This window comes from Streptomyces geranii (assembly GCF_002954775.1).
GTDB classification, from domain to species: Bacteria; Actinomycetota; Actinomycetes; order Streptomycetales; family Streptomycetaceae; genus Streptomyces; species Streptomyces geranii.
Map to the genome: position 1 here is coordinate 430,225 of NZ_KZ672952.1, position 115,343 is coordinate 545,567.

At 70.9% G+C, this 115,343-nt stretch carries 96 protein-coding genes, 5 pseudogenes and 2 riboswitches (2 of these 103 only partly in view); of the genes and pseudogenes, 32 read left to right on the forward strand and 69 right to left on the reverse strand.

All coding sequences use genetic code 11. From position 1 onward, the window contains the following. On the reverse strand, positions 1-12 hold the 5' end (the start) of the coding sequence (locus tag CW359_RS01655) for a sulfite exporter TauE/SafE family protein (RefSeq protein WP_105967852.1). 723 nt of this gene lie to the left of the window's left edge; the window shows 12 of its 735 coding nt (coding positions 1-12); it begins with the start codon at positions 10-12; the stop codon falls past the left edge of the window. A gap of 391 nt (positions 13-403) precedes the next feature. Between CW359_RS01655 and CW359_RS45100 the strand changes: the two genes are divergently transcribed. The 6 genes and pseudogenes from CW359_RS45100 to CW359_RS01685 form a co-directional block, all read left to right on the forward strand. Next, positions 404-670, forward strand: a complete 267-nt coding sequence (locus CW359_RS45100; RefSeq protein ID WP_105967853.1) for a transposase family protein — start codon at positions 404-406, stop codon at positions 668-670. Positions 671-750: 80 nt separating this feature from the next. Further along, on the forward strand, positions 751-1,308 hold the full coding sequence (locus CW359_RS01665; protein ID WP_105967854.1) for a GNAT family N-acetyltransferase: 558 nt from the start codon (positions 751-753) through the stop codon (positions 1,306-1,308). Positions 1,309-1,458: 150 nt separating this feature from the next. Further along, entirely contained in the window at positions 1,459-2,853 is a 1,395-nt protein-coding gene (locus CW359_RS01670; RefSeq protein WP_456300553.1) for a transposase, read from the forward strand. A gap of 184 nt (positions 2,854-3,037) precedes the next feature. Further along, positions 3,038-3,556, forward strand: coding sequence for an ISAs1 family transposase (locus tag CW359_RS01675; RefSeq protein WP_232838201.1), 519 nt, complete (start codon positions 3,038-3,040; stop codon positions 3,554-3,556). A 148-nt stretch (positions 3,557-3,704) separates the two neighbouring features. Next, positions 3,705-4,373 carry a GNAT family N-acetyltransferase gene (locus CW359_RS01680; RefSeq protein ID WP_105967856.1) on the forward strand — a complete coding sequence of 223 codons (669 nt, stop codon included), beginning with the start codon at positions 3,705-3,707 and terminating at the stop codon, positions 4,371-4,373. A gap of 226 nt (positions 4,374-4,599) precedes the next feature. Further along, positions 4,600-4,752: pseudogene (locus CW359_RS01685) on the forward strand (GMC oxidoreductase); the annotation flags it as partial. Between the two features lie 25 nt (positions 4,753-4,777). On the opposite strand, the gene CW359_RS01690 reads toward CW359_RS01685, so the two are convergent. From CW359_RS01690 to CW359_RS01720, 7 genes are all read right to left on the reverse strand, one after another. Next, a complete protein-coding gene (locus CW359_RS01690; RefSeq protein WP_105968201.1) occupies positions 4,778-5,566 on the reverse strand; it encodes an IclR family transcriptional regulator in 789 nt (262 codons plus the stop codon). A gap of 94 nt (positions 5,567-5,660) precedes the next feature. Next, entirely contained in the window at positions 5,661-7,367 is a 1,707-nt protein-coding gene (locus tag CW359_RS01695; RefSeq protein WP_105967858.1) for an FAD-dependent monooxygenase, read from the reverse strand. A 131-nt stretch (positions 7,368-7,498) separates the two neighbouring features. Next, on the reverse strand, positions 7,499-8,293 hold the full coding sequence (locus tag CW359_RS01700) for an SDR family NAD(P)-dependent oxidoreductase (RefSeq protein WP_105967859.1): 795 nt from the start codon (positions 8,291-8,293) through the stop codon (positions 7,499-7,501). After that, on the reverse strand, positions 8,290-9,330 hold the full coding sequence (locus tag CW359_RS01705) for a branched-chain amino acid ABC transporter permease (RefSeq protein WP_105967860.1): 1,041 nt from the start codon (positions 9,328-9,330) through the stop codon (positions 8,290-8,292). The genes CW359_RS01700 and CW359_RS01705 overlap by 4 nt, the downstream gene beginning before the upstream one ends. Then, complete coding sequence (locus CW359_RS01710) at positions 9,327-10,190, reverse strand: branched-chain amino acid ABC transporter permease (protein ID WP_105967861.1); 864 nt, start codon at positions 10,188-10,190, stop codon at positions 9,327-9,329. Before CW359_RS01710 ends, CW359_RS01705 begins: the two co-directional genes overlap by 4 nt. A gap of 34 nt (positions 10,191-10,224) precedes the next feature. Then, positions 10,225-11,424, reverse strand: coding sequence for an ABC transporter substrate-binding protein (locus CW359_RS01715; protein ID WP_105967862.1), 1,200 nt, complete (start codon positions 11,422-11,424; stop codon positions 10,225-10,227). Then, a complete protein-coding gene (locus CW359_RS01720) occupies positions 11,421-13,046 on the reverse strand; it encodes an ATP-binding cassette domain-containing protein (RefSeq protein WP_198655036.1) in 1,626 nt (541 codons plus the stop codon). Before CW359_RS01720 ends, CW359_RS01715 begins: the two co-directional genes overlap by 4 nt. Before the next feature lie 112 nt (positions 13,047-13,158). Between CW359_RS01720 and CW359_RS01725 the strand changes: the two genes are divergently transcribed. Next, on the forward strand, positions 13,159-13,944 hold the full coding sequence (locus CW359_RS01725) for an SDR family NAD(P)-dependent oxidoreductase (RefSeq protein ID WP_157968463.1): 786 nt from the start codon (positions 13,159-13,161) through the stop codon (positions 13,942-13,944). A 76-nt stretch (positions 13,945-14,020) separates the two neighbouring features. Further along, a complete protein-coding gene (locus tag CW359_RS01730) occupies positions 14,021-14,626 on the forward strand; it encodes a hypothetical protein (protein ID WP_105967865.1) in 606 nt (201 codons plus the stop codon). A 106-nt stretch (positions 14,627-14,732) separates the two neighbouring features. Here the strand turns inward: CW359_RS01730 and CW359_RS01735 are convergent, their stop codons facing one another. Then, positions 14,733-15,092: a hypothetical protein gene (locus CW359_RS01735; protein ID WP_198655071.1), complete on the reverse strand. Its 360-nt coding sequence runs from the start codon at positions 15,090-15,092 to the stop codon at positions 14,733-14,735. Between CW359_RS01735 and CW359_RS01740 the strand changes: the two genes are divergently transcribed. Continuing rightward, positions 15,021-15,581, forward strand: a complete 561-nt coding sequence (locus tag CW359_RS01740; protein ID WP_232838165.1) for an SDR family oxidoreductase — start codon at positions 15,021-15,023, stop codon at positions 15,579-15,581. The two genes, CW359_RS01735 and CW359_RS01740, sit on opposite strands and share 72 nt — an antisense overlap. A gap of 101 nt (positions 15,582-15,682) precedes the next feature. Here the strand turns inward: CW359_RS01740 and CW359_RS01745 are convergent, their stop codons facing one another. The 3 genes from CW359_RS01745 to CW359_RS01755 form a co-directional block, all read right to left on the reverse strand. After that, a complete protein-coding gene (locus tag CW359_RS01745) occupies positions 15,683-16,843 on the reverse strand; it encodes an NAD-dependent formate dehydrogenase (protein ID WP_105967867.1) in 1,161 nt (386 codons plus the stop codon). Positions 16,844-17,007: 164 nt separating this feature from the next. Continuing rightward, positions 17,008-17,700, reverse strand: a complete 693-nt coding sequence (locus CW359_RS01750) for a M24 family metallopeptidase (RefSeq protein WP_105967868.1) — start codon at positions 17,698-17,700, stop codon at positions 17,008-17,010. Between the two features lie 89 nt (positions 17,701-17,789). Continuing rightward, entirely contained in the window at positions 17,790-18,755 is a 966-nt protein-coding gene (locus tag CW359_RS01755) for a D-2-hydroxyacid dehydrogenase family protein (RefSeq protein ID WP_198655037.1), read from the reverse strand. Between the two features lie 293 nt (positions 18,756-19,048). Here CW359_RS01755 and CW359_RS01760 point away from each other — a divergent pair, with 293 nt between their 5' ends. After that, on the forward strand, positions 19,049-19,804 hold the full coding sequence (locus CW359_RS01760) for a dienelactone hydrolase family protein (RefSeq protein WP_105967869.1): 756 nt from the start codon (positions 19,049-19,051) through the stop codon (positions 19,802-19,804). 36 nt (positions 19,805-19,840) lie between these two features. Here CW359_RS01760 and CW359_RS01765 read toward each other — a convergent pair whose 3' ends face one another. Continuing rightward, the gene (locus CW359_RS01765) at positions 19,841-21,214 is read right to left on the reverse strand and encodes a cryptochrome/photolyase family protein (RefSeq protein ID WP_105967870.1); all 1,374 of its coding nucleotides are present in this window, start codon (positions 21,212-21,214) and stop codon (positions 19,841-19,843) included. Positions 21,215-21,424: 210 nt separating this feature from the next. Between CW359_RS01765 and CW359_RS01770 the strand changes: the two genes are divergently transcribed. Both CW359_RS01770 and CW359_RS01775 read left to right on the forward strand, forming a co-directional pair. Beyond that, a complete protein-coding gene (locus tag CW359_RS01770) occupies positions 21,425-22,471 on the forward strand; it encodes a LacI family DNA-binding transcriptional regulator (protein WP_198655038.1) in 1,047 nt (348 codons plus the stop codon). Positions 22,472-22,557: 86 nt separating this feature from the next. Continuing rightward, a complete protein-coding gene (locus CW359_RS01775) occupies positions 22,558-25,011 on the forward strand; it encodes a CBM35 domain-containing protein (RefSeq protein ID WP_105967872.1) in 2,454 nt (817 codons plus the stop codon). Positions 25,012-25,555: 544 nt separating this feature from the next. Here CW359_RS01775 and CW359_RS01780 read toward each other — a convergent pair. The 5 genes from CW359_RS01780 to CW359_RS01800 form a co-directional block, all read right to left on the reverse strand. Next, a complete protein-coding gene (locus CW359_RS01780; protein WP_105967873.1) occupies positions 25,556-26,287 on the reverse strand; it encodes a DUF7873 family protein in 732 nt (243 codons plus the stop codon). An 81-nt stretch (positions 26,288-26,368) separates the two neighbouring features. Continuing rightward, positions 26,369-27,202, reverse strand: coding sequence for an SDR family oxidoreductase (locus CW359_RS01785; RefSeq protein WP_105967874.1), 834 nt, complete (start codon positions 27,200-27,202; stop codon positions 26,369-26,371). Between the two features lie 157 nt (positions 27,203-27,359). Then, complete coding sequence (locus CW359_RS01790; RefSeq protein ID WP_105968204.1) at positions 27,360-28,184, reverse strand: carbohydrate ABC transporter permease; 825 nt, start codon at positions 28,182-28,184, stop codon at positions 27,360-27,362. A 5-nt stretch (positions 28,185-28,189) separates the two neighbouring features. Further along, positions 28,190-29,245: a carbohydrate ABC transporter permease gene (locus CW359_RS01795; protein ID WP_105967875.1), complete on the reverse strand. Its 1,056-nt coding sequence runs from the start codon at positions 29,243-29,245 to the stop codon at positions 28,190-28,192. Position 29,246: 1 nt separating this feature from the next. After that, positions 29,247-30,524 (reverse strand): extracellular solute-binding protein, encoded by a 1,278-nt coding sequence (locus CW359_RS01800; protein ID WP_105967876.1) that lies wholly within the window; start codon positions 30,522-30,524, stop codon positions 29,247-29,249. A gap of 322 nt (positions 30,525-30,846) precedes the next feature. Here CW359_RS01800 and CW359_RS01805 point away from each other — a divergent pair, with 322 nt between their 5' ends. Together CW359_RS01805 and CW359_RS01810 are read left to right on the forward strand one after the other, a co-directional pair. Further along, complete coding sequence (locus tag CW359_RS01805; protein WP_456300551.1) at positions 30,847-31,638, forward strand: DeoR/GlpR family DNA-binding transcription regulator; 792 nt, start codon at positions 30,847-30,849, stop codon at positions 31,636-31,638. After that, on the forward strand, positions 31,635-32,996 hold the full coding sequence (locus tag CW359_RS01810; RefSeq protein ID WP_105967877.1) for a 6-phospho-beta-glucosidase: 1,362 nt from the start codon (positions 31,635-31,637) through the stop codon (positions 32,994-32,996). Before CW359_RS01805 ends, CW359_RS01810 begins: the two co-directional genes overlap by 4 nt. Positions 32,997-33,057: 61 nt before the next feature. Here the strand turns inward: CW359_RS01810 and CW359_RS01815 are convergent, their stop codons facing one another. From CW359_RS01815 to CW359_RS01825, 3 genes and pseudogenes are all read right to left on the reverse strand, one after another. Then, complete coding sequence (locus tag CW359_RS01815) at positions 33,058-33,759, reverse strand: cation efflux transmembrane domain-containing protein (protein WP_105967878.1); 702 nt, start codon at positions 33,757-33,759, stop codon at positions 33,058-33,060. Further along, a pseudogene (locus CW359_RS01820) lies at positions 33,759-33,977 on the reverse strand (helix-turn-helix domain-containing protein); the annotation flags it as partial. The gene CW359_RS01815 and the pseudogene CW359_RS01820, both read right to left, overlap by 1 nt. A 45-nt stretch (positions 33,978-34,022) precedes the next feature. After that, a complete protein-coding gene (locus CW359_RS01825) occupies positions 34,023-35,120 on the reverse strand; it encodes a magnesium and cobalt transport protein CorA (protein ID WP_105967879.1) in 1,098 nt (365 codons plus the stop codon). Positions 35,121-35,292: 172 nt separating this feature from the next. Here CW359_RS01825 and CW359_RS01830 point away from each other — a divergent pair, with 172 nt between their 5' ends. Then, positions 35,293-35,712 (forward strand): ArsR/SmtB family transcription factor, encoded by a 420-nt coding sequence (locus tag CW359_RS01830; RefSeq protein ID WP_105967880.1) that lies wholly within the window; start codon positions 35,293-35,295, stop codon positions 35,710-35,712. Between the two features lie 229 nt (positions 35,713-35,941). On the opposite strand, the gene CW359_RS01835 is transcribed toward CW359_RS01830, so the two are convergent. The 12 genes from CW359_RS01835 to CW359_RS01890 form a co-directional block, all read right to left on the reverse strand. Further along, the gene (locus CW359_RS01835; protein ID WP_105967881.1) at positions 35,942-36,628 is read right to left on the reverse strand and encodes an MgtC/SapB family protein; all 687 of its coding nucleotides are present in this window, start codon (positions 36,626-36,628) and stop codon (positions 35,942-35,944) included. A gap of 4 nt (positions 36,629-36,632) precedes the next feature. Then, entirely contained in the window at positions 36,633-38,030 is a 1,398-nt protein-coding gene (locus CW359_RS01840; protein ID WP_198655039.1) for an ABC transporter ATP-binding protein, read from the reverse strand. A gap of 34 nt (positions 38,031-38,064) precedes the next feature. Beyond that, on the reverse strand, positions 38,065-39,819 hold the full coding sequence (locus CW359_RS01845; protein WP_105967882.1) for an ABC transporter permease: 1,755 nt from the start codon (positions 39,817-39,819) through the stop codon (positions 38,065-38,067). A 298-nt stretch (positions 39,820-40,117) separates the two neighbouring features. Continuing rightward, a complete protein-coding gene (lysA, locus tag CW359_RS01850; protein WP_105967883.1) occupies positions 40,118-41,452 on the reverse strand; it encodes a diaminopimelate decarboxylase in 1,335 nt (444 codons plus the stop codon). A 14-nt stretch (positions 41,453-41,466) separates the two neighbouring features. Next, on the reverse strand, positions 41,467-41,802 hold the full coding sequence (locus tag CW359_RS01855; RefSeq protein WP_105967884.1) for an SAV_915 family protein: 336 nt from the start codon (positions 41,800-41,802) through the stop codon (positions 41,467-41,469). Between the two features lie 271 nt (positions 41,803-42,073). Next, positions 42,074-44,617, reverse strand: a complete 2,544-nt coding sequence (locus CW359_RS01860; protein ID WP_105967885.1) for a sensor histidine kinase — start codon at positions 44,615-44,617, stop codon at positions 42,074-42,076. A gap of 1 nt (position 44,618) precedes the next feature. Continuing rightward, positions 44,619-45,302, reverse strand: coding sequence for a response regulator (locus tag CW359_RS01865; protein WP_105967886.1), 684 nt, complete (start codon positions 45,300-45,302; stop codon positions 44,619-44,621). Between the two features lie 147 nt (positions 45,303-45,449). Then, a complete protein-coding gene (locus CW359_RS01870) occupies positions 45,450-46,082 on the reverse strand; it encodes a potassium-transporting ATPase subunit C (RefSeq protein ID WP_105967887.1) in 633 nt (210 codons plus the stop codon). A gap of 5 nt (positions 46,083-46,087) precedes the next feature. Further along, positions 46,088-48,181, reverse strand: a complete 2,094-nt coding sequence (gene kdpB, locus CW359_RS01875; RefSeq protein ID WP_105968207.1) for a potassium-transporting ATPase subunit KdpB — start codon at positions 48,179-48,181, stop codon at positions 46,088-46,090. A 47-nt stretch (positions 48,182-48,228) separates the two neighbouring features. After that, positions 48,229-49,893 carry a potassium-transporting ATPase subunit KdpA gene (gene kdpA, locus CW359_RS01880; RefSeq protein WP_105967888.1) on the reverse strand — a complete coding sequence of 555 codons (1,665 nt, stop codon included), beginning with the start codon at positions 49,891-49,893 and terminating at the stop codon, positions 48,229-48,231. Between the two features lie 7 nt (positions 49,894-49,900). Beyond that, complete coding sequence (gene kdpF, locus CW359_RS01885) at positions 49,901-49,990, reverse strand: K(+)-transporting ATPase subunit F (protein ID WP_105967889.1); 90 nt, start codon at positions 49,988-49,990, stop codon at positions 49,901-49,903. 243 nt (positions 49,991-50,233) lie between these two features. Beyond that, positions 50,234-52,084 carry an APC family permease gene (locus CW359_RS01890; RefSeq protein WP_105967890.1) on the reverse strand — a complete coding sequence of 617 codons (1,851 nt, stop codon included), beginning with the start codon at positions 52,082-52,084 and terminating at the stop codon, positions 50,234-50,236. 256 nt (positions 52,085-52,340) lie between these two features. On the opposite strand from CW359_RS01890, the gene CW359_RS01895 reads away from it, so the two are divergent. Then, on the forward strand, positions 52,341-52,856 hold the full coding sequence (locus tag CW359_RS01895; RefSeq protein WP_105967891.1) for a hypothetical protein: 516 nt from the start codon (positions 52,341-52,343) through the stop codon (positions 52,854-52,856). Positions 52,857-52,891: 35 nt separating this feature from the next. On the opposite strand, the gene CW359_RS01900 is transcribed toward CW359_RS01895, so the two are convergent. After that, a complete protein-coding gene (locus CW359_RS01900) occupies positions 52,892-55,348 on the reverse strand; it encodes a sensor histidine kinase (RefSeq protein WP_105967892.1) in 2,457 nt (818 codons plus the stop codon). Positions 55,349-55,602: 254 nt separating this feature from the next. On the opposite strand from CW359_RS01900, the gene CW359_RS01905 reads away from it, so the two are divergent. The 3 genes from CW359_RS01905 (at position 55,603) to CW359_RS01915 (ending at position 60,978) form a co-directional block, all read left to right on the forward strand. After that, complete coding sequence (locus tag CW359_RS01905; protein WP_105967893.1) at positions 55,603-57,147, forward strand: Na+/H+ antiporter; 1,545 nt, start codon at positions 55,603-55,605, stop codon at positions 57,145-57,147. Positions 57,148-57,455: 308 nt separating this feature from the next. Next, complete coding sequence (locus CW359_RS01910) at positions 57,456-58,808, forward strand: aminotransferase class I/II-fold pyridoxal phosphate-dependent enzyme (protein ID WP_105967894.1); 1,353 nt, start codon at positions 57,456-57,458, stop codon at positions 58,806-58,808. Positions 58,809-59,025: 217 nt separating this feature from the next. Continuing rightward, positions 59,026-60,978, forward strand: coding sequence for an APC family permease (locus CW359_RS01915; RefSeq protein WP_105967895.1), 1,953 nt, complete (start codon positions 59,026-59,028; stop codon positions 60,976-60,978). A 14-nt stretch (positions 60,979-60,992) separates the two neighbouring features. On the opposite strand, the gene CW359_RS01920 is transcribed toward CW359_RS01915, so the two are convergent. The 14 genes from CW359_RS01920 to CW359_RS01985 form a co-directional block, all read right to left on the reverse strand. Next, positions 60,993-61,793: an ABC transporter ATP-binding protein gene (locus CW359_RS01920; protein ID WP_105967896.1), complete on the reverse strand. Its 801-nt coding sequence runs from the start codon at positions 61,791-61,793 to the stop codon at positions 60,993-60,995. Beyond that, positions 61,790-62,764: a FecCD family ABC transporter permease gene (locus CW359_RS01925; protein ID WP_105968208.1), complete on the reverse strand. Its 975-nt coding sequence runs from the start codon at positions 62,762-62,764 to the stop codon at positions 61,790-61,792. The genes CW359_RS01920 and CW359_RS01925 overlap by 4 nt, the downstream gene beginning before the upstream one ends. 68 nt (positions 62,765-62,832) lie before the next feature. After that, entirely contained in the window at positions 62,833-63,873 is a 1,041-nt protein-coding gene (locus CW359_RS01930; RefSeq protein ID WP_105967897.1) for an ABC transporter substrate-binding protein, read from the reverse strand. A gap of 90 nt (positions 63,874-63,963) precedes the next feature. Then, positions 63,964-68,415: a non-ribosomal peptide synthetase gene (locus CW359_RS01935; RefSeq protein ID WP_105967898.1), complete on the reverse strand. Its 4,452-nt coding sequence runs from the start codon at positions 68,413-68,415 to the stop codon at positions 63,964-63,966. After that, positions 68,412-68,657, reverse strand: a complete 246-nt coding sequence (locus CW359_RS01940; protein ID WP_105967899.1) for a phosphopantetheine-binding protein — start codon at positions 68,655-68,657, stop codon at positions 68,412-68,414. Before CW359_RS01940 ends, CW359_RS01935 begins: the two co-directional genes overlap by 4 nt. A gap of 32 nt (positions 68,658-68,689) precedes the next feature. Then, positions 68,690-70,225, reverse strand: coding sequence for a fatty acid--CoA ligase (locus CW359_RS01945; RefSeq protein ID WP_105967900.1), 1,536 nt, complete (start codon positions 70,223-70,225; stop codon positions 68,690-68,692). Between the two features lie 46 nt (positions 70,226-70,271). Next, positions 70,272-70,769 (reverse strand): (2E)-enoyl-ACP glycyltransferase, encoded by a 498-nt coding sequence (gene scoD / locus CW359_RS01950; RefSeq protein WP_105967901.1) that lies wholly within the window; start codon positions 70,767-70,769, stop codon positions 70,272-70,274. After that, on the reverse strand, positions 70,766-71,668 hold the full coding sequence (gene scoE, locus CW359_RS01955; RefSeq protein WP_408647441.1) for a (3R)-3-[(carboxymethyl)amino]fatty acid oxygenase/decarboxylase: 903 nt from the start codon (positions 71,666-71,668) through the stop codon (positions 70,766-70,768). Before scoE ends, scoD begins: the two co-directional genes overlap by 4 nt. Positions 71,669-71,732: 64 nt before the next feature. Further along, positions 71,733-71,972, reverse strand: coding sequence for an acyl carrier protein (locus CW359_RS01960; RefSeq protein WP_105967902.1), 240 nt, complete (start codon positions 71,970-71,972; stop codon positions 71,733-71,735). Continuing rightward, complete coding sequence (locus CW359_RS01965) at positions 71,969-72,991, reverse strand: beta-ketoacyl-ACP synthase III (protein ID WP_105967903.1); 1,023 nt, start codon at positions 72,989-72,991, stop codon at positions 71,969-71,971. The genes CW359_RS01960 and CW359_RS01965 overlap by 4 nt, the downstream gene beginning before the upstream one ends. Positions 72,992-73,132: 141 nt before the next feature. Continuing rightward, positions 73,133-74,626, reverse strand: a complete 1,494-nt coding sequence (locus CW359_RS01970) for an MFS transporter (RefSeq protein ID WP_408647445.1) — start codon at positions 74,624-74,626, stop codon at positions 73,133-73,135. Between the two features lie 315 nt (positions 74,627-74,941). Continuing rightward, a complete protein-coding gene (locus tag CW359_RS01975) occupies positions 74,942-75,463 on the reverse strand; it encodes a copper chaperone PCu(A)C (RefSeq protein ID WP_105967905.1) in 522 nt (173 codons plus the stop codon). After that, a complete protein-coding gene (locus CW359_RS01980; RefSeq protein ID WP_105967906.1) occupies positions 75,460-77,754 on the reverse strand; it encodes a heavy metal translocating P-type ATPase in 2,295 nt (764 codons plus the stop codon). The genes CW359_RS01975 and CW359_RS01980 overlap by 4 nt, the downstream gene beginning before the upstream one ends. Then, positions 77,754-78,149 carry a hypothetical protein gene (locus CW359_RS01985; RefSeq protein ID WP_232838166.1) on the reverse strand — a complete coding sequence of 132 codons (396 nt, stop codon included), beginning with the start codon at positions 78,147-78,149 and terminating at the stop codon, positions 77,754-77,756. Before CW359_RS01985 ends, CW359_RS01980 begins: the two co-directional genes overlap by 1 nt. 190 nt (positions 78,150-78,339) lie before the next feature. Here CW359_RS01985 and CW359_RS01990 point away from each other — a divergent pair, with 190 nt between their 5' ends. Beyond that, positions 78,340-79,098, forward strand: a complete 759-nt coding sequence (locus CW359_RS01990) for a GntR family transcriptional regulator (protein ID WP_105967908.1) — start codon at positions 78,340-78,342, stop codon at positions 79,096-79,098. 99 nt (positions 79,099-79,197) lie between these two features. Continuing rightward, complete coding sequence (locus tag CW359_RS01995) at positions 79,198-80,844, forward strand: allantoin permease (protein ID WP_105967909.1); 1,647 nt, start codon at positions 79,198-79,200, stop codon at positions 80,842-80,844. A gap of 24 nt (positions 80,845-80,868) precedes the next feature. On the opposite strand, the pseudogene CW359_RS02000 reads toward CW359_RS01995, so the two are convergent. Next, positions 80,869-81,105: pseudogene (locus CW359_RS02000) on the reverse strand (short-chain fatty acyl-CoA regulator family protein); the annotation flags it as partial. 1 nt (position 81,106) lies between these two features. On the opposite strand from CW359_RS02000, the pseudogene CW359_RS02005 reads away from it, so the two are divergent. From CW359_RS02005 to CW359_RS02015, 3 genes and pseudogenes are all read left to right on the forward strand, one after another. After that, positions 81,107-81,637: pseudogene (locus CW359_RS02005) on the forward strand (malate synthase A); the annotation flags it as partial. Between the two features lie 111 nt (positions 81,638-81,748). Further along, a riboswitch (cobalamin riboswitch) is annotated at positions 81,749-81,976 on the forward strand. Between the two features lie 166 nt (positions 81,977-82,142). Then, complete coding sequence (gene metE, locus CW359_RS02010; protein ID WP_105967910.1) at positions 82,143-84,461, forward strand: 5-methyltetrahydropteroyltriglutamate--homocysteine S-methyltransferase; 2,319 nt, start codon at positions 82,143-82,145, stop codon at positions 84,459-84,461. A 160-nt stretch (positions 84,462-84,621) separates the two neighbouring features. Next, positions 84,622-84,858: pseudogene (locus CW359_RS02015) on the forward strand (short-chain fatty acyl-CoA regulator family protein); the annotation flags it as partial. Between the two features lie 16 nt (positions 84,859-84,874). On the opposite strand, the gene CW359_RS02020 reads toward CW359_RS02015, so the two are convergent. The 6 genes from CW359_RS02020 to CW359_RS02045 form a co-directional block, all read right to left on the reverse strand. Next, positions 84,875-85,105 carry a hypothetical protein gene (locus CW359_RS02020; protein WP_105967911.1) on the reverse strand — a complete coding sequence of 77 codons (231 nt, stop codon included), beginning with the start codon at positions 85,103-85,105 and terminating at the stop codon, positions 84,875-84,877. Between the two features lie 85 nt (positions 85,106-85,190). Beyond that, positions 85,191-85,949 (reverse strand): CbtA family protein, encoded by a 759-nt coding sequence (locus CW359_RS02025; RefSeq protein WP_105967912.1) that lies wholly within the window; start codon positions 85,947-85,949, stop codon positions 85,191-85,193. Between the two features lie 20 nt (positions 85,950-85,969). Then, positions 85,970-86,191 carry a CbtB domain-containing protein gene (locus CW359_RS02030; protein WP_105967913.1) on the reverse strand — a complete coding sequence of 74 codons (222 nt, stop codon included), beginning with the start codon at positions 86,189-86,191 and terminating at the stop codon, positions 85,970-85,972. A gap of 36 nt (positions 86,192-86,227) precedes the next feature. Continuing rightward, positions 86,228-86,371, reverse strand: a riboswitch (cobalamin riboswitch). A 104-nt stretch (positions 86,372-86,475) separates the two neighbouring features. Continuing rightward, positions 86,476-86,967 (reverse strand): LLM class flavin-dependent oxidoreductase, encoded by a 492-nt coding sequence (locus CW359_RS02035; RefSeq protein WP_232838167.1) that lies wholly within the window; start codon positions 86,965-86,967, stop codon positions 86,476-86,478. A gap of 183 nt (positions 86,968-87,150) precedes the next feature. Continuing rightward, complete coding sequence (locus CW359_RS02040) at positions 87,151-90,861, reverse strand: family 78 glycoside hydrolase catalytic domain (protein WP_232838168.1); 3,711 nt, start codon at positions 90,859-90,861, stop codon at positions 87,151-87,153. Between the two features lie 356 nt (positions 90,862-91,217). After that, a complete protein-coding gene (locus CW359_RS02045; protein ID WP_105967916.1) occupies positions 91,218-91,712 on the reverse strand; it encodes a MarR family winged helix-turn-helix transcriptional regulator in 495 nt (164 codons plus the stop codon). A 140-nt stretch (positions 91,713-91,852) separates the two neighbouring features. Here CW359_RS02045 and CW359_RS02050 point away from each other — a divergent pair, with 140 nt between their 5' ends. Continuing rightward, the gene (locus CW359_RS02050) at positions 91,853-93,217 is read left to right on the forward strand and encodes a pyridoxal phosphate-dependent decarboxylase family protein (protein WP_105967917.1); all 1,365 of its coding nucleotides are present in this window, start codon (positions 91,853-91,855) and stop codon (positions 93,215-93,217) included. 30 nt (positions 93,218-93,247) lie between these two features. Here CW359_RS02050 and CW359_RS02055 read toward each other — a convergent pair whose 3' ends face one another. Continuing rightward, entirely contained in the window at positions 93,248-93,892 is a 645-nt protein-coding gene (locus tag CW359_RS02055) for an NAD(P)-dependent oxidoreductase (protein ID WP_105967918.1), read from the reverse strand. Between the two features lie 98 nt (positions 93,893-93,990). Between CW359_RS02055 and CW359_RS02060 the strand changes: the two genes are divergently transcribed. After that, positions 93,991-94,428, forward strand: coding sequence for an Rrf2 family transcriptional regulator (locus CW359_RS02060; RefSeq protein ID WP_105967919.1), 438 nt, complete (start codon positions 93,991-93,993; stop codon positions 94,426-94,428). Positions 94,429-94,451: 23 nt separating this feature from the next. On the opposite strand, the gene CW359_RS02065 is transcribed toward CW359_RS02060, so the two are convergent. The 7 genes from CW359_RS02065 to CW359_RS02095 all read right to left on the reverse strand — a co-directional run bounded on the left by CW359_RS02065 (position 94,452) and on the right by CW359_RS02095 (position 101,217). Further along, positions 94,452-95,222 carry a carboxymuconolactone decarboxylase family protein gene (locus CW359_RS02065; protein ID WP_105967920.1) on the reverse strand — a complete coding sequence of 257 codons (771 nt, stop codon included), beginning with the start codon at positions 95,220-95,222 and terminating at the stop codon, positions 94,452-94,454. A 54-nt stretch (positions 95,223-95,276) separates the two neighbouring features. After that, the gene (locus CW359_RS02070) at positions 95,277-96,767 is read right to left on the reverse strand and encodes an aldehyde dehydrogenase family protein (RefSeq protein WP_105967921.1); all 1,491 of its coding nucleotides are present in this window, start codon (positions 96,765-96,767) and stop codon (positions 95,277-95,279) included. A gap of 570 nt (positions 96,768-97,337) precedes the next feature. Beyond that, positions 97,338-98,117, reverse strand: a complete 780-nt coding sequence (locus CW359_RS02075) for an SDR family oxidoreductase (RefSeq protein ID WP_105967922.1) — start codon at positions 98,115-98,117, stop codon at positions 97,338-97,340. After that, complete coding sequence (locus CW359_RS02080) at positions 98,114-98,914, reverse strand: SDR family oxidoreductase (protein WP_105967923.1); 801 nt, start codon at positions 98,912-98,914, stop codon at positions 98,114-98,116. Before CW359_RS02080 ends, CW359_RS02075 begins: the two co-directional genes overlap by 4 nt. After that, complete coding sequence (locus CW359_RS02085; protein WP_105967924.1) at positions 98,911-99,162, reverse strand: ferredoxin; 252 nt, start codon at positions 99,160-99,162, stop codon at positions 98,911-98,913. Before CW359_RS02085 ends, CW359_RS02080 begins: the two co-directional genes overlap by 4 nt. Continuing rightward, on the reverse strand, positions 99,159-100,355 hold the full coding sequence (locus tag CW359_RS02090) for a cytochrome P450 (RefSeq protein WP_105967925.1): 1,197 nt from the start codon (positions 100,353-100,355) through the stop codon (positions 99,159-99,161). Before CW359_RS02090 ends, CW359_RS02085 begins: the two co-directional genes overlap by 4 nt. Positions 100,356-100,380: 25 nt before the next feature. Beyond that, on the reverse strand, positions 100,381-101,217 hold the full coding sequence (locus CW359_RS02095; protein WP_105967926.1) for a mycofactocin-coupled SDR family oxidoreductase: 837 nt from the start codon (positions 101,215-101,217) through the stop codon (positions 100,381-100,383). Positions 101,218-101,468: 251 nt separating this feature from the next. Here CW359_RS02095 and CW359_RS02100 point away from each other — a divergent pair, with 251 nt between their 5' ends. The 3 genes from CW359_RS02100 (at position 101,469) to CW359_RS02110 (ending at position 103,578) form a co-directional block, all read left to right on the forward strand. Then, the gene (locus tag CW359_RS02100) at positions 101,469-102,053 is read left to right on the forward strand and encodes a TetR/AcrR family transcriptional regulator (protein ID WP_232838169.1); all 585 of its coding nucleotides are present in this window, start codon (positions 101,469-101,471) and stop codon (positions 102,051-102,053) included. 139 nt (positions 102,054-102,192) lie between these two features. Beyond that, a complete protein-coding gene (locus tag CW359_RS02105; RefSeq protein ID WP_105967928.1) occupies positions 102,193-102,816 on the forward strand; it encodes a TetR/AcrR family transcriptional regulator in 624 nt (207 codons plus the stop codon). Between the two features lie 78 nt (positions 102,817-102,894). Beyond that, the gene (locus CW359_RS02110) at positions 102,895-103,578 is read left to right on the forward strand and encodes a hypothetical protein (protein WP_105967929.1); all 684 of its coding nucleotides are present in this window, start codon (positions 102,895-102,897) and stop codon (positions 103,576-103,578) included. 18 nt (positions 103,579-103,596) lie between these two features. On the opposite strand, the gene CW359_RS02115 is transcribed toward CW359_RS02110, so the two are convergent. Further along, positions 103,597-104,445, reverse strand: coding sequence for an HD domain-containing protein (locus CW359_RS02115; RefSeq protein WP_105967930.1), 849 nt, complete (start codon positions 104,443-104,445; stop codon positions 103,597-103,599). Further along, positions 104,442-104,789 carry a PadR family transcriptional regulator gene (locus CW359_RS02120; RefSeq protein ID WP_232838170.1) on the reverse strand — a complete coding sequence of 116 codons (348 nt, stop codon included), beginning with the start codon at positions 104,787-104,789 and terminating at the stop codon, positions 104,442-104,444. The genes CW359_RS02115 and CW359_RS02120 overlap by 4 nt, the downstream gene beginning before the upstream one ends. 214 nt (positions 104,790-105,003) lie before the next feature. On the opposite strand from CW359_RS02120, the gene CW359_RS02125 reads away from it, so the two are divergent. Continuing rightward, entirely contained in the window at positions 105,004-108,522 is a 3,519-nt protein-coding gene (locus CW359_RS02125; protein ID WP_157968465.1) for an Ig domain-containing protein, read from the forward strand. 137 nt (positions 108,523-108,659) lie between these two features. Then, positions 108,660-109,493: an SAM-dependent methyltransferase gene (locus tag CW359_RS02130; RefSeq protein ID WP_105967933.1), complete on the forward strand. Its 834-nt coding sequence runs from the start codon at positions 108,660-108,662 to the stop codon at positions 109,491-109,493. A 28-nt stretch (positions 109,494-109,521) separates the two neighbouring features. On the opposite strand, the gene CW359_RS02135 is transcribed toward CW359_RS02130, so the two are convergent. The 3 genes from CW359_RS02135 to CW359_RS02145 form a co-directional block, all read right to left on the reverse strand. Continuing rightward, positions 109,522-110,205, reverse strand: coding sequence for a response regulator transcription factor (locus tag CW359_RS02135; protein WP_105967934.1), 684 nt, complete (start codon positions 110,203-110,205; stop codon positions 109,522-109,524). Further along, complete coding sequence (locus CW359_RS02140; protein ID WP_105967935.1) at positions 110,202-111,431, reverse strand: sensor histidine kinase; 1,230 nt, start codon at positions 111,429-111,431, stop codon at positions 110,202-110,204. The genes CW359_RS02135 and CW359_RS02140 overlap by 4 nt, the downstream gene beginning before the upstream one ends. A 97-nt stretch (positions 111,432-111,528) precedes the next feature. Beyond that, a complete protein-coding gene (locus CW359_RS02145; protein ID WP_105967936.1) occupies positions 111,529-113,757 on the reverse strand; it encodes an MMPL family transporter in 2,229 nt (742 codons plus the stop codon). Positions 113,758-114,627: 870 nt separating this feature from the next. Here CW359_RS02145 and CW359_RS02150 point away from each other — a divergent pair. Then, positions 114,628-114,921: a TetR/AcrR family transcriptional regulator gene (locus CW359_RS02150; protein WP_232838171.1), complete on the forward strand. Its 294-nt coding sequence runs from the start codon at positions 114,628-114,630 to the stop codon at positions 114,919-114,921. Between the two features lie 18 nt (positions 114,922-114,939). Here CW359_RS02150 and CW359_RS02155 read toward each other — a convergent pair whose 3' ends face one another. Then, positions 114,940-115,343: the 3' portion of a molybdopterin-dependent oxidoreductase gene (locus CW359_RS02155; protein ID WP_105967937.1), read on the reverse strand. The gene runs 79 nt beyond the window's last position; only the last 404 of its 483 coding nucleotides appear in the window; the start codon falls outside the window, past its right edge; the stop codon is at positions 114,940-114,942.

Consider the following 115,343-nt stretch of genomic DNA (forward strand, 5'->3'; position numbering starts at 1 on the left):
GGCACCCTCCACGGAAGACTCCTCCGGTTAACCGGGATGATCTCCACTATGCTCCACGCCAGGGCTGATGCGTTCTCGGTCGGCGTGATGAGTGATTCACCCGGGAATGGTGATAGTCAGTCGGTTTGCCCGGCTGGAAATGACGAGACGCGACCCCTGATGATCAAGGTTCTCGAAGCCATAGATCATGAACAGGGGTCGCGTTCGCGTGCCATCTTCCCTGATCGACGTCCCCGCATGCCACCGCGAGGACGTCGACCTCCATGCTCGCCAGCTGACCTGCACACATTGGCCCAGGTACTGGACGAGGTGCCGGATCCACGCCGGGTCCGCGGCCGCCGCTACCGGATCGGCTCCCTGCTCGCGCTGTGCCTCGTTGCCGTTCCCGGCGGTGCCAAAGTCGGTGACCGCCATTGCACGATTCGCCACCGACAGCAGTCCTGAGCTGCGCGAATGCCTCAGATTCACCTCCACCACCCCGAACACCACCACCCTGGGGCGGCTACTGGCCCGCCTGGACGGCAACGCCCTGGACGACGCCATCGGCGCCTGGCTCGGCCGATACGCCACCGACCCCGTTCACGAACCCGGCGCCCCCCTGCTCGGCGTCGTCGTCACCGCCGATGCCCTGCACACCCAGCGCGCCCACGCTAGGAGCGCGGGTCAGTAACGGCTTGGCTTCCGCCGAGGCGTGAGCGCGGGGTCGGCTGGGCCTTGGGCTGGCCTAGGCTGCGGGTCATGAATCGGGCCATGACCAGCGGTGTGACCACTGAGCCAGCCATCCTTGACGCCATGAAGCTGACTTCCGATCCGGAGCTGGAGGTCCGGTTTGCGGAGTCGTCCCACCAGATCCTGGCGGACCTCGTCAGTGGAGGTGCCGCGCTGGGTTGGGTCGAACCACCCTCGCGGGATGAGGTGGCGGAACTTCTCGGCCACGTCTTCTCTGCGGTGCAGGCCGGGGATGCGGCCCTGCGGGCCGCTTACCTCAACCGTCGGCTTGTCGGGTTGGGGTACTGGCTCCGCTACGCCCGACCGACCCATCGGCCACATGCCGACCTGGAGAAGATCGCGGTAGATGCTGCTGCCCATGGTCGTGGCGTCGGCCGGGCGCTGACCGCCGCCTTGATCGCTGACGCCCGGGAGGCGGGTATCGAGGTCCTCACCCTGGACGCCCGTGGCGACAACACCCATGCCCTGCACCTCTACCGGTCGCTGGGCTTCACCGAATACGGCCGTCTGCCCGACTTCGTCGCCGTCGGCGAACACCGCTACGACAAGGTCTTCTACATGCTGGACTTCCGTCAATAATGCTCACCACGACCACGCGCGAGGGCCCGGCGGCGACCCGCTGGCGCTTCGCGGTCTTCCATGCGAGATGATCACGATATGCGTGGTGGGGATGGACTGTTCGAGGTCGAGCCGACCGAGAAGAAACTGCCTCGGGGCCGTCCGGCGGCGGTGGACAAGACATTTCGGGTCTTCGACCCGCACCAGGTCCTGCTGCTGCCTCCGTCGCTGGACGACTGGCTGCCCGTCGACGAGGTGCTCGACCTCTCGCCGGTGCTGGCGGACTACACCGAAAAGCGCGGCTACCCGCCCTACGATCCCCGGCTGATGCTGCGGCTGCTGATCTACGGCTACACCACCGGCGTCCGCTCCTCGCGGGCGATCGAGCGCAAGTGCACCGACGACGTCGCGTTCCGGTTCCTGGCCGCCGACCAGGCCCCGGACTTCCGCTCGGTCTCACGGTTCCGCCGCCGCCACCTGGACGCGCTCGCCGACCTGTTCACCCAGTCGCTGCGCCTTGCGCAGAAGCTCGGGATGGTCAAGATGGGCCGCGTCGCCCTGGACGGCACGAAACTGGAGGCCAACGCCTCCAAGCACAAGGCGATGAGCTACGGCCGCCTGGTCGACAAGGAGGAACGCGTCGAGGCCGAGATCGCCGCGCTGGAGGCCCAGGCCCACGCGCTGCTGGCCGACGCGCAGGCCGCCGACGAAGCCGAGGACCAGATGTTCGGCGTCGACGGCAGGGACACCGACCTGCCCGCCGAGCTGGACCGCCGGGAGAAGCGCCTGGCCAAACTGCAGGCCGCCCGCGCCCAGATCGAGGCCGAAGCCGCCGACAAGGCACGCCGTCACGCCGAGGAGAAGGAACGCCGCCGCCAGGAGCGGGCCGGCACCAGCGACGAGCAGGCCGTCACCGACGTCGGGGGCAAGGCCGCTGCGAGGGCGCGTCCCAAGCCCAAGGCGCAGGCCAACTTCACCGACCCCGACTCGCGGATCATGAAGAACAGCGACGGCGCCTACATCCAGGCATACAACGCCCAGGCCGTCTTGGACGAGAAGCACCAGGTCATCACCGCCGCCGACGTGACGACCAACCCCTCGGATGCGCTGAACTACACCACCATGCTCGACCAGTCGGCCTGGAACACCGGCCGCCACCCCCAGCAGGCGCTGGTCGACGCCGACTACTGCTCCGAGGCCAATCTCAACGCCGCGAGGGACCGTCAACTGGTCTGCGACACCGACTCGTTCATGGCCACCGGACGCCTGGCACACGACGAGCAGGTCCCGCCCGCACCGCGCGGACGGATACCAGCGAACGCCACGCTGAAGGAGCGGATGGCCCGCAAGCTGCGGACCAAGCCTGGCAAGGCTGCCTACAGCCGCCGCAAGGCCATCGTCGAACCCGTCTTCGGCCAGATCATGACCTGCCAGAACGGCCGCCAGCTCCTCCTGCGCGGCGAAGACGGCGCCCGCGGCGAGTGGCGCCTGCTCGCCGCCTGCCACAACCTCCGCAAGATCTTCCGACACACAGGAACAGCCGGACTCGCCGCCATGGTCGGCTGATCAGCGGGGCCCGGCCCCGTCACGGTCCGACCAGGCCGCATACCTGACGGGCAGAACCCCATCCCGGCCTCACAGACGGCGACCGACGACCGCGACTGATCCCACCGCTCACGGCCACTCGGCCAGCTGCCGGTTACTGACCCACGCTCCTAGCCGTGTCATCGCAGCCCAGGGCCACTACCTCCTGGCCGTCAAGGGCAACCAGAAAAAGCTCCGCAAACAACTCAAGACGCTGCCCTGGCACGAGATCCCGCTACAAAACCGCACCACGGCCACCGGCCGCGGCCGCCGCGAGGTCCGCCGCCTGAAGGTCTGCACCGTCCAACCCGGCCTGCTCTTCCCCCACGCCGTCCAGGCCATCGAGATCAAGCGCCGCCGCACCCACCGCAAGACCGGAAAGGTCCAGACGAAGACCGTCTACGCCATCACCAGCCTGACCCCGGACCAGGCCAACCCTTCCCAGCTCGCCGAACTGATCCAGAACCACTGGTCAGTTGAGGCCCTGCACCATGTCAGGGACGTGACCTACGGTGAGGACGCCTCGCGGATACGTACCGGCACCGCACCGCGCGCCATGGCCACCATGCGCAACCTGGCCATCGGTCTGATGCGGCAAGCCGGCTGGACCAACATCTCCGCCGCAATCGATCACTACAGGTCCCATCCCGAGTACGCCACCGCCATGCTCGATCTCACTACGTGAGAATGCATCAGCCCTGTCAGGGACGGAGAAATTCAGGTCCCCCCTTCTGCGTACTTCGGGATGCCGAAAATACTCTGCGGCACAAGGGAATCGGCCACCTTGTACCGTGGGGTACAGGTGACTGGGCGACGGGCGGTGTGGAGGTTCCATGGTTCGGTCGTTCCTTCGGCGTCGGCGGGCGACCTCGGGCCTCCCGGTCCCGGACGCGTGTACGCCCGGCCTGCACGCCCTGGCCACCCGGCACCTGCTGCTCCACACCCCGGTGACCCGGCTCGACGCGTTGGCCGCCATCGCCACGGGCGCGGACCCCGAGGCCCAGCGCTGGCAGGGCAACCACATGGACCAGGTCGTGCCGGACACCGACACCAGACAGGCGCTGCTGCGCATGGGCCCCGCCGGCGCCACCCCCCGTTGGTTCATCAAGTCCAACCCCGAGCTGGCCAAGCCCTTCGAACCCAGCCCCGGGATGCCCGAGTTCATGGTCTGCGTACACCGTGACACCGGGCGCTACGCCGGGTACCTCGAACTCGACCACGACAATGGTGAGATCGGCGGCATTCTCGCCCCCGGCCATCGAGGCCAGGGCCTCGGCGCCGAACTGTTCCTGGCGGGAGCCGAGTTCGCCCATGACCACGCCGGTCTGCCGACGGTACGGGCGGGCACCGCGACAGCGAACGTCGCGTGCCGCCGTGCCCTGGAACGCGCGGGCTTCGTCCCGGCCCCCGGCCCGGCCCGCCACACCCTGCCGGACGGCCGCGAGTTGGACACCGTCTGGTACCTGCACGAAGGCCCGGCGTCGACGTGCGCGGGACGTTGAGACTGGAACAGGAGAGCACAGGACGGGACAAGTGCGGGTCTGCGACGGCGGCCGGTCAGGGCAGTTCGACGTGTACGGCCCCGTCGCCGTTCCCCGACTGCGCGGACTCTGGACACGCACGGGCAGATCCAGGCGTTCGTCGCCTGTTGTCGGGCGGAGAGGAAGACGTCCCGGTGGTCGATGACGCCGTTCTGCACCGCCAGTACGGGGATGCGCCGACGACAACCTGGCCATCGTAGACCCGGACCTGCGGGTGCGCGGAATCGGCGGGCTCCGTATCGCCGACGCCTCGGTGATGCCGTCCATCCCGGCGGCGAACACCAAGGCCAACGTGATCGCCATCGCGGAACGGGCAGCCGAACTCCTCCGGCGCACCTAGGGTCTGCCGTGGCGCGGATACGGCGTCAGGCGGCGGCCAGCGCCAGGCGTTCGCTGATCTCGCCCGCCACGGCCAGCACCCGCTGGGCGACCTCGGCCTCCGCCTCCGGGTACAGGCGGGAGGCGAGGGCGGCCACGCTCACCGCCGCCACGACCTGCTCGCCCTGGCTGCGGATCGGCGCGGCGATGCCCACGACGTCGGGGTCGAGTTCGCCTCGGGTGACGGAGTAGCCGAGGCGGCGGATCCTGCCCAGGCGTTCGACCAGTGCGTCTACGTCGGTGAGGGTGGCCGGGGTGAAGCGGCGCAGTTCGGTGGCCTCCAGGAGTCGGCGTGCCTCGTCCTCGGGGCTCCAGGCGAGCAGGACGAGGGCGGCGGCTCCGGCGTTGAGGGGCAGGGCGCTGCCGCGCTCGTAGGAGATGCGTACCGCCTGTGCCTCGCTCTCCGCGCGGTCCACGCAGATGACCAGGTCGCCGGTGCGGCGGGTGAGCAGGACGGTCTCCCCCACCTCCTCGGCGAGGGCCTGCATCGAGGGAAGGGCGGTCTCGGACAGGCCGTAGCTGCGGCGGGCCAGCCGGGCGATCTCCAGGACCCGCAGGCCGAGCCGGAACCCGCCGCCGGGCGCCTCCTCCAGGAAGCGGCCGGAGACGAGGCTCTGCAGATAGCGGTACGCGGTGGAGCGGGCGACCCCGAGCCGCTCGGCCACTGCCGTCCCGGAGATGACCAGGTGGGTGTCGTCGAACATGGTCAGGATGTCGAGTGCGCGATCGGCCGTGGAGTTGCGGTCGCGGTAGTTCGGGGACGCTGTTCCTGACATGCCGGACACTGTAGCGGCCGGGCGTGGTCCGGTGGGAGGTGGGCCCGTCGCGGTCACGGCCGGTTCCTGACAGGCCTGACAACGGTGGTCGGGTTCATGGGGTGACTCCTTCGATGCCTGAGTCGGGGGCGGCGTCAGCGTGGGCGGGAGGGGCCGCGGTGGGGGCGACCGCGAAGCGGCGGAGCTCCTCGGCGACCTGTGCGGCGCCGCCCGGTCGAAAGACCGCTGCCACCAAGCGGTCTGGGCGCACCAGGACGAAGTGACCTGCCAAGTCCCCAAGGAGCGTGCGTAGTCCGCTGTCGGCGTCCGTGATCTCCGCCCGGTGGCCGGTGCCGTCGAGTGCCCGGTCGGCGATGACCACCTCGACCTCGGTGGCGTCCGGGAGTCCGGCCCGGCCTGCCATCGTCCAGTCGGCCTCGGTGAGGCCCACGCCCAACAGGCTCCAGCCGGTGCCGAGGACGTCGTCGAGCGGGGTGAGGTGGTAACCGGGGCCGTGCAGTACGCGCGGTTGCGGGAGCGGGGCTCCGACGAGCGGGTGGGCTCGGCCCTCCGGGCGGATGACGGCTCCGGCCCGTATCCGGGTGTCGGGGCGGTAGCGCATCTCGGTGAGGTAGCGGCTTCCGGGGCGGGTCAACAGCGCGGCGCGCACCAGCAGATCCCTCAGGTGTGCCCGGGGGCGGCTGGTGGTCATGACCGTCCGGCCGAGCCGTACGGAGAGGTCGATGACGGCCTGGGCATGCGGGCGGCGTTCCACGTCGTAGGTGTCGAGGAGGGCGTCGTCGGCCCGCCCGGCCACCACCTCCGCGAGTTTCCAGCAGAGGTTGGCGGCGTCCCGTACACCGGAGTTGAGGCCCTGGCCGGCGAACGGCGGCATCATGTGCGCGGCGTCGCCCAGCAGGAAGCAGCGGCCCACCCGCAGCCGTTCGGCGAGCAGCGCGTGGAAGCTGTACGCGACGGCTCGTTCCACCTGGTCCGGGGTGATCAGACGGTGCTGCCGGAGGAGGTTCCGCACCAGCTCGAACGACGGTTCCCCGCCTGCCCCGCCCTCCTCGGGGCGGAGCAGGAACTCGTAACGGCAGCGGCCGTCGCGGCCGGGGACGATCACCGTCGGGCGGGCCGGGTCGCCGATGTGCATGCCGTACCGCTCGCGGTGCGGGTCGCCCAGGGTGTCCAGGACGAGCCACACGTCGTCGGGGAAGCTGCGGCCCCGCATCGGGACGGACAGCAGTCGGCGTACCGTGCTCCGGCCACCGTCGCAGCCGAGGACGTAGTCGGCTGCGAGTTCCTCGGTGGGACGTCCGTCGCCGCCTTCGAGCGTCACGCGGACGCCGTGCGGGAGTTGGGTGAGCCCGGTCAGGGTGGTGCCGAAGCGGGCCTCGATGTTCGGGTGCCGGACGAGTTCGGCGCGGAGGACTCGTTCCAGGTCCGGTTGGGCGAAGGGGTTCTTGAAGGGGTGTCCGAAGCGGCGGTCGCCGGTGCCTCGGGCGTGTACCAGGGGGCGGCCACCGACGCCGTAGTACTTGGTGCCGGTGCCGGGCACGATGATCGGGTAGACGGCGGTGGCCAGGTCGGCGGACTGCAGGGTGCGCAGTGATTCGTCGTCCAGGCTGATGGCCTTGGCGTCGTCGCTGGTGGTGGTGTTGCGTTCGACCAGCAGGACCCGTACGCCCCGCGAGCCCAGGAGGTGGGCGGCGGTCAGGCCGACGGGGCCCGCGCCGACGATCAGCACGGTGGGGTGGGTGGTGGCCGGAGCCGGGGACCGGCCCGGATCATGGCCTGCCGCCGGTGTCGGTTCGGTCATGGGTGGGCTCCGTGGTGGTCGTCGGGGCGGGCGGCGGGCTCGGTCGGCAGGCGGGTGCGCGGGCCCCTGGGGTCAGCGGCCGTTCGGCCCCGGCGTGGACCTCGCTGGGAGGGGAAGGGCCGGGGCGGCGGTCACCCCGCGTCGAGTGCCGACAGGCTCAGGTCGACCGCCGAGGCACCGCAGTCCGCCATGAGGATGGCTCCCGTGACGACCGCCGAGCGCGGACCCGCGAGGAAGGCGATGACCTCGGCGATCTCCGGCGGCTGCGCCGCCCGGCGCAGCGGGACCAGCGATCCGGCACGCCGGTAGGCGGTGTCCCGGTCGAGTCCGGAGCGGGAGCCGACCTCGTCCATCACGCGGTCGAGCATCCGGGTGTGTACGGCGCCGGGGCAGACGACGTTCGCGCGCACGCCGTGGGGGCCGAAGTCGGCGGCCAGGGAGCGGGTGAGGCCGATGAGGGCGTGTTTGGAGGTGGTGTAGGCGGCGGCGCCGGGTACGGCGAGGGTCCCGGCGAGGGAGGAGACGAGCACCACGGAGCCGCCGGTTTCGATCAGCGCGGGCAGGGCGTGGCGGGTCGTCACATAGGCAGTGTCGAGGTTGGCGTGGAGGGTGTACTGCCAGCCGGGGTCCGGGTCCAGGACGCTGCCGAAGGTGCCGATGCCGGCGCAGCAGACCACCGCGTCGAGCCGTCCCCCGTTCCGCAGCGCGGCGTCGACCGCTCGGCGTACGTCGTTCTCGTCGGCGGCGTCGCCGGGGACGCCGACCGCCCGGGGCAGTGCGGTGACCTTGGCGAGGCCGGGGTCGTCGGGGCCGAGGGCGACGACGGCGGCTCCGCGCTCGGCCAGCAGTTCGGCGGTGGCGTAGCCGATGCCGCCTCCGCCGCCGGTGATCAGGACGGTGCGGCCGTCGAACTCCCGGGCGCTCATACGGCGTCCACGGCGACGGGCTCGGACGCGGTGGGGGCCGGTTCGTCCTTCTTGCCGCGGTCGGTCACCGGGCGGCCGGTGCCGGGACCGGGGCGCGGTCCGAGCAGCCGGCGAGTGGCCCAGCACAGCAGTGGCCACACGCCCTGCGGGGCGAACCGGACGATGCCGATGAGCAGGACGCCCTCGATCACCAGGGAGAGCGTCTGCTCGCTCTGCAGGCCGCGGGTGAGGCCGTAGTAGACGACGGCCACGCCCAGGACCGGGCCCAGTATGGTGCCGGTGCCCCCGACCACGGTCATCAGGACGGCGTTGAGGCTCCAGGCGACGCCGGCCACGCCGTCCGGGGAGATGACGATGAACTGGAAGGCGATCACCGCCCCGGCGAGCCCGGTGATCCCGCTGGTGGGCAGCAGTGCGGCGAGCTGGTGGCGGCGGACGGCGACGCCGAGTCCGGCGGCGGCCGGTTCGTTGTCGCGGATCGCGGCCAGCCGGAGCCCGAAGTCGCTGTAGCGGGCGTAGAGGGTGAGTGCCATGGCGAGCGCGGCGACGAGTACGGCGAGCTGGAAGAGGTTGCCGCCGCTGGGTACGGCGTCGGCCGGGACGGTGACACCGCTGGCGCCGCCCGCCCAGGCCCAGTTGCGGATCAGGGCCTGGAGGGCGATGGCGACGGCGAGGGTGCCTATGGAGAAGTAGTCGCCGCGCAGTCGCAGCAGAGCGGCGGACAGCAGCAGCGAGAGCAGCATGGCGGCGACCGGCGCCGCCACCACCGCGAGGGGCCAGCCCAGCCCGGTGTGGACGAGCAGCAGCGCGGCGGCGTAACCGCCGGTCGCGACGAAGGCGGCGGAGCCCAGGGAGACGAGGCCGCCGAATCCGGCGAGGATGTTCCAGGCCTGGGCGATGGCCAGGTAGCAGAGCAGGGTGACGCCGAGGTCGAGGGTGCCGCTGTCGAGGACCCCGCCGAGGGCGAAGCAGACCACGGTGGCCAGCAGCAGTGCGCTCGTCGGCCACCAGCGCCGTGGGACGGTCGTGAGTGTCATCCGGCGTGCGCCTTTCGGAACAGGCCCTGCGGGCGGACCGCGAGGACGAGGAAGAAGGCCAGGTAGACGACCACGTCCCGCCAGCCGCCGCCGAACAAACCGACGCTGACGGACTGGAGGACACCCAGCGCCACGCCCGCCGCCAGCACTCCGCCCACACTGCCGATGCCCGCGAGGGCCATCACGGCGAAGCCGGTGAGCAGCAGCGGCAGTCCGCTGCTGGGCGTGAAGCTCTGGGCGACGCCGGTGAGCACTCCCCCGGCCGCCGCCAGTGCCGCCGCACCGGCGAAGGTCACGGCGTAGACGCGGTTGACGTCGATGCCGAGTACGGCCGCGGTGTCGGGGTCGGCGGATGCGGCCCGTACGGCGCTGCCGGCCCGGGTCCTGGTGAGCGCCAGGTGGGTCGCGGCGCACAGGAGGACGGTGAGCCCGAAGGCGATGACGTAGACGGTCTGGACCCGTACGCCGAGCACGGACAGTCCGGTGTCGGCGTAGGCGGCGGGCAGGGCCTTGGGGTGGGTGCCGAAGGCGGCCTGGAAGAGCGCCTGGGCGAGCAGGGAGAGGCCGAAGGTGGCGACGAGCGGGGCGCTCTTGCTGCCTCTGAGGAGTGGTGTGAGGAGGTAGCGCTGGAGGGGGTAGGCGATCAGTGCCATGGCGGCCATGGCGAGTGGCAGCGCGACCAGGGGGTCCCAGCCGGCGTCCACGACGAGCAGCGAGGCCAGGTAGGCGCCGCCGATGACGAGTTCGCCGTGGGCCAGGTTCATCAGTCCGAGCACCCCGAAGACCAGGGAGATTCCCAGGCCGATCAGGGCGTACAGGCCGCCGGCCAGAATGCCGGCGGCGAGCACGTCGAGGCTCATGTCTCGGCTCCCTTCTGCCGTTTCGGGGAACGGTTCAGTTCAGGCCGGACAGGGACTTCAGGGGGACGGCGCCCTTGGCGGGCCAGACCTGCTGGATCCTGCCGTTCTCCCACTGCCCGATGAAGGACGGGGTGGTGCTCTTGTTGTCGGTGAACTTCACGGGGCCGAGCGCGGACGACATGTCGGTGGTGGCGAGGGCCTTGTTGATGGCGGCGGGGGTGGCGTCGCCGGACCGGGAGACGGCGTCCAGGAGGAGTTGGGTCTCGTGGTAGCCGAGGGCGACCGAGCCGAGGTCGTTGAGCGTCGGGTACTTCTTCGCGAACTTGTCGACGATCATCTGCGTGTCGGGAAGTCCGGCGGAGTCGGTCCAGTTGAGCTGGACGAGGGTGCCGTCGCCCAGCGCGCCGAGTGAGCTCCAGCCAGGGGTCTGCGCGCACTGCAGGCCGATGGCGAGCTTCGGCTTGTACGCCAGTGCCTTCATCTGCTTCCACATCGCGAAGCAGTCCGGGGGTGTCATGTTGGCGATGAGTATCTGAGCGCCGGTGGACTTGCCGGCCTGGATGACGTCGGAGAAGTCCGTGGTGCCGCCCGGCACCGCCTTGCTGGCGGCGACGGTGAATCCGGCCTTCTTCCCCAGCCCGCCCCACAGTTCGCCGGTGGCCTTGCCCTGGGCGTCGTTGGTGTTGACCATCAGGATCTTCTTGTTGGTCGACGTGGTGGCGGCGAGTTCGTAGAACCTGTCGGCGCCGTCGGCCAGGGACTGGAAGGAGTCCCAGGCGTATCCCTTGGCCTTGGGCAGCAGTTCCACCGGGAGGGCGCCCATCAGCAGGGGGACCTTCAGCGCGTCGGCCTGGCCCTGCATGTCGATGTTCTGCTGGCAGCAGGAGCCCAGCAGGGCTACCGCGTGGTCGCTGAGCACCAGGGAACGGACCTGCTGCACCATCGTGTTGGTGTCGCTGCGGTTGTCCAGCACGACCAGCTTGACCTTGCGCTTGACGCCGTCCACCGTGACCCCTCCGGCGGCGTTCGCCTGGTCCACGGCGAGTTGGTAGCCGTCCTTGATGGAGGTCAGCACCACGGCGCCGGACAGGGACATGCTGGTGCCGATCACGATGGGGCCGGTGTCGCTCGAACTGCCCGCGCTGGACGTGCTGTTGCCCGCGCAGCCGGCGGCGAGCAGCGCGGCGCAGACGGCGGCGCAGGCGAGACGCAGGGAGGGTCTGGCTGTTCTCATGAGGGTTCTCCAGTGGTGCGTGCGGGCGAGCCGGAGGCCGTCGTCGCCGCGGCGGTGACGGTGGTGGGGACAGAGGTGTCCGAGGCGGGGGCGCCGAAGTAGGCGGCGTCCAGGTCGGCGTCGTCGAGCAGGCCTTCCGGGCCGCCCCGGTAGGAGACGCGTCCCCGGGAGAGGACGACGCCGTGGTCGCAGATGCCGAGGGCGCGTTTGACGTTCTGCTCAACGAGCAGGATGGCCACGCCCTGGGCGTTGATCTCGGCGAGTGCCTGGTACAGCGCGTCGATGGCGACCGGGGCGAGGCCGAGCGAGATCTCGTCGCAGATCAGTACGGCCGGGTCGGCCATGAGGGCGCGGCCCACGGCGAGCATCTGCTGCTGCCCGCCGGACATCGTGCCCGCCCGCTGCCCGGCGCGTTCGGCGAGCACGGGGAACACGGTGTGCACCCGCTCCATCCGGGTGCCCACCTCGCCCCTGGGGAGGGAGAGCGGGGCGCCGAGCCGCAGGTTCTCGGCGACGGTGAGGTCGCCGAAGACCCGGCGGCCCTCCTGGCAGTAGGCGATGCCCAGCCGGGCCCGTTCGTGCACCGGGAGGCGGGTGATGTCCCGGCCGAACGCGGTGATGCGGCCGGTACGGGAGCCGACGGTGCCCACGAGGGTGCCGCAGAGCGTGGACTTCCCGGCGCCGTTCGCGCCCAGCACGGTGACGATCTGTCCGGGCGCGACCCGCAGGGAGAAGTCCCGCAGGGCCAGCATGTCGCCGTATCCGGAGCTGACGTTGTCCAGAATCAGTACGTCCCCGTCCGTGCCGTGCGGTACGGCGCTCGCGGACGCGTCCTGCTCTACGACCTTCATGTCCTGACTATCGTCACGAGGGTTGGCCGCAGGAGCGCCACCCCCTGAGGAACCGCCGTCGCCGAGGTAGACCGCGCGCACCTCCTCGTCGAGGGCGATCTCCGCCGGGGTTCCCTCCGCTATCGGGCGCCCCCAGTTGAGCACCAGGACGCGGTCGACGAGTTCGCGTACGACCCGTTCGATGTGCTCGACGAGGATCACGGTGGTGCCCAGGCCGTGCACCCGGCGGATGAGGTCGATCGCCTCGTCGAGTTCACGGCCGACGAGGCCGGCGGCGACCTCGTCGAGCATGAGCACCTGGGGGCGGGTGGCCAGGGCGCGGGCGACTTCCAGCCGCTTGAGGTCCAGGACACGCAGTGAGTCGGCGGGGCGGTCCGCCTTGGTGTCCAGCTGGCACAGGGCCAGCAGATCGGCCAGTTCCGGGCCGCGCATGGGCGGGCCGGCGGCCATGGCACCGATCCGTACGTTGTCGCGGACGGTGAGGCCGTGGAAGGGCCTCGGGACCTGGTGGGCGAGGGCCACCCCGAGTCTGGTGATGCGGTGCGGCGGCAGCCGGTCGAGCCGGCGGTCGCCCAGGTGGATGGTCCCCGAGTCCTGGCGGTGCACCCCCGCTATCAGCTTGAGCAGGGTGCTCTTCCCGGCCCCGTTCGGGCCGATGACCGCCACCGCCTCGGCACGGCGCACGGCGAGGTCCACACCGTCGAGCGCCGTCACCCCGCCGAAGTGTTTTCCGAGCCCCCGCACGGTCAGGGCGGTGTCCGAACTGTTCACCGTCGCGGCTCCTTCCATGTCGTTGACCGACGTGTGGTCGCAGGCTAGTGTCCCCTTAATCGAAACGCTAGTCCTAAATAACGGGACTTCGAAAGAGTCAAGGAGTGGCCGAATGTCATTCGCCGGACTTGCCGGACGCGTGGCGCTGGTCACCGGCGCCGGGAGCGGGATCGGGGCGGCCACCGCGCGGCGCCTCGCCGCTGAGGGCTGCTCGGTCGCCCTCGTCGACCGCGACGAGGACGCCGTGTCCGCCGTCGCCGCCCGGTGCGGGCAGGGGGCGCTCGCCCTCACGGCCGACGTCTCGGAGGAGGCCGACGCGGCGGAGTACCTCCGGGCCGCCGTCGACCGCTTCGGCCGCGTCGACCTGTTCCACCTCAACGCGGGGATACCCGGCCCCTTCGGTACGTTCGCCGACCTCGACGTGGCGGACTACGACCGGGTCGTGGCGGTCAACCAGCGCGGTGTGCTCCTCGGTCTGCGCGACGCGCTGCGCCACTTCCGCACCACCGGCCGGCCCGGCGCGGTCGTCGTCACCAGTTCACTCGCCGGGCTGCGGGCGAGCGCCGCGATCGTGCCGTACACGGCGAGCAAGCACGCGGTGATCGGCCTGGCCCTCAGCGCCGCGATCGAGGGGGCGCCGCTCGGGGTCCGGGTGAACGTCGTCGCGCCCGGCCTGATCGAGACGCCGATGCAGTCGCCCCTGGCCGAAGCGCTGGGCGGCGAGCCGGTCGTCGCCGCGCTGCGCGCGCACAGCCCGCTCGGGCGGATGGGCACGGCCGACGAGGTCGCCGCCCTGGTCGCCTTCCTGCTGAGCGACGAGGCGCCGTACATCACCGGCGCCGTCCACGTCATCGACGGCGGCGTCGACGCCAGCGACCCCATGCAGATCCGCCTATGAACCCCCCGGCCGCACCACCTGGTCGAAACACCCGACCGAACCACCCGGTTGAACACTCGGCTCGAAAGGCACGCAGATGAACTTGTTCGACGTACGCGACGTCGTCAAAGAACCCGACGCCCTCCTCGCCGTCACGGAGAACCCGCGCCACCGGGCGATCCTGCTGAACTTCCGCAGGCACGCGCTGCTGGAGGTCTCCGGGCGCTGGCAGGAGATCCTGGTGCCGGAGATGGTCGTCGACGAGCCCCTGTACCGCATCAACGAGAAGGGCGCCTCGTTCCAGCTGCGCGGCATGGCCGAGATCGGCACCTTCTACGCGGGCCTGACCGACGCCCGCGCGAACGTCTTCGGTCCGATCACCGACAACGTGGCCGTCGCGGACTGGGGCCTGGCCATCGAGTCCTTCTTCGGCCACCACCTCCCCGGCCGGGTGCTGGCCGCGCAGGGCGAGGACATCGACGACCCGGACGCCTACTACCAACTCACCCACTACATGGCGTCGTTCTGGCCGTACGACGCGGACTGCCGACTGATCGGCGAGCACATCTACGAGGACACCGGCAGCCGCCGCATCGAGAAGATGGACCCGGCGGACGTCATCACCCCGGAACGGGCGCGCGAGCTGCTGACCCCCGTGTTCGACGCCGCCCCGCCCGGCCCCGATCCGGCCCGGCACGGATGAGCCCCGGCGTCTCCCCGCGCCCCACGCCCACGCCCACGCCCGCGCTCTCCGCGACCGCGGGGCGCCACCGACCCGGCGCCGCCCCGCAGTGTCGGTCCCGACGAGGTCAGGACGCCTTGAGCTTGTACGCCTTCCTCGCCGTCGGCTCGAAGGACGAGACCCGGTCCGCTCCCCTCACCCGCAGGCTGACGTACCCGTGTCCGTTGCGGTCGAGCCGACCGGCGGGCAGCGTGGCGAGGTCCGAGCGCGGGACAAGCGCACGGCCCTTCACGACCGGCACCCCCGCCCAGGTCGTACCGCCGTCGAAGGACGACTCGACGGTCAGGTCACGCACCCCGCCGCGTCGGTGCTCGTCGGTGCGCTGGAGGGCGAACGGGACCGCGAGCACCTGGTTGTGCGAGGCGCGCGACCACTCGTCCACCGCCGGCCGGAAGCGGACGCTGGTCAGCGGCAGCACCTCGGTCACGCCCTCGGCGACCGCGCCCGACCTGAACGTCCAGATGCCCTCGACGTCGGTGGCCGTGCCGTTCCACTGGCTGCGGTCGGAGCGGGCCCGCAGGGTGTACGGGCCCGGGGCGGCCGGCAGCTGCCACGCCGAGAGGGACCTGTTGCGCGGGAACTCCGACGCCCCGTCCCGGCGCTGACCATCGCCTTCACGGGCAGGTGCGGCGCGTCTCGACCAGGCCCGTCAGCAGGCACACCGCCACTTCGCGCGCCGTGGGCCGCGCGAGCGCAGCGCGGGTCGGTCGACGTCGTCGTCGCCAACGCGGGCCGTGGCGAGCAGGCCACCCTGGCCGAGGCCACCCCCGAGCACTTCGACCGGATCTTCTCCGTCAACGCCCGGGGCGCCTTCTTCACCGTGCAGAAGGCGCTGCCCCTGCTCAACGACAACGGCTCGATCACCCAGGACGACCCGGACGCCGTTGGGAGTTCCTCCTCTGCGCCTCCGGCCTGAAGGTCACCGCCTCGGCCGGATCACGCCTCACCCCCATGGCACTCAAGTAGGCACCTCTCAGGGACCACGGTCGCACCCTGTCCCGAACAGGGGCCCAGGGCTCACTTGGTGACCGAGTACGAGTGGGCGCCCGTTCCCGCCAGTGCCCCGCCGTCGACGATGAGGTACTCGTCGCGGATCGGCCGCCCGCCGAACCAGGACTCCAGGATCTCGCGGGTGCCGGCCGCGTAACGGGCCTGTGCGGAGAGGGAGGAGCCGGAGATGTGCGGGGTCATGCCGTGGTGCGGCATCGTCCGCCAGGGGTGGTCGGCGGGGGCCGGCTGCGGATACCAGACGTCACCCGCGTAGCCCGCCAACTGCCCGCTCCGCAGGGCGCGTTCGATGGCGTCCCGGTCGGCGATCTTCGCGCGGGCCGTGTTGATCAGGTAGGCGCCGCGCTTCATGGTGGCGAGGAGTTCGTCGCCGAACAGGCCCTCGGTCTCCGGGTGGAGCGGCGCGTTGATGGTGACGACGTCGCAGTGCGGGACCATGTCGGCCGTGCTCTCGTGCCACACCAGGCCGAGTTCGCGCTCGGTGTCCGCCGGGAGCCGGTGGCGGTCGGTGTAGTGCAGCTTGACGTCGAAGGGCGCGAGGCGGCGCAGTACGGCGAGTCCGATGCGCCCGGCGGCGACCGTCCCGACGTGCATGCCCTCGATGTCGTACGAACGGGCCACGCAGTCCGCGATGTTCCAGCCGCCGTCGAGGACCACCTGGTGGGAGGGCAGGTAGTTGCGCACGAGGGAGAGGGTCATCATCACGACGTGTTCGGCGACGCTGATGCTGTTGCAGTACGTCACCTCCGCGACCGTCACGCCGTGCGCGATGGCCGCGTCGAGGTCGACGTGGTCGGAGCCGATGCCCGCGGTGACGGCGAGCTTAAGGTTCTTGGCGGCGGCGATCCGCTCGGGGGTCAGGTAGGCGGGCCAGAACGGCTGCGAGATCACGATGTCCGCGTCGACGAGTTCCCGGTCGAAGACGGACCCGGCGCTGTCCTTGTCGGAGGTGACGACCAGGGTGTGGCCTGCCTTCTCCAGGTAGGTGCGCAGGCCGAGTTCACCGGAGACGCTGCCGAGCAGATGGCCCGGGGTGAAGTCGACCGCCTCGGGGATGGGGGTCGTCTGGCCGCCGGGGTAGTGGTCGATGGCGGGGAGGTCGTCGCGGGCGTACGTGGTGGGGTAACCGTCGGTCGGGTCGTCGTACAGGACGCAGAGCACCTTGGCCATGTCGCAGCTCCTCAACTGGCGTTGCGGGAAGGTGCGGTTCACGATCCTCGCCGTGGAACGGCCTGGTCAAAACGATCCTCGCTATGCCGGGATAGGCGGCGGCTATGACCGCCGCTGACCCGGAACCGGGTGTGGCTCGCCCTGCACGAGGCGGGCGTGACGGTTCAGCCGAGGTCGAGCAGTTCCTCGTAGAAGCCGCCGAAGTCCCTTTCCCCGTCGACGAGATGGATCTCCAGGATCCAGTGGCAGCGGTGCCCGGCCTTGTCGGTGCGGCGCAGCGGATGGTCGCTGGCGGGCGTGATGTACGACTCGACGTCCGCGCCGTCGATCCACTCGTGCGGGAACTCCCCGACCAGATGCCCGGCGTGCCAGCCGCCCAGCTCCCAGCCGGCCTCCTTGGCGAGCCGCTCGACCTCGGCGTACAGGCGGGCGCCGGTGATGTCCGGATCGGCGTCGAAGAAGCGGCGGCCGGCGGCGAAGATCTGCGGCAGGTCGTCGCGGAGCCGGTGCTTGACCGGGTCGTCGCCGAGGACGAAGGTGCGGCCGAAGTCGGCCTCGTACTCCTCGAAGATCGGTCCGAAGTCGGCGAACACGATGTCGTCCGCGCCGATCACCCGGTCCGGCGGGTTCTCCTTGTACGGCTTCAGCGTGTTCGGCCCCGACCGCACGATCCGCTTGTGCCAGTGCCGGGTCGTGCCGAACAGTTCGTTCGCGAGGTCCCGGACCCGGTCGCTGACCGCCCGCTCGCCCTCGCCCGGCGCGACCAGCCCGCGCTTCTCGATCTCCGCGAAGAGCCGCTCGGCCTTCGCCTGCGCGTCCAGCAGCCGTGCCGCGCGCGTGGGTTCGTCATCCGCCATGGGGCCGAAGGTAAGCGAGTGAATCATCGTCCGGCAAACGGGTTCGTCCCGCGTCCAGCCGTTGAGGTGCAGCACTCAGCAGGCGGACCTCACCCACCCGCCAACCGACGAACCGGAGCACCGCCCAGAAACGCCACGATGTCCTCCACCGCCTCCGTGTAGAAGGTGCGGTAGTTCCGCTCGGTGACATAGCCGAGGTGCGGAGTCGCGAGGACGTTCGGCAGGGTGCGCAGGGGGTCGTCGGCGGGGAGGGGTTCTGTGTCGAAGACGTCGAGGCCCGCGCCGGCGATCCAGCCCTCCCGCAGGGCGCGTACGAGTGCCGTCCGGTCGACGATGGCCGCGCGGGACGTGTTGACGAGGTGGGCGTGCGGGCGCATGGCGCGCAGTTCCGGTTCGGCGATGAGGCCGCGGGTGCGGTCGGACAGGACGAGGTGGATCGACACGAAGTCGCTGCGGCTGAGCAAGTCCTTCTTGTCCGGGGCGAGTTGGACACCGGCCTCGGCCGCCCGTTCGGCGGTGAGGTTCGTGCTCCAGGCGAGGACTTCCATGCCGAAGGCGGTGGCGACGCGTGCCACCCGGGTGCCGGTCTTGCCGAGGCCGAGCACGCCCAGGGTGCGGCCGTGCAGGTCGTGGCCGACGGTGGACTGCCAGGGGCCGCCCTCGCGCAGGGCCCGGTTCTCGGGGGCGAGGTGCCGGGCCAGGCCCAGGAGGAGCGCCCAGGTCAGCTCGACCGGCGGGGTGGAGCTGCTCGCCGTACCGCACACGGTCACGCCCTGCGCCCGTGCCGCGTCGAGGTCGATCGAGGCGTTGCGCATGCCGGTGGTGATCAGCAGGCGCAGCCGGGGCAGTCTGCGCAGGAGTTCGGCGTCGAAGGGGGTGCGCTCGCGCATGACCACGACGATCTCGGAGTCGGCCAGTTCGGCGGCGAGCCTGTCCCGGTCGGTGAGGTGTTCGCGGAGCGCGCGCACCTCGACCCGGCCGGTGAGGGGGCTCCAGTCCGCCATGGTCAGGGCGGCGCCCTGGTAGTCGTCCAGCACAACGCAGTGGAGGGTCATGGGTGCAGTCTGCCTCTCCCCGCACCCGAGGAGAGGTGCCGGCAGGGGTCTCGGCCGCTGTCGCCCATAGCACCAACGTCGCCGACCACGCCCATCTCGGCGATCTCGGCGACATCCTGGTCGGCCGCCGTTAAGACTGCTCTTTACTTTCGCCCGTACCATCCGGCCCTGTTCCACTCCCTGCCCTGGAGCAGCGCATGACGGCCACGGACGGCGCCCGATCGCGGTTCCGCGCGGGTACGACCGGCCCTGGCGTCGTCCGCCGGACCGGTGAACGAGAAAGAGAGTCCCGCATGACCGTCGTACACGGCACCACCGTCGACATCCCGACCCCCGACGGCACCGCCGACGCCTACTTCGCCCACCCCGCCGACGGCGGTGCCCGTCCCGCCGTCCTGCTGTACATGGACGCCTTCGGGCTGCGCCCGCAGCTGAGGGTGATGGCGGACCGGCTCGCGGCGGCCGGGTACGCGGTGCTGGTCCCGAACGTCTTCCACCGGCACGGCAGCGCGCCCGTGGTGGAGCTGCCCGACTTCATCTCCGACGCCGACCGGCCCGCCCTCTTCGAGCGGATCCTGCCGCTGATGGGCGGCCTGACCGCGGAGGTGGTGGCCCGTGACTCGGGCGCGTATCTGGAGTGGCTGGCCGGCCGCCCCGAGGCCGTCGCCGGGCCGGTCGGCGTGACCGGGTACTGCCTGGGCACCCGGCTGTCCCTGCTCACCGCCGGAAACCACCCCGACCGGGTCGCCGCCGCGGCCGGTTTCCACGGCGCGGGCCTGGCCACCGACGCCCCCGAAAGTCCCCATCTGCTCGCCGACCGCGTCACGGCGGAGCTGTACTTCGGCCACGCCGACAACGACCCCTCGATGCCACCCGAGCAGATCGAACGCCTCGACAAGGCCCTCACCGAGGCGGGCGTGAAGCACAACACCGACGTGTACGCCGGTGCCGAACACGGCTACACCATGGCCGACACCGACCGCTACGACGCCGACGCCGCCGAACGCCACTGGACCGCGCTGCTGGACCTGTTCGGCCGCGCCCTCTGACGTACGGCGCGGGCGTCGGTCCTCGACAGCGGCCGTTCAGTCGAGACCTCGGGCCCGCTTGAAGCGGGCAAGTCCCTCCGACAGCTCGACGATCGGGTCCGGGTAGTCGACGGCGGCGCGCTCCAGTCCGCGCAGTTTCCACGGCTCGTGCACCACCGGGCCCTCCACCGCCGCCAGTTCGGGCACCCAGCGGCGTACGTACCCGCCGTCGGGGTCGTACCGCTTGGCCTGGGTGACGGGGTTGAGGACCCGGTTGGGCCGGGTGTCGGTCCCGGTGCCCGCCGTCCACTGCCAGTTGAGCTGGTTGTTGGCGACGTCGCCGTCCACCAGGAGGTCCAGGAAGTACCGGGCGCCGACCCGCCAGTCGACGTACAGCGTCTTGGCGAGGAAGCTCGCGGTCAGCATGCGTGCCCGGTTGTGCATCCAGCCCTCGTACCGGAGTTGGCGCATCGCGGCGTCGATGATCGGGTAGCCGGTGCGGCCGTCCTTCCAGGCCTCGACGTCCTCCCGCGCCTCTGCCTCGGTACGCCAACTGTCGCGCCGCGTGCGGTAGTCGGCGGCGGCGACGTGCGGGCGTACGGCGAGCACCTGGCGGTGGAAGTCGCGCCAGGCGAGCTGCCGTACGAAGGCCTCGGCGCCCGGACCGTCCACGCGGCGGGCCCGGTGGACGACCTCGGCGGCGGAGAGCGTGCCGAAGTGCAGATGCGGCGAGAGCCGGGAGGTGACGTCGCCGGCCAGGTCGTCGTGACCGTCCTCGTACGTCTTCACCTCGCTCCGCAGCCACGCCGTCAGCCGGGCCCGGCCCTCGGTCTCGCCGCCGGTGGCCAGCCCCTCCGAGAGTCCCCGCAGGTCGCTGCGGGCGGGCAGGGGTTCGGAGTCGACGCCGTCCGGGACGCGTACCGTTCGCGGCGCCGGCAGCGGGTCGCGCAGCAACTGCCGTGACCAGTGCCCGAAGTACGGCGTGAAGACGGCGAAGTGGTCCGACGCGGCCGGGACGACGGAACCCGGCGCGACGGCGCTGGTCACCGCGTCGTGCACATGCAGCCGTACGCCGTCCGCCGCCAGGGCGTGCCGCAGCCGCTCCTCCCGTCGGTGGGCGTGGCCGCTGACGTCGGCCGCCAGGTGCACCTCGTCGGCGCCCGCCTCGGCGGCGACCCTGCACACCTGTTCGACGAGGTCGCCGGTGCGCAGGACCAGCCGTCCGCCTCGCTCGCGCAGACCGGCGTCCAGGTCGCGCAGGCAGTCGGCGAGGAAGGCCAGCCGGTTGGGTACGGCGAACCCGGCGCCGTCGACGGCCCGGTCCCGTACGAAGAGCGGGACGATCGGGCGGCCTCCGTCCAGGGCGGCCCGCAGCGGCGGATGGTCGTGCAGCCGCAGGTCGGAGGTGAACAGGACGACGGAGACACTCATGATGGCCACTTCCGGGTGAGAGCCCGCTCCGGCCGCACCGGCGGAGCGGGACGCGGCGACAAAGCGGTTCGAGTCAACGTAAAACCGGGTGCCAGCCTAGGACCGCCAACGCCCGCCCCTCACCCGCGACTCCGGCTGAACAACAGTCCACCTCCGCTTCGAAGATTTCGGTCTCTTGACGACCCCTGTGTGACCGGTCACAATCCTGCTATGAATGTGACCGGTCACACCAGGCGCTCCGCGAGCATCCGGGACGTCGCGACCGCTGCCGGGGTCTCCTACCAGACCGTCTCCCGCGTGATCAACGACAGCCCGAGCGTCAAGCCGTCCACCCGTGACCGGGTCCTCGCCGCCATCGACGAACTGGGGTTCCGGCGCAACTCCACCGCGCTCGCCCTCGCCAGCGGACGCAGCCGTGCCGTCACCGTACTCACCTCCAACACCACGCACTACGGCTACGCCTCGATCCTCCAGGGCATCGAGGAGGCGGCCCGCGCCGTCTCGTACGACGTCGGTGTCGGCGTGCTCGAATCGGCGGACGCCGCCGACGAGGCCGCTGTCGCCGCCCAGGTGCGGCGGGCGGCGGACGCGGGCGGCGGGCTGATCGTGATCGCCTACGATCCGGCCGGTGTCCGGGCCCTGGGTGCCGTGCCCGCCGGGTTGCCGGTCGTCGGCGTGGTGGAGACCCCGGCGAGCCCGCCCGGCGGCGACCGCCCCTGGGTGTGGACCGACGACCGCGAGGCCGCGTACGAGGTGACCCGCCACCTCCTCGCCCTCGGCCACGAGACCGTGCACTACGTCGCCATCCCGTCCAGCACCCGGCGCACCGGCGCCCGTACGACCGGCTGGCTACAGGCCCTACGGGAGGCGGGGGCGCCGGAACCCCGTCCCGTACAGGGGAGTTGGGGCCCGGCGGGCGGTCACGCGGCCGGGCTGAGGCTCGCGAAGGACCCCGGTGTCACCGCGATCCTGTGCGGCAACGACGATCTCGCGCTGGGGGTGATCCGCGCCCTGCACGAGACGGGCCGCACGGTCCCCGGCGAGGTGAGCGTTGCCGGGTTCGACGACGCTCCGCACTCCGCCTATCTGACTCCGTCCCTGACGACCGTACGCCTGGACTTCACCGGGCTGGGCCGCTCCGCGTTCGCCTTGCTGCACGGCGTACTTGAGGACTCCGCGCCGATCGCCCCGCACCCCGTCTCCGTACCGGAACTGCTGGTGCGCGAAAGCTCGGGGCCACCGCCCGGTCGCCGGTGATCCAGAGCACGCCCGCCCCCACCGGATCGCGCGCCCTGTCCCGCACCACAACCACCTTGGTCACAGCCGTACTTGGAGTCACCGACATGGCAGGCACCCTCCCCGCAGCCGACGCCCCGCAGCGCGTCACCGTCGACCTCGCCTCGTCCGAGGGCCCGGTGATGCACGGCGCCAACGGCACCCTGTACGGGCTCAGCGACGACGGCGTACCCAGCGACGCGATCCTGGCCCCCCTGAAGATCACCAGCGTCTCGCAGAAACCGGAGGGCGGCGCCCAGCATCCCAACGGCGACGCGCTCACCGTCTCCAAGTCGTACTTCCGCAACGGCGGCGGCGAGATCCTGGTGATGATGCAGGACGTCTACGCCAAGTGGCCGTACGAGGATCTCGGCATCGAGGACTACCTCCCCAAGGTCGACAGAATCGTCAGCGAGGTGGCGGCCGACCCGAACAGCGGGCGCTTCGTCTACATCCCCTTCAACGAGCCCGACCAGATCTGGTACAACCTGGGCACTTCCGACCAGGCGCAGTACGAGGCGAATCGGGACCGTTTCCTCAAGGACTGGAAGACGGTGTACGAGCGCATCCGCGCGATCGACCCGGACGCGAGGATCGCCGGCCCGAACGAATCCGGCTACCACCCGCGCCTGTTGCGGGACTTCCTCACCTTCGCCAAGCGCGAGAACGTCCTGCCGCAGGTGACGACCTGGCACGAGTTGGACTCCAGCTCCCTGAAGAACTTCCAGGGGAACTACGACAGTTACCGAGCGATCGAGCGCGAACTGGGCATCGCCCCGCTCACCATCAACATCGACGAGTACGCCAACCGCCGCGATCTGTCCGTGCCGGGCCAACTCGCCCAGTGGGTGGCGATGTTCGAGCGGAACAAGGTGTACGCCAACCAGGCCTACTGGGACGCGGCGGGCAACCTCGACGGCAATGTCGTACGCTCCAACATTCCCAACGGCGGCTGGTGGTACTTCCGTTGGTACGCGGGCCTGACCGGCGACACGGTCGAGGTGACCCCACCACAGGCCAACACCGTCGACACGCTCCAGGGCCTGGCCTCGTACGACAAGGAGCGCCGCCAGGCCCAGGTTCTGCTCGGCGGCTCGGCCGGTGACGCGGACGTCGTGGTCGCGAACGTCTCCCGGTCGGTCTTCGGCCGCACGGTCACGGCGACCGTCGCCGAGGCAGCGTGGTCGGGGTACGAGGGTCAGCACGCGGCTCCGCGAGTCCTCACCCGTACGAAGGTGAAGGTCGCGGCCGACGGGACGGTGAGCGTTCCGCTGCGCGGGCTGCACAAGATGTCGGCGTACCGGATCGTCCTCACGCCGGGCGGCACCGGCACTCCGACCGCGGCCTCCGTCCCCTGGTCGGCGTCGTACGAGGCCGAGGACGCGGCCATCACCGACGGCAAGGTCTGCACCCAGGGGACGGTCGGCAACGCCAACGGCTACGCGGCCTCCGGCACGAAGGACGTCGGCTCGCTCAACACGCCCACCAGCAGGGTCGACTTCACGGTGGACGTGCCCGTGGCGGGGACGTACGACCTGGCGATCCTGTACGGCAACCAGTCCGGAGCACCCGCCACCCAGCAGCTCTCGGTCGACGGCGGGAGCCCGGTCACGGTCTCCTACCCCTCCACCGAGAACTGGACCTACCGCGCCAAGAAGGACGTCACCGTCGACCTCCCGGCGGGCCCGCACGTGCTGACGCTGGCCAAGGGCGACGCCGAGGTCACCCTCGACCGTATCGACCTGACCGCCCGCACCGGCGCCGCGCCCTCGGCGTCGTACGAGGCCACGCTCGCGGACGTCAGCGGCAGGCCGACGTACGACTACGCCTCGTCCACCGGGGTCGGCACGGGTGCGCTCGTCCTGCGCTCCGGCGACAGGGCGGTGTTCGACGTCTACGCACCGCGCGACGGCTACTACACGGTGGTGCCGCGCGCCTCGGCGCCGGTGAACCTGGAGCTGCACGGCCAGATGGTGACGGCAACACCGGGCAAGGGCCTGCGGCTGTACCTGGTGGGGGGCAACAACCGCGTCACGCTGACGGTGAAGGGCGCGTCCGTCCGCTCGCTGGACGTCTCGGGCGCCGGTTCGACGTCCGGCACCCTCTCCTACGAGGGCGCCTCGGCCACTCTCACGGGCGGCGCGACGCTCGTGGACTCCGTCCACGCCTCGACGGGCTCCTACATCGGCCGGCTCGGCAACAGCGCGGCCAGCACGGCCCGGTTCACGGTGGACGCGCCCAGGTCGGGCCGGTATCTGCTGGTCGTCCACTACGCGCACAACGACCGGCGCGACAACGGCCACGCGTACAACACGGACATCATGTCCCGTACGGCGGATGTCACGGTGGGGAGCGGGGCGGCTCGGACGGTGACGTTCAAGAACACGTGGAGCTGGGACGACTACTGGACGGTGGGGGTGCCGGTGGATCTGCGGGCGGGGGCGAACGTGGTGACGTTCGGGAATGCGGGGGCCTGGGCGCCGAACATCGACCGGATCGAGTTGGGGCGGGTTCTCGGCTAGTGCTGTGCCCGGAAGGGTTCCCCGGGTTGCTCGTTGTGCTGCTTCTCGCCGGTCAACTGCGACGCAACGGTGTCCGCCCCGTCCTCATTGGCCGGGAGTCCCTGCGGTCCGGTGAACCTTCCCGGTCACAGCACAAGCCGCGGGCCGGAACGTGACGGAGCCCGGGAGCATGTCCAGCTCCCGGGCTCCAGCTTGCCACCCATTTGCGCACACCGACGGCGTTTAAGAACCGCGGGTCATGTTGAGATCGACGTGTTCTGCCTTTGAACTACAGCGCCACGAGAGAGGCGCCGAGGGGACTTGAACCCCCATCCGTCGATGTTCGCCCACGCTCGGTCGATCCGGTGTTCGGCGGCGAATACTGAGACTGGAGCGAGAATCTGAGTTTCATGGGGCCGCCTCTGCCAGGCTTGGGCCACCCCCGCACGTGGTGCGGGGAGAGGGATTCGAACCCCCAACTGACACCCCTTCATCAGCTTCAACATCAGTTTCAGCTTGCGCTCATCGCGCACCCTCCGCTCGCGACGGAGGGCGTGTGTGGAGGCTACCGGAACAGGTAGCCGAATACCGCGTCGCCGACCCGCTGGTCGGTGACCTCGGTGTTGTTCGCCTCCTCGCGGGCGAACTTGACGGCCTGCTGGAGCTTCTCGACGCGGTCGAGTAGCTCATTGACCCGCCGGGCGGGCAGCGCGCCGGAGAACTTCACCGTGGTCCAGTAACCGACCGGGACGTCCTCGTAGTACACCTCGACCTGCGCCGGGTGCTTCTCCGTGGCCTCGGCCTTCACGTGGTTGCGCGGAACCTTCTTCGTGCGGATGGTCCGCACCGGGTCCGTCTTCCACGAGTCCGTCGAGGGGTCCAGGTTCCAGGACTCGGAAGCGTCGAGCACTGGCAGCTTGCGCACGAAGGTGTGCAGGTCGGTGAGCTGCTTCTCCAGGAACAACAGGTAGGGGACGGGCACCTGGGGCAACAGCACCGTACCGTCGACCACCACGTCCGCGACCGCGGACCGGTTCGCCCAGTCCTTCGTCGCGGTCACGTCGAAGAGCCGCGTCAGCGTCCCGGCGGTCACCCGCAGAGCATCCTCGGCCTTGATCTGCACCCGCGTGGACTCGGGCGGCAGTTGCTCGCCCTCCTCGTCCTTGGGCTGGTAGGTCCGGGAGATGCCGGCCAGCAGGGCGGGCTTCTGCACGTCCTGGTGAGCCTGGGTGAGTTCCTGGAGGGCCTTGGACTTGACGCCCTTTTCGACTGCGATGATCTGATTCAGCTTCGGCACACGGCGAACCTAACAACCCCGCGCCGCACGCACATCTGATTAAACGCCTGCCTCGTTCATTTCTGCGCGAGAGGGCGGGCCTCAGCGGAATCTGGCGGCGTTCTCCTCTGCCCACTGGTGGAACGGTCGGGCTGGGGAGCCGGTGACTCTCTCGACGGTGTCGTGCACTGTCAGCAGTTCGTCGTTGACGGCTCCGCCCGTGACGTCGAGGACCGCGTCCGCCGCCTCCGGGCCGAAGACCTCGGCCATTCCGGCGCGGGCCTCGGTGCGGCTGATCTCGGTGAAGGGCACCTGCCGTCCGAGTGCCGCCGCGATGGCCTCCACCTGCTGGCGGGCTGTGATCGGTTCGGGGCCCGTGAGTGCGTACGTCTGTTCCTGGTGGCCCGGTTCGGTCAGTGCCGTCCGGGCCACCGAGGCTATGTCGGCTGGGTGGATCGTGGGCAGTCCGGTGTCCGCGTACGGTGCCCGGACCGGGTCGCCCGCGCGGATCGTCGCCGCCCACATCAGGGTGTTCGAGGCGAACTGGGTCGGGCGCAGGATCGTCCAGGACATGCCGCTGTCCTTGACCAGCCGTTCGACCGCGAGGTTCTCGGCGGCCGGGCCGAGGTGCGGGTGGGTCTGGACGGTGATGGACGACACCAGCACGACCCGCTCCACCCCCGCCGACCGTGCCGCCGCGATGATCTCGGCGTCCGGGCCCAGGCGCGACGGGAGGAACAGCGCGCGCACCCCCTCCAACGCGGGTGTCCATGACCCCGGGGTCGCCAAGTCGCCCACGATCGTCTCGACCGTGTCGGGGAGGGCCGCCCGAGCGGGGTCACGGGTCAGGCCTCTCAGCGGGCCCGCGCCTCGGGCGTCCAACTCCCCCAGCAGGGCCCTTCCAATGTTTCCGGTGGCCCCGGTCACGAAGATCATCAGCGCTGCTCCCCTTGCCTGTCGATCGGCTTGTCCGTCGATCGGCTTGTCTCTCGATCGCCGTGTCTGTCGATCGGCTCGGGGACACGCTAGAAACTCAATCGCGCTTCAGGTCAAGAGGACTCCTGGCCCCCGGCTCACCGGGTCGGCCGCCGCGTCAGCGCAACGCCCCCTTCGTCGCGTCCGCGATGAACCCCCGCGCGAAGAACGTGAACATCAGCACCAGCGGGATGACAGACAGCAGCACCCCTGCCATCACCATGCTGTAGTCGGTGGAGTGGCCCGCGTACAGCTGGGCCAGGGCCACCTGGAGGGTCAGCTTGTCCGGGTTGACCAGCATCACCAGCGGGAGGATGTAGTCGTTCCAGGCGGCGATGAACGTGTAGATGCCGAGGAACGCCAACGCCGGGCGGACGCACGGCAGGACCACGTGCCAGTACAGGCGGAAGAAGCCGGCGCCCTCGATGCGGGCGGCGTCGAGGAGTTCGTCGGGGACGCTGGTGGTGGTGTACTGGCGCATCCAGAAGATGCCGAACGCGTTGGCGGCGGCCGGCACGATCAGGGCCTTGAGGGTGCCCAGCCAGCCGAGCTGCACCATGATCTCGTACTGCGGGATGATCGCCAGCTGGGTCGGCAGGAGGTACATCGACAGCAGGAGGCCGAAGAAGAACTTCTTGCCGGGGAAGTCGTACTTGGCGAAGGCGAACGCGGCCAGCGAGTCGAAGAACAGCACCAGGACCGTCGTACAGACCGCGACGATCATCGTGTTGGACAGGGCGCCGAAGAAGTCCATCCGGTCGAACAGGTGCTGGATGTTGGTCAGCAGGTTGTCGCCGAACCACAGCTTCGGCGGGTAGCTGTAGATGTCCTGCGAGGTGTTCGTCGCCATGACGACGATCCAGTAGAACGGGAACACCGAGATGACCACGCCGAGCATCAGGATCACGTGGACGCTCACGCCCCGGACCCGCTTGCGGTTCATGCCGTTCACGGCCGTCGCTCCTTTCGCTGCACCAGACGCCAGTTGACGAGGACGATCAGCAGGATCAGCAGGAAGAAGGCCCAGACGATGGCGGCGGCGTAGCCGAAGTCGTTGTTGTCGAAGGCCTGGTGGTAGAAGTACAGGAGGGTGGTCAGGCCGGCCTGGCCGGGGCCGCCGGAGTTGGGGTTGGTGGCCGCCTCGCTGCCGAAGAGCACCTGTGGTTCGGTGAAGCTCTGCAGCCCCGTGACGGTGGAGACCACCACGGTGAACAGGATGATCGGCCGCAGCAGCGGGATCGTGATGGAGAAGAAGATCCGCGCCGGGCCGGCGCCGTCCATCCGGGCGGCCTCGTAGACCTCCGAGGGGATCGCCTGGAGGCCGGCCAGATAGATGATCGCGTTGTAGCCGGTCCACTGCCAGGTCATCAGCGTGGCGATCACCAGTTTGATCGTCCACTCGTTGCTCATCCAGGGGACGGCCGAGACGTGCAGCGACTTGAGGATGGCGTTGATGAGGCCGAAGTTGTTGCTGAAGATCGCGCCGAAGAAGATCGCGATGGCGACCAGCGAGGTGATGCTGGGGATGAACAGGGCGACCCGGTAGAAGGCCGTGAAGCGCTTGGTGGAGTTCACCAGCACCGCGAGGACCAGCGCCATGAAGAGCATCGGCACCGTCGACAGCACCCAGATGACCAGGGTGTTGCGGACGGACAGCCAGAAGATCGGGTCGTCCCAGAGGAAGCGGAACTGCTGGAAACCGACGAACTGCATGTCCCCGATGCCGTCCCACTTCTGGAACGCCAGGAAGACGGTGTAGAGCACCGGGAAGAGCATGAAGACGGAGAAGATCAGGTAGTACGGCGAGATGGCCAGGTACTGCGGCCAGTGCCTGGCGACTCGCCGGCTCGGCCCCGGCCGGGTCCCGGCCGACACCGGCCGGAACCGGGGGGCACGCCGCCCCGGACCGCGTGAACGGTCCGGGGACGGCTGCCCGGTGGGGCCGCTGCCGGGTCCGGAGGTCGGTCCGGTGGGTGCCGGGCCGGCTACCGGGGTTGACGACATGTCACTTCACTCCCTGACGCTCGGCGATCTGCTTGGCCTGGCTGACCGCGTCCTTCCAGGCCTCGTCGGGGTCCTTGCCCTTGGCCTCGATGCTGGTCAGCTCGCTGTAGAAGGGCGCGGAGACGGCCGCGTCGGCGGGTGCCTCGTAGGCGGAGGGGATCTTCTCGGCGGCCGGGCCGAAGATCTCGATGGTCTTCTGGCCGCCGAAGAAGGCGTCCCCGCCGGTCAGGGCAGGCAGCTTGTAGGCGGCCGGGGCGGTCGGGAACAGGGCCGCGTCGGTGAAGCCGCGGGCCTGGTTCTCCGGGCTGAGTATCCAGCTGATGATCTTGAAGGCCTCGTCGGGATTGCCGCTGGTCGCGGGGATCGCCAGGAAGGACCCGCCGAGGTTGGACGGCCCGCCGGGCAGGCTCGCCACCCGCCACTTGCCCTTGGTGCCCGGGGCCGCGTTGCTGATGTCCAGCGCGTGCCAGGCGGCGCCGATCTCGGTGCCGAGGGTGCCGCCGCTGATGGCCGCGTTCCAGGTGTTGTCGTTGATCTTGGCGTCGATGCCGAGGGTGTAGGGCTTCACGGCAGTGGTCCAGGCGGTACGGATGTGGTCCTGGTCGCCGATGAACTTGTTGTCCTCGTCGATGAACCGCCGGGTGCCCTGGCCGACGATCATGCCGAACACCGAGCCGATGTTGTTGATCAGGAAGGTCTTGGGGACGGCCTTGTGCAGCTCGACGCCGGCCGCGAAGTAGTCGTCCCAGGTGGCCAGTTGGGCGGAGACCTGGGCCGGGTCGGTGGGCAGTCCCGCCTGGGCGAAGAGGTCCTCGCGGTAGAAGGTGGCGCAGGGGCCGATGTCGATCGGGAAGCCGATGAGCTTGCCGTCCTGGGTGGTCGCCTGCTTCAGCTTCCACGCCAGGTAGTCCGGGACCAGCTTGTCCGCGCCCACGGTCTTCAGGTCGATGAACCGGTTGGCGTTCGGCAGGAAGGAGGCGATGTCCTCGCCCTTGATGCCGGTGATGTCCGGGGCGGCCTGGGCCGAACGCAGACCGGTGAGCAGCTTGGTCTTGAAGTCGCCGCCGACCACGGAGGTCTTCAGGGTGATGTCGGAGAAGTGCGTCTTGGCGTCGGCGACGACCTTGTCGCTCAGGCCGCCCGACCAGTACCAGAGGGCCAGGTCCTTGCTGTCCTTGCTGCCGCTCGATCCTGAGCCGCCACCGCACGCCGCGGTGGCGCCGGCGGCGGCGGCCGTCAGTACGGCGGCCTGGAGGAATCGTCTGCGGGAAAGGTCCACGGTCTTCTCCTAGATGTTCGGCGGGCTCGGATGTCCGGCATGTCCGACAGGGCGTGCGGGTCGGGTGCCACGGTGGGGCGCGGCGGGAGGGCCGGGTGGCTGAAGAGCATCGGCGTGGGCGGGCAACCCTTCAGCCACCCGGGGTGTGCGACCTGGTCCTCTCAGACGGTGCCGACGCGTCCGTGACGGCGGTATACGCCGTTCATCCGCTTCGGCCGACCGGAGTGGGGTCCGGACCTGGGCTCCGAATTACGCAAGAGAGTGCACCCGGTGCGCGAGTTTGACAAGGGTCAAGCAGGTATCGAGACATTCATGCGCGACTTTGCTTGAGTTTGGAGAGTTCGCGAGTATGGTCTGCCGCATGCTCCCTGACCGAAGACATCAGCTGATCCTGCGCGCACTGCGCACGGACGGGCCCACGTCGGTGGTCGCCCTGGCCGAGAAGGTCGGGGCGAGCCAGGCCACGATCCGCCGTGACCTCGTCCAACTGGAGGACGAGGGACTGCTCAAGCGGGTCTACGGCGGCGCCGCGCCCGTCGTGGGCGAGGACGATCCGTTCGCCGACGTGGCCGGAATCCGGGTCGAGGCGAAGGACGCCCTGGCCGCCTGGTGCGCAAACCTCGTCAGGGACGGCGAGACGGTGCTGCTCGACATTGGCACCACCGCGCACCGGGTGGCCCGCCAGCTGCACGGCCGGTCCCTGACCGTGATCACCAGCAACCTCGCCGTCTACGAGGAACTCCAGGACGACAAGGACGTCCAGCTGATCCTGCTGGGCGGTGTGGTGCGGCGCGACTACCGCTCGCTGGTCGGCTTCCTCACCGAGGACAACCTGCGCCAGGTGCACGCCGACCGGCTGTTCCTCAGCACCAGCGGAGTCCGCCCGGACGGGCAGGTGCTGGACACCACCGCCGTCGAGGTGCCCGTCAAACGGGCGATGATCGCCGCCAGCGCCCAGGTCGTCCTGGTCGCGGACGCCGGCAAGTTCCCCGGCACCGGGATGGCCCGGGTGTGCGGCCCCGAGGAACTCGACATCGTGGTGACCAACGCGCCCGGCGACGCGAAGACCTGCAATCGCCTGCGTGAGGCGGGAGTCGAGGTGGTCGAGGTATGAGACTCACGATCCTGGGCGGCGGTGGCTTCCGCGTCCCACTGGTCTACCGGGCGCTGCTGGGCGACCGAGGCGAGGGCCGCGTCACCCATGTGACCCTGTACGACCTGGACGCCTCCCGCCTGGCGACCATCCGCAGGGTGCTCACCGACCAGGCGGCCGGACACCCCGACCCGCCGACGGTCACCGCCACCACCGACCTGGACGAAGCGATCACCGGAGCGGACTTCGTGTTCTCCGCGATCCGCGTCGGCGGACTCGCGGGCCGGGCGGCGGACGAACGCATCGCCCTGGCCGAGGGCGTGTTGGGCCAGGAGACGGTCGGCGCGGGCGGTATCTCGTTCGGCCTGCGCACGGTCCCGGTGGCGGTCGCCATCGCCCGCCGGGTCGCCGCGCTGGCGCCCGACGCCTGGGTCATCAACTTCACCAATCCCGCCGGTCTGGTCACCGAGGCGATGACCGCCCACCTGGGCGACCGGGTGATCGGCATCTGCGACTCCCCGGTTGGCCTGGGCCGCCGGGTGGCCGGGGCGCTCGGCGTCGACCCGGCGCGCGTACGCCTGGACTACGTCGGCCTGAACCACCTCGGCTGGCTGCGCGGCCTGTACGCGGACGGCCGCGACCTGCTCCCCGCCCTCCTCGCGGACGAGACCGCCCTGACCTCCTTCGAGGAGGGCAAGCTCTTCGGCGCCGACCTGCTGCGCACCCTCGGCGCGCTGCCCAACGAGTACCTGCACTACTACTACTTCAGCCGCGAGTCGGTGCGCTCCGCGGGCGCCGCCGAGCAGACCCGGGGCGCCTTCCTCCACTCGCAGCAGCAGCGTTTCTACGACTCCCTGGAGGCCGCCGGGAGTTCCGCACCGGCGCCGAGCACGGCCTGGAACGCCTGGGACGCGACCCGGCTGGAGCGCGAGATCACCTACATGGCGGAGAACCGGGACGCCGTCGGCATGGGCGAACGCGACTCCTGCGACCTGGAGTCCGGCGGCTACGAACAGGTGGCCCTCGCCCTGATGCGGGCCATCGCCCTCGACGAACGCGCCACCCTCATCCTCAGCGTCCGCAACCGGGGCCGGATCCCGGTCCTCGACGACGACGCAGTGATCGAGGTGCCGTGCCATGTGGACGGCAACGGCGCCCATCCGATCGCCGGGGCCGCGCTGCCCGAGCACGGCACGGGACTGGTGTGCTCGGTCAAGGCCGTCGAGCGGGCGGTGGTCCGGGCGGCCACGACCAGTGAACGGGCGGACGCGGTACGGGCCCTGACCATCCATCCGCTGATCGACTCGTACGCGGTGGCGAAGCGGTTGCTGGACGCGTATCAGGGACACTTCCCGGAGCTGGCGTACCTCGGCCGTTGAGGTGGGAAGGCGCCGAGCGGCAGATCCGGACCCACTCCAGTCCCCAGGCGCCTACGACTGCTCAACCACAGCAATCGCACCCGCCAGGGCAGCCGCACGCGTCGTCGCCGCCCACGCTCGCAGCGGGAGCGGGAGCGCAACACCCCTTGCCCTGCCAGGCGTCGCGCCCTTCCTGGACGGCGACGCCGGCGATGACGAGAGCGGCGATCGGGTCGGCCCAGGACCAGCCGAGGGTTGCGTTGAGGACCAGGCCGACCAGGAGTACGGCCGAGAGGTAGGTGCACAGCAGGGTCTGCTTGGAGTCGGCGACCGCGCTGGCGGAGCCCAGTTCGCGGCCCGCTCGGCGCTGGGCGGCGGACAGGAAGGGCATCACCGCGAGGGATACGGCGGCGAGCACGATGCCGGGCAGGGAGCGTTCGGCCTCGCCGGTGCCCGCGAGGGCGCGTACGGCGTCGACCGAGACGTACGCGGCGAGCGTGTAGAACGACAGGGCGATGATCCGCAGGGTGGTCCGCTCCCGCGCCTCGCGCACGGCGTGCTCGCGGGCGGAGAACTGCCAGGCGACCGCGGCGGCCGAGGAGACCTCGATGACCGAGTCCAGGCCGAAGCCGATCAGGGCGGTGGAGGAGGCGAGGGTGCCCGCGGTGAGGGCGAGGACCGCCTCGACGACGTTGTAGGTGATGGTGACGGCGACCAGCAGACGTATGCGGCGGGCGAGCGCGTCCCGGCGGGCCGGGGTCGGCCCGAGGGATATCGCGGTCATCAGCAGCAGCCCTTTTCGTCGGCGTCCGCGCAGGTGCGGTCGGTCGCGACGGCCACCACGGCGGCCCGCAGGTCGTCCAGGGCGTGCCCCAGGCGCGGATCGGCCAGTTCGTAGCGGGTACGACGGCCGTCGGGCACGGTGACGACCAGGCCGCAGTCGCGCAGACAGGCGAGGTGGTTGGAGAGCCGCGTACGGGACACGGCGAGGGTGTCGGCGAGGGAACCCTGAATTCAGGGAATCGTGAACTGTGATCAGATCCTCGGCTACAGCCAGCCGTTCCGCTTGAAGTTGCGGTGGAGGGTGAAGCACACGGTGGCGATGACGCCGAGGACGAGCGGGTAGCCGAAGGTCCAGCGCAGTTCTGGCATGTGGTCGAAGTTCATGCCGTAGACCCCGCAGACCATGGTGGGTACGGCGATGATCGCGGCCCAGGCGGTGATCTTGCGCATGTCCTCGTTCTGCGCGACGGTCACCTGTGCGAGGTGGGCCTGGAGGATGGAGTCGAGCAGGGCGTCGAAGGAGTTGACCTGCTCGATGACCCTGGCGAGATGGTCGGCGACGTCCCGGAAATAGGCCTGTATCTCCTTGTCGACACATGAGCGGGGCTCGGTGGCGAGCCGGTCGAGCGGGCGGGCCAGCGGGGCCACCGCCCGCTTCAGTTCCAGCAGTTCGCGCTTGAGCTGGTAGGTGCGGCCCGCGTCGGCGGTACGGGGGCTGTGGGTGGAGAAGACGTCGGACTCGACCTGGTCGAGGTCGCTCTGGACGGCGTCTGCGACGGACACGTAGTCGTCGACGACATGGTCGGCGATGGCGTGCAGGACGGCCGAGGGGCCCTTGGCGAGCAGTTCCGGGTGGGCTTCGAGGTCCTCGCGCAGGGGGCCGAGGGAGCCGTGGCGGCCGTGCCGGACGGTGACGACGAAGTCGGGGCCGGTGAAGACCATGATCTCGCCGGTGTCGACGACCTCGCTGGTCGCGGTCAGTTCGGCGTGCTCGACGTACGTGACGGTCTTGAAGACGGCGAACAGGACGTCGTCGTACTGCTCGATCTTGGGGCGCTGGTGGGCATGCACCGCGTCCTCGACGGCGAGCGGGTGCAGGCCGAACAGTTCGGCGACCCCGGCGAACTCCTCGGCGCCGGGTTCGTGCAGACCGAGCCAGACGAAACCGTCCCGATGCCTGCGGGCGTGCCGGACGGCCTCCTCCACGGAAGCCGTGCCCGGGCGGCGGACGCCGTCGCGATAGACGACGCAGTTGACGACCGTCGAGCCGAGCGGGGAACGGGCCGGGTGGCTGAGGTCCACGCGGCGACGGCCGCGCAGCGCCAGGTTCGCGACTTTGCGCAGATTGCCGACCATGGACATGCGTGGTTCTCCTTCACCGGACCGACGGAACCCGGTCAGTGTGCCAAATGGTGACAAGGCGGATGTCAGGGCCGCCGCTTCTTGACGGAATCACGACGCGGGCGGCGGTTCCGGCCGCCACTCCCCCGCGCGAGGCGCCGGTGTCGCCCGGACCACCGGTTAGCATATTTGCATGGAAGCGCAAGTAGCGTCGTGGGACGAGGAACGGGCCGAACGGTCGGTGGCGGTACTGAAGGCGGTCGCCGACCCCTCCCGCTACCGCCTGCTGTGGGCGCTCAGCGAGCGGGAGCTGCCGGTCAGCGGGCTGGCGGAGCTGATCGGCGCGCATGTCGCGGCCACCTCCCAGCACTTGGCGAAGCTGCGGGCGGCCGGCCTGGTCACCTCCCGCCGGGAGGGCACCCGGATCTTCTACCGGGCCGCCGGGCACCAGGTCCGGGCACTGTTGGAGAGCGCGGTCCTGGCGGGCGACGCGGCGGACACCCCGGAGGCTGCGGCGGACTCGGCGGAAGCGGGCGAGGCGTCCGTGGCCGTCGCGCAGGAGCGATCGACCACCGCGCGGGCCCGACGGCACCGGCCGGTCACGGGGCACTGAGGGCCGGAGGCCGGGGGCCGGGAACCTGTCCGGCCGGATCAGGCGGCGGGCACAGGGATTGGGTACGCCGATCAGATCCGCGGCGTTGTCGTAGTCGGCGGCTCCCCATCCCCCGGACAACCCCGCGCACGCATCCCCCACCATCGCCCCGCTCACCGGCGCCGATGAACCCCCGGCGCTGTCCCACGCCCCGATCCGCCGGGCAACCCCGGCCCCTCCCTCCCCCCCCTCACGCGGCCGTGCGGCGCCAGGCGGCGGAGGCGACGGACGGTTCCATGCTGATGCGGGCCACCGCCGTCTCGACCGGTGTGCTGTCCGCGCCGTCGGAGGTGATCTCGGCATGGATGCGGACCTGGCCGTCCGCCCGGTCGCCGGTGGAGGCCACCGCGTGCAGGCGGCTGTCGGAGCCGGCCAGGCACTGGACCAGGAGGGTGCGGACATGGGCCTCGTCGCCTGCCGCGACCACCGCCTCCACGGTGTACGGGGTCGGGACCTCGTCGCCCGAACCGGGCTGGCGGTCCAGGCGCCGGGCCAGGCCGCGCAGCGCGGTGTTGACGGCGACGATCGCCGCCGCTCCGGCGAGGGCGTAGGCGGTCAGGCCCGCTCCGGCGAGGGAGCCCACGGCGGCCGAACACCACAGGGTGGCGGCGGTGTTGATGCCGGTGACGGTGAGGCCGTCGCGCATGATCACCCCGGCGCCGAGGAAGCCGATCCCGGAGACCACCTGGGCCGCGACCCGGCTGGGATCGCCGGAGCCGAAGGAGCTGGACAGCAGCACGAACAGGGCCGATCCGGTGGCCACCAGGGTGTTGGTGCGCAGCCCGGCCATCCGCTGGCGCCACTGCCGCTCGACCCCGATCAGCGCGCCGGAGACCAGACCGGTGCCGAGCCCGGTGACGAAGTGGAGCGAGTCCATCGGCCTATCCCCCGTGCACGGAGTCGGCGTCGGAGTCGTCGAGGCGGTACTCCTGCGGCTCGGCGTCGTAGGAGTACAGCTCGGCGTAGCGGCCCCAGTCGGTGGCCGTCTCCAGCTGGCGGGCGACCTGCTCGCTGGTGAAGTGGTGGGCGAGTACGTCCCGGAAGAACCCGGCGCGCAGCGTCCCGTCGGGGTTCTGGCGCAGGCTGCTGACGATCAGCCGGACCAGCGGGGCGTGCTGTGCCGCCGCCGCGAAGATGGTCTTGGACCGCTGGACGTCGGCGCCCGCGAAGGCGGTTCCGGTGTCGGTGAGGAGCAGGTCGTCGCCGTGGACGCGGGCGAAGCCGAGCAGGTCGAGGGCGTCGACCAGGGGCAGTACGTCGTCGACCTCCAGGCCGAGGTCGTCGGCGAGGTCGGCGAGGTCCGCGCGCCCGTCGCGGTGGGCGATCATCTCGGCGAGACCGGCGATGCCGTCCACGCTCGCGGTGGGCAGCGGGGTGTTGGCGGGGGTGCGCTTCTCCAACTCGACGGCCTCCGGCGCCTCCGCGCGACCCGGCGTACGGCCCTCCTTCTGGCGTCCGGTCATGGTCCGGTAGACCCGGTCGATCAAGTCCTCGAAGGCGGCCGAGTCGCGGTCGCGCGGGCGGTCCAGGCCGACCTCGAAGACCTCGCGGATCGTGCCGTAGGGGCGGGCGCCGAGGACGACGATGCGGTCGGCCATCAGCACGGCCTCCTCGATGTTGTGGGTGACCAGCACGATCGCCCGGGTCGGGAACTGGCCCGACTCCCACAGCTCCATCAGCTCGCCGCGCAGGTTCTCCGCCGTCAGGACGTCCAGTGCGGAGAACGGCTCGTCCATCATCAGGACGTCCGGTTCGACGACCAACGCCCGTGCGAAGCCGACCCGTTGGCGCATCCCGCCGGACAGCTCCTTCGGGTACGCCGACTCGAAGCCGTCCAGGCCGATCAGGTCGATGGCCTGCCGGGCGGCGTCCGCGCGCTCGGCGGCGCCGACTCCCTTGGCCTCCAGGCCGAGTTCGACGTTCTGCTGGACGGTCAGCCAGGGCAGCAGGGCGAAGGTCTGGAACACCATCGCCGTGCCCGGGTTGGCGCCGGTCAGCGGGGTGCCCTTGTAGGCGACGGTGCCGGAGCTGGCGGGGACGAGTCCGGCCAGGCAGCGCAGGAGGGTGGACTTGCCCGAGCCCGACTTGCCGAGCAGGGCGACGACTTCACCGGCGCGGACCTGGAGGTCGATGCCGGACAGCACGGGCAGTTCGCGGTCGGCGCCGGCGTAGGACTTGGTCAGGCCGACGGTCTCCAGCAGGACGTCGCCGTCCACGGGGCGGGAGTTGGCGGGGGCCGGGGTGGTGGCGCGCAGGCCGCGCAGGGCGTTCAGCACCATGACGTGCTCCAAGTTGCTTGAGAGGGAGGGAAGTTCAGAGGGAGTAGCGGGCCTCGGCCAGCCGGTACAGGCGGCGCCACAGCAGCCGGTTCAGCCCGACGACGTACAGGCTCATGACGGCCACACCGGCGATGAGATGCGGGTAGTCGCCGCTCTCGGTGGCCTTGGCGATGTAGGCGCCCAGGCCGGTCGCGGTGAGCGTCGTGCCGCCGAAGGTGACGACCTCGGAGACGATCGAGGCGTTCCAGGCGCCGCCGGACGCGGTGATGCCACCGGTGACGTACGAGGGGAAGATGCCCGGGATGATCAGCCGCTTCCAGCGCTGCCATCCGACGACCCCGAGGTCGTCCATGGCCTCGCGCAGGTCGGTGGGGATGGCCATGGCACCGGCGATGGAGTTGAAGAGGATGTACCACTGGGCGCCCAGCGCCATCAGCAACGTGCCGCCGATGTTGATCGACAGGCCGGTCTTCAGGAAGAACCAGACCGCCAGCGGGAAGAGGAAGTTGGCGGGGAAGGAGGCCAGCACCTGGACGACCGGCTGGGCGATCCGGGTCAGCCGGGGCGAGAAGCCGATCTTGACGCCGATCGGCACCCAGACCACCGTGGCCAGGGCGACCAGGATCAGGACCCGGGTGAGGGTGGCCAGGCCCAGCAGGAGCGGCTCGCCGAAGACGCCGAGGCCGGTGCGGTCGTAGAGATAGCGGCCGAGGTCGGTCAGGCCCCACAGGATCAGCCCGCCGGCGACCAGCGTGAAGACCACGTCCCCGGTGCGCCGGCGCGCGGGGTCGACGGTGAGCGGCCGGTCGTCCGTGCCCAACAGCCGCCCCGCGCGGCCCAGTCCGCGTCCCACCGGGCGCAGCACCCGGCCGAGGAGCTGCGGCCAGTGCGAGCGGCGCAGGAAGTCCAGGACGACCGAGCGCTGGACCTCGGTGGCCTCGGACTGCTCGTTCTTGAACTTCTCCGCCCAGGCCGTCAGGGGCCGCCAGAACAGGAAGTTCACGCCGATGACCATCACGGCCATGGTGAGGATCGCCCAGCCGACCCGGCCCAGGTCTCCATCAGTGATCGCGGCGCCCGCGTAGGAGCCGACGCCGGGCAGCGCGTACTGCTGGTTGTTGACGCTGATGGCCTCCGAGGCGACCAGGAAGAACCAGCCGCCGCCGAAGCTCATCATGCCGTTCCAGACCAGGCCGATCATCCCGGCCGGGACCTCGACCTTCCAGAACCGCATCCACCGGGTGAAGCCGAACGACCGTGACAGTTCGTCGAGTTCACGCGGCAGGGAGGTGAGGGAGTAGTAGAAGCCGAACGTCATGTTCCAGGCCTGCGAGGTGAAGATCGCGAAGATCGACGCGCACTCCAGGCCCAGCATTGAGCCAGGGAACAGGGCGATGAACCCGGTCACGGCCACGGTGAGGAAGCCGAGTACGGGGACGGACTGGAGGATGTCCAGTGCAGGGATCAGGATGCGTTCCAGGCGGCGGCTCTTGGCCGCCGCGTAGGCGTAGCCGAAGGTGAAGGCGACGGACAGGGCCAGTGCCACGAACATCCGCAGCAGCGAGCGCGCCGCGTCGTACGGCAGCTGCGACGGGTCGGTGTCGACCTTCACGTTGTCGTGGGTGCTGAAGGCGACGGTGGTGCCCTGGCCGACGCGCAGGACGGCGTAGAGCAGGACGAGGACGGCAGCGGCGACGGCCGCGTCCACCCAGGAGAACTGCGACAGCCGGCCCGTCAGGGGCGTGCGTGCCGCCCTCTCGGGGTGCTGGGTGTCGGTACGGAACGACATCACGGAAGACCTCCGCCCACACTCTGGGCATGCCGTCCTGGCCCGGCCGCGGCGGACGCGCCGACGGCAGGGCAGGGCTCACCCACACAGCGCGGGATGGTGAAAGGCGGGGAAGGGAGTCAGCGAGTGCCCAGGAGGCAGCGCGGACTGGGAGGGTCGTCGCCCATGGCCGCCTCCGTTCCGTGACGTGAATGTGCCTCGTGCGCCTGTTCGACGAGCACACGGGACCCGACTCGAAGAGTGTGCCTCTTGTTGCGTCGATACGCAAATAAGGTGGGAGCTGCGGGGGCTGTGGCGGCTACAGGCCAACGTCCCGGCTGCGGATGTCGTCCAGGGACTCGCGGCGCACGAGGAGGCGGGCGAGGCCGTCGCGTACGGCGGCCACGGGCGGGCGGCCGACGAGGTTGTAGCCGGAGGCCATGGACAGGTGGTAGGCACCGGCCACGGGTACGGCGAGCAGGTCGCCGGGGCGGATGTCGCCCGGCAGTTCGACGTCGGCGGCGACGATGTCGCCCGCCTCGCAGTGCCGTCCGACGACGGTGACCCGGGCGGGGGCGGCCGTGCTGTGCCGACCGACCAGGCGGGGGGTGTAGCGCACGCCGTACAGGGCCGGGCGCGGGTTGTCGCTCATGCCGCCGTCGACAGCGACGTACACGTGCGAGCCCGTGTGCTTGACCGCCAGAACGTGGTAGAGCGCGACGCCCGCCGGGCCGACGACGGCCCGGCCCGGTTCGATGATCAGGCGCGGGACGGGGAGGCCGGCCGTGGAGCAGGCGGCGGAGAGTTCGGCGCGGACCCCGCGGGCCAGCGCGGTGAGGTCGAGAGCCTCCTCGCCGGGGCGGTAGGCGATGCCGTGGCCGCCGCCGAGGTCGAGTTCGGGCAGGACCAGTCCGTGCTGTTCGTGCAGCTGGGCCATGAGGCCGACCATGCGGCGTACGGCGGCGAGGTACGGCTTCACGCTGGTGATCTGTGAGCCCAAATGGCAGTGCAGGCCGGTGAGTTCGAGCTGCGGCTGGTCCAGGACGCGGGCGATGGCGTGCTGGGCGTAGCCGTCGGTGATGGAGAGGCCGAACTTCTGGTCGTCCGTGCCGGTGCGGATCTTCTCGTGGCCGCCGGCGCTGATGCCGGGCACGACCCGGACCATCACCTTCTGGTGTCCATCGGCGCCGACGGCGGCGGCCAGCCGGGCGATCTCGGAGGGGCTGTCGATGACGATCCGGCCCACGCCCAGGCGCAGGGCGGTCTCCAGGTCGCGCGGGGACTTGGCGTTGCCGTGCAGCGTGATCCGCTCCGGCGGGAAGCCGGTGGTGACGGCGAGTTCCAGCTCACCGGCGGAGCAGACGTCGAGGCCGAGTCCTTCCTCCGCCACCCAGTGGGCCATGGCCCGGCACAGGAACGCCTTGGCCGCGTACAGGATCTCGGCGTCGGGGAAGGCGTCCCGGTAGGTGCGGCAGCGGTCGCGGACCTCGGCCTCGTCGAGGACGTGGACGGGGGTGCCGAAGCGGTCGGCGATCTCCGCGAGCGGTACGCCGCCCACCGCGAGGTCGCCGTGCCGGGGCCCGGTGGTCGAGGCGGGCCACACCGCGAGGTCGGCGGTGGTCGCCGTGGCTGTGGGTTCGTGAACCGTGGTCATCGTGTCGTCCCCTCTCAGACGGTCCGCAGTGCGGGTACGGGAGCGGCGGGCTCGACCGGTGCGGGAGCCGGGGCCGAGAACAGCGGGTCCACCGTGACGGCGGTGACGCCGAGCGGGGCGGTCAGTGCGCGCAGGGCGGTCTCGGCGAGGCGGATCCACGCCTGGTCGGGGCCGAGGGTGGCGGTCAGCCGGTGCGCGGAGGTGAAGCCGACGGCCGTACGGTCGCCGAGCGGGGTGCGGAAGAGCCGGGCCGCGCACCCGGAGGGACCCGGCCGGACCGGGACGTAGAGGGGACCGGCCGGGAAACGATCGGAGGGTTCCGGATCGTCGTCCTGGAGGGGTTCTGACATGGGATGTCTCCTGGAAGGCGGGGAGCGGGTGATGTCCGGCGGCCCTGGTCGCGGGGAGGCGGACCGGGGCTCGCTCTCGACGTTATGCCCGCCGCACCCGGCTCCCGGGCGGGCCCTGACGGGACGCTGACGGCGATCCGGGCGACCTTGACGGAGCGCTGACGCGGCTGGTGGGAAGGCGTGGGGCGGCCGTCAGGGGTGCGGCAAGAATGGGCGCGATGGCTGGCCGGGAGCGGCCGGGCGGCGGTGTGATGGGGGCGGTACATACGCCTCAGGGCGTGGCCGCCGCCGGCAAGTCCGGCTGCTGTGACCGGCGTTCGGGGGCCGTTCGTACCGTCAGGACCATCGTGAGGCCGCCGCCCGGGGTGTCCTCGGCGTGGAGGGTGCCGCCCACCGCCTCGACGAAGCCGCGGGCCACCGCCAGGCCCAGGCCGACGCCCGCGCCCCGGGGGGAGTCGCCGTGTCGCTGGAAGGGTTCGAAGATACGGTCCTTGGCATCGTCCGGGACGCCGGGGCCGCGGTCGACGACCCGGACCTCGACGCGGTCGGCGAGGGCGCTCGCCGCGACCAGGACCTTCTCGTCGGGCGGGCTGTACTTGACTGCGTTCTCGACGACGTTGGCGACGGCGCGCTCCAGGAGACCCCGGTCGACGTGGACCATGGGCAGGGTCTCGGGGATGTCCAGTTCCACGCTGTCCTCGGGGACCCCGCCGAGCGCCATGGGCACGACCTCGTCGAGGTCGGTCTCCCGGACGATCGGGGTCACCGTGCCGGTCTGGAGGCGGGACATGTCGAGGAGGTTGCCGACCACGTGGTCGAGCCGGTCGGCGCCCTCCTCTATGGCCGCCAGCAGCTCCGCCCGGTCCTGCTCGGACCACTCGACGTCGTCGGAGCGCAGCGAGGTCACGGCGGCCTTGATTCCGGCCAGCGGGGTGCGCAGGTCGTGGCTGACGGCGGCGAGGAGGGCCGTGCGGATGCGGTTGCCCTCGGCGAGTTCCTTGGCCCGGTCCGCCTCGTGCTGGAGGCGCTGGCGGTCCAGGACGACGGCGGCCTGCGCGGCGAACGCGGCCAGCACCCGGCGGTCGGCGGCGGGCAGCACCCGGCCGCGCAGGGACAGCGCCATCAGCTCGCCGACGGGTACGTCCACATCCGCCTCGTCCGGGTTCTCGGCGGGGCCGGGTCCCACGCTGCCCGCGCAGGTCCAGGGCTCCGTCTCCCCGGTGCGCTCCAGCAGGGCCACGGACTCCATGCCGAAGGTCTCGCGGACCCGTTCCAGCAGCGCCTCCAGGGTCGTCTCGCCGCGCAGGACGTTGCCCGCGAGGTAGGAGAGGATCTCCGACTCGGCGCGCAGCCGGGCGGCCTGCTGGGTGCGGCGGGCGGCGAGGTCGACGACGGAGGCCACGGACACGGCGACCCCGACGAAGATCGCGATGGCGACGATGTTCTTCGGGTCGGCGATGGTGAACGTGTGGACGGGCGGGGTGAAGTACCAGTTGAGCAGCAGCGAGCCCGCGACGGCGGAGCCCAGCGCCGGGAACAGCCCGCCCAGCAGGGCCGAGGCGACCGTGAGCGTCAGGTACAGCAGCATGTCGTTGGCGAGGCCGACGTCGGGGGCGACGCCGGTGAGCAGCCAGGTCAGCAGGACGGGGCCGAGTACGCCGACGAGCCAGCCCCAGATGACCCGGGAGCGGCCGAGCCGCGCGCCCCGGGTCACCGGCAGGCCCCGGCCCTTGCCCGCCTCGTCGTGGGTGATGAGGTGGACGTCGAGGTCGGGGCCGGAGTCCCGGGCGACCGTCGCGCCGACGCCCGGGCCGAAGACGTACTGCCAGCTTCTTCGGCGCGAGACGCCGAGGACGATCTGGGTGGCGTTCACCCCGCGTGCGAAGTCCAGCAGGGCCACCGGGATGTCCTCGCCGACGACCTGGTGGAAGGTGCCGCCGAGGTCCTCGACGAGGGTGCGCTGGACGGCCAGTTCCTTCGGGGAGGCGGCGGTGAGGCCGTCGCTGCGGGAGATGTAGACGGCCATGACCTCGCCGCCCGCGCCCTTCTCGGCGAGCCGGGCGGCGCGGCGGATCAGCGTACGGCCCTCGGGGCCGCCGGTGAGGCCGACGACGATGCGTTCGCGTGAGCCCCAGATCGCCGAGACCTGGTGTTCGCTGCGGTACTCGGTGAGGTACGCGTCGACCCGGTCGGCCACCCACAGGAGGGCGAGTTCGCGCAGGGCGGTGAGGTTGCCGGGGCGGAAGTAGTTGGAGAGGGCCGCGTCGACCTTGTCGGACTTGTAGATGTTGCCGTGGGCCATCCGGCGGCGCAGGGCCTGCGGTGACATGTCGACGAGTTCGATCTGGTCGGCCCGCCGGGCGACCTCGTCGGGGACGGTCTCGCGCTGGCGCACCCCGGTGATGGACTCGACGACGTCGCCGAGCGACTCCAGGTGCTGGATGTTGACGGTGGACACGACGTCGATGCCGGCCGCGAGGAGTTCCTCGACGTCCTGCCAGCGCTTGGTGTTGCGGGAGCCGGGGATGTTGGTGTGGGCGAGTTCGTCGACGAGGGCGACCTGGGGGCGGCGGGCCAGGACGGCGTCGACGTCCATCTCGGTGAAGACGCTGTCCCGGTAGGCGAGTTCGCGGCGCGGGATCTGCTCCAGGCCGTGCAGCATCACCTCGGTGCGCGGCCGGTGGTGGTGTTCGACGAAGGCGACCACGCAGTCCGTGCCGCGCTCGATACGGCGGTGCGCCTCGGAGAGCATGGCGTAGGTCTTGCCGACGCCGGGTGCCGCGCCGAGGTAGATCCGGAGCTTGCCGCGTGTCATGTCATCCCTCGAAGCGGTAGCCCATGCCGGGCTCGGTGATCAGATAGCGGGGGTGGGCGGGGTCCGTCTCCAATTTGCGGCGGAGCTGGGCCATGTAGACGCGCAGGTAGTTGGACTTGTTGCTCTGCGAGACGCCCCACACCTCCTGGAGGAGGTGTTTCTGGGTGATCAGCCGGCCGGGGTTGGTCACCAGGATCTCCAGCAGGTGCCACTCGGTCGGGGTGAGCCTGATGTCGCGCTCGTCCCTGACGACCTTCTTGGCGAGCAGGTCGATGCTGAAGTCGGCGGTCTCGACGAGCGCGGTCTCGGGGACGAGGGGCGCGTCCTCGGTGCGGCGGACGGCGGCCCGCAGCCTGGCGAGGAGTTCGTCCATGCTGAACGGTTTGGTGATGTAGTCGTCGGCGCCCGCGTCGAGCGCGGCCACCTTCTCGTCGGAGGCCTGCCGGGCGGACAGCACCAGGATGGGCATCCGGCTCCAGCCGCGCAGGCCCTTGATGATGTCGACGCCGTCCATGTCGGGCAGACCGAGGTCGAGCAGGACGACGTCGGGCTGACGGGCGGCGGCGAGCCGGAGGGCGGTGGCGCCGTCGGGGGCGGCGTCCACTCCGTAGTGACGTGCCTGCAAGTTGATGACGAGGGCCCGTACGAGTTGCGGGTCGTCCTCCACCACGAGCACCCGGGTCATGGGTGTGTGCCTCTCCTGTCGTACGGGCCCTGGCATACGGGTCCTGTCGTACGGTTCCTGTCGTTCGGGCTGCACGGTGGCGGGAGCCGGCGGGCCGAGGGTGCTCCTCGTGTCCGCCGGCTCCCGCTTCCCCGGTCTCCCGCGCCGTCAGCCCTTGGCCACGAGGGCCTTGAGCGCGATGTTGAGTTCGAGGACGTTCACCCTGGGCTCGCCGATGAAGCCGAGCGTGCGGCCCGAGGTGTGGTCGTCGACCAGCTTCTGGACCTGGGCGACGGTCAGGCCGTTCTTCTCGGCGATCCGGTGGACCTGGAGGTCCGCGTAGGCCGGGGAGATGTCCGGGTCGAGACCGGAGCCGGAGGAGGTGACCGCGTCGGCGGGGACCTCGGAGGGCTTGACGGTGTACCCGGCCACGGAGTTGTCCTTGACGACCTTCGCCTTGGCCTCGTCGACCTGCTTGAGCAGGTCCTTGCTGTCGGCGGAGAGGTTGGTCGCGCCGGACAGCAGCAGCTTGTACTGCGTGTTGACCGAGTTTTCACCCAGGCCGTTGGCGGGGCGGGGCTGGAAGTAGTCGAGGCTGTAGCCCTGTTGACCGATCAGGGACGAGCCGACGACCTTCCCCTCGTACGAGACCTCGGAGCCGTTCGCCTTGTTGTTGAAGAGCGCCTGGGCCACACCTGTGACGGCCAGCGGATAGATCACACCTGTGAGCACGGTCAACACGAGCAGCGCCCGCAGGCCCGCGCCCAGCAACCGGGCGGTGTTGGTTACGGAGTTGTTCATGGCGATCAGCCGATTCCGGGGATGAGGGAGATGAGCAGGTCGATGATCTTGATGCCGATGAACGGCGCGATCAGCCCGCCGATGCCGTAGATGGTGAGGTTCCGCCTGAGCATCCGGTCGGCGCTGACCGGCTTGTACTGCACGCCCCGCAGGGACAGCGGCACCAGCGCGATGATGATCAGCGCGTTGAAGATGACCGCCGACAGGATCGCGGAGTCCGGCGAGGACAGGTTCATGATGTTGAGCTTGTCCAGGCCCGGGTAGACGGCCGCGAACAGCGCCGGGATGATCGCGAAGTACTTCGCGACGTCGTTGGCGATGGAGAACGTCGTCAACGCGCCCCGGGTGATGAGCAGTTGCTTGCCGATCTCGACGATCTCGATCAGCTTCGTCGGGTTCGAGTCGAGGTCGACCATGTTGCCGGCCTCCTTCGCGGCCGACGTGCCCGTGTTCATCGCCACGCCGACGTCCGCCTGCGCGAGCGCCGGGGCGTCGTTCGTACCGTCGCCCGTCATCGCGACGAGCTTGCCGCCCGCCTGCTCCCGCTTGATGAGCGCCATCTTGTCCTCGGGAGTCGCCTCCGCGAGGAAGTCGTCGACGCCCGCCTCCTCGGCGATCGCCCTGGCGGTCAGCGGGTTGTCACCCGTGATCATGACGGTCTTGATGCCCATGCGGCGCAGTTCGTCGAACCGCTCCCGCATGCCCTCCTTGACGACGTCCTTGAGGTGGATGACGCCCAACACCCTTGCTCCGTCGGCGTCCTCGACGGCCACCAGCAGCGGCGTACCGCCCGCCTCGGAGATCCGGTCGGTCAACTGCTGCGCGTCCTGGGCGACTTCGCCGCCCTGCTCCCGGACCCAGGCGACGACCGAACCGGCCGCGCCCTTGCGGATCTTGCGCCCGTCGACGTCCACGCCCGACATCCGGGTCTGGGCGGTGAAGGCGATCCACTCGGCTCCGGCCAGCTCGCCCTGGTGGCGCTCGCGCAGCCCGTACTTCTCCTTCGCCAGGACGACGATTGAGCGGCCCTCGGGCGTCTCGTCGGCGAGCGACGACAGCTGGGCGGCGTCGGCCAGTTCGGCCTCCGTCGTCCCGGGCACCGGCACGAACTCGGAGGCCTGGCGGTTGCCGAGCGTGATGGTGCCGGTCTTGTCGAGCAGCAGCGTCGACACGTCACCGGCGGCCTCGACTGCCCTGCCGGACATGGCGAGGACGTTGCGCTGGACCAGCCGGTCCATGCCCGCGATACCGATCGCGGAGAGCAGCGCGCCGATCGTGGTCGGGATCAGGCAGACCAGGAGGGCGACCAGCACGACCATCGTCAGGTGGGTGCCCGCGAAGTCCGCGAAGGGCGGCAGGGTGGCGACGGCCAGCAGGAAGACGATCGTGAGCGACGCGAGCAGGATGTTCAGCGCGATCTCGTTCGGCGTCTTCTGCCGGGCGGCGCCCTCGACCAGGGCGATCATGCGGTCGATGAAGGTCTCGCCGGGCTTCGTCGTGATCTTGATGACGATCCGGTCGGACAGCACCTTCGTACCGCCGGTGACGGCACTGCGGTCGCCGCCCGACTCCCGGATGACCGGGGCGGACTCGCCGGTGATCGCGGACTCGTCGACCGAGGCGACGCCCTCGACGACGTCACCGTCGCCGGGGATGATGTCGCCGGCCTCGCAGACGACCAGGTCGCCGATGCGCAGCTCGGTGCCGGGAACCTGCTCCTCGGAGTCGCCGGTGAGCCGGCGGGCGACGGTGTCGGTCTTGGCCTTGCGCAGGGTGTCGGCCTGGGCCTTGCCGCGGCCCTCGGCGACGGCCTCGGCCAGGTTGGCGAAGATGACGGTCAGCCAGAGCCAGGCGCTGATGGTCCAGCCGAACCAGTCGCCGGGGTCCTTGAAGGAGAACACCGTCGTCAGGACGGACCCGACGAGCACCACGAACATCACGGGCGACTTGATCATCACCCGCGGGTCGAGCTTGCGGCAGGCGTCCGGCAGCGACTTCAGCAGCTGCTTGGGGTCGAACAGGCCGGCACCGACCCGGCCCTCCTTGTGGCCGGTCGGGACGTCCTGGTGGGGCGCCCGGGTGGGAGTGGCTGTGGACATCGCGTCCTCTGACTTCTGGGTACGGGTGGAACGGGTCGTCCGGGTCGTCATGACGCCAGCCCCTCGGCCAGCGGCCCCAGCGCGAGCGCCGGGAAGTAGGTCAGACCGGTGATGATCAGGATGGCGCCCACGAGCAGGCCGGTGAACAGCGGCTTCTCGGTGCGCAGGGTGCCCGCGGTGACGGGCACCGGTCGCTGCTCGGCGAGCGAGCCGGCCAGCGCCAGCACGAACACCATCGGCAGGAAGCGGCCGAGCAGCATGGCAAGCCCGAGCATGGTGTTGTACCAGTCGGTGTTCGCGTTCAGCCCGGCGAAGGCCGAGCCGTTGTTGTTCGCCGCCGAGGTGAAGGCGTACAGCACCTCGGAGAACCCGTGCGCGCCCGAGTTCAGCATGGAGTTCTGCGGGGTCGACAGCGCCATGGAGGCGGCGGTGAAGACGAGGACCAGGGCGGGCGTGATGAGGATGTAGCAGGCCGCGAGCTTGATCTCGCGGGTGCCGATCTTCTTGCCCAGGTACTCGGGCGTACGGCCGACCATGAGCCCGGCGATGAACACCGCGATGATCGCCATGACGAGCATGCCGTAGAGGCCGGAGCCGGTTCCGCCGGGTGCGATCTCGCCCAGCATCATGCCGAGCATCGTGATGCCGCCGCCGAGACCGGTGAAGGACGAGTGGAAGGAGTCCACCGCGCCGGTCGAGGTGAGCGTGGTCGACACCGCGAAGATCGACGAGGAGCCGACGCCGAAACGGACCTCCTTGCCCTCAAGGGCGCTGCCCGCGGCCTGGAGCGCCGGGCCGTGGTGGGCGAACTCGGTCCACATCATCAGGGCGACGAAGCCGAGCCAGATGGTGAACATCGTGGCGAGGATCGCGTAGCCCTGCTTGACCGAGCCGACCATCACACCGAAGGTGCGGGTCAGCGCGAACGGGATCACCAGGAGCAGGAAGATCTCGAACAGGTTGGTGAAGGGTGTCGGGTTCTCGAAGGGGTGCGCGGAGTTGGCGTTGAAGTAGCCACCGCCGTTGGTACCGATCTCCTTGATCGCCTCCTGCGAGGCGACCGCACCGCCGTTCCACTGCTGCGACCCGCCCATGAACTGGCCGACCTCGTGAATGCCGGAGAAGTTCTGGATCGCCCCGCACGCCACCAGCACGATCGCGGCGACGACGGACAGCGGCAGCAGGATGCGTACGACACCGCGCACCAGGTCGGCCCAGAAGTTCCCCAGCTCACCGGTGCGAGAGCGGGCGAAGCCCCGGACGAGGGCCACGGCCACCGCCATGCCGACGGCCGCCGAGACGAAGTTCTGGACGGCGAGACCGGCGGTCTGCACGACGTGACCCATGGTCTGTTCGCCGTAGTACGACTGCCAGTTGGTGTTGGTCACGAAGGACACGGCCGTGTTGAACGACTGCGCCGGGTTGACCGACTCGAAGCCGAGCGAGCCGGGCAGGACGCCCTGGAGCCGCTGGAGCAGGTAGAGGAAGAGGACGCCGACGGCCGAGAAGGCGAGGATGCCGCGCAGATACGCGGGCCAGGTCATCTCGGTGTCGGGGTTGGCGCCGATGCCCTTGTAGAGCCACTTCTCCGCACGCAGGTGCTTCTCGGAGGAGTAGACCTTGGCCATGTAGTTGCCGAGGGGGATGTAGACGAGCGCCAGGGCGGCGATCAGGGCGACCAGTTGCAGGACGCCCGCGAGTACGGGACCCATCTGTGGCTCAGAACCTCTCCGGGAAGATCAGGGCGAGGACGAGATAACCCAGCAGGACGACGGCCACGACGAGGCCGACGATGTTCTCGGCGGTCACAGCTTCGTCACCCCCTTTGCGACGAGGGCCACCAGTGCGAAACCGACGACGGTGGCTACGACGAAGGCCAGATCGGCCATCGCGAACTCCTGGAGTGAGGTTCGGTGAACAGGGACGATTCGAGGAAAGCGCTCTTTGGCCGGTTCGGGCCGTCCGTTGACGGCTCTCTTACGGCGCCGCCCGCGGCTTTGACGGGTCTCTTACGGACCTGACCCGCACCGCCATGAGGACCCGCGACCCGGGTCACGGCAGCCGGAAGCGGAGCCGGCAGATCACCGCGTCCGTCTCCCGCCGCACGGCGTACGCGACGACCCCACCCCGCTGGTTCTGCAGCAGCCGCTGCCAGAACCGCTCGGGCTCCGTCTCCGGGATCAGTACGGTGACGCGGGTGCCCGGCTCGGCGGCGGCCACCTCGCGGACGTAGGCGGCCAGGGGTCGGCCCAGACTCCGGCGCTCGCTGGTGAGCCGGACGAGTGTCACACCGGGGTCCCACTCGGCCCAGGAGCGCTCCAGGGCGTGCAGGGCGGCCCGGTCCTCGGGGTCCGGGTGGCACACGGTCACCGCGCGGACCTCGTCGCCGAGGGAGGAGGCCGCCGTGAGGGCCTCCGATGTCAGCCGGGACAGGGAGGAGACGGGGACGATCACCAGCGAGCGTTCGCGGTGCGGGGTCTCCGGGATGCGGCCGAGGCCGAGGCGTTCGCCGATCCGGACGTAGGCGCGGTGCACGGTCTCGAAGGCGACCACGAGCAGGGGCAGGGCGATCACTATCAGCCAGGCGCCCTCGGTGAACTTCTCCAGCGTGACGACGACGGTCGCGACGCCGGTGAGCAGCGCGCCGAAGCCGTTGAGCAGGGCCTTGCCGCGCCAGCCCCGCCCGCGTTCCAGGAGCCAGTGCCTGACCATGCCCACCTGGGCGATGGTGAAGCCGACGAAGACACCGATGGCGAACAGCGGCACGAGCGTGTTGGTGTCGCCGCCGGAGAACACCAGGAGCAGGGCGGAGACGGCGGCCAGGGCCAGCACGCCGTGCCGGTGGACCTGGCGGTCGGCCTTCAGGGCGAAGACGTGCGGCGCGTAGTTGTCGCGGGCCAGCAGCTTCAGCAGCACCGGAAGGCCGCCGAAGGACGTGTTCGCGGACAGCGCGAGCAGCACCATCGTGGCGAACTGGATGACGTAGAAGGCCCAGTTGTGGCCGAGGGAGGCGTCCGCGAGCTGGGCGAGGACGGTGACGCCGTCGACCGGCTGGAGATGGAAGCGGCCGATGAGGACCGACAGCCCGATGAGCATCAGGCCGAGGACGGCGCCGAGGGCGACCTCCGCGCGCTGGGCGCGTTTGGCGCGCGGGACCCGGAAGGAGGGGACGGCGTTGGCGATGGCCTCCACGCCGGTCAGTGCGGCACAGCCGGAGGCGAAAGCCTTCAGCAAAAGCAGCGCGCCGACGGTGGTGGCGTTGTCGGAGAGCACCGAGGCATGCCCGCCCGCGGTCACCGTGCTGACCGGTCCGTCCCGGAAGAGGCCGACGGCGATCAGTACGAAGATCGAGCCGACGAACACGACCGTCGGCACGATGAACGCCTTCGCCGACTCCACGATCCCGCGCAGGTTGACGCCCGTGATCAGCGCCAGCACGGCCAGGCACAGCCACAGCCGGTCGTCGTACAGGGACGGGAACGCCGAGGTCAGGGCGGCGACACCGGCCGTGACCGCAACCGCCACGTTGAGTACGTAGTCCAGCACCAGCGAGGCCGCCGCCACCAGACTCGTCCGCGCCCCCAGATGGGTCTTCGCCACGGCGTACGAACCCCCGCCGTCCGGGAAGGCCGCGATGACCTGCCGGTAGGAGGCGACCAGCACCGCCAGGAGGGCGGCGATGGCCAGGGTGACCGGCATGGTGAAGCCCAGTCCGTGCGCACCGGCTGCGGCCAGGACGAGGACGATCGCCTCGGGGCCGTACGCCACCGATGCCATCGCGTCGAGGGAGAGCGCGGCGAGGCCGGTGACGGCGGTCAGCCGGTGGCGTTCACCGGCGTCCGGGATGTCGGGCGGCTCGGCTGCGGCGGGGGCCGGCCCCGGATCGGTGGTCAGGACAGGCATGGACACGTGCTCCTTGGACGATGGGCCCGCGCACGCGGGGAGGCGGTGCGCGGGTGCGCCCAGGTTCTGTCCGCCGGGAGCGGCGATCGACGGTTCCTTGCGCCTTCTTCGCGCCGGATCCCCTTACCTTGACGTGGTCTTGACGCCGGCGTGATCCGTACGACCCGGGAGTGCGCGTCAAGGAGGAACAGGCCCCGCGTCAGAGTCGCGTCAAGGCACGGGACCGGGGGCGCTCCCGGTACCTACCGTCGGCCACATGAGACGCGCCGACGAGGAAGTGACGCACGACCACAACTGGGCCGGGGACCTGCGCGGCGCGGTCCGCTGCTCGGTGCTGCTCCTGGCCCTGCTCCTGCTGATCGACTGGGGCGACGGCAGCCTGACGGTCGTACGGGTCCTGCTGTGGCTGTCGCTCGCCCTGCTGCTGTTCCTCGTGCTGTACCCGCCGCGGGTCGCCGTGGGCCCGGGCTGGCTGGCCTCGCGCGGACTGCTGCGGGAGCGGCGCGTGCGTACCGACCTGCTGGTGTCGGTGCGCTGCCTGGACGGAGTCGCCCAGCGGCTGGTGCTGCGGGATACGGCGGGCGACCGGGTCGAGATCGATCCCCGGGTGCTGGTGAACAACCCCGACCTGTGGCACCGGCTCGACGAGGACGCCCGTACCTCGGCGGCCTCCGGGTCGCTGACCTGCGGGGAGACGGCGCTGCGGCGCATGTCGGAGCGGGTCGACCGGGAGACCGCGCAGATCGTGTTCAAGGTGTCTGGCATGGAGTAGGAGGCGCCGGAGCGGGCACCGACTGCCCGCCGCCTCTATAACGCCGGCGCCACCGGCAGGGACAGCACCATCGTCAGGCCGCCGCCGGGGGTGTCCTCGGGGGCCAGCGTGCCGTTCATGGCCTCGGTCAGACCCCGGGCGAGGGCGAGCCCGAGGCCGAGGCCGGTGGTGTTGTCGGTGTCGCCGAGCCGCTGGAAGGGTTCGAAGAGGCGTTCCCGGCCGTCGGGGGGCAGACCGGGTCCCCGGTCCACGACCCGCAGCTCCACCCGGCCCGCCAGGGCACTGGCGGTGACCAGCACCTTCCGTCCCACCGGGGTGTGCCGGGCGGCGTTGCCGACCAGGTTGGCGATCACCCGTTCCAGCAGCGGCGGGTCGACCAGCAGCGCCGGGATCTTCTCCAGGTCGGCCACCTCCACGCCCGGGACGTCGGCCAGCGCCATGGGCAGGACCTCCTCCAGGGTGGTGGTGCGCAGGTTCAGGGTGAGGGCGCCCGCCTCCAGGCGGCTGAGGTCGAGGAGGTTCTCCACCAGCCGGTTCAGCTTGGCCATGGACTCGTCGGCGGTGGCGAGGAGTTCGTCGCGGTCCTCCGGGGAGAACTGCACGTCCCGGCTGCGCAGCGAGGTCACGGCGGCCCAGCCGGCGGCCAGCGGGGTGCGCAGGTCGTGGCCGACGGCCCGCAGCAGCGCCGTACGCAGCCGGTCGGCGGCCTTGACCGGTTCGACCTCGGCGGCGGCCTCAGCGAGCCGGGCGCGTTCCACGGCCGAGCCCACATGGGCGGCGAACGCGGCGAGGACGCGCCGCTCGGACGACGACAGGGTGCGGCCCCGCAGCGCGAGGAAGGCGCCCGGGCCGGCCGGCACGGCGGTCAGTCCGGCCGCGTCGGGGGACTCGTCCGTCAGGTCCGCCGACTCCATGCCGAAGGTCTCGCGGGTCCGCTCAAGGAGGGCCGGGATGGTGGCCTCGCCGCGCACGATGCTGCCCGCGAGGGACGACATGGTCTCCGCCTCGGCCGTGGCGCGGGCGGAGCGGCGCGACAGGCGCAGGGAGCGGTCCACGACGGCGGCCACGGTGGCCGCGACGACGGCGAACACCGCCAGCGCGAGGAGGGCGTTGGGGTCCTCCAGGGTGAACTGCCCTATGGGCGGGATGAACCAGTAGTTGAGCAGCAGGGACGCCGTCACGGACGCGATCACCGCCGAGGTGACGCCGCCTATGCAGGCCACGCCGACGACCGTGAGCAGGAAAAGCAGGGCCTCGCTGGTCAGGTTGAGGGTGCCCCTGAGCTGGGCGAGGGCGATCGTGAGGAGCACCGGCAGCACCAGTCCGGCCACCGGGCCCGCGATCAGCCGGGCCGTCGACAGGGTGCGTCTGCGCGAGGGCGGCAGGGTGCCGCGGCCGGCCCGTTCGTGGGTGACCCGGTGGACGTCGATGTCGCCGGACAGGGCGGTCACGGTCTCCCCCGTGCCGGGCCCGGTGAGGAAGCGTGCGAACCGGCCCCGGCGGCTGGTGCCGAGGACGAGCTGGGTGGCGTTCTCCGCGCGGGCGAACTCGACCAGGGTCGTGGCGACGTCGTCGCCGACCACCGAGTGGTAGCTGCCGCCCAGGTCCTCCACCAGCCTCCGCTGCCGGACCAGCGAGGCGTGCGAGACCCCGGCGGCGAGGCCGTCGCTGCGTGCCACATGGACGGCGAGCAGGTCGCCGCCCGCCGACCGGTCGGCGATACGGGCGGCCCGCCGGATCAGGGTGCCGCCCTCGGGGCCGCCGGTCAGCGCGACGACGACCCGTTCCCGGGTCTCCCACACCCCGCCGATGCCGTGCTGCGAGCGGTACTCCTGCAGCGCCTCGTCGACCCGGTCGGCGACCCACAGCAGGGCCAGCTGGCGCAGGGCGGTGAGGTTGCCGGGGCGGAAGTAGTTGGCGAGGGCCGCGTCGACCTTCTCCGGCGCGTAGACGTTGCCGTGCGCCATCCGGCGGCGCAGCCCCTCTGGCTCCATGTCCACCAGCTCGATCTGCCGGGCCCGCCGGACGACCTCGTCCGGGACCGTCTCGTGCTGGGGCACCCCGGTGATCTTCTCGACGACGTCGTTGAGGGATTCCAGGTGCTGGATGTTGAGCGCGGTGACGACGTCGACACCGGCGTCGAGGAGGGTCTCGATGTCCTGCCAGCGCTTGGGGTTGCGGCCGTCGCCGGGGATGTTGCTGTGCGCGAACTCGTCGACGATCGCGACCTGCGGGCGCCGGGCCAGCACGGCCTCCAGGTCCATCTCCTCGAACCGTCCACCCCGGTAGAGGCAGGAGGTCCGGGGGACGGTCTCCAGGCCGTCGAGCATCGCCTCGGTGCGCGGACGCCCGTGGCACTCGGCGAACCCCACCACCACATCGGCCCCGCGCGCGGCACGGCGCCGCCCCTCGTCGAGCATCCGGTAGGTCTTGCCGACCCCCGGGGCCGCCCCGAGGTAGACCTTCAGCCGTCCGGGCCGTACGTCACTCATCGCCGCCGACGCACTCCGCTCACTGCCTCAACTCCCTTGTGTGGCCGGGACTCCCCTGTGGCCGGGTTCCCCTCCCAAGAAACCCGCTGTACGGGGCGGCCCGCGCGCTTGTTAGCGGTTCCTTGGCGTCGGCCGCGGCGACCTTGACACCGTCTTGACGGGGGCCGGGCCCTATAGGGTGAACGTCGGTGTGCCGGGAAGTCTGGTCGGCCGGGGTGCCAGAGCGGCTTCCCGAGAGCCCCCAGGGGGACGGCATGCGCGGCGTCGGTACGGTTCTCGCCCTAGTGGTCCTGGCCACGGTGGTCGCCACCTTCGCGCGCCGGTGGCGCATCCCCGCGCCCTCGCTGCTGGTCGTCGCCGGTCTGGCGGTGGCACTGCTGCCGGGCACCCCGCGGATCGGGATCAGCCCCGAGATCATCGGCCTGGTCGTGCTGCCCCCGCTGCTGTACGCGAGCGCGGAGGACATGCCCTGGCGGGAGCTGCGCGCGGTGTGGAAGCCGGTCGGCGTCCTCGCCATCGGCCTGGTGCTGGCCTCGGCGGCGGCCGTGGCGGCGGTGGCTGCGCTGGTGACTCCGCTGTCGTGGCAGATGGCGTTCGTGCTGGGCGCGATCCTGGCCAGCACCGACCCGGTGGCGGTCACCGCGCTCGGCCGCCGTCTCGCGCTGCCGCCCAGGGTGCAGGTGCTGGTGCAGGCGGAGAGCCTCTTCAACGACGCGACCTCGCTGGTCCTGGTCCGGGTCGCGGCGGGCATCGCCGTGGCGTCCGCCGCCGCGAACTGGGGTGCGGCGGGCACCGAGTTCCTGGTGCTGGCGGGCGGCGGCACGGTGATCGGGGCGGCGGTGGCTGGGGTGATCGCCCTGATCCGGCGGCGCACCGAGGACCCGGTGCTGGAGACGGTGATCGCCCTGGTCACCCCGTACGCGGCGTATCTGCTGGCGGAGGTCGCGCACACCTCGGGAGTCACGTCCTGCGTGGTGGCGGGCGTGGTCCTGGGCGGCCGGGGCGAGCGGCTCACCAACGCCCGGATCCGCCTCCAGCTGCACGCCGTCTACGGCACGGTCGTGTTCCTCCTGGAGAGCGTGGTGTTCAGCCTCATAGGGCTCGCCCTGCCGACCCAGGTACGGGCCCTGGACGACGGCGACAGGGCCTGGCCGCTCTACGCCCTCGCCGTGGCCGCCACGCTCATCGCCGTCCGCCTGCTGTGGCTGGCGCCGCTGTCGGCGGTGGTCCAGCGCAAGGGCGGCATCGGGCGGGTGAACTGGCGGGTGCCGATGGTGCTGACCTGGGCCGGCACCCGCGGGGTGATGCCGCTGGCCGCCGCCCTGTCCATCCCGGAGCTGATGAAGGACGGCACCCCGCTCGCGGACCGGCCGCTGGTCCTGGTCCTGACCACGTCGGTCGTGGTCGTCACCCTCGTCGTGCAGGGCTTCAGTCTCGCCCCGGTGGTCCGCCGGTCCGGGCTCGCCCTGGAACCGGCCCACACCGCGCGCGAGGAGGCGGCGGCGCGGTCGCGGCTGGCCGGGGCGGGGATCGCCCGGCTGGACGAGCTGGCGGAGCTGGAGGTGGTGCCCGAGGTGGTCCTCGACCGGCTGCGCCGGGGGCTGACGTCGCGGATGGAGGACGCGGACGGGGAGTCGAGCGAGTCCGTCGAGCGGGTCTACCGGCAGCTCCGCCGGGACCTGATCCTGATCGAGGCCGCTGAGCTGCAGCGGCTGTACGACGATCATGCGATCAGTGACACGACTCGGCGGCGGCTGCAGCGGGGGCTGGACCTGGAGGAGGCGCGGTTGGCGGAGTAGCGCCGGGTTCTTCGTCTGCGGGTGCGTGGGGGCCGGGTGCGCGGTTCCCCGCGCCCCTGAGGGGGTTGCCGTGCCCCGTGCCTCATTCGTCAGGTGCACTCCCTCAGCCTCGTTCGCAGTTGCGCCGGCGGAACGCCGTCCCGCGTCAACCCGGCGTCAGGGAAAGCCTCCTGTCGATCAAGGACGCGTCAGGGCCGGTCCGGGCCCGGCGAAGGGCGTCGTAGCGTCGCCACGGGCCCGTCGTCCCGGCGAGATCCGCCTCGGCGGCAAGGGCCCGCACTCCCCCACCACAGGAGAAGACGCAGAACATGACCACCACTGTGCCCGGCACTCTGGCCCCCACCACCACCGTCGCCGGGCCGGACGACGGGCGGCGGGCCGATGCCCGTGAGAAGGACATCATGCGGTTCCGGACGGTGTCCGGGCCCGACCTCACCACCCGCAACGACGCCTACCTGGCCTGGCAGCGGGACCGCGAAGAGGCCGATCTGTGGCCCTACTTCCGCCGCTACGACACCGCGCTCGGCCCCCGCGCCACCGCCGTGTCCGACACCGGTGTGATCACCGACGGCCCCAACTTCGGCGGGCAGGACTACCTGTCCCTCACCGGCCACCCGGCCGTGCTCGACGCGGCGCACCGGGCCCTGCGCGACTTCGGCCCGATCACCGCGGGCTCCCCCGCCCTCGGCGGCGCCAACCCGATCAGCAAGGCCCTGGAGGCCGGGCTCGGCGAGGCGCTGCGCACCGACCACGTGGCGCTGTTCCCGACCGGCTGGGCCTCCGGGTTCGGCACCATCCGGGCGCTGATGCACCGGCGCGACCACATCCTCCTCGACAGGCTCTCCCACGACTCGCTGCGCCAGGGCGCCGCCGCCAGCGGGGCGACCGTCGAGTTCTACCGGCACCTCGACAACGACGACGTGCGCCGGCATCTGGCGGGCATCCGCGCCACCGACACCAGGAACGCCGTCCTCGTCGTCACCGAGGGTGTCTTCTCGATGGACTCCGACACCCCGCGCCTCGCCGAACCCCTCGCTGTCTGCCGGGAGTTCGGCGCCCAGCTGATGGTCGACGTCGCGCACGACTTCGGTGCGATGGGCGAGCACGGCGGCGGGCAGCTGGAGGTGCACGGCATCCTCGGCCAGGTGGACTTCGTCGTCGGCGCGTTCTCCAAGACGTTCGCCACCACCGGCGGCTTCCTGGCGACGCCGTCCGCGTCCGCGCGGGAGTACGTGCGGATGTTCGGCGGTCCGCAGACCTTCTCCAGTGCCATCACCCCCGTACAGACCGCTGTGGCTCTCGCGGCGCTGGGCATCGTGACCTCGCCGGAGGGCGCGCGGCGGCGGGCGTCCGTCGCGGCGGTCGCCACCCGGCTGCGCGACGGGCTGACGGCGCGCGGTCTCGAGGTCATGGGCGACGTGGTCTGCCCGGTCGTCCCGGTGCTCATCGGCGACACGCCAACCGGGCGCGTCGCCTCGGGGCTGATCGCCCGGGCCGGGCTCATCGCCCACCTCGTGGAGCAGCCCGCGGTGGCCTCCGACGCGGCCCGCTTCCGTATGCAGGCGATGGCCGACCACAGCGACCGGGACGTCGACACCGCCGTCGAGATCCTCGACACCTGCATCCGCCGGGCCCGGCGGACGACGGTCGGCGCCCACTGAGCAACGGCGCACGTCCACGGCCGGGCGGGACCCACCCGCGGGGGTCCGCCCGGCCGGCGGCAGGGAGGAGGTATGTCGACCCGGCCACGCGTAACGGAGTCTTGACGCGCTCCGAGCGCTCTCCCGTGGGCCCAGGCGTCACTCTCTGCTTACGCTGGTGCGGCCGTCCGCGTGATGGCCCGATCTCCGCGCCTACCCACGCACCAGGAGCACGCCGATGGCCATCACCGAACGACCACAGCGGCGTCTACGCGCATGGATGCTGGAGGGCCTGTCCGACATGGGCAGGCCGGCCGGCCACACCGGGCCGCACGCCCAGCCGGCCCCCGCCCACAAGGGCCAGCCCTGGTACCGGGTCATGTGCCTCACCGGTGTCGACTACTTCTCCACGCTCGGCTACCAGCCGGGCATCGCCGCCCTCGCGGCCGGGCTGCTCTCCCCGGTCGCGACCATCGTGCTGGTCATAGTCACCCTGGCCGGCGCCCTGCCGGTCTACCGGCGGGTGGCCGAGGAGAGCCCGCACGGCGAGGGCTCCATCGCCATGCTGGAACGACTGCTGTCCTTCTGGAAGGGCAAGCTGTTCGTCCTGACACTGCTGGGCTTCGCCGCCACCGACTTCCTGATCACCATCACCCTGTCGGCCGCCGACGCCTCGACCCACCTGGTCGAGAACCCGCATCTGACCAGCGCGCTGCACGACAAGCAGGTGCTGATCACCATGATCCTGGTCGCGCTGCTCGGCGCGGTCTTCCTCAAGGGCTTCCTGGAGGCCATCGGCGTCGCGGTGGTCCTCGTCGCCGTCTACCTCGGGCTGAACGTCGTGGTCATCGCCGTCGGCCTGGAGCATGTCGTCACCGAGGGCCATGTGATCACCGACTGGTCGACCGCGCTGACCGCCGAGCACGGCAATGTCTTCGTGATGGTCGGCGTGGCCCTCATCGTCTTCCCGAAGCTCGCGCTCGGTCTGTCCGGCTTCGAGACCGGCGTCGCGGTGATGCCGCACGTCAGGGGCGACGACACCGACACGGAGGAGAGCCCGAAGGGCCGCATCCGGGACACCAAGAAGCTGCTGACCGCCGCCGCGGTCATCATGAGCGTCTTCCTGATCGCCACCAGCTTCATCACCACGCTCCTCATCCCGGAGAAGGAGTTCGAGTCGGGCGGCCAGGCCAACGGCCGCGCGCTCGCCTTCCTCGCGCACGAGTATCTGGGCGGCGCCTTCGGCACGGTCTACGACGTGTCGACGATCGCCATCCTCTGGTTCGCGGGCGCCTCCGCGATGGCCGGCCTGCTCAACCTGATGCCGCGCTACCTCCCCCGCTACGGCATGGCCCCGCACTGGGCCCGCGCCGTGCGCCCCATGGTCATCGTCTTCACCCTCATCGGCTTCCTCGTCACCTGGATCTTCGACGCGGACGTGGACGCCCAGGGCGGCGCCTACGCCACCGGCGTACTGGTCCTCATCAGCTCGGCGGCGATCGCGGTGACCATCGCCGCCCGCAAGGCAGGCCAGCGCAACTGGACCATCGGCTTCGCGGTCATCTCGGCCGTCTTCCTCTACGTCACCGTCGTGAACGTCATCGAGCGGCCCGACGGTGTGAAGATCGGCGCCTGCTTCATCGCGGGCATCATCCTGGTCTCGCTGCTCTCCCGGCTGGCCCGCGCCTTCGAGCTGCGGGTGACGAGCATGGAGCTGGACCCGATGGCGGAACGATTCATCCGGGACATGGCCAGCCGGAAGATCCGCTTCATCGCCAACGAGCCCGACCAGCGCGACAAGGCCGAGTACCGCGACAAGATCGAGCAGATCCGGCAGGACAACGACATGCCGGAGCAGGAGGACTTCGTCTTCGTCGAGGTCACGGTCACCGACCCCTCCGAGTTCGAGGCGAGTCTCACGGTCCGCGGCGAGGTGCTGCACAACCGCTACCGGGTGCTGACCCTGGAGTCCGCCTCCATCCCCAACGCCCTGGCCGCCCTGCTCCTGCACGTCCGCGACACGACCGGGCGCACCCCGCACATGTACTTCGAGTGGACCGAGGGCAGTCCCTTCGCCAACTTCCTCCGCTTCTTCCTCTTCGGCCAGGGCGAGGTCGCCCCGGTCACCCGGGAGGTCCTGCGCGAGGCGGAACCGGACCGCGCCCGCCGCCCGCGCGTCCACACCGGCTGAGCCCCGGCATCGCGTCAGCGCTCGACCGGCTCGGCCTCCCGGTCGAGCGCGAGCGGCTGGGCCGCGTAGGTGATGCGGACGACGCCGTCGGCATGCCGCTCGGTGTCACCCCGTACACCGAAGACGTCCCGGAGGAGGTCCGGGGTCAGTACCTCCAGTACGGGGCCTGCCGCGACCACTTCGCCCTCGTGCAGGACGACCAGGTGGTCGCACAGGCGGGCGGCGAGGTCGAGGTCGTGCAGGACGGCCAGGGTGGTGATCCCGGTGGAGCGGATCAGGTCGAGGAGTTCGAACCGGGCTCTGATGTCCAGGTGGTTGGTGAGTTCGTCAAGCACCAGCAGCTCGGGGCGCTGGGCCAACGCCCGGGCGAGCAGGACGCGTTGGCGTTCACCGCCGGACAGGGTGGTGTAGTCGCGGTCGGCGAACGGGGTGACTCCGCAGCGGGCGACGGCGTCGGCGACGGCCTCACGGTCCTCGGCGCCGTCCCGGCCCAGCAGACCGTGATGGGGCGTCCGGCCGAGGGCGACGATCTCGGTGACGCTCAGCCCGGCGGTGGTGCCGGAGTCCTGGAGGACGGCGGCGGTACGGCGGGCGGCGGTGCGGGCGGACAGCTCCCACACGTCGTCGCCGCCCACCCTGACCACTCCGCCGGCCGGGCGCAGCGAGCGGTAGACCGAGCGCAGCAGGGTGGACTTGCCGCTGCCGTTGGGGCCGACGAGCCCGACGATGTCGCCCTTGGCGGCCTCCAGGTTGACCTCGCGGAGGATCGGGCGGCGGTCCAGGGAGACGTGAAGCCGGTCGACGGTCAGTTTCATACGGTGTCCAGGCCCTTGTTGCGGCGCAGCAGCCACAGGAAGAAGGGGGCGCCGAGGAGGGCGGTGAGGATGCCCAGCGGCAGTTCGTTGGGGCGGGTGAGGGTGCGGGAGAGCAGGTCGACGAGGACCAGGTAGATCGCGCCCAGGAGTGCGGTCAGGGGCAGCAGTCTGCGGTGGTCGGCGCCGGTGGTGAGGCGGACGAGGTGCGGGATCATCAGGCCGACGAAGCCGATGCCGCCCGCGACGGCGATGACGGTGCCGGTGAGCAGGGCGCTGATGACGAGCAGGATCGCGCGCAGCCGGTTGACGTCCACGCCGAGGGCGGTCGCGGACTCGTCGCCCGCCAGCAGGGCGTTGAGGCGCCGGCCGAACAGGGTCAGCACGACGGTGCTGGTCAGGACGACCACGGCGACGGTGGGCAGCTGGTCCCACTGGGCACCGGCGACGCTGCCGAGCATCCAGAACATCACCGTCCGCAGCTCGGTGGGCGTCGCGAGCAGCTGGACGAAGCTGGTCAGCGAGAGGAGGACGTAGCCGACGGCGACTCCGGCCAGGACCAGCCGGGTGGGGGCCAGCCGGCCCCGCCGCTGTCCCAGGGCGAACACCAGGACACCGGCGGCCAGTGCGCCGACGAAGGCCGCGCCGGACACCCCGAGCCCGCCGAGTCCGCCGAGGGCCGCGCCGCCGAGGGTGATGACCAGGACGGCGCCCAGGGAGGCACCGTACGAGAAGCCCAGGACGATCGGGTCGGCGAGCGGGTTGGAGACCAGGGTCTGCAGCACCGCACCGACCACCGCGAGGCCCGCGCCGACCAGGGCGGCCAGCAGGACGCGGGGGGCGCGGAAGGTCCACACGATCTGGTCGAGCGCCGGGTCGTCGGTGGCTCCCCCGCTGGTGAGGTGACGCAGGAGGATTCCCCACACGTCACCGACCGGGATGTTGACCGCGCCGATGCTCACCGCCACCACCATCACGGCGACGAGCACGGCGAGCAGGCCGGTGATCGCGAGCGGCAGTCGCAGTCGGCCCGGGATCCTGCTCAGAACTTGTCGGGGTGCAGCGCCTTGGCGATCTTCGCCACGGCCAGGTCGTTGCTCGGGCCGAGGTACATCGAGTCCGACAGCGCCACGTACGTGTTGTTCTTCGCGGCCGGCCACTGGGGGAACTCCTTCAGCAGTTTCTTGGCGTAGGCCGCCGGGTTCGGGTCGTTGTAGCCGATGACGACGAGCGCGTCGACGTCGGTGGCGGCCACCTTCTCCTTGCTCAGGTCGGCGAAGGAGGTCTCCGAGGCGTTCTCGAAGGCGTTGGTGCCGCCGGCCTTGGCGAGGACGTCGTTGTAGATGCCCTTGGCGACGACCGAGCTGAAGTCGTTGCCGCCCATGGCCATGTTGGAGAACAGGACCATGACCTTGGGCGTCTTCTCGCCCTTCACCTTGGCGGCGACGTCGGCGATGCTCTTCTCGGAGGCGGCGATCAGCTTCTCGGCCTCGGCGCTCCTGCCGAAGATCTTGCCCATGTCCCGCAGCAGTGTGTAGCTGTCGGCGATGGTCATCTTCGAGGTGTCCTGGTCGCAACCCTGCGGCGAGACATAGGAGTTGGCGCCCACTTCCTTCAACTGCTCACGGGTGGCGAAGCCGTTCTTCTCGTCGAAGCCGTACGAGGTGGTGGACAGCACCAGGTCGGGGCGCAGTCCGATCATGGCCTCGCGCGGGATGTCGTAGGCGTCGTTGAGCTTGACGTCACCGGTGGGCAGGGCCTTGATGGCCGCGGCGCGACCGGAGACCTCGGACATGCCGTAGGTCTGCTGGTTGGCGACGATCTTGTCGCCGAGCCCGAGGGCGAGCAGGGTGGAGACCTCGGCGACGGAGGCGCCGTTCATGACGACGACCCGGCCGGGCGTCTCGGTGAACTTCTCGGACGTGCCGCAGTTCTCCAGGGTGACCGGGTAGCCGGAGGTGCCCGCCTGTGCGGACACCTTGCCACCGGTCGCGGCGGTCGTCTCCGTCGAGTCGGCGCAGGCAGTGGTGACCAGACAGAGGGCGCCGGCCAGGGCGATGGCGACCGGCCGTTTCTTCGGCATGCGGGCTCCTTGGTGCGGGGTGTTCGTGACGCGACGGGTTGTGCTGCAGTAGTCGGGGGGTTACGCCCGCGAGTTCCCGGAGACGCCCAACTACTTTGCGGGAACGGGGAGATGACCCTGTTTCCCGACCGGCGCGGGCAGCGCTCCGGCGGTGACGCAGTGGTCGAGGTAGCGGAGGACGAGGTCCCGGTCGACGACCGGGGGCGTGATACCGCTGCCGCGCAGACCGTTCACGACGTTGTCGGATCGGACGTGGCCCAAGCGCAGATCGGGCCCGGGGGCATCGTCAGGCCTGGTGGTGCCGTTGGGGCTGGTAGTGCCGTTGGGGCTGGTAGTGCTGTGGGGGCTGATGGTGTCATCGGCGCCGGTGTCCCAGGAGTCGAGAAAGGCGAGCGTGGTCGCCGCGACGCCGGAGGCCGCCCGTGGCAGCTCGGCCCGCCACTGCGCCAGGGGCAGGCGGCGCAGCCGGTAGCCGTACTCCTCCAGCCAGTCGTAGAGGTCGGCCAGCCGGACGGGGGCCACGGTGGCGTGGTTGAAGACCGTGGCGACGGGCGGGTGTCGCGTGAGGCCGAGGTGTACGAGGGCCCGGGCGACGTGATCGACCGGCGTCCAGGTCTCCTCCTCGAACAGCTCGGGGACGATCCCGGCGGGGACTCCGGCGCGCAGCACGCTCCACAGGAAGTCCCGCTCGTTGACGTACCCGGTGCCGGCGGGGCCGACGATCCGGCCGAGCCGGTGCACGGTGACCGGCAGCCCCCGCTCGGCGGCCTGTTCGAGGAGCCGCTCGGCGGCCCACTTCGACTGCTGGTAGCCGTACCGCAGTCCGGGGTGGGGCGGGAAGAACGCCTCCGGCACTTCGGGGGCGAGCCCGAGGGGCGGGGCGACGGAGAGGGTCGACACGAAGTGCAGGGGAATGGAGCGAACGGCCGCGAGGCGCAGCAACTCCCGGGTGGACTCCGTGTTGGCGGCACGCAGGGTGGCGTACTCGCGCATGATGCTGACGGTCGCCGCGTTGTGCAGGACCGCCGTGCAGGTGCGGGCGAGTTCGGCGAACGTCCCGTCGGTCAGTTCGAGTTGGGGGCGGGCGAGGTCGGCGGGGAGTGCGGTGACGCGGGCGTGTGCGGTGTCCGGGAGCCGGAACTGGTGACTTTCCAGCGCCTGTTGGAGGCGGGCGGCGGCCTCGGCGGGGCTCGGGGCGCGGACGAGGCAGACGACGTCCGCCGTGGTGCTCGTGAGGAGTTCGGCCAGGAGGTGCACGCCGACGAAGCCGGTGGCGCCGGTGAGCAGGATTCTGTGGGGTGCTCTGTCCAGCGCCCAGGCGGCTCGGGGTGCGTCGCCGGGGCGGATGTCCGGGTCGAGGACTGTGTCGGTGAGCAGGGTCGCCGGGAGTGTAGGGGCCTGCGGCCGTACGGGCGCCCGCAGTTGGAGGAAGGCGGCCAGTTCGGCGGGGGTCGGGTACTGGAACAGCCAGGCGACCTTCACCTCGCGGCGGAGTTCGACGCCGAGCCGGTTGGCGACCTGGATGGCCTGGAGCGACTGGGCGCCCAGATCGAACACGTCGTCGTGCGCGGAGACGACGGCGACGCCCAGGGCCCGCTGCCAGACGGCGGCGACGACGCGCTCCAGCGAGCTGTCGTTGGCGGCTTCCCGCGTACAGGGTTCAGGGGCCGTCTTCTCGGCGAGCGCGTTCCGGTCGATCTTTCCTGAGGCGGTCAAGGGCAGTCGGTCCAGGAACTCGACGGCCGAGGGGATCGTCGCCGGGGGCAGGTTCGCCCTCAAGTGGTCCCGGATCAGGGCGACTTCGGGGGCCGGCCCCTCCGGCACGACATGGGCGACCAGACGGCGCGTGCCGTCGGCGAGCACCTGGCCGACGACGGCGGCATCGCGCACTGCTGGATGGGCCAGGAGGGCGCTCTCGACCTCGGCGGGATGGACACGATGTCCGCTGATCTTGAACTCGCCGTCCGCGCGGCCCAGATGACGCAGTTGCCCGTCGTCGCCGATCCGGGCGAGGTCGCCGGTGCGGTAGGCGCGGGGCGCTCCGGGGAGTGCGTGGAGGGGGGCGAAGCGGGCGGCGTCCGGTGGGTGCTCGCCTCGGTAGCCGAGGGCCAAGTTGTCGCCGATGAGGTGGAGTTCGCCGTCGACGACGGCGACGCGGGTGCCGGGCAGGGGCAGGCCGATGGGGACGTCTCCCGGGGCGAGGGCCGGATCGTGCAGGTCGGCGACGGTGGCGACCACGGTAGCCTCGGTCGGGCCGTACGTGTTCAGCAGCCGTACCGCCGCCGCCTTGCCGACGGACTCCCGCCAGCGGTCGACGCGTTCGGGGAGGGCGGCCTCGCCGCCGATGACGACGGTGTGCACCTCGGCGGGCAGCGCGGCGGCGCCGGTCGAGACGGCGTACGCCAGTTCGTGCCAGTAGGCGGTGGGCAGGTCGAGGTAGCTGATCCGGAGGCGGGCGCAGGCGTCCAGGAAGCCGGGGAGCGAGTCGGTCATGTCGTCGGTACGGACGACGAGGGTGGCGCCCGCGCAGAGGGTGAGGAAGATTTCCTCGACGCTGGTGTCGAAGTGCGGGGCGGCGAACTGCAGTACGCGGTCCGTGAGTTGGGGGCCGTAGCGGTGTGCGGCACCGGCGACGAAGTGCGCGAGGGCACGGTGGCCGATCTCTACTCCCTTGGGGCGTCCGGTGGAGCCCGAGGTGTGGATGAGGTAGGCGAGGTTGTCGGGGGTGGGGGTGGGGGTGGAGGCGGTGGGACGCTCGGACGTCGGGATGGGTGCGGTGCCCTCGTCGGTCGGCGGCTTCACCCGGTCGGCCAGGGGTGCCGACCGGTCGAGGGTCAGCCGTGGCAGGTCCCCGAACCCGTCGGCGTGCGCGTCGGTCGTCAGGACAAGTGCGGGGTCCGCGTCGGCCAGTAGCTCCGCCCTTCTCGCCCGGGGTGCCGTCGGGTCCAGTGGGCAGTAGGCCGCGCCGGAGAGCAGTACGCCCAGGATCGCCGTGATCGCGTCGATGCCCCGGGGCAGGGCGACCGCCACAACGTCGCCGGGGCCGATCCTGCGGGCGGCCAGTCGTGCCGCCAGCGCGTGGGCCGCGCCGAGGAGTTGGGCGTAGGTGAGATGGTGGCCGTCGTGCTCGACGGCGATGGCGCCGCCGCGTCGGGCGGCGTGGTCGGCGATCAGGGCGAGGACCGGGCGTGGCGGTGCGGGCAGTGGGCCTCCGTCCAGGACCGTGACCGGTGGTGCGGGCTGTCGGGGGGCCAACTCGTCGAAGGGGCGGTCTGGTTCGGCCAGGGCCCGGCCCAGCAGGGTGAGCAGGTCGTCGCGCAGGGCGGTGACGTCCGGCTCCGTGTAGAGGTCGGGGTTGGCGTCCACGGCGATGCGCAGGCCCGCGCCCTCGGAGCGGTCGTACACGTTGACGGACAGGTCGTCGACCGGGCCAGCCGAGATGTTGTGGACGGTGCTGCGGTGTCCGGCGAAACGCAGGTCGTAGGCGAAGGGCATGATGTTGACGCCCGGACCCGACAACCGGCGCTGTCCGCCGACGAGTCGGAGGTCGCGTCGCAGTTGTTCGTAGCGGTAGCGCTGGTGGGGCAGGCCGGCGCGCAGATCGCGGGAGATCCGGGCCGCGAGGTCGCGCAGGGTGTCCGCGCCGGAGACCGGGACGCGCAGGGGCAGGATGTTGCGGACCGTGCAGGGGACGCGGAGCGAGACCGAGCCCAGGCGGCCCATCGTCGGCAGCCCGAGGACGATCTCCGGTGCGCCCGTCGCGTGGTGCAGTTGGGCCACAGTCACCGCCAGCAGCACCTCCGACCAGGTCACCCCGAGGTCGCGGGCGCCGGCACGCAAGGTCTGCGTATGCGCCGGGTCGAGGTCGGTCACCCGGCGGTGGAAGGTGCGGGCGGGCAGTGCCGTACGGCCTGCGGGGGTGGCCACGGGTGGGCGGTCCGCGAACCGGTCCGTCCAGTGGGCGCGGTCCTTGGCGAAGCGGGGCGACTCCCGGTAGGCGCGTTCCTCGTCCCGTACCGAGGCGAGGGTGCCGAAGCCGCTGTCGCCGACCGGCTCGCCCGCCGCCAGCGCCGTGTAGACCTCGGCGACGCGGTGGGCGACCAGGGAGAGGCCGTAGCCGTCGAGGGCGATGTGGTGCACGCGGTGGTACCAGAGGTGTTCCTCCGGTGCGATCCGCAGCAGGGCGTGGCCGAAGACGGGGTCGTGCGCTAGGTCGACGGGACGGGCCATGTCCCGGTCCATCCAGGCCAGGGCCGCCGCGTACGGGTCAGGCTCCGCGGTCAGGTCGGCCGTGTGCGGCGCCCAGCCGTCGGCCGGGGCGGGTGTCTCCCACGGCCGGCCCGTCTCGTCGACGACGTAGGCGACGTTCAGGGCCTCCGTCTCCGCGACCACGTGGTGCAGGGCGGCGTCGAAGACGGCGGTGTCCACCGGGCCGTGGATGTGTACGTACTCGGCCGTGTTGTACGCGGGACTGTCCACGTCGAACTGCTGACCGGCCCAGATGCCCTCCTGGGCGGCCAGCAGCGGGTGACGCGCCGTCACGTGGTTCCCCCTTGGCGTGCTTCGAGGAGCTGCCACCACTGGGCGAACGACGTGCACTCGGCGAGTTCGACGAAGGTCACCTGCACGCCGGTCTCCCGCCAGCGTTCGATGAGGGTGACGATGCGCAGGGAGTCGACTCCGGCGTAGAGGGGGTTCTCGTCGAGGTCGACCTCGTCGGGCCGCTGGTACAGGAACTCCGCCAGGTCCGCGCGGAAGCCGTCGAGGGTGAGGGGAGCAGGCATGCGGTTCTCTCTCAATGAGTCCTGGTAGCCGGTCAGTTGACCTTGCGGGCAGAGTCGCCCCAAAAGCGGTCGCGCAGTTCGCGGCGGAGGATCTTGCCGCTGGGGTTGCGCGGCACGCTGTCGATGAACTCGTAGCGGGTGGGCAGCTTGAAGCTCGCGAGCTGCGGGACGAGGAAGGTGTGCAGGTCCCGGGGTGTGGGCTCCTGCCCGGGGGCGGAGTCGGGGACGACGAAGGCGTGCACGTACTCGCCCCAGCGTTCGTCGGGGGCGCCGACGACGACGGCCTCGGCGACGCCGGGATGGCCTTCCAGTACGTTCTCGATCTCGGCCGGGTAGACGTTCTCACCGGCGACGAGGATCGCGTCCTTGATGCGGTCGCGGATGAAGACGTAGCCGTCCTCGTCGACATAACCGGCGTCCCCGGTGTGGATCCAGCCGTCGACCAGGGTCTCGGCGGTCTTGTCGGGCAGTCCCCAGTACTCGACCATGCGGGCCGGGGTGTGCAGGCAGACCTCGCCGATCGCGCCCGGCGGCAGTTCGCGGCCCTCGGCGTCGATCACCTTGCTGCGTACACCCGGATAGGGGTGTCCGGCGGCCTGCATGAGGGGGCCGCCGGGGACATGGGCGGCGGGCGGCAGACAGACGGCGGTGTTGCCGGTCTCGGTGAGGCCGTAGATCTGCGCGAACTCGCAGTCCAGGACTGCGAGGCTCTCCTCCAGCAGCGCCTCGGAGATCGGCGAGCCGCCGTACACCGTCTTGCGGAGCGTGGTGAAGTCCTTTGCCTCGACGCCCGGTTCGGTCAGCATCATGCGGAGCATCGCGGGGACCACACAGGCGGTGGTGATGCCGAGGTCGCGGATCAGGTCCACGGCCTGACGGGCGGCGAAGGCGCGCATCGCCACGATGGTCGTGCCGGCGTTGAGGTTCTGGGTGGCCCACCACAGGCCGCCGATATGGAATCCCGGAATGCCGACGAGGGCGATGTCACCGTCCCGCCAGTCGATCCAGTCCAGTCCCTCGCTCGCCAGGGCGTCCCGGATCGCGAAGAAGCTGCGGTGGGCCAGGACTACGCCCTTGGGCAGCCCGGTCGTACCGCTGGTGTAGAGCTGGGCGACAGGTGTGTCCGGGGTCGGCTCGAACTCCGTTTCCCCGTCGCCGTGTTCGGCACGCCACTCCCGTAGCGAGCCCAGCGGTACGACCGTCTCCGGGGGCGCGGTCGGCATCTTGTCGACGATCGGGCCGAACTCGTCCTCCAGGAACAGGAGTCGGGTGCCGGAGTCCTGGAGGATGTGGCTGACCTCGGGCGCGGTGAGCCGCCAGTTGACGGGGACGAGTACGGTGCCGCTCTTGGCGCAGCCGAAGAGGATCTCGTAGTAGTGCTCGGACTCCTTGCCGAGGTAGGCGACCCGGTCGCCGGGTGCGAGTCCGGCGGCCTTGAGTGCGTGGGCGATGCGGTTGCTCTCGCGGTGCAGTTGCCCGTACGTCAGGGTGCGGCCCTCGCAGAGGACGGCGGGGAGGTCCGGACGGCGCTCGGCGTGGTGACGGGTGGTCTGGGCGAGCGTCTTCATGGGCGAACCCTCCAATGTTCAGGGGACGTTGGTCAGGAGACGTTGATCAGGGGATGTTGACGAAGGCGAGGGTCGCCTCGCCGTCGCAGCGACCGGAGGTGGCGTCCCAGTAGCGGAAGGCGGTGTCGGCGTACAGAAACGGACTGCCGTCGGGCCGTGTGCGGCGGCTGACGGACCGGAACTCCATCTCCCCCGAGAACGCGCGGGGGTCGACCGGTCGCCGGAAGCTGGAGGAGAAACGGGCGATGAGAATGTCCGGGAGCTGGTGCTTGAAGAAGTCGTCCAGCGTCCAGTCGGCGAATTCCGCGCCAAGGCCGTCCTGGACGGTCTTGGCGACCAGGAAATACATCATCTGGTTGTAGCAGATGTTCACCTCGACGGAATTCAGATGACCGGTGTCGTCGATGTAGCACGACTCGGAAATCTCGAACTCACAGCGCGCGGAGACACGACCGTCGTGTTCGGTCACGACAGCCGAACGCAGGTATTTGCAGTGCTCCTTGTAGGGCACGAGCACCCGCGCCAACAGGGCTTCGTCCGTCATGCTGCGCGGATCCCGTCGTGGAGTTTGCGCTCGTCGTGGACGGTGACGCGGTAGGAGACGGTCGGCTCGGGCGTGGTCGTGTGCCGGGCGCGGTGGACGAGGCTGCGGTTGTCCCAGACCAGCAGGTCGCCCCGCTCGAAACTCTGCAGATGGATGTTCTCGTGCTCGAAGCTCTCGTCGAGCTGGCCGGTGGCGTCGAACAGCCGCTTGAGCAGCTCCTCGTCGAGCGACCGGCCGTCCCGGTCCTCGATGCCGACCGTGAAGCCCTCACTGATGTAGAGGACCGTCTCACCGGTCATGGGGTGGGTGAAGGTGGTCGGCTGGACGACGGCGGGGGTCTTCCGCTCGACCTCGTCGATGATCTCGGAGAGGGGCCGGTAGACGTCGTGGGGGCGGATCTTGAAGTACTTGCGCACGGAGTGCCGGCAGTACGTCCCGCCGATCTCCTCCTTCAGCTCCTCGGGCAGCTTCTCGTAGGCCCGGCCCATGTCGATGAAGTACGTGCCCCGGTTCTTCTCCGGGACGACCTGCGGGTGGATGAGGGTGATCCCGAAGGGGTCGGGCATGAACTGGTAGTCCGCGTGCCAGAACTTGCCGGTCTTCGGCACGCCTATCTGCTTGCCGTTCTCGGGCACGTTGGAGGAGACGAACACCTCCGGGACCTCGGGGTGCTTGTACATCGGCTCGTAGTACGTCTCCGGGCGGCCGAGCAGCGTGCCGAGGGCCAGGAACTCCTGGGGTGAGAGGTGCTGGTTCTTCAGGACGGCGATCTTCTTCGTGTAGACGGCGTCCTTGAGGGCAGCCACGTCGGCGTCGGTGGCGGTGGTGTGGTCGAAGCCCTCGACCGTCGCGCCGAGCGCGCTGCCGGGCTGGTCCGTGATCTGTATCTCTCGCTGCATGGGGGTGCTTCCTTACGTGGCCAGATGCTGGTCAGTCGGTGGTTATGCGGTTGTCGGTCGGTGGTCAGACGGTGGTTCGGCGGGTGTCCACGAGTCCGGCGAGGTCGCCGAGGGTGAGGTCGGGCTGGAGTTCGTCGTCGCCGACGCGCACTCCGAGGTCGCGTTCGATCCGGATGCTGATCTCGACCGTGGTCAGCGAGTCGACGTCCAGCTCGCCGAGGGTCGCCTCGGGGCGGATCCGGTCGGCCGGGGCGTCGTGGAGCCTCTCGATGATCTCGATCAGTTGGCCGTACGTGGTGGTCATGGCGTCGTCATCCGTTCCGGTTGAGGGAGTGAGGGCCAGGTCAGCAGGCAGGAGCCCCAGGTGAGGCCGCCGCCGAAGGCGGTGAGGAGCAGCCGGTCGCCGGGCTTGACCGTCTGCCGGGCGGCGGCGTCGGCGAGGGCGAGCGGGATGGAGGCGGCGCCCGTGTTGCCGACGGACTCGACGTGGGTCACACACCGCTCACGTGGGAGGCCGAGGTCGTCGGCGACCGAGTGCAGGATGCGCAGATTGGCCTGGTGGGGTACGAAGTGGTCGACGTCGTCGATCTTCCAGCCGGCCCGGGACAGCGTGGCCCGCGCGGACTCGGCCATCCGGGTCACCGCGTGCCGGTAGACCTCCTTGCCGCGCATCGCGAAGTGCCGGTCCTCGTGGCTGGGTTCACCTGGCGTGGAGCGCTGCCGGGAGCCTCCGGCGGCGACCGTGATCAGGTCCTCGTGGGCGCCGTCGCTGCCGAGGTCGAAGTGGCCGACGGCGCCGGGCTCGTCGGGGTGCCCGGCGCGCAGGACGACGGCTCCGGCGCCGTCGCCGAAGATGATCGCGTTGGCCCGGTCCAGGGGGTCCACGATCGTGGAGTAGGTGTCCGCACCGATGAGGAGGACGCTGTCCGCGACCCCGGCCGCGATCAGTCCGGCGGCAGAGGCGAGCCCGTACACGAACCCGGTGCACACGGCGCCGACGTCGAAGGCCGCCGCTCCCGTCAGCCCGAGCCGGGCAGCGACCAAGGGCGCGGTGGCCGGGCAGGGGCGGTCCGGGGTCGTCGTGGCGACGACGACGGCGTCCACCCGGTCCGTCGCGGCGGCGGCGAGAGCGCGGCCGCCTGCTTCGACGGCGAGGTCCGAGGTGGCCTGCCCGGGCTCGACGACGTGCCGTCGGCGGATGCCGGTGCGAGTACGGATCCAGTCGTCGTCGGTGTCGAGCCGACGCGCCAGCTCCTCGTTGGTGACGACCCGGGACGGCAACTGCCCGGCCAGCCCGCACAGGACGGCGGCGGTAGTGGACATGGGGTTCTCCTGGCATGACGGAGGACGGACCGGGGGCCCGGACACAGGAACGGACGGGGAGGGAAGTGAGGAAGGGGGCAGGGGAGGAAGGGGGCAAGGGCAGGCGAGCAGGGGCTGGTCGGGAAGACGGGCAGGCGGGTTCTACGGCCCGCCGGTCCCGGAGGTCTTGGCACTCCGGCCGGACCGCCCAGACCGCCCGGGACGGCCGACCCGAGCATCCCGGGCGGCCCGGGCGCTCCCGCTCGTACCCCCGAAGACGGCCAGCGCCAGCGCCCCGCAGGCGATGCCGGCCGCTGTCGCGAGGACGGCGGTGCGGATGCCGTCGAGGAGCCCGGGGCCCGAGGCGTTCTGCCCCACTCCCCCGGCGACCGCGACGAGCAGCGCGAGGCCCACCGCGCCGCCCACCTGGAGGGTCGTCGACGCCATTCCCGAGGCGATGCCCTGGTCGCCGGGTGCCACTCCGGCGGACGCGGCGATCCACATGCCCGTCCAGGTGGCGCCCTGGCCGAGGCTCAGCAGCACGATCCCCGGCAGCAGTACGGGATACGAGCCCTCCGAGGTGAGCGCGAGCCCGAGGGCTCCGGCTCCTACGGCGCCCAGTGCCATGCCGCCGATCAGCATCCGGCGTACCCCGAAGGCGGCCACGGCCCGTTCGCCTGCCTGCGTACCGACGGCCACCACCACTGCGGGGACCAGGAACGCGAGCCCGGTCGCCACCGCGCTGTAGCCGTGGACGGTCTGGAAGTAGAGCGTCAGGAAGTACGGCACCGAGCTGAACGTGGCGCTGAACAGCGCGGTCACGCCCATCGCCGCCGACAGGCCCCGGTGGGCGAACAGCCGGGCCGGTACGAGCGGGTCACGGGAGCGGCGCTCCACGACGGCGAAGAGCGTCAGCAGGCAGCCGGACAGTCCCGCGCTGGTGAGCGCCAGCGGTGTGGCCCAGCCCTCGGCGGGTGCCTGGACCAGCAGGAACACCAGGAGTGTGAGTCCGCCGGTCGCGGTCAGCGCGCCGGCGACGTCGAAGTGGCGCGAGCGGTCCCGGGGTCCGTCCGCGGGAAAGAGCAGTCGGCCGGCCACCGCGAGGGCCCCCGCCACGGGCACGTTGACGTAGAACACCGACGGCCAGCCGAACGCCTCCACCAGGACCCCGCCGAGCAGCGACCCGAAGCAGAGTCCGCCCGCTCCGGCGGCACCCCACACCGCCAACGCCCGGTTCCGGTCGGGCCCTTCGGCGTACAGGGTGGTGATCAGGGAGAGCGTCGCCGGGAACAGCAGCGAACCGCCGACGCCCTGCACGGCCCTGACTGCGACCAGGACGCCGGGCGTCTCGGACAGCCCGCCGACCAGGGAGGACCCGGCGTACAGCAGCGCCGCCAGGACGAACATCCGGCGTCTGCCGAGCAGGTCGGCGGCCCGGCCGCCCAGCAGCAGGCAACCGCCGGTGGCGACGACGTAGGCGCTCACCACCCACTGCAGGTCGTGGTCGGAGAACCCCAGTCCGGCGCCGATGTCGGGCAGGGCGACGTACACGATGTTGTAGTCGAGCGAGATGACCAGCTGCCCCAGCGCCAGAACGAGCAGCGGAAGACCGAGCGGCTTTCGGAGTGCGTCCTTCGCCGGATCTGTCGCGGACATCATCGATCACCTCCTCGGGATCATGGAATTCGGAACTCTAGACACGAATACAGAAAAAGGATGCGGAGACGGAATTTCTCGCGGAGCAGCCCTCATTTCCACCAGTCGGCGACTTCCGAAAAGGGAACTTCAGGATTACCGGGCATTGTCCAGAACCTTCCTCTTCCACACTGTGGCCGACGCGTGACGGATAACAGGCGACGGGTGACGGAACGAGCTGTCAGATCAGTAGTCGGCCACGGGCGGCTTCGAGTTCCCGCGTCTTCGGGCCAATTTCCCTTGCTGCGGCGGCAGTTAAAGGGAACCCAGCGCGTCTCACGTCCCGTCCTCGCCCGGGCGGACCACGATCGCGAGTGTCCGCACCGCTGCGCTGTGCTCGAAATGCAGGGTGAACGGGACGACGGCACCGGGCTGCCAGCCGGCCTTGACCGGCACGATCACGTCCAGGCCGTCCGGGGTCATCGTGAGGCGGGCTCCGGCAGGGATCTCCGCCGAGGTCACCGTCTCCGACACGGCCGTACTCGCGCCCGTCATCACATGGCGGCTGAGGGTGATGTCCCCCTCGCCGACCCCCGTGGACGTCACCTTCACCAGCCGGTCCGCCGATCCCCCGCTGTTGGTGATCCGGAAGAAGGCCGCCGTCTCCGGGGTGTCGCCGGTGGGCAGGAACATCCGGCCGTCGGTGACCGTGACGCGCGGTGGGGTGCCCGCGTTGCCGTAGGCGGTCCAGGTGCTCAGGCCGCCGAGGGCGAGGCCGCACACGGCGACGGGCGTGACCGCCGCGAGCAGGGCGTCGGTGAGGCGGCGGGTCGGCCGCCAGGGGGTTCGGTCGCTCATGGGGTGTGTCTCCGGGAGGCGGGCGAGGGCTGCCAGGCGCGCAGCCGCAGGCTGTTGACGACGACCAGTACCGAGCTGGCCGACATGGCCGCCGCCGCGAGCATCGGGTTGAGCAGGCCGACCATGGCCAGCGGGACGGTGACGACGTTGTATCCGAAGGCCCACACGAGGTTGACGCGGATCGTGCCGAGCGTGCGCCGGGCGAGCCGGACCGCGTCGGCGAGGGCCTCGATGTCTCCGCGCACGAGCGTGACGTCGGCGGCCCCGATGGCGACGTCCGTGCCGCCGCCCATCGCGATCCCGAGGTCGGCACCGGCCAGCGCGGCGGCGTCGTTCACGCCGTCCCCGACGACCGCGACCCGGTAGCCCTGTTCCTGGAGTTCCAGGACGAGTTGGGCCTTGTCCTCGGGGGTGCGGCGGGCGTGCACCTCGTCGATGCCCAGGGCGGACGCGACGGCCCGGGCGGGTGCCTCGCGGTCGCCGGTGGCGAGCACGGGGTGCACACCGAGGCGGCGCAGGCGTTCGACGGCACGGTAGCTGCCGGGTCGTACGACGTCGCCGATCTCGATCAGCGCCTCGGGCTTCCCGTCCACCCGGACCAGTACGGGTGTGTGGGCGGCCGTCTCGGCGACCGCCAGGGCTTCGGCGAGCGCGGATGGCAACTCGTCGTCCGGGGCGAGGACTTCGACCAGCCGCTCCTCTACCCGGCCGCGGACACCCCGCCCGGGCAGGGCGTTGAACTCGCCGACATCCGGGAGCTGTTGGCCGCCGGACTCCCGCCGGGCGTACGCGGTGACGGCTCGGCCCAACGGGTGCTCCGAGCCCGACTCGACGGCCCCCGCCAGGCGCACCACCTCCTCGCGCCCGAGGCCGCCCGGTGCGGCGGTGACGCGGGCGACGCTCATGTGCCCGGAGGTCAGGGTGCCGGTCTTGTCGAGGACGACGGCGTCGATGTGCCGCAGTCCCTCCAGCGCCTGCGGGCCGGTGACCAGGACGCCGAGCTGGGCGCCCCGGCCGGTCGCGGCCATCAGGGCGGTCGGGGTCGCGAGGCCCAGCGCGCAGGGGCAGGCCACGACCAGGACGGCCACGCTCGCGGTGATCGCCGCCTGCGGATCAGCCCCGGCGCCCAGCCAGAACCCGAGCGCGGTGACGGCCAACGCCAGCACGACGGGCACGAAGACACCGGCCACCGTGTCGGCCAGCCGCTGGGCCCGCGCCTTACCGGCCTGAGCCTCCGTCACCAGCCGCGCGATCCGGGCGAGTTGGGTGTCGGCGCCGACGGCCGTGGCGCGTACGAGCAGCAGCCCGCCCGCGTTGACGGCCCCGCCGACCACGGCCGAGCCGGGCCCGACCTCGACCGGCTCGCTCTCCCCGGTGACCAGCGACAGGTCAACGGCCGAACTGCCCTCGGCCACCTCGCCGTCGGTGGCCACCCGCTCCCCCGGCCGCACGACGAAGACCTGCCCGACCCCCAACTCCTCGATGGGGACGAGCCGTTCGGAACCGTCGCCGTCCCGGACGGACACCTCCTTGGCGGCGAGCCGGGCGAGCGAGCGCAGTGCGGCGCCGGTTCCGTGCCGGGCCCGCGCCTCCAGGAAGCGGCCCGCGAGCACGAACAGCGGTACGCCGACGGCCCCTTCGAGGTAGATGTGGGCGACACCGTCGGAGGCTGACGGCACGAGCGTGAACGGCATCCGCATGCCGGGGTCACCGGCACCGCCGAGGAAGAGCGCGTACGTCGACCAGGCGAAGGAGGCCACGACGCCCAGCGAGACCAGGGTGTCCATGGTCGCGGCGGAGTGCCGCAGTCCTCGTACCGCCCGCTCGTGGAAGGGCCAGGCGCCCCACACAGCGACGGGGGCGGCCAGTACGAAGCACAGCCACTGCCAGTTGCGGAACTGGAGTGCGGGCACCATCGACAGGACCAGTACGGGTGTCGCGAGCAGGGCCGTCACGAGCAGCCGGTGCCGTTCGCGCGTCGCCTCCTCGGACTGCTCGGACTCCTCGGACTCCTCGGACTTGTTGTCGCCCGTGGGCTGCCGCTTCCTCGGCGGCTCGGGGAGAGCTGCCGTGTAGCCGGCCTTCTCGACGGTCGCGACGAGTTCGTCGGGGCTGATGTCCGCCGGGTGGCTCACCCGGGCCCGTCCGGTGGCGAGATTGACGGTGGCCGTGACGCCGTCCAGCTTGCCGAGCTTCTTCTCGACGCGGGCGACACAGGCCGCGCAGGTCATGCCGCCGACGGTCAGATCGGTCGTCACCAGGGAGGTCACGGGTGTCGGTTCGGGGCGCATCAGTTGCCTCCCCCGCCCATGTCCATGTCTTGCATGTCTTCCATGCCGTCCATGCCGTCCATGTCGCCGCTCCCACCGGTGTCGCCTGCGCCGCCCGTGCCGCTCCCACCGGTGCCGCCCGTGCCGCTCTCGCCGGTGCCGCTGCCGTCGCCCGTGTACGCGTCCGTGTTCGCGTCTGTGTTGTGCATGCCGGGGGCGACGGGGCCCGCGCTGGTCCCGGCGGCGTAGGACACCGTGAAGATCAGGGCCAGCAGCAGGAGGAAGCCGCAGAGTGCGGGCGGGGGTGTCGCTCTGCGCAGGGCCGTGCCCGCGCCGCGTAAGGAGGATTGCCGGGACTCGTCCATCAACCGCGTCTCCAGGTCACGTCGTACGACGTCGCTGGGATCGCGTCGCACCGGTTGAGTAGTCGGACCGGACACGGGCCGGGTTCCGGAGCGGCCTTGTGGTGCGCGTCACACCTGATGGGAGAGAAGTCACGAAGGGAGCCGGGAGGATCTGACACCCCGTCGGCGCGGGAACCCCGAAACGAGCCGTTCATCGGCCGAGGAGCCTTCGGGAAACAACCGGTTCCTAGCGTGTCCGTCCATGGATTCGAAGCTGTATACGCGGCCGGACACGGTGCCGAACCCGGTGTCGATCCCGGTGCCGGATCCGGCCGCGCCGCCGCCGCTCTCGCTGCGCGAGTCGGTCTACGCGCACCTGCGCGCGGCCGTGCTCGACGGTGACTTCGGCCCGCGCGAGCGGCTGGCGGAGATGCGGCTGGCCGCGCGTTTCGGGGTGTCGCGGACCCCGGTGCGCGAGGCGCTGGCGCGGCTGCTGGCCGACGGGCTGATCGAGCGCGGCGACGGCGGGTTCTTCGCCACGATCCCCAACCTCACCCAGCTCAAGGACTTGTACGAACTCCGCGTCGCGCTGGAGCTGCGCGGCATCGCCCGGGCCGTCGAGAACCCGGCCGTACGGCACGATCCGGCGGTCCTGACCGCCGAGTTGGGCCGCTGGTACGCGATGCGCGCGCAGCCGCCGGTGCCGGGTCCGCGCTTCGTCGTCCAGGACGAGCGCTTCCATGTCGAGCTGTGCCGCGCTTCCGGCAACCCCGCCCTCACGGACGCGCTCGTGGCGGTCTGCGAGCGGGTGCGGCGGGTGCGGATGTACGACTTCCTCACTCAGGACCGCGTCGACACGGCCGTCGGCGAGCACATCGAGATCATGGAACTGGTCCGCGACGGCCGTCTGGACGAGGGACACCGCGCCCTGCACGCCCACCTCGGCGACTCCACGGCCGCGGTGACGGAACACGCCCGCCGCGCCATGACACAGATGGCCCTGCACGCCGACCACCCCTGAGAACCCGGGAGTTCCCCCCTCCCCCTACCTCCACCCCTCCTCTGCCTCTGCCTCTTCCCCCTCCCCTCTCGCCCCCTCACCGCTCCCGGAGGAACGACCATGAGCACCACCGAGTCCCCACAGACGGCGGAAGCGCCGGACACCACGACGAGCCAGGCCACGAAGGAGACCCTGGAGGACTACACCCTCCGCTTCGCTCCCCGCAGTTACCGCCGCTGGACCCCGATGGTCGTGGCCACCACGGCACTCGGCGGTATCGCGTACATGGCCGACTTCTCCATCGGCGCGGGCATCGGCCTGGCCCACGGCACCGGCAACGCGCTCGTCGCAATCGCGGTCGCCGCCGTCGTCATCTTCGTCACCGGCTTCCCGCTCGCCTACTACGGCGCCCGCTACAACATCGACCTCGACCTGATCACCCGCGGCTCCGGCTTCGGCTACTACGGCTCGGTCCTCACCAGCGTCATCTTCGCCAGCTTCACCTTCATCTTCTTCGCCCTCGAAGGCTCGATCATGGCCCAGGGCCTCAAACTGGGCCTCGGCCTGCCGCTCTGGCTGGGCTACGCGATCTCCACGCTGATGGTCATCCCGCTGGTGATCTACGGCATGAAGGCGCTCAGCAAGCTCCAGGTGTGGACCACCCCGGTCTGGCTGGTGCTGATGGTCGCCCCGCTGGTCTATCTGATCGCCACCGACCCGGGCACCGTCGACCGCTTCCTCTCCTACGCCGGCACCGACGGCGAGGGCGGCGTCAACACCGCCTCCGTACTGCTCGGTGCGGGCGTGTGTCTGTCGCTGATCGCGCAGATCGGCGAGCAGATCGACTACCTGCGTTTCATGCCGCCCAAGACCGAGGCGAACAAGCGCAGTTGGTGGACCGCCGTGATCATGGCCGGTCCCGGCTGGGTCGTGCTCGGCGCTCTCAAGCAGGCCATCGGTGTCTTCCTCGCCGTCTACATCCTCGCCAAGGTCGGCCCCTCCGTCGCGCCCGAGCCGATCCAGCAGTTCAAGGGCGCCTTCGACGCGATGATGCCGTCCTGGCTCGTGCTCCCGCTGGCCGTGGCGCTCGTCGTGATCAGCCAGATCAAGATCAACGTGACGAACGCGTACTCGGGCTCCCTGGCGTGGACGAACTCCTTCACCCGGGTCACCAAGCACTACCCGGGCCGGATGGTCTTCGTCCTGGTCAACCTGGGCTTCGCGCTCGCGCTGATGGAGGCCGACATGTTCAGCTTCCTCAACGACATCCTCGGCTTCTACTCGAACTGCGCCATCGCCTGGGTCGTCACGGTCGCCACCGACATCGGCATCAACAAGTACGTACTGAAGCTGTCGCCGCTCCAGCCCGAGTTCCGCCGGGGCATGCTCCACGCGGTCAACCCGGTGGGTGTGGTCGCCTTCCTCGCCGCATCCGGCCTCTCCATCGCCATGTACTTCCACGCCCTCGGTGACACCCTCCAGCCGTACTCCCCCGTGGCCGCCGCCGTCATCGCCTTCGTCCTCACCCCGCTGATGGCGATCGTCACCAAGGGCAGGTACTACCTGCGCCGCACCGACGACGGCATCGACGAGCCGCTCCTCGACGCCGACGGCAACCCCAGCGCGACGACGTACGACTGCCATGTCTGCCACCAGCCCTACGAGCGCCCCGACCTGGCGGCCTGCCACACGCACGACGCGCTGGTCTGCTCGCTCTGCCTGAGCACGGACAAGGTCGGCGACCACGTGCTGCCCGCAACCGTCTGACCTCGCCCGGGAGACCCTCCGCGGTCACGTGGCCGGGTCGGCCACCGGATACGGCACGAAGGCGCTGCTGTTCGAGTCGATCCGCAACGGTCGGCCGAGCGGCGGCGCCGCGCGCTGGGGGCAGTCGAGGCGTTCGCAGACCCGGCAGCCCATACCGATGGGGGTGGCAGCCGACGTACTGCTCAGGTCGAGGCCGTCGGAGTACACGAGCCGGTGGGCGTGCCGGATCTCGCAGCCGAGGCCGATGGCGAAGGTCTTGCCGGAGCGTGCGGCGGAGGACGGTTACGACGGGTCCTGGGTGGCCCGTCCGGCGCTCGTGCCCGTGTGCCGTGAGGTCTTCGAGGCGGTGCTCGGCGAGCGGCCCCATCAGCTCGACCGTACGCGGGAGGACGTGGAGGTGACCGCGGCGGACCTGCTGTCGGTGCGCCGGGTGAGCGGTCCGCCCACGCCGGAGGGGCTGCGTACCAACATCGCGGTCGCCGTCCGCTACTTCGACGCCTGGCTGGGCGGGCGGGGTGCCGTCGCGCTGGACGGGCTGATGGAGGACGCTGCGACCGCCGAGATCGCCCGCGTGCAGATCTGGCAGTGGCTGCGCCACCGTGTCGTCGACCGGGAGACGGTGCTGGCGGTGCTCGACGCGCAACTCGCCGCCCTGGGTGCCGAGCATCCGTGGGCGGCCCTCGCCGAGGTGCGCGCGCTGTTCGAACGTACCGCCCTGGCCCAGGAGTTGCCGCTGTTCACCCCGAACGCGTACGCGCGTCACCTCGTCCGGCACACGGAGGTCACGTCATGAGCGGGGGCATCGAGCGCGTCGGTGTGGTCGGCGGCGGGCAGATGGGGGCCGGGAGCGGAAGGGGCGAGAGCTGTGCTTCCTCCCGTCCCCGGCGTTTGGCGAGCGTGCCGTAGGCTGGCCCGTGCAGCTGGTTCGCCCCGTCCGCCAGGCGGGATGCGTCGTAAGAGGGAACCCGGTGGGAATCCGGGACTGCCCCGCAGCGGTGAGCGAGAACGACCGCCGTCATACGCACTGGATCCGGTGAACAGGGTCTGGGAAGCGACGGCCAGTAGGTGTCCTCCGCAGTCCATGGAGGGCGTGCTCGCGAGTCCGAAGACCTGCCCGTTGCCCGTGCGCGAACCATTCGCGCGCGGAGATCCCGGTGACCTCGTGGGCGGGTCGGCGTACATATCGGACGGACGACCGCGCTGTGCCGCGCGAGGTCGGGTCCCGTCCGGTTCGTCACCCCTTCGCGTTCGCGTCCCGTCCCGGGATCCCAGGGAGATATCTCGCGAAGGAGATTTCCGTGACAGCGAAGTCCGCAGCCGCGGCAGCACGGTCCACCGTGTACGGCTACCCCCGTCAGGGCCCGAACCGGGAACTGAAGAAGGCCATCGAGGGCTACTGGAAGGGCCGTTCCGGCGCCGACGCCCTCCGCACCACCGCGGCCGAACTGCGCGCCGCCAACTGGCGAAATCTCGCCGACGCCGGTATCGACGAGGTCCCGACCGGCGACTTCTCGTACTACGACCACGTCCTGGACACCAGCGTCATGGTCGGCGCGATCCCCGAGCGCCACCGCATCGCCGTCGAATCCGACGCGCTGGACGGCTACTTCGCGATGGCGCGCGGTACGCAGGACGTGGCGCCACTGGAGATGACCAAGTGGTTCGACACCAACTACCACTACCTCGTACCGGAGTTGGGCCCGGACACGGTCTTCACGACCGACTCGACCAAGCAGGTCGGTGAGCTGAAGGAGGCGCTCGCCCTCGGGCTCAGCGCCCGTCCGGTGCTGGTCGGTCCGGTCACCTACCTGCTGCTCGCCAAGCCGGCCCCCGGTGTGGCCGCCGACTTCGAGCCGCTCACCCTGCTCGACCGGCTGCTCCCCGTGTACGCCGAGGTCCTCGCCGATCTGCGGGCGGCGGGCGCCGAATGGGTCCAGCTCGACGAGCCGGCCCTGGTCCAGGACCGCACCCCGGCCGAGCTGAACGCCGCCACCCGCGCCTACCGCGACCTCGGCGTGCTCACCGACCGGCCGAAGCTGCTGGTCGCGTCCTACTTCGACCGGCTCGGCGACGCCCTGCCCGTCCTCGCGAAGGCGCCCGTCGACGGCCTCGCGCTGGACTTCACGGACGCCGCTGCCGCCAACCTCGACGCGCTCGCCGCCGTGGGCGGACTGCCCGGCAAGCGGCTGGTCGCGGGCGTCGTCAACGGCCGCAACATCTGGGTCAACGACCTGGAGAAGTCCCTCGCCACCCTCGGCACCCTGCTCGGCCTGGCCGACCGGGTCGACGTGTCGGCGTCCTGCTCGCTGCTGCACGTGCCGCTGGACACAGCCCTGGAGCGGGACATCGAGCCGCAGATCCTGCGCTGGCTGGCCTTCGCCCAGCAGAAGACGGCCGAGATCGTCACCCTCGGCAAGGGGCTCACCCTCGGCACCGACGCGATCACCGGCGAACTGGCCGCCAACCGCGCCGGCCTGGCCGCGCGGGCCACCTCGCCGATCACCAAGGACCCGGCCGTACGGGACCGGGCCGCCGCCGTCACGGGCGCCGACGCCCGCCGCTCGCAGTCCTACGGCGAACGGACCGTCGCCCAACGCGCCCACCTGGGCCTGCCGTTGCTGCCGACCACCACGATCGGCTCCTTCCCGCAGACCGCCGAACTGCGCACCGCCCGAGCCGACTTGAGGACGGGCCGGATCGAAACGGCCGGCTACGAGGAGCGCATCAGGACGGAGATCGGCGAGGTGATCTCCTTCCAGGAGAAGACCGGCATCGACGTCCTCGTGCACGGCGAGCCCGAACGCAACGACATGGTCCAGTACTTCGCCGAACAGCTGACGGGCTACCTCGCCACGCAGCACGGCTGGGTGCAGTCCTACGGCACCCGATACGTCCGCCCGCCGATCCTGGCCGGCGACATCTCCCGCCCCGAGCCGATGACGGTCCGCTGGACGACCTACGCCCAGTCCCTCACCTCACGCCCGGTCAAGGGCATGCTCACCGGGCCGGTCACCATGCTCGCCTGGTCCTTCGTGCGCGACGACCAGCCGCTCGGCGACACCGCCCGCCAGGTCGCCCTCGCCCTGCGCGACGAGGTCAACGACCTTGAGGCGGCCGGGACTTCGGTCATCCAGGTCGACGAACCCGCGCTGCGCGAGACGCTCCCGCTGCGGGCAGCCGACCACCCGGCCTATCTGGCCTGGGCCACCGAGGCGTTCCGGCTCAGCACCGGCGGTGTCCGGCCGGACACCCAGATCCACACGCACATGTGCTACGCCGAGTTCGGTGACATCGTCCAGGCCATCGACGACCTCGACGCCGACGTCATCAGCCTCGAAGCCACCCGCTCCCACATGCAGGTGGCCCGCGAACTCGCCTCGCACGGCTATCCGCGTGAGGCCGGACCCGGGGTGTACGACATCCACTCCCCGCGCGTCCCGAGCACCGAGGAGGCCGCGGAACTGCTCCGTACCGGCCTCAAGGCCATTCCCGCCGAGCGCCTCTGGGTCAACCCCGACTGCGGACTGAAGACCCGCGGCTGGCCCGAGACCCGCGCCTCGCTGGAGAACCTGGTCGCCGCCGCCCGCACGGTCCGTGCGGAAATCTCCGCGTCCTGACGCCAGCGCCCCACCGGCCGGGGGAGGATCCCTTCTCGGGGTCCTCCCCCGGCCCCGGCATCGCGGAAGGCGGGACCACATGGCTCTCGGAATCCCCAGCACCAGGACAGACAGCGCACTGTCCATTCGCGACCTCCTCGCCCTCGGGGGCCGCTCCTGCTCATCCGAGTTCGCCGTGGCCCTCGGCTGCGAACTCCGGCAAGCCCACCGGCTCGTCTACGCCGAGGACATCGCCCTGGACGATCCCCGTGCCGCCACCCCGATCGGCCTGGGCTGCCGGATCTGCGAACGCCGCGACTGCGCCCAGCGCGCCAGACCTCCGGCCGGGGGCCGGCCGACCATCGACCCGGACAGGCGTACGTATGTGCCGTACCCGGTGGAGACCCGCACCCCGTGACCGCGCCGGGGGCGGTTCAGGAGCCGGGCTCCCGGCGGTGGTGCGGTGGCGGGACGGCGACGAGGGTCTCCAGGTCGCGCAGTAACTGTTCGGTCCGTTTGACCTGCTGGGCGAGCACTCGTACGCGTGCGCTCTGGCCGCCGATCTGACGGCGGCTGGCGATCAGCTGTTCGTACTCCCGCACGGTCAGGGCGACCGCCTCGTGGCCGCCCAGGGTGATCCGGCGCGGCTGGGGTCCTCCGGCCACTCGGTTCTCCTCCGCTCCTCACCCGGGTGAACGCGACAGGGCCCCCGGACGGTTCCGTGGGCCCTGTCGCGTGTGGCGGGTCAGGTCAGCTGGGTGCGCCGACCGGTTGGGCCGCGGTGGCCGTCGCGGGCCTGGGGTTGAACAGCCGGTCGGCGAGTTCGCCGAACACCAGGCCGAACGTGCCCCACAGGGTGAGCTGGATGGCCAGGGCGGAGACCCGGAAGCGCCACAGCACGGTGGCCGGGAAGTCGCTCGGCACCTCGTTGATGACGGGCAGGAAGGCGTACGCCAGCCCGATCGCGAGGGCGAAGGCGGCCAGCGCGGCAAGGGTGGCGTACCAGTTGCCCAGCTTCGGGGCGAGCCGCTTGCCGAGGATGGTGGCGGCGACCGCGAGCAGGACGCCGAGCAGCATCATCAGCACGTAGAGGGTGGTGCGCTTGCCAATGGTGTCGCCGTTGCCGACCGCCGGCGGGTTGGCCGGGTACTTGAGGAACGGCACGAGGTACACGACGACCAGGGCGCTGCCGGACAGCAGCAGCGCGGTGGCGCGCGGGGTGAAGCGGCCGACGCGGCCGAGCGCGTAGCAGTAGACGAGGGCGGCGATACCGCCGAAGGCGACCCCGTAGAGCAGGACACCGGTGGCGAGGCCCGCGGTGGACTGGAGACTGCGGGAGACGAGTTCGACCTCGTGCTCGTGGGCGGGGGCGTGAGCCGCCTCGAAGCCGATCGCCTTGTCGACGTTCGGTTCGCCGAGGAAGTAGGCGACGATCAGGGCGAGCACGCCGGCGCCGAGGCCGGCGAGCATGCCCCGCACGAGCAGATTTCTTACCGTTGCGGAGTTCATGGGGTGTGCGACGTCCTTCGTCAGTGGCAGGGGAAGCCAAGGAGGTGGCGGGCGTCGTGCACCCACTCGTGGACTTCCTCGCCCGAGACGACGGAGGTGGCGCCCTGCTCAGCGCCGACGAAGTACAGCAGGATGAGCATCAGGACGCCGAAGAAGACCGCCCAGGGGGCGATGTCCTTGAGCGGCAGTTTTGCCGGAATGACGGGGGTGGTGGCGGTCGGCGGTGCGACATGCTGCGCCATGGCAGGGCCTCCTCTGGGAGTTCGCGTCCCATCTCGGTGGTGCACTGGACGACGGCCACGGGTCTGACTCACGGGATACCCCCTAGGGGTGTCCCGTACACAGTGGCGCGACCGTGCCGGTTTCTCACCGGCTTCCGTCTCGCCGTCGTCGATATCGGACCGACGGTACAGCCTGTCGCGTTCATGGCCAATACCCGATGCCACCTGGCGAGATGCGTCCCGCCCGCCAGGTGGCACGGTCGGTGGGGCGCGTGGGTCAGCGGTGACGGAACTCGGGCTGCCCCTCAGGCGTCGATGCCGTGGACGGAGAGCCTGCCGAAGCGCCCCCGGAAGTAGGCCAGGGGCATTCGGGCGTGTCCGGCAGCAGCGGGGCACTCAGGTCGCCGCTGTCGCAGCGAAGACCGGCGAACGACGATCCTCGGCGGGCGAAGCGAGCGGAGAGGGTAGGCCATCGGGCAGATCCTGACCGAGGCGGGGTCGCGGCCGAACTCGGCGATCCGGGCCTTCTGCTCGGCGTAGTGACCCCGCGCCACCTCGATCCCCGGGTCGCCGGTGAAGACCAACTCGGCCCAACGGGCGGCGAAGTCGCGCCCATGCCCGGACCAGCCCGCCTGGAGCACGACCGGTCGGCCCTGCAGGGAGCGGGGGACGGTCAGTGGACTCCGTACGTCGAAGTGCGGGCCGTGGCGGCGCTGAAGGAGCTGGAGGGCGTCGCGGAATCCCTCACGGCCACGCCGCCCGGCCCCGACCTGATCGACGCCAACTGGCGGTTCCACCACATCGTCAACACGTCCGCCGGGGTGCCGCACCTCCTCCCGCTGCTGCGGCAGGCGGTGCGGCTGATCCCGTCGAACTTCCTGGCATGTCCTCGGGGCAGGCGAGGCCCTGGCGGACTGGCTGCGCTCGCGCGAGCAGAGCTGAACCCCCTCAGTCAGTTCGCCACTCGACCGCTGAGCCACTCAGCCGTTGAACCGGTACGACCCCGCCCGCGCCCGGTACACCTTGTACGCGGCGCCTCCTGACGTGTCGTCACGGACGAAGGAGACGCCCCGGGGAGCAGTGACGGACTTGCCCTGCGTGGGCACCCAGATCTCGGCGTCCGTGTTGTAGGGGACGGTCACCGCGAGGTCGATCCGGCCGTCCGCGCGGCGCCGCCACTCCGAGGACACCCTGCCGCGCACGGTGTCGATCGACGCGCTGACATGGTCGAGCGTCGCAGGCGACAGGTCGGTGTCCTCGACTCCCTTCGGCACCCGGCTGTTGACCACCGCCGAGGGGATGCACGGGCGGATGCGCAGCGATTCGTACGCCGTCGCCGTCGGTCGGATGCCGGCCAGGCCCTGGTAGAACCAGGTGGCCACGTTGGAGCGGTAGTGGTGGTTGACCGAGAGCCGGTCGGTCCACTGCTCCCACAGCGAGGTGGCGCCCTTGGCGATCTGGTAGACGTACCCGGGCAGCCCGGTCTGGGTGACGGACCTCAGCGCGATGTCCGTGTAGCCGTACTCGCTGAGGATGTTGAACTCGTAGCGCGAGCCGTACATGTCGTTCTGGATGTGCTGGTCCGCTGCCACGATCCGGTCGGCGAGGAGCTTGGCAAGGGCCTTCTTGTTCTCCGCGACCGTCTTCGTGCCGGGCAGGTGGCGGGGGTCGGAGAGAGGCAGGTCCGAGCCGGGGACCAGGTCGAAGGCGATGGCCAGGGTGTTCTCGCTGGAGATGCTGCCCTGGGTGAAGCAACCCTGTGCGGCGTCCCAGTAGTTGGCGATGAACGCCTTGCGCAGCGTGCGCGCCAACCGCGCGTAGTGCGCGGCGCGTTCGGTGCGGCCGAGGCGGTGGCCCACCTCGTCCATGTAGTCGCAGAAGTGGATGTAGAAGGCGAGGCTGATGACGGCGTTGCTGCCGGGGGCCTCGGCTCCCGAGTAAGCGCCCAGGGAGGCCTCGAACTTGTAGTCGTTCTCGGCGGTGAACAGCGTCTCGTAGTACTTGAGGAGCGTGTCCTGGTGGTCGTACAGCTCGGCGAACAGGCTGCTGTTGCCGTAGTACGTGTACAGCTCGCGCGGCATGACGAAGTACGCCGAGTCCCAGGCGGGCACCGCCTTCCAGGCCGCGTTCCAGCCGGGGGTGTGGTCGTAGCCGTAACCGCCCTTGGCGATGGGGAGGAACATGGGCAGCTGGCCGGTGGAGATCTGGGCGTCGGGGAAGTGGCGCAGCCAGTTGGTGAAGACGCCGTTGACGTCCCAGGTGAGGGACTCCGACTCGGAGCTGGCCATGGCGTCGCCGGTCCAGCCGTTCTTCTCGCGGGACGGGGTGTCGGTGGGCTTCTGGACGAGGTTGTTCTGCTCGGACCATTCCAGGTTGCGCTGGAGGCGGTTGATCAGTGCGTTGTCCGTCGTGAAGGTGCCGGTACGGGCGAATCCGGTGCGGGCGACGCCGACGGTGAGCAGGTCCGCGTCCCGCTTCGCGTCGGGGGCGCGTCCGAGTACGGCCTCCAGGTTCATGACCTCCAGGTAGCGGAAGCCGAAGTGGCTGAACTGCTGCTCCCAGCTCTGCGTCGACCGCTTGCCGAGGGTGTAGTAGTGCGTCTGGAGGTTGGCGTCGTGCTGGAAGTTCTCCTCCTCGACGGAGAGCGGGGAGGCGGCCGTGCCGTCGCCGCCGACGATCCGGTTGCCGCCTCGGATGCGCAGGGTGAGGCCGTCCTTGCCGGGGCGGATGCCGGTGAGGTGGAGGCGGACGAGGCCGGTCAGGATCTGGCCGTAGTCCAGGACCCAGGTTCCCGAGCCGGGGGCGGTCTCGGTGACGGAGACCGGGCGCAGCGTCTGGTTGACGAGCACCGGTTCGGCCTCGTGGGCGCGCAGGACGGCGGGCTTGAAGCCGTCGGGGATCGTCGTGGCGGGGAGCGTGCCGTGGAACTTGGGCGAGGGGCCCGCACAACTGCCCGGCGGGATAAGGGCGGTTGCCGGGCGCCAGTCGCGGCCGGTGCGGTGGCCGGGTGAGCGCCACTCCCCCAACTCGTCGGCGCGGCGGGCGTCGTACTTCTCGCCGGAGTAGACGGAGTCGAAGGTCGTCGGCCCGTCCGTGGTGAGCCAGTCCTCGCCCGTGACGAGGGTGGTGGCGGAGCCGTCGGTGTACGTCACGACGAGCTTCGCGCGCAGCCGGGGCTGGCCGACGTAGGGGGCCAGCTGCCAGTACCACTCCTGGGGTGTCGTCACGCCGTACCAGCCGCGTCCGAGTTCGGCGGCGACGACGTTCTCGCGCCCGGCCTCCAGCAGCGCCGTGACGTCGAAGGTGTCGTACAGGACCGTACGGTCGTAGCTGCTCTGGTCGGTGAGCAGCCGGGGCACGTTGGTGCGGCCACGGTTCGCCCGCTTGCCGTCGACGGTGAGCGGGTCGCCGTTGACGGTGAGGGTGACGTTGCCCGCCGCGCTCAGGTGGAGGCGGGCCTTGGCTATGCGGCGGCCTCGGGGCAGGGTGAAGGCGCGGCGCAGCAGGGGGGCCGGGTTGGCGATCGGGAGCACGCTGTTCTTCGCCGGGATGTAGGGGTTCTTCGGCGGGAAGGTGAGGCCCGCGAAGGTGGCGATGCCGTTCTCGAAGGGGTTGGCGCCCGTGGTGAGGTCGACGGCGAAGTCGGCGGCGCCGGTGCCGGTGACCTTGGCGCTGCGGATGGTGGCGTTGGTGCCGCCGGCGAAGCCGAAGCTGCCGTGGCGGCGGATCTGGTCGCCGGTAAGGGTGCGGGTGTCGACCTCGACGCCGTTGACGGTGGTGGTCACGGTGAGCCCCTTGGCCGCGACCAGGACGGTGTGGTCGCGGGTGGCCCAGGTGTCCTTCGTCAGTCCGGTGGCGGCGGGGAGGGTGACCGTGCCGACGGGGACGCTACGGGTGCCGGCGGTGACGGGGTTGGTCTCGCTCTGCGGGTCGTAGTGGTCGACGCCCCAGTCTGGCTCGGAAGTACCGTCGTCGACCCAGGTGTTGCCGGCGTAGTGGCTGGTCCGCATGACGAGTTGCATGTCGTCGCCGGTCTGCCGAAGGGTCCAGACCAGGCCCTCGCCCCAGGTCTTGCCGATGGGTTCGGCGCGCAGCAGCAGGGACAGTCCGGCGGCAGGGTCCGTGCCGCCACGGAAGACGACGGTCGCGGTCAGATCCCGCCAGTCGTGGTCCTGCGTCTCCCGTCCGCCGATCCAGCGCGCGCCGGACCAGTCCTTCTCCCCCTTGAGCAGACCGGTCTCCCACATCGCGGGCTCGCTCCAGCGCCCGGACGCGCCCTTGTCGTCCCAGGTCCGCACCTGCCAGTAGTAGGCCTGCTCCGACCGCAGCGCCCGGCCCCCGTAGGCCACCTCGGTGCTGTTCGAACCCGCCGAGCCCGCCACCTTGCCGCTGTGCCAGACATCGGCCTTGCCGGGTCTCGTCCCGACCTGGATCTCGTACGCCGTCTGCCGGGCCACCGGGGGCACCCAGCTGAACGCCGGTGCGGTCTGCGTGCCCAGGGGTGCGACACGCGAGTTGACCTGGGGGTTCACGGGTGCGGAGCCGTGCCCGCCCGAGGCCGCCGGTCGCGTGCCGCCGCCCGCCACGGCGTTCGGCGCGGCGGCGAGGGGCAGCGAGGCCCCGGCTGCAGCGGCCGTCACGATGCCGATCATCTGTCGGCGGCTCCACGCACTGCTGTTCTCATCGGCCACGGCTCGGATTCCTTTCGTCTGCGCATCGCGCCGGGACAGGGGTGTCCCTCCCCCGTCAGGCGACGACGGCTGGCACTGAAACGATTCAATATCTTCCAAGTGGAAAGCTTATGAACAACCTCGGCCGAAACACAATGGTCTGGGGCTGGAATGAGTCGCGGCGCGCTCGGCGACGGCAGCATGCGGACGCATTCGGGTTGGAGCAGAAGAACGCCGGGCAGCCAGTCGGCTCCGGGACCGGTGTCGTCGTCCGGTGTCGAAGTCGAGATGCAACACACCTGCGGCTGAACGGAGTTACCGGAGTCAGGCGACGCCGGGCCTCGGCCGGATCGGGCGGGCCGTGCTGTGGCCGCCCGTCACCCGGCGTCTTCGCGCAGCGCCTTGTCGATCAGGCTCAGCGCGTCCGTGAAACGGGCGTAGTCGTCGGGCGTCAGTGGTCCGACGAAGAACTCCTCCACCACGCGGGCATGGATGGCCGCGCCGCTCAGGAACGCCGTACGGCCCTCGGCGGTCGGTTCCACCAGGGCCACCCGTCGGTCGCCGGGCGAGGATGCTCGCCGGACCAGGCCCGCCGCCTCCATCCGGTCGATCAGCCGGGTGGTGCCGCCGCTGGTCAGGGTGAGGTCGTCGGCCAGTCGACGCTGGGAGACCTCCTCGCCGGGCTGCCGGCAGAGCCGGATGAGCACTTCCAGCATGGTGTGGCTGATCCCGCACTCCCGCCGGAGGGCGGCGTCGATCCGCTGTTCCAGGCGGGTGGCGGACTTGATCAGAAGCCCGAAGTCGCGCACGACCCGACTGCCGGCGGCGCGAGCGGCGGCTTCCTCGTCGTCCTGTCGGTGCGTGGCGTCCATTGCGCCCATTTTACTGCCATCTCACCTGCTGCCACCTCAATCACTGAGCAGTCAGTTGCTGACTACTCAGCGAACTCGTATCGTGTGTGGCCACCCCACCGGCGAGCACGAGAACGAGAACAAGAGGGAGCGGGAGATCAGTGGATCTGCAGCACTGGCTCGGCCGAGCCACTCACGCGATACAGGACTGGGCCGACACCTTCGGTCCCTACGAGCAGCACCCGGCCCTCCGGGTGGACGACGAGCGCCTCGCCGCCGTCTTCGAGGAGTTCACCGGGCGACTCACGGACAACTACCCGTTCTTCCACCCTCGTTACGCGGGCCAGATGCTCAAGCCCCCGCACCCCGCAGCCGTGGTCGGCTATGTCACCGCGATGCTGATCAACCCCAACAACCACGCCCTGGACGGCGGTCCCGCCACCGCTGCGATGGAACGCGAGGCCGTCGCCCGACTCGCCACGATGTTCGGGTACGACACCCACCTGGGGCATCTCACCACCAGCGGCACCATCGCCAACCTCGAAGCCCTGTTCGTCGCCCGCGAACTCCACCCGGGCCGGGGCATCGCCCACAGCGCGGACGCCCACTACACGCACGGCCGCATGTGCCATGTCCTCGGCATGAAGAGTCACCCGGTGCGCACGGACAGCCGGGGCCGGCTCGACCTCGACGCGCTGGAGGAGGTGCTGCGCACCGGTGAGGTCGGCACGGTCGTCGTCACCACCGGCACCACCGGGCTCGGCGCGATCGACGCCGTCCACGAGGTGCTGCCGATCGCCGAGCGGCACGGCGTCCGCGTCCATGTCGACGCGGCCTACGGCGGCTTCTTCACCCTGCTCGCCGGTGCCGAGGGGCTCGCCGGTCTCCCGCCCGAGCCCTGGCGGGCCGTCGCGCGCTGCGACTCGATCGTCGTGGACCCGCACAAGCACGGCCTCCAGCCCTACGGCTGCGGTGCCGTCCTCTTCCGCGACCCCGAGGTGGGCCGCTTCTACCTCCACGACTCGCCCTACACCTATTTCACCTCCGCCGAACTCCACCTCGGCGAGATCAGCCTGGAGTGCTCACGCGCCGGTGCCTCGGCCGCCGCGCTGTGGCTGACCTTCCAGCTTCTCCCGCCCACCCCCGACGGACTCGGCCAGGTCCTCGCGGCAGGCCGGCGTGCGGCCCTGAACTGGGCCGAACTCATCGACGCATCAGAGCACTTGGCGCTCTACCAGCCGCCTGAACTGGACATCGTCAGCTACTTTCCCACCACCGGACCGGCCACCCTGACCGGCATCGACGCCGCGTCCGCGCGCATCCTCACCGACGGGATGACCGGCCCCGACCCGGTGTTCCTGAGCACCTTCCGGGCGGACCGCGAGGCCTTCGCCGTACGCCTTCCCGGGGTCACCGCCGACGCGGACGGTGCCCGGATTCTCCGTAGCGTGCTGATGAAGCCGGAGTCCGAGCACCACGTCGAGCGGTTGCACGCACGGGTGGAGCAGCTCGCCAAGTCCCGCTGAGTTCGCGGGAGTTGCCGGGTGCCGGCCGCCTCAGTAGGCGACGGTGAAGCGGGTCTGGCGGTGGGCGGGCTCGTCTATCTCGTCGACGAAGGCGATGGCATAGTCCGCGCCGGAGATGAAGGACTTGCCGTCGGCGTCGGAGAGCAGCACGTCACCGCCGAGACGGAAGACGCCGGTGCGTTCGCCGGGGACCCAGGCGCCGAACTCGGCGGCGGGGCTGACGTAGAACCAGTGCGCGGCCGTGTCCGCGTCCCGCAGTGCGCCGAGGGCCTGGGCGTGCGAACCGGCCTCGGCCTTGTAGGCCTCCGGGAAGTCGGGCGAGTCGATCAGCCGCGGCCCGCCGTCGGTCGCGTGCAGGCTGCCCGCGCCGCCGACCACGCCGATGCGGGCATCGCCCTCGGCAGCGGCGGCGAGGAGGGCGGGGACGAGCGGGAGCAGGAACGGTTCGCCGTCCACGGTGCCGCGGACCGCGACGACCAGGACGTCGGACTTGGCCGCCAGGTCGCGCACCAGCGCCTCGTCGTCGAGGGAGCCGGCGACCGGGGTGACGCCCGGGCGGGCCTCGGCGGAGCCGGTGCGGTTGACCGCGATGACCTCGTGGCCGCGCCGCAGGGCCTCGTCGGTGATGTGGCCGCCGGCGTAACCGGTGGCGCCGAAGACGGTGATGATCGCCATGGGGGGGGCTCCCTCGATGTTTCTGTAACTGCGTCGCTTACGAATCTAACTGTAACAGCAGCAGGCACGATTTATGCCACGGGCCGTACCATGAGGGCATGGCACAGCCCACGAACACCCAGTTCGCGGTCGGCGTTCATCTGCTCACCCTGCTGGCCGCCAAGCCCGGCGAATGGCGGGACTCGCAGTCACTCGCCGTCAGCCCCGCGACCAACGCCGCGCACGCCCGGCGCATCCTCGGCCAGCTGCGCGCGGCCGGGCTGGTGCGCTCACAGCCGGGGCCACGCGGTGGCTGGATGCTCGAACGCGAGGCCGCGCAGATCGACCTCGCGGCGGTGTGGCTCGCCCTCAACGGCGAGGACCCGGTCCTCGGCATGCACGTCCCGAAGCCCGACTGCGGCGCCGGCCAGCGCGTTCACGACAGCCTGCTCGCCCTGGACCGACGCGCGCGCCGCGCCCTGCTGGCCGAACTGGCACAGAGCACGGTCGCCGACGTGCTGCGCGCGGACGGCGCGATGGTGGCCGACGGGGGCTGAGGCCCTCCCTGGTCGGCGGTCGGTCACTTGTCCGGCCTGGACTGCCACGCCGTCTCCACCGCGTCCGCGAGGGCTTCTCCCTTCGCGAAGCCGTAGTACGCGGCGAACTGCAGCACGATCTCGTCCAGCTCCTCCTTGGTGAGGTCCCCGGAGTGCAGCGCGGCGGTGACGTGGGTGCGCAGCGGGAGGGGTGAGTCGTCGAGGGCCACGCCGGCGACCGTGATGATCCGGCGTTCCCTGCGGGTCAGGCCGGGGCGCTGCCAGACGTGGCCGAAGACGAAGCCGAGGATGCCGGCTTGGCGGTACGGGGAGTTGGGTGGCGGTGCGGGCAGCAGGTTGACGTCGGTGAACTCCTCGACGCCACGCTTGAGTCGCTCGTCCCATGCTCCAGGGCCGAGGGTGTCGTCGGTCAACTGCGGCCAGGGCGGGGTCTGTTGGCCGCGTTCCCGGTGGATCCGGTCCCACTGGCGGGCGATGGCGCCCTCCAGGTGGGACGCCTTGGGCCAGCCGCAGTAGACGGCGAAGTGCAGGACGAACTCCAGCATGGCTTCGAGGTCGATGTCGCCGGTCGCGAGCGCCGCGTGGACGTGGTCCTCGATGGGCTGAGGGGAGTCGGCGGCGGCCACACACGTCAGGGTGACCCAGCGGCGGTCGCGGCGGGCCAGGCCGGGGCGTGACCAGACCTCGCCGTAGAGGAAGTCGCGTGCGGCGCGGCCGAACGGGGTGGATGTTGTGGGTGATCGGTGGGCGGGCAGTACCTCTGCCAGGGTGCGAGACGCGGGCGTCTCGTCCATTGAGGCCTCCTGGGGCGGGAGTTGAAGGGCGCGTGCCTACCGTGCATGCCGTGCCTACGCGCGGATGAAGACGTTCTTGGTCTGCAGGAACTCGTACAGGCCCTCCTTGCCGCCTTCCCTCCCGTAGCCGCTCTGCTTGTAGCCGCCGAAGGGGGCGCCCGGCGGCTGGCCCGAGGCGCCGTTGACGAGCACGGTGCCGGACCGGAGCAGGGGCACGAGGCGCTGCACGCGGGACACGTCGCGGGTCTGCAGGGCCGTACCGAGGCCGTACGGCGTGGAGTTGGCGAGTTCGACCGCCTCGTCCTCGTCGGCGAAGGGGATGATCGACAGCACCGGGCCGAACACCTCGTGCCGGGCCACCTCGCTGTCCGGGTCGACGTCGGCGAGGACCGTGGGGTCGATGAAGTAGCCCTCGCGGTTGTCCGGGGGCAGGGTGGCGGGGTCGGTGGCGTGGCCGCCCGCGACCAACCGGCTGTGCTTGGCGGCGCGTTCGATGATGCCGAGGACGCGTTCGTGGGCCGCCCCGCCGACGACCGGGCCGAGTGCCGTCGCCCGGTCGAAGGGGTCTCCGACGCGCAGGGCGGTGGCTGCGGCGGCGGTGGCGGCGACCGCGCGGTCGTAGATGTCGCGGTGGACCAGCATGCGGGTGGTGAGGTTGCAGCCCTGGCCGGAGAGGGTGAAGCAGGAGCGGACGGTCTCGGTGACGGCCTCGTCCAGGTCGGCGTCTGGGAAGACCAAGTTGGCTGTCTTGCCGCCGAGTTCGAGCAGCACCGGTTTGAGGGTGTCGCGGGCCGCGTCGAGGATCTTCCTCGCGGTCGGGATGCCCCCTGTGAAGGAGATCTTCGCGACGTCGGGGTGCCGGACCAGGTGCTCACCGGCCTCGGGGCCGCCCGGCAGAACGTGCAGGACGCCTGGCGGCAGCCCGGCCTCCAGGGCGATCTGCGCGAACCTGGCGACGGTGAAGGGGGCCAGGTCGGGGGCCTTGACGACGACGCAGTTGCCCGCCGCGAGCGCGGGCGCGATCTTCATGCCGACCGACATGATCGGACCGTTCCAGGTGAGGATGGTGCCGATGACGCCGTACGGCTCCGGGACCGTGTAGTCGAGTCCGGGTACGAGACGCGGGCTGAGCGGGACGGTCGCGCCCTCGATCTTGTCGGCCCAGCCCGCGTAGTAGCCGAACCAGCCCGCCGACAGCTGGGCCAGCGCCGCCGACGTGCCGAAGGGGACGCCGAGTTCGAGCGTGTTGAGCCGCCCGAGTTCCGGTACGCGCTCCAGCATCAGGTCCTCCACCCGCTGGAGGATGCGGCGCCGACGGTCCGGGGACAGGGCCCGCCACTCGGGGAAGGCCTTCTTGGCGGCGGCGACGGCCGCGTCGACCTCCGGCGGTCCGGCGAGGAGGACGGTGCCGTTTACGCGGGCGGTGGCGGGGTTGATGTGGTCGCGTGGTCCGGCGGACGTGTGGTCGAGCCAGTTGCCGTCTATGAGCGGGCCGGTGGTGCCGAGGTCGTGGGAGAGGGGGGTGGTTGGTGAGGAGGGGGTCATGTGGGTGCCGCCTTGGGGTGGTCCGGAGGGGGTCGGTCGGCTACGTCTGGCTACGGCCGACTGGGCGGGGCGGGGCAAGAGGGTGTGCGTGGCGGCAGTGGGGGTGCGAGCGGGTCGGTGCCGAAGGGCCGGGCGGTGGCGGCGACATCGAGCAGCAAGCCGCCGTCCTTGTGCCGCAGCGGCAGGGCCTGCGCAGGCCGTCGGAGTCGAAGCCGGACGCGGCTCGGCTGCCGCCGGTGCCGAGGCCAGGCACTTGGCGGCCACCGTGCTGTCCGTGCCGAGCCTGTCGGCGAGGGTGAGAAGGATGAGGGTGGCCGCTGCGGGTGACACGAAGTCGTCGAGCAGTTCCGCGAGTTGGCCACTGCCTGGCCGGCGGGCCCAGGTGGACGACCGGGTCGGCGTAGGTGTCGAGCAGCGGCCGGTGCCGCTCGACGTCCGCTTCCCGCCCGCCCGTGGGCCACCGAGCCAGCCAACCACGCCTAACGGCCCGCGCTCTCGCTGCGACACCCCCTCCGCCACTGACCGGCAGCGTGTCCACGACGGCGACGCCCCGGTCGGCGCCCGTGGACCTCACAGCCGGGTGACCCAGCCGCCGTCGACACTGATCACCTGCCCGTTGATCCACTCCCCCGCCGGGGAGGCGAGCAACAGCAGGGTCCCCAGGAGGTCTTCCGCGGGCGCCGACTTCTTGCCCGGGATCGTGGCCGCGAGGGCCGCGCGTGCGGGGTGGTCGGCGGGCAGGCTGCGTAGGCCTGGTTCGTTGTCGACCAGGCCGGGGGCGATGGCGTTGACGTTGATGCCGAGCGGGCCCAGGGAGCGGGCCAGGCCGACGGTGATGTTGACCAGGGCGAGTTTGCTGACGCTGTAGATGCCGCCGCCCAGGAAGGCGCCTGCGGAGGCCTGGTTGATGATGCGTCCGCCGCCGCGCTCGGTCATGGAGGCCTTCACTGCGCCCGCGCAGATGACCGCGCCCAGGACGTTGACGCGCATCACACGGTCGAACCACTCCGTGGGCAGGTCCAGGATGTCGACCTGGGGGATCTCCGCCATCAGCGCGGCGTTGTTCACCAGGATGTCGATGCCCCCGAAGGCGGCGGTCGTCTTCGCGGCCAGGTCGGCGGCGGAGGTGCGGTCGGTGATGTCCACCCGTACGCCGAGCGCGCGCAGGCCGTCGGAGGCCAGGGCTTCGGCCGCCTGCTCCGCGCGTTCGCCGTCGAGGTCGGCGAGGACGACGGCGGCTCCGGCCTCGGCCAGCGCGCGGCCGTAGACGCGGCCGATGGCTCCGGCGCCGCCGGTGACGACGGCGACCCTGCCGTCCAGGCGGAGCCGGTCGATCGTGCTGCTGCTCATGGGGCGTTCCCTCCCTCGGGGGCCTGTGTGCGGCGGGCCAGGTAGGCGTCGATGTCGGCGCCGTGTTCGCGCAGTTCCTCGGCTGCCTCCGGTGCGGTGAGGATGAGGAAGCGGTTCTCGGCGACGCCGTCCGCGACGAGTTCGCCGACCGACTCGGCGTCCAGGACCGGGAATTGGGGCCCTCGCGGTGGCGCGGGCTGCCCGTAGAAGGCGATCTGCTCGACGATGTTGGTGGCGACTCCGGCCGGGCAGAGGCAGGAGACGCCGATGCCGCGTGGGCGCAGGTACAGGGCGAGGGCCTCGGACAGGCCGACGACGGCGTGTTTGGTCGCGGTGTACGGCAGCCGGTCGTAGCCGTAGGGCAACAGGCCTGCCGTGGAGGCGGTGTTGACCACATGCCCCGAGCCCTGCGCCAACAGGACCGGCAGGAATACGAGGTTGCTGCGGACGATGCCCAACAGGTTGACGTCGACGACGCGTTGCCACGCCTCCAGGGGGATCTCCTCGGCCGGTCCGACGGCCAGGATGCCGACGTTGTTCATGACGAGGTCGATGCGGCCGAAGTGGTCGAGGGCCAGTTTCCGTACGGCTTCCAGGTCGTCGAGGCTCGTGACGTCGCACGTCGCGGGCACCGCCCGGTCACCGAGTTCGTCCGCGACGGCGGACGCCCGTTCGTCGACCAGGTCGGTGACGACGACGCGTACCGCGCGCCGGGCGAAGGCGTGGGCTGCGGCTCGGCCGATGCCGCTGCCCGCGCCGGTGATCACGGCGACGGCGTCGCGCGGTTCGATGCTCATCGCGGGGCCGCCTGCGGGAGTTCGGGCGGGAAGACCCGCTCGCCGGTGTCGGCGTCCGTGATGGCGATGGCCTCGATCGGGCAGGACTCGGCCACCTCCAGCACGTCCTCCGACGCGGGCAGCGTGGCCGACCTCGCGCGTCCCTGCCCGCGCTCGTCGAGTTCGAACCGCTCGGGCGCGGAGGCCGCGCACAGTCCCGTGCGGACACACAGCCGGGTGTCGACGGCGACACTCCACCGGTCGCTCATCCTCGGGCTCCCTCGACGACCAGCGGCAGCGTCTTCCAGCCCCGGACGGTCGAGGTCTGCGCGAGTTCCGCGTGCTCCCAGTCCACGTCCCAGCCGGGGAACCGCTGGAGGATCTCCTCCGCCGCCACCCGGCCCTCCAGCCGGGCAAGTGCCGCGCCCAGGCAGTAGTGGGCGCCGACGCCGAAGCTCAGATGCTGGGTGACCCGGTGGATGTCGAAGCGGTCCGGGTCGTCGAAGCGCCGGGGGTCGCGGTTGGCGGCGGCCTGGATGAAGAGGATGGCGCTGCCCGCCGGCACCGTACGGCCGTACAGCTCCACGTCCTTGGTGACATGGCGGGCCGTGAAGGGGCCGGTCGGCTCGAAGCGCAGTACCTCCTCGATCGCGTTGGGGACGAGCGACAGGTCGGCGGCCAACTCCCGGCGCGCTTGCGGGTATCGGGCCATCAGCGCGCCGAACCAGCCGATGAGCCGGCCCGTCGTCTCGTTTCCCGCACCGGCGACCACCGAGCAGTAGGTGAGAACCTCCTCGTCGGTGAGCGTGCGCCGGACGCCCTTCTCGTCCTCGAACTCAGCGGTCATCAGCTCGGTCATGAGATCGTCGGAGGGATGCTTCTTGCGCCACTCGATGTAGTCGCGGAAGGCGTCCGTGCTGAGGATGTCCTCCTCATTGATCTTGCCGCCGTCCACGGTGTTCAGCGTCTCGTCGGTGCGGTCACGGATCGCGGGCTGGTCGGCCTCCGGGATGCCCAGCAGCATCCCGATCACCCGCATCGGCAGCTCGGCGCCCACGGCCTCGACGAGGTCGAAGCGGTCGGCGCCGGTCACCGGCTCCAACGCGCGTCGGCAGAAAGCCCGTACGCGCGGCTCCAGAGCGGCGAGCCGGCGAGGTGTGAACAGCTTGGCGAGCAGCCGGCGGTGGATGTCGTGGACCGGCGGGTCCTCGAAGATGAGGGTGCCTGGCGGGAGTTGGATGTCGGCCTGGACGATCTCCAGGATGTCGCCGCGCGCGGAGGAGAAGGTCTGCCAGTCGGCGAGGCCGCGCTGGACGTCGGCGTGACGGCTGACGGCGTAGAAGTCGTGCTGGTCGTTGTAGTAGAGGGGTGCTTCCTCGCGCAGTCGGGCGTAGAGGGGGTAGGGGTCGCGGGCCAGGGCGGGGTCGTAGGGGTCCCAGGAGAGGGTGTCTGCGGTGGTCACTGCCTCAACTCCCTTGACGTGACGTTCACTTGAGCAGAGCCCCTGCATCGATCGGCAGGGTCGCGCCGGTGATGAAGCGGGCCTCGTCGGAGGCGAGGAAGAGCACGGCGTTGCTGATGTCCACGGCCTCGACCCAGGGCGTGGGGAGCACGTGCATGCCCTGCGAGACGGCGGCGAAGTCGTCGGCGGTGGGGTTCTCCAGGTCGGGGCGGAACATCCGGTAGGTGCCCTCGTGCATCACCATCGGTGTGTTGACCTGGGTGGGGTGCAGGCTGTTGACGCGGATGCGGTGCTGCCCCAACTCCCCCGCCAGCGTGCGCATCAGGCCGACCACGCCGTGCTTGGCGGCGATGTAGTGGCCGATGTTGGCGTACCCCTTGAGGCCACCGACGGAGCTGGTCAGGATGACCGAGCCGCCCTGCCCGCCCGCGACGATGTGCGGGGTGGAGACCTTGGTGGACAGCCATACGCCGGTCAGGTTGACGTCGATCATGTCGCGCCAGGTCTTCTCGTCCATGGCGTCGAGCGTGGCGCCGTCGCTGCCCAGGCCCGCGTTGGCGACCACGATGTCCAGCCGCCCGAACTCGGCGACGCCGTCGTCCACCGCGGACTTGAGCGCGTCGTGGTCGCGGACGTCGGCCTGTACGGCATGGATGCGCCGCCCCAGTTTCTCCACCTGGTCGACCGTCTCCGCGAGGTCCTCGGGCGTGGACATGGGGAAGGTGACGCCGTCGAGCTGCCTGCACACGTCGACGGCGATGATGTCGGCGCCCTCCTCGGCCAGCCGTACGGCATGACTGCGGCCCTGGCCGCGCGCGGCGCCGGTGATGAAAGCGACCTTGCCCTCGACTCGTCCGGGCATGAGTGACCTCGTTTCCTGAACAGGGGTGAGAGGAGCGAGCGGGATGCGGTGGAGCGTGGTGACGGTGATGAGGGGTGACGGTGATGAGAGGGGGACGGCGCAACGGCGCTGGGGGCACGACAGCGGCGAGGGACGCGATCGACATCGCCGACCCGGCCCGCCGTCCACCCGCATGCTGAACGAGTGTTTAACACGAGTGCTGAACACCTGTTTAACAGCGCCCCACGGGGCCGTCAAGGACAATGAGCGGCATGACCGCACCTCGCCGTATGGGCACCGAGAACTCCAAGACGCGCCAGGTACTGCTCGACGTCGCCGAGCGGCTGATGCTCGACGAGGGGTACGCCTCCGTCGGGATCCGCCGGGTGGCCCGCGAGGCGGAGGTCGCCCCGGCGCTGGTCCTGTACTACTTCCGAACGCTCGACGATCTGTTCCTCGCGGTGCTGCGGCGGCGCGGCGACGAGGAGTTGGACCGGGTCGTCCGGCTGCTGGACGGCCCGCAGCCGCTGCACGCCCTGTGGCAGCTCACCGTCCACCCTGGCAACGCGCTGACCACGGAGTTCACCGCGCTGGCCAATCACCGCAAGGCGATCGGCGCCGAACTCGCCGCCCGCGCCGAGCGCTACCGCGAGACCCAGCTGGAGGCGCTCACCCGCCGCCTCACCGAGACGGGCGTGGAACTGCCCGCCGAACTCACCCCGGCCGTACTGCTCATGCTGACCAACGCCCTCGGCCGGATCCTGATGATGGAGAACGCGATGGGCATGACGACCCGGCACGCGGAGGCCCGCGAGTTCGTGGAGCGACTCCTCCAGCGCTACGAGGGCGGCGAGTGAATAAATATCAACCGCATGGTAAGTTTTGATTACTGAACTGCCGTGCGACACCGTTCCAGGCAAGCTCTGATAGCTCCACACCAACCCGGACAGTCCCAGAAAGTCCCGGACCAGCTTCGTCGAGGAGAGTGAACGCACTGTGGGCCAGGCCAAAACGCGTGGACCGTACGCCAAGACACCCGCCCGCAAGGCGGAGATCGTCCGGGCGGCACGCGACAGCTTCGCCGAGAAGGGCTATGCCAAGGCGTCCCTGCGTGACATCGCGGAGCGGGCCGGCATCACGCACGCCGGCCTCCTGCATCACTTCCGCAACAAGGACGAGATCCTCGCCGAGGTGCTCGCCCAGCGTGACGCGGAGGAATGGCAGCAGGGCCTGGAAGCGGTGGACGGCTTCGCCCAGCTCGCCCCCTACCTCGGCGACCTCATCCGCCACCACCAGCGGGCGCCCGAACTGATGCGCCTGTGGATCGAGTTGGCCGCCGCGGCCTCACGGGCGGATCATCCCGCCCACACCTACTTCGTCGAGCGCTACGAACGCGGACGCGTCCAGTTCGCCGACGGCCTCCGCGCCGAGGCCGCGAGCAGCGGACTGCGCGCGGACATCCGCCCGGAGAACGCGGCGGTCCTCTTCCACGCCGTGCTCACCGGGCTCCAGTTGCAGTGGGTGCTGGACCAGGACCTCGACATCGTCGGCCCGGTCACCGACTTCGTCCGCCTGCTCACCGACCAGGGCGACGCCGAGGAGTCAGACCCCGAGGAGTGAGAGGCCAAGGAGTGAGAGGCTGACGCCCGTCGGATCACCGCAGGGCGGTGTCAGTGGGCGGCGGTAGCCTCCCGTGCCATGAACAGTGCGACCTCACCGGCGGGTTACCGCCTCATCACCGTCGCCGAGGCGGAGTCGCGTTTCGCCGCCGGCTCCGATCTCCAGTATCCGTACGAGGAGTTCGCGGACGAGCAGGAGATCCGCCTGTACGAGGGTGGTCTGCACGTCGCCGGGAATCTGGAGCGGGCCGGCGACGGCGACTGGTCGCCGTGCAACGTGATCGTGGACGGTGATCTGACCGTCGACGGGGACATCGAGTGGTGGGACTCCGCCGGGGGCAACTTCCTGCTGGTCACGGGCGATGTGCGGGTCCGCAATGTGCTGCTTTCGGGCTGCCCGGACGTCGTGTTCCGCGGCGACCTCACCGCCACCGGGAGCGTGCAGGGGCACCACGGCGACGACGGCGGCTCTCTGACGGTCAAGGGACTGGTGCGCGCCCAGGCCGTGATCAGCACCCTGTACTTCTGCCTGGACTTCGCCCGGCAACCGGAGGCCCTGGTCGTCGGCGACCGGTACCGCACCACCTGCCAGGTCGACTTCACCACGGACGAGCTGGACGACATCGTGCTGCCCGAACTGCTCGACGGCGACGACCGGGCCGACGAGCAGAAGATCGGCGAGGCCTTGCGCGCGGGCCTGCCCGTCCTGCGTTCCGGCATACGCGGGACACGTACCGTGTCGGCGGAGAAGGCGACCGAGTGAGCAGCACCCACCCGCCAGTCACCATCGTTCTCGCCGGCCGGCCCGGCGGCGCAACAACAGGGCGAGTCGTGGCACGCCGAGCAGGACGCGGAGCGTGAAGAGGACACGGGCTCGGCGGGTCGTGAGGGCGGCGAGGTCTGCGCTCCACTCCTCCCGCCAGCGCGCTCGTCGCCGCGCGGGCAGCAGCAGCGTGAGGGCGTCCAGGAGTCGGCCCGTGACGGCGTAGGAGGACGGCGCCGGTCGCAGCACCGCCGAGGCCAAGCCCCGCAGTTCACGGCCGACCGGCTCAAGTCCCGCGGCGGAGGCCACGGGTGCGAAGACGTCCAAGGTCTCCCGGGCGATGAGGAGCCGCCTGGCCGGGGCCACGAACGCGATCGTGCGCAGGTTGTGCAGCCGATCGGCGAGCCTGACGGCCAGCACGGCCGTCTCCCAGGACGGGGACGGAGACGGGCCGGTGGCGTCGGACGCGAGTACCGTGCCCTGGTCGGCCCGCGAGTAGGCGGAGACCACGGTGGCCCGGACGGCCGCGATCAAGTCGGCCACCTCGTCGCCGAATTGGCCGGCGATCCGGCGCGGCGGGCAGGCCGTGTCGTCCACGTCGTGGAGCAGCGCCGCGCACACCACGGGCGGGGGCATACGGAGATCGGCGACGATCGCGGCCACGGCCAGGCAGTGCGTGATGAAGGGGTCGCCGCTGCGCCGCGTCTGGCCTTCGTGCCAGAAGGCGGCCTCGGCGTAGGCGAGTTCGACTGTGGTGGTGTCGGCGTCGGGGTGGTGGGCGCGGACCGTGTCGAGCAGGCCGTCGAGGGACAGGAGTGTGTCCGCCCGTCCGACGCGGCGCGGTCCCGGCCATCGGCGGGCCTTCATGACGGGCCTCCCCCGGTTGCCGGGTCGACGGCGGCCCAGCCGGGCAGGGGTTGCCTCCGCGACCGGTAGGCACGGGCCAGGGCGTCGCGGGCCTGTGCCGCGCCGTCCTGCGTGATCCGGTAGAAGCGGCGACGCGGCCGACCCGCCGTCTCGTGAACGGCCGGGTCCTCCCAGGTGCTGTCCACCCAGCCGATCTGTTCCAACCGGGCGAGGATCGGATAGATCGTGCCCGACGGCAGCCCCGCCAACTCACACAGCTCCAGGCCGTACCGCTGCTCGGCGGGGTCCTCCAGCAAGGCCCGCAGGACCAGTTGGGTCTGCAGGGTCATACGCGGTGTACCCATACTCGTACTCTATATAGCCCATATATGGGCTGCCTAGATGTCCGACGGCTCGGCGACCGGGCAACCAGGCAACCGGGCGGGCAACCGGTAATCGTTTACCGAATCAGCTACGCCATCCGTCCGATTCCCTTGTGCAGACCCCTTGATGAGCCGTCAAACCCTCCCCTAGCTTCATAGCAATCGTTTTCTATCACTCACTTCCCGGAGCCGCAGCATGTCTGACCGACACCCCCCAACCCCCTTCCTCTCCCCCTCCCGTCGTACCGTCCTCGGCGCCGCAGCCGTGGGCGCCGCCGCGCTCGGGCTGCCCGCCGTGGCCGCGGGGCGGGCCGTCGCCGCGGCGGTGTCGGCCGAGGACGGGCTGCCCGTGCTGCGGACCTGGCGGAGTGCCGGCGGCTTCGTCCACCCCGGTATCGGTGTCTCGGCCGGCAATCTCCGGCTCGCCCGCGCCCAGGTGCTCGCCGGGCTCGAGCCCTGGGCGAGTTACTACTCCGCGATGCGGCAGACGTCGTACGCCTCCACGACGCTCACGTCGAAGAACCTGGGCAGCGTCCTGGACCGGCCGGGTACCGATGTCTTCGCCTCGCAGGGGACGGAGTCGAAGCTCATCGAGGACTCCTGGGGCGTGCTCACCCAGGCGATCCTGTATTTCGTCACCGGCGATCCGGTCTACCGCGCAAACGGTATGCGGATCATCCGGATCTGGAGCCACATGGCCCCGGACAAGTACGCGTACTACGCCGACGCCCAGATCCATTCCGGCGTGCCGCTCTACCGGTTGCTCGCGGCGGCGGAGATCTTCCGGGCCACCGACTTCGACGCCGGGTACGGCGACTACGACATCGCCTGGCACGACTCCGACACCGCGAACCTGACGGCCAATCTCGTCGTCCCGCTGACGGAGACGTTCCTGCACAAGAACACCTACTACTACAACCAGCATCTTTATCCGCTGGTCGGCGCCCTGGCCGCGTACATCTTCACCGACAACCTCGCGCGCTACCGCGAGGGCGTCGAGTGGTTCACCGTCAACTCCACGACCACGCGGCCCGAGCAGAACGGCGCCATCGCCTCGCTCTACCCGAGGATCGACCGGCGGGACCCGCTCAACCCGTACGGCTACTCCTTCGTCCAGCATCAGGAGATGGGCCGCGACCAGGCGCACGCGGAGGACGACGTCTACGCCGCCACGGGGCTGGCCCGCATCCTCACCGTGCAGGGCACGCGGGTCGACCCGGTCAAGGGCACGGTCTCGACGGCCCGGGGCGCGGTCAGCCCGTACCGCTTCCTCGACAACCGTCTGCTGGCCGGTGCCGACGCCTTCTACCGCTACATGCTGGGGCACGACATCCCCTGGATCGACACCACCGGCGGCCCGGCCAAGGTCTCCGAGGCCTATCGCGGACGCCTGTTCAACGCCTTGGACGAGCTGCATCACGTCTACACCTACGACGAGCCCGTCAACCTCCGCAAAGAGGCACCGGGGCTGGTCGAGATGCTCCGCCACGCCGAGGGTCCGACCTACTACTACGGCGCCTCGCTCGCGAACTTCTGGGGCGGTATCCAGCCCAACCCCGAGTACTGGCTCTCCCTCCCCCGCGCCGTCGCCGGTCGGAATCCACCCCGGCTCAGCGGCCCGAACGTGCCGTTCGCGACCAAGAGCATCCTGCTGGACGGCCGTTCGAAGGTGGTGGCCGAGGACGAGCTGCGGTTCGTGCGGGTGCGGCCCTCGAAGAAGGGGAGCGTCGTCGCGATCCGGCAGCTGATGTACGGCGACACCTCGAAGTACTACCCGGTCGGGGTGCGTCTGCGTACGACCGCCTCCGCGACCCTGGAGATCAGCCGGGACCGCACCAGCGCTCCGTACTACACGCTCACCGTGCCCAACACGCACGGGCAGTGGCGGTATCTCACCTACAACCTCCAGGCGTCCGTCGTCCCGGCGAGCGTCGTCGGCAACTACATCGCTTACTACCGGATCAAGGGACGGCCGGCTGGGCGGGTCGACCTCGATCACGTCAACCTGCTTGCCGTCAGCCAGCTTTCACCGCCGTTGTTCCCGCAGGGCGCGGCGACCACGGTCATCGGGCTCAAGGACGTACCGCTGACCCGGTCCCTGGCGGCCGTCGACCCGAACGCCTCGGACACCGTCAGCTACGCGGCCGAGGGGCTCCCGGCCGGCGCGAGTCTCAACTCGGTCTCCGGCACGCTTACTTGGACCCCGGGCGCGTCCCAGACCGGCACGCACACCTTCCATGTCGTCGCCACGGACGGCACTGTCGACACCGTCCTCGACGTGACCCTCCCGGTGGCCGCCGACCGTGCTTCCGCCTATCAACTCGCCCTGGACGCCTACGACATCACCGCCACCTACACCACGGCCTCGCTCGCTGTCTTCCAGCCCGTCGCCGACTCGGTGAAGGCCTCCATCGACACGGCGGACGACGAGACGTTCCTCGCCAACCTGGTGACCCTGCAGACGGCGGTGACGAAGCTCCAGCTCCTCTCCCCGCGCCTCGCCGACGACACCAGCCTCGCCTATCCGGCCCTCGTCGCCTCCCCCACCCTCACCACCGCGGCCGTCGCCAACATGACCGACGGCGACTTCAACACCACCAGCGGCGATCTGCGCGCGCCGTTCGTGCTCGACTTCGGCGTCGACTACCGCTTCTCCGCGACCGCGTTCGGCCTCCGGGCCCGCTACAACTTCGCCAACCGCTCGCAGGGCGCCAACGTCTACGGCTCCGACGACAGGGCGACCTGGACGAAGCTCACCGTCAGCGAGACGACCGACACCTCGGACGAGGACTTCGCCATCGAGACCATCGACGTCTTCGAGCAACTGCGGGGCGAGCGCTACCGGTTCCTCAAGGTCCAGGTCGACCACCCGGGCGTCCCCACCGACCCGGCCTACCCGGGCATCTCCTCCTTCAGCGAACTGCGCATCCACGGCGACCGCCACGAGGCCGTCAACAAGATCTCGTCGGCGACCCTCACCTCGTCCAACGCGCTCCCGGGGCGTGCCGTGGGCGGCGACACCGTCACCCTCACGCTCACCGCGAAGGAGGCCGTCACCGGCGTGACGGTGACCGTCGAGGGGCGGGCGGCGGAGGTCACGGCCGACGGCGACACCACCTTCCGCGCACGGGCCGTCCTGCCCGACGACATCGACTCCGGCCGCACCCTGCGCTTCAGCGCCGACTACACGACCACGGCAGGCACCGCGGGCTCGACCGTCCACGCCACCACCGACGACTCGTATCTCTACCTCTCCAACGAGGAGAACATCGTCAACGGCGTGATGGCGAAGGCGGATCTGGTGAGTCTCACCGGCACGTCCGAGTCCGCCAAGGCCGCCGCCACCGCGCTGCTCTTCGACGCGAGGACCACCACGTACACCGACACCCGGGCGGTGAACGGCCAGTACTACATCGTCTGGGACTTCCGCGCGGGCGGCTCGCTCGCCCTCGACCGCGCCGATCTGCTGGTGCGGCAGGACTCGTACGGCACCGGTCGCTCCGGCGGGCTCCAACTCCTCGGCTCCGACGACCTCGTCACCTGGACGGCCATCACCGGCAAGGCCCAGGCGACCCTCCAGTGGCAGAACCTCGCGCGCGCCGACGGCGCCGGTTCCCCGGTGCCGTACCGGTACATCAGGCTGGCCAACACGAACATCATCAACGTCGCCGAACTGCGGTTCTTCGGTACGTACACGGCGCCCGGGGCGAGTTGACGCAGCCGGGACAGGGATCGACTTAACTGCCGTACCCACAAAGGGTGTTGGGGCATAGGTTGGCGTCGGACCATCCTTGCCCCGGCCATGGCAGCCGCCGCCCTGGCCCCGCCCTGTCGAGAGACGGAACGTCACCCATGAGTGAGCAGGCCGCCACGCCCGAACCAGCGGAACTCCAGCGGATCGACACGTTCGAGACGATCGACACCTCGGTGCCACACTCGGCGCGCATCTGGAACTACTGGCTGGGCGGGAAGGACAACCATCCCGTCGACAGAGCCGCCGGTGACGCCTACACGGACGTCTTCCCCGGCATCGTCACCATCGCCCGTGGCAGCCGGGCCTTTCTGGCCCGCAATGTCACCTATCTGGTCGCCGAGGCGGGCATCCGGCAGTTCCTGGACGTCGGGACCGGTCTGCCGTCCGCCGACAACACCCATCAGGTCGCCCAGCGCCTCGCGCCCGAGACCCGGATCGTGCATGTCGACAACGACCCGCTGGTCCTCGCCCACGCCCGCGCCCTGCTCCGGTCGACGCCGGAGGGAGCGACCGCGTACATCGAGGCCGACGCCCAGGACACCGGCCGTATTCTCGAAGCCGCCGCGCGGACGCTCGACCTGGCCCGGCCGACCGCGCTGATCCTCAGCAACATCCTCGGGCATGTCGCCACGCACGAGCGGGCCCGTTCGATCGTCGCCGAGCTGATGGGGGCGCTGCCGTCGGGGAGTTATCTGTCCGTCAACGACGGTTCGGCGGGGATCGATCCCGTCTTCGAGCGGGCGCAGAACGCGTACAACGAGAGCGGGGCCGTCCCCTACAACCTGCGGACCGTCGAGGAGATCACCGCCTACTTCGACGGTCTGGAGCTGCTCGATCCCGGGGTCGTCTCCGTCCCGCTCTGGCGGCCCGACGGCACCGGTCCCGAGCCCCGGGTCATCGGCGAACACGGCGGGCTCGCCCGCAAGCCCTGACCTGACCCGACCTGATGTGCGGCGACGGTCAGTCGCCGGGGCGTGTGTGCGGTTTGACCAGGCCGCTCTGGTAGGCGACGACGACCAGTTGGGCGCGGTCCCGGGCGTCCAGCTTGGTCATCGCCCGCTGGATGTGGCTGCGTACGGTGAGCGGGCTCAGGACCAGTTGCTCGGCGATCTCGGCGTTGGACTTGCCGTACGCGGCCAGGGCCATGACCTCGCGTTCGCGTTCGGTCAGCGTCCTGACCGCGTCGGGGAGGGCGACGAAGTGGTCGGTGTCCGGGGTGGTCAGGAAGCGGGTGACCAGGGCGCGGGTGGCGGTGGGTGAGAGGAGGGCGTCGCCCGCCGCGACCGTGCGGATGCCGGCCAGCAGGGTGTCGGGGCTGACGCCCTTGCCGAGGAAGCCGCCCGCGCCGGCGCGCAGCGCCTTGGCGACGTTCGCGTCGTTCTCGAAGGTGGTGAGGATCAGGATGTGGGTGGCCGCGAGTTCGGGGCGGGCGCAGATGGCCGCCGTGGCGGCGACTCCGTCGAGGTTCGGCATCCGGATGTCCATGATGACCACGTCGGGGCGGTGCGTCGCGGTGAGGTCGACGGCTTCCTGACCGTCGGCGGCCTCCGCCACGACGGTCAGGTCGGCGGCCGAGTCGATGAGGATGCGGAAGGTGGCCCGGAGCAGGGCCTGGTCGTCGGCGAGCAGGACGCGGATGGTCATGGGGCGAGGCCTTCGTCGTTGCTGTCGTCGTGGCTGTCGTCATGGCCGCCCTCGATGCCGGTGAGCGGCAGCACGCAGGTGACCTCGAAGGCGCCCTGGGCTCGGCGGCCCGCGTGGAAGGTGCCGCCCACCGCCGCCGCGCGTTCGCGCATGCTGAGCAGTCCGAAGCCGCCGCTTGAGCTACGGGCGGGCGTGGGCCGGTCGGACGGGGTGTCGTTGGTGACCGTCAGGGTCAGTCGACGACGGCTGTAGGACAGCGCGACCCGTGCCGTGCGGGTGGTGGCGTGCTTGGTGACGTTGGTGAGGGCCTCCTGGAGGATCCGGTAGGCCGTGAGGTCGAGCACCGGGGTGAGCGGGTGCGGCCGACCTTCGGTGGTGACCGTCACCTCCAGGCCGGCCGCCGAGCAGGCGTCGATCAGGTCGGGCAGCTGTCCGAGGCCGGGGGCGGGGTGCAGTTCGTCGGCGGGGTCGGTGTCCTGGTGGAGCAGGCCGACGGTGGCCTTGAGTTCGCGCAGGGCCGCGGCCGTGGACTCGGGCAGCCTGGCGACGATCTCGAAGGCCTTGTCGGGGTCGGTACGGGCGATGTGGGCGGCGGTGGCTGCCTGGGCGTCGGCGAGGGTCAGATGGTGGGCGACCACGTCGTGCAGTTCCCGCGCGATGCGCATCCGCTCCTGGATCACCCGGTGCCGTGCCTCCTCCTCACGTTCACGCGCGGCGTGCTCGGTGCGGGCCACGGCGTACTCACGGCGTACCCGGACGTAGCTGCCGAAGACCGCCGACAGCAGCGTCCAGGCTGCCGGGTTGACGAGGGCGAGGATCAGGGAGTTGGGGAAGGATGGGAGGAACAGTCCGGCGACGATCATGCCTGCGGCGGCAGTCAGCGCGCTGTTCCAGGTGGTACGGCGGGAGGTGCGCACGCTCGTGGAGTACAGCGCGACCAGGAGCGGGCCCATCAGGCCGGGTGTCAGCAGGTAGCCCATCGTGCCCAGGCCCATGGTGCACAGCAGGGTGACGGCGAGAACCTGGACGGGGTGGTCGCGGCGCCGGTACAGGGCGGCGCAGGCGAGGGCGGACAGGGCCACGGCGGGCCACAGGAGCGGTGTCTCGTTCAGGACGGCGCGGGTGAAGACGACGCCGAAGACGGTCGCGGCGAACAGCAGGACGAGTGTCACGGCTTCGACGGCTCGCGGGCGGGTCGCCGCTCTGCGCTGCCAGTTTGTGCTCATCACGCTCCGAGACGGTTCCAGAGGCAGGGTACTCGGGCGCGGCCGGGCCGCGGCACCGTGCTGTCCGGTGCCGCGGCCCGCCCGTGCCGGGGTCGTGTCAGAGCCGGGCGGGTTCCTGGGGTGCGGGCTCGCTGTCCGCCGGTCCGGTGCCGTCTGCCGGGCGGGCGGTGAGTCCGGAGCCCTCGACGTCGACGCGGGGCAGGACGCGGTCGAGCCAGCCGGGCAGCCACCAGGCCTTGTCGCCGAGCAGGGCGAGCACGGCGGGGACGAGGGCCATCCGTACGACGAAGGCGTCGAAGAGGACCGCTACGGCGAGGCCGAAGCCGATGGTCTTGACCATGGCCTCGCCGGAGCCGATGAAGCCGGAGAACACCGCGATCATGATCACGGCGGCGGCGACCACGACCCGCGCGCTGTGCCGGAACCCGGTGACGACCGCGTCCGGGGCCCGGTCGCCATGGACGTACGCCTCGCGCATCCGGGCGACCAGGAACACCTCGTAGTCCATCGCGAGGCCGAAGACGATGCCCACGAGGAAGATCGGCATCAGGCTCATGATCGGACCGGCCTGCTCCACCCCCAGCAGTCCGGCGCCCCAGCCCCACTGGAAGACCGCCACGACCGCGCCGAGGGCGGCCAGCACCGACAGCAGGAAGCCGAACGCGGCCTTGACGGGCACGAGGACGGAGCGGAAGACGATCAGCAGCAGGAGCAGGGCCAGGATGATGATGACGGCCAGGTACGGCACCAGGGCGTTCTGGAGGGCCTGCGCGATGTCGATGTTCATCGCGGTGCTGCCGGTGACCTCGAAGGTCGCGCCCGTCTCGCGTTCCAGGCCGGAGCGCTCGGAGCGGATGGTCTTGACGAGGTTCTTGGTGGCCTCGGTGTTCGGTCCCGCGGTCGGGACGGCGGAGAAGAGGGCGGTGTCACCGGCCGGGTTGAACCGCGCGGGGGACACGGAAACGACACCCTTCGTCGCGCCGATCTCCTTGGCGATCCCGCTCACGGCCGCCTTGGGGTCGGACGCGCCCGTGGCGTCGACCACGATCGTCAGGGGGCCGTTGAAGCCCGCGCCGAAGCCGTCCGCGAGGGCGTCGTAGGCGCGGCGCTCGGTGGAGGAGACCGGCTTGGACTCGGCGCCCGGCATGCCCATCTCCAGGCTCGCGGCGGGCACCGCCAGCACACCGAGGCCCACGACGGACACGATCAGCACGGTCCACGGGCGGCGCAGAACGAACCGCGCCCAGCGGGTGCCGCCGTTGGCCTTGGCCCCGGTGGACGGAGCTGCCATGGGGCCGCGATTGCGAGTGGCCCGGGAGAGTACGGCGTCCGGCCACATGCCGAGCAGGGCGGGGACGAGGGTGAGGGCGACCAGGACGGCGACGACCACGGCGCCCGCCGCGCACAGGCCCATCTTGGTCAGCATGGGTACGCCCACCACCGACAGTCCGGCCAGCGCGATGACGACGGTGAGTCCGGCGAAGACGACGGCGGACCCGGCCGTGCCGACGGCGAGGCCGGTCGCCTCGCGCGGGGCGTGCCCGCCTGCGCGTTCCTCCCGGTAGCGGGAGACCACGAACAGGGCGTAGTCGATGCCGACCGCGAGTCCGAGCATGGTGGCGAGCGTGCCCGTGGTGAGCGAGAGGCCGAAGACGCTGCCCAGGGCCATGATGGAGGCCATACTGACGCCGATGCCGATGAGGGCGGTCAGCAGGGGCAGTCCCGCGGCGGCGAGGGAGCCGAAGGTGATCAGGAGGACGACGGCGGCCAGCACGATGCCGATGGCCTCGGCGGAGCCGCCCGCCTCGGGCTGCTCCGACAGGGCGTTGCCGCCGACCTCGACCGTGAGGCCCGAGTCGCGGACCTTGTCGACGGATTTCTCCAGCGCGGCCTTGGCGGTGTCGGTGAGGTCGGCGGCGGCGACCTTGTAGTTCACCGTGGCGTAGGCGGTGGAGCCGTCCTTGCTCACCGCGCCCGCCGTGAAGGGGCTCACCGCGTTCGCGACCTGCGGTTCGTCGGCCGCCTCGGTCACCAGGGCGCCGATGGCGGCGCGGTTGCCGGACGCGGTGACCTTCTCGCCGTCGGGGGCGACGAACACGATCCTCGCGCTCGCGCCGTTGGCGTCGGTGCCGGGGAAACGCTCTCCGATCAGGTCGAACGCCTTCTGCGCCTCGATGCCCGGCATGAAGGACGTGCCGTCGTCGGAGCCGGCGGGCGCCTTGACCGCGCCGAGTCCGACGACACCGAGCAGCAGGGCCCACAGCAGCGCCACGAGCCAGCGCCGCCGGAAGGCGGTCCGGCCCAACCGGTAGAGGAAGGTAGCCACGAGAAAGAGATCTCCAGGTCTGGGTTCGGGTGGATCACCAGACTGGCTCGCGGGGGTGGGCCGGGACATCGTGCCCGTGCTGGCACTCCGGTTTGGTGCCGCCGCACGAGGGGGTGGGGGTCCGTCCTCCTTGAGGAGGAGGGCGGAACACTTCGGGGGTATGACCGGGAGACCGTCTCTGACGTCGTGTCAGTCCGCTGTGTGCGGATGGCGTTCCTTCCAGGCTCCCGTCTCCTCCCGGAGGTAGGGGGCACGCACCAGCGCGGGCTGTTGAACCAGGCGACGGTGAGCTGGAGAGCAAGGCCGATCACGAAGACGAGGACCAGCAGCAGCGCCACCGTCATCGCCAGTCCGCCGACGGCGAGGGGGCCCAGCCCGCGGTTCACGTCGTCCTTGAAGCGGAACACCCGCTGGTCCACGACGCGCCGGTAGTACTCCGGGTCCGTCCACAGCTTCCGGGCACGCCGGGCCGAGAAGCAGGCGCTGCCGCCCCAGAACAACAGAAGGAAGATCCCCACAGCTCACTCCACCCGATCCAGAACAAGAACCAGAACCAGAACCAGAACCAGTCTGTGAGGCCGACGACGGCATGGTCGACGTGACCGTGCGGCGGCCAAGCGTATAGCCGACCCGCCGCACCGCACCTCGGCCCCGGCGCTCCTCGCGGAAGGAGTGCCGGGGGCCGAGAGTGTTGGCCGTCTCCGCGTCGAGTCGTCGCCGGTCAGTGGAACTCGACGGTGTCGACCCGGTTGAGCAGCGCGTCCCCGTCGAGGAACCGGCCCAGGTTCGTCGCGAAGAGTTCCGCGAGAAGGACACCCGTCGGGCTCTGCAGTGAAGGCTGTCTCCATGGAGAAAACGGGGATTCGACCCATGCGCGGTGACACCCAGCGCAATCGCAGGCAACTCATCAAGGCCGCCGCCAAGTTGTTCAAGAACTCGCCGACGCCGGTAAGCCTGGCCGAGATCGCCAGGCGCGCCGAGGTGTCGACCGCCACGGCCTACCGGCACATCTCCTCCGTCGAGGACGTCCTGCACGCCTTCCGCGCCCAAGTCGGCTCCGAACTGCGGGACTTCAGCGCGGCACAGACGACACGCGGTATGCAGCGGCTGGAGGCGGTGTCGCGCTACTGCTGGGTGTCGCACGTCCTCGGGATCACCGGGTGAGCGGTTCCTCGTAGGCCGTCAGGTCCACGAGGTGTAACCGCCGTCCACGCGGATCGTGTTGATGCCACTGATGTGCCGGGCGCCGCAGCGGTCCTGTGGGAGGACGAGCTGGGGGCCGGCGCGGTCCAGCGGGGTGGCGTCGATGGTCGTGGCCAGGAGTACGGGCGCACGGCCGAAGTCGGGGTCGATCTCGGCCCAGGACAGCAGGGCGTGGTGGCCGTCCGTGCCGGTCACGGCGATCAGGAAGCGCAGCCGGTCCTTGCGGCGGGCCGGGTCGAAGCCGGGGCGGGCCGCCGACAGGACGTCGTGCAGCAGGGGGCCGGTGAAGCGGTGGTGCTGGGTGCCGCTGGTCGCGCACTCGAAGCTGACGTCGGCCCGGTGCTGGGGCCAGGCCAGCAGATCGGACACGGTCAGCCGGGACG

Coding starts and splice junctions, on each gene's coding strand:
- CW359_RS01700 (WP_105967859.1), bottom strand. CDS start 8,293: ATGAGCGCCCGGGAGTTCGACGGCCGCACCGTCCTGATCACCGGCGGC.
- CW359_RS01860 (WP_105967885.1), bottom strand. CDS start 44,617: ATGACACGCGGCAAGCTCCGGATCTACCTCGGCGCGGCACCCGGCGTC.
- CW359_RS02080 (WP_105967923.1), bottom strand. CDS start 98,914: ATGAGCATCGAACCGCGCGACGCCGTCGCCGTGATCACCGGCGCGGGC.
- CW359_RS02065 (WP_105967920.1), bottom strand. CDS start 95,222: ATGGACGAGACGCCCGCGTCTCGCACCCTGGCAGAGGTACTGCCCGCC.
- CW359_RS02085 (WP_105967924.1), bottom strand. CDS start 99,162: ATGAGCGACCGGTGGAGTGTCGCCGTCGACACCCGGCTGTGTGTCCGC.
- CW359_RS02030 (WP_105967913.1), bottom strand. CDS start 86,191: ATGGCGCAGCATGTCGCACCGCCGACCGCCACCACCCCCGTCATTCCG.
- CW359_RS01725 (WP_157968463.1), top strand. CDS start 13,159: ATGTCATTCGCCGGACTTGCCGGACGCGTGGCGCTGGTCACCGGCGCC.
- CW359_RS01945 (WP_105967900.1), bottom strand. CDS start 70,225: ATGAAGACGCTCGCCCAGACCACCCGTCACCACGCCGAGCGCCGTCCG.
- CW359_RS02150 (WP_232838171.1), top strand. CDS start 114,628: ATGCGCGGTGACACCCAGCGCAATCGCAGGCAACTCATCAAGGCCGCC.
- CW359_RS02115 (WP_105967930.1), bottom strand. CDS start 104,445: ATGAAGGCCCGCCGATGGCCGGGACCGCGCCGCGTCGGACGGGCGGAC.
- lysA (WP_105967883.1), bottom strand. CDS start 41,452: ATGACCACGGTTCACGAACCCACAGCCACGGCGACCACCGCCGACCTC.
- CW359_RS01980 (WP_105967906.1), bottom strand. CDS start 77,754: ATGCGCCCCGAACCGACACCCGTGACCTCCCTGGTGACGACCGATCTG.
- CW359_RS02025 (WP_105967912.1), bottom strand. CDS start 85,949: ATGAACTCCGCAACGGTAAGAAATCTGCTCGTGCGGGGCATGCTCGCC.
- CW359_RS01920 (WP_105967896.1), bottom strand. CDS start 61,793: ATGAAACTGACCGTCGACCGGCTTCACGTCTCCCTGGACCGCCGCCCG.
- CW359_RS01770 (WP_198655038.1), top strand. CDS start 21,425: ATGAATGTGACCGGTCACACCAGGCGCTCCGCGAGCATCCGGGACGTC.
- CW359_RS01710 (WP_105967861.1), bottom strand. CDS start 10,190: ATGAGCCTCGACGTGCTCGCCGCCGGCATTCTGGCCGGCGGCCTGTAC.
- CW359_RS02100 (WP_232838169.1), top strand. CDS start 101,469: ATGACCGCACCTCGCCGTATGGGCACCGAGAACTCCAAGACGCGCCAG.
- CW359_RS01915 (WP_105967895.1), top strand. CDS start 59,026: ATGGCCATCACCGAACGACCACAGCGGCGTCTACGCGCATGGATGCTG.
- CW359_RS01990 (WP_105967908.1), top strand. CDS start 78,340: ATGGATTCGAAGCTGTATACGCGGCCGGACACGGTGCCGAACCCGGTG.
- CW359_RS02120 (WP_232838170.1), bottom strand. CDS start 104,789: ATGGGTACACCGCGTATGACCCTGCAGACCCAACTGGTCCTGCGGGCC.
- CW359_RS01760 (WP_105967869.1), top strand. CDS start 19,049: ATGACCGTCGTACACGGCACCACCGTCGACATCCCGACCCCCGACGGC.
- CW359_RS01755 (WP_198655037.1), bottom strand. CDS start 18,755: ATGACCCTCCACTGCGTTGTGCTGGACGACTACCAGGGCGCCGCCCTG.
- CW359_RS02060 (WP_105967919.1), top strand. CDS start 93,991: ATGGCACAGCCCACGAACACCCAGTTCGCGGTCGGCGTTCATCTGCTC.
- CW359_RS02095 (WP_105967926.1), bottom strand. CDS start 101,217: ATGCCCGGACGAGTCGAGGGCAAGGTCGCTTTCATCACCGGCGCCGCG.
- CW359_RS01680 (WP_105967856.1), top strand. CDS start 3,705: ATGGTTCGGTCGTTCCTTCGGCGTCGGCGGGCGACCTCGGGCCTCCCG.
- CW359_RS01795 (WP_105967875.1), bottom strand. CDS start 29,245: ATGTCGTCAACCCCGGTAGCCGGCCCGGCACCCACCGGACCGACCTCC.
- CW359_RS01705 (WP_105967860.1), bottom strand. CDS start 9,330: ATGACACTCACGACCGTCCCACGGCGCTGGTGGCCGACGAGCGCACTG.
- CW359_RS01960 (WP_105967902.1), bottom strand. CDS start 71,972: ATGACCACCACGTACGGCCAACTGATCGAGATCATCGAGAGGCTCCAC.
- CW359_RS02140 (WP_105967935.1), bottom strand. CDS start 111,431: ATGAGCACAAACTGGCAGCGCAGAGCGGCGACCCGCCCGCGAGCCGTC.
- CW359_RS01810 (WP_105967877.1), top strand. CDS start 31,635: ATGAGACTCACGATCCTGGGCGGCGGTGGCTTCCGCGTCCCACTGGTC.
- CW359_RS01870 (WP_105967887.1), bottom strand. CDS start 46,082: ATGAACAACTCCGTAACCAACACCGCCCGGTTGCTGGGCGCGGGCCTG.
- CW359_RS01745 (WP_105967867.1), bottom strand. CDS start 16,843: ATGGCCAAGGTGCTCTGCGTCCTGTACGACGACCCGACCGACGGTTAC.
- CW359_RS01930 (WP_105967897.1), bottom strand. CDS start 63,873: ATGCCGAAGAAACGGCCGGTCGCCATCGCCCTGGCCGGCGCCCTCTGT.
- CW359_RS02075 (WP_105967922.1), bottom strand. CDS start 98,117: ATGAGCAGCAGCACGATCGACCGGCTCCGCCTGGACGGCAGGGTCGCC.
- CW359_RS01835 (WP_105967881.1), bottom strand. CDS start 36,628: ATGGACTCGCTCCACTTCGTCACCGGGCTCGGCACCGGTCTGGTCTCC.
- CW359_RS01695 (WP_105967858.1), bottom strand. CDS start 7,367: ATGACCGAACCGACACCGGCGGCAGGCCATGATCCGGGCCGGTCCCCG.
- CW359_RS01825 (WP_105967879.1), bottom strand. CDS start 35,120: ATGTCCATGGTCGGCAATCTGCGCAAAGTCGCGAACCTGGCGCTGCGC.
- scoD (WP_105967901.1), bottom strand. CDS start 70,769: ATGACGGACGAAGCCCTGTTGGCGCGGGTGCTCGTGCCCTACAAGGAG.
- CW359_RS01910 (WP_105967894.1), top strand. CDS start 57,456: ATGACCACCACTGTGCCCGGCACTCTGGCCCCCACCACCACCGTCGCC.
- CW359_RS01900 (WP_105967892.1), bottom strand. CDS start 55,348: ATGAGTGACGTACGGCCCGGACGGCTGAAGGTCTACCTCGGGGCGGCC.
- CW359_RS01765 (WP_105967870.1), bottom strand. CDS start 21,214: ATGAGTGTCTCCGTCGTCCTGTTCACCTCCGACCTGCGGCTGCACGAC.
- CW359_RS01895 (WP_105967891.1), top strand. CDS start 52,341: ATGAGACGCGCCGACGAGGAAGTGACGCACGACCACAACTGGGCCGGG.
- CW359_RS02125 (WP_157968465.1), top strand. CDS start 105,004: ATGTCTGACCGACACCCCCCAACCCCCTTCCTCTCCCCCTCCCGTCGT.
- CW359_RS01785 (WP_105967874.1), bottom strand. CDS start 27,202: ATGATCTTCGTGACCGGGGCCACCGGAAACATTGGAAGGGCCCTGCTG.
- CW359_RS02055 (WP_105967918.1), bottom strand. CDS start 93,892: ATGGCGATCATCACCGTCTTCGGCGCCACCGGTTACGCCGGCGGCCAC.
- CW359_RS01790 (WP_105968204.1), bottom strand. CDS start 28,184: ATGAACCGCAAGCGGGTCCGGGGCGTGAGCGTCCACGTGATCCTGATG.
- CW359_RS01830 (WP_105967880.1), top strand. CDS start 35,293: ATGGAAGCGCAAGTAGCGTCGTGGGACGAGGAACGGGCCGAACGGTCG.
- CW359_RS01925 (WP_105968208.1), bottom strand. CDS start 62,764: ATGGTGGTGGCGGTGAGCATCGGCGCGGTCAACATCCCGGTCGGTGAC.
- CW359_RS01730 (WP_105967865.1), top strand. CDS start 14,021: ATGAACTTGTTCGACGTACGCGACGTCGTCAAAGAACCCGACGCCCTC.
- CW359_RS01855 (WP_105967884.1), bottom strand. CDS start 41,802: ATGTCAGAACCCCTCCAGGACGACGATCCGGAACCCTCCGATCGTTTC.
- CW359_RS02070 (WP_105967921.1), bottom strand. CDS start 96,767: ATGACCCCCTCCTCACCAACCACCCCCCTCTCCCACGACCTCGGCACC.
- CW359_RS02130 (WP_105967933.1), top strand. CDS start 108,660: ATGAGTGAGCAGGCCGCCACGCCCGAACCAGCGGAACTCCAGCGGATC.
- CW359_RS01890 (WP_105967890.1), bottom strand. CDS start 52,084: ATGCCTGTCCTGACCACCGATCCGGGGCCGGCCCCCGCCGCAGCCGAG.
- CW359_RS02045 (WP_105967916.1), bottom strand. CDS start 91,712: ATGGACGCCACGCACCGACAGGACGACGAGGAAGCCGCCGCTCGCGCC.
- CW359_RS01750 (WP_105967868.1), bottom strand. CDS start 17,700: ATGGCGGATGACGAACCCACGCGCGCGGCACGGCTGCTGGACGCGCAG.
- CW359_RS01815 (WP_105967878.1), bottom strand. CDS start 33,759: ATGACCGCGATATCCCTCGGGCCGACCCCGGCCCGCCGGGACGCGCTC.
- CW359_RS02110 (WP_105967929.1), top strand. CDS start 102,895: ATGAACAGTGCGACCTCACCGGCGGGTTACCGCCTCATCACCGTCGCC.
- CW359_RS01940 (WP_105967899.1), bottom strand. CDS start 68,657: ATGCCTGCTCCCCTCACCCTCGACGGCTTCCGCGCGGACCTGGCGGAG.
- CW359_RS01995 (WP_105967909.1), top strand. CDS start 79,198: ATGAGCACCACCGAGTCCCCACAGACGGCGGAAGCGCCGGACACCACG.
- kdpB (WP_105968207.1), bottom strand. CDS start 48,181: ATGTCCACAGCCACTCCCACCCGGGCGCCCCACCAGGACGTCCCGACC.
- CW359_RS01975 (WP_105967905.1), bottom strand. CDS start 75,463: ATGAGCGACCGAACCCCCTGGCGGCCGACCCGCCGCCTCACCGACGCC.
- CW359_RS01840 (WP_198655039.1), bottom strand. CDS start 38,030: ATGGTGCTGAACGCCCTGCGCGGCCTGCGCGCCACCACCCCGGCCCCC.
- CW359_RS01965 (WP_105967903.1), bottom strand. CDS start 72,991: ATGTCCACTACCGCCGCCGTCCTGTGCGGGCTGGCCGGGCAGTTGCCG.
- CW359_RS01715 (WP_105967862.1), bottom strand. CDS start 11,424: ATGAGAACAGCCAGACCCTCCCTGCGTCTCGCCTGCGCCGCCGTCTGC.
- CW359_RS01665 (WP_105967854.1), top strand. CDS start 751: ATGACCAGCGGTGTGACCACTGAGCCAGCCATCCTTGACGCCATGAAG.
- kdpA (WP_105967888.1), bottom strand. CDS start 49,893: ATGGGTCCCGTACTCGCGGGCGTCCTGCAACTGGTCGCCCTGATCGCC.
- CW359_RS01845 (WP_105967882.1), bottom strand. CDS start 39,819: ATGTCGTTCCGTACCGACACCCAGCACCCCGAGAGGGCGGCACGCACG.
- CW359_RS01775 (WP_105967872.1), top strand. CDS start 22,558: ATGGCAGGCACCCTCCCCGCAGCCGACGCCCCGCAGCGCGTCACCGTC.
- CW359_RS01690 (WP_105968201.1), bottom strand. CDS start 5,566: ATGTCAGGAACAGCGTCCCCGAACTACCGCGACCGCAACTCCACGGCC.
- CW359_RS01865 (WP_105967886.1), bottom strand. CDS start 45,302: ATGACCCGGGTGCTCGTGGTGGAGGACGACCCGCAACTCGTACGGGCC.
- scoE (WP_408647441.1), bottom strand. CDS start 71,668: ATGCAGCGAGAGATACAGATCACGGACCAGCCCGGCAGCGCGCTCGGC.
- CW359_RS01970 (WP_408647445.1), bottom strand. CDS start 74,626: ATGTCCGCGACAGATCCGGCGAAGGACGCACTCCGAAAGCCGCTCGGT.
- CW359_RS02135 (WP_105967934.1), bottom strand. CDS start 110,205: ATGACCATCCGCGTCCTGCTCGCCGACGACCAGGCCCTGCTCCGGGCC.
- CW359_RS01905 (WP_105967893.1), top strand. CDS start 55,603: ATGCGCGGCGTCGGTACGGTTCTCGCCCTAGTGGTCCTGGCCACGGTG.